The organism is Leisingera sp. MMG026 (genome assembly GCF_021654205.1).
Classification (GTDB): domain Bacteria; phylum Pseudomonadota; class Alphaproteobacteria; order Rhodobacterales; family Rhodobacteraceae; genus Leisingera.
The window spans coordinates 1-112,519 of sequence record NZ_JAKFZM010000010.1; the positions used below are offsets into that span (position 1 = coordinate 1).

The following is a 112,519-nucleotide window of genomic DNA, read 5'->3' on the forward strand; positions in this document are numbered from 1 at the left end:
ATGGAAACAAAACAAAATCAACGACTTACGCGTCAAAAAAGTCAGCAATACTGACCCGGATGCTGCAGCCGCAAACACCCCGGAACACCCAAAACACCCCGCCACAGGACTTACCCACAGACCAGCACCGCTTATCCACAGACCCGCCGCCAGGAATCACAGCAAATCACCCCAGAAAACGAGTCGCCACGGACAAAGCCCAAAAGGCGCAGAGACCAAAACAAAAAGACGGCCCAAACAGGACCGCCTTTCAAGTCATACGCCAGTACCGCGGATCCGATTTAAGCCCGGCCTGATGCCCTGGGTGCAGACTGCCGCTTCCGGAATTGAGCGGCAGGCAATCGAAGGGCCAGCAGGACAACCACCACGCCAAGATAAAACAGCGGTTCAATTTGGAAGCCCTTAACAAGCAACACGTAGTGCAGCGCCCCTAGAAGAGCTGCCGCATAGGTCAGCTTGTGCAACCGCGGCCAGGCACGCCCCAGCCGCCGGACAGCGAAATTGTTGGAGGTCAAAGCCAGCGGAAGCATCAGGACAAAGCCCCCCATACCAATGGTGATATAAGGGCGCTTGGCAATATCGCTGAGGATCTGGCCAATAATCTGAACGTCCAGCACCAGCCAAACCAGCAGATGGCAAGACACATAGAAGAAGCACAGCAGGCCGATCGACCGGCGGAACTTCATCAGGTTCAATCCCAGCAGCCGGCGCATCGGGGAAATGGAAAGCGTCAGGATCATCAGCTGCAGCGCCAGTTCGCCATATTCATGCTCCAGCGCCTTGATCGGCTCTACTCCCAGACCGCCAGTGAGGCCGAGGTAAAAGAACCAGAACGCAGGCAGTGTCCCGAGCAGATAAAATGCCCAGACTGGAAAGCGGCGGAAAAGCTGGTTTACCGTGTCCATCACGCGGCTCCGGTCAGAAGTGCTGGGCAAGGTCCATCCCGTCATACAGGGCGGCGACTTCGTTCCCGTAGCCATTGAACATCAGCGTCGGCTGGCGCTTGGCGAACAGCCCGCCGCCAATGCGGCGTTCGCTGGCCTGGCTCCAGCGCGGATGCGAGACATCGGGATTCACATTACTATAGAAGCCGTATTCCCGGCCATTGGCCATATTCCAGCTGGTCGGCGGCTCCTGATCCGTCAGGGTGATGCGCACGACGGACTTGATCGACTTGAAACCGTACTTCCACGGAACCACCAGCCGCAGCGGTGCGCCGTTCTGGTTGGGCAGCGGTTTACCGAAGATACCTGTTGCCATCATCGTCAGCGGGTTCATCGCCTCATCCAGGCGCAGGCCTTCGCGGTAGGGCCAGTCCAGCACCTTATAGGCGGTGCCCGGCATTTCAGATGGCCGGTACAGCGTCTCAAATGCAACGTATTTGGCGCCGTCCTGCACGCCTGCAAGGTTCAGCAAATCGGCAAGTTCGAATCCTTGCCAGGGCACCACCATGGACCAGGCCTCGACACAGCGGAAACGGTAGATACGCTCTTCCAGTGTCATTTCGCCCAGGATCTGCTCAAAGGAATAATCACCCGGCTTGTTCACCAGACCGTCAATCTTGACGCTCCAGGGCGTGGTGGTCATCCGGTCCGCGTATTTGGACGGGTCGCCTTTGCCGGTGCCGAACTCATAGAAGTTGCAGTAATTGGTCACTTCTTCCCAAGAATTGGGCTCCAATGCCGCCTCCGCGCGCACGCCAGTGCCCAGCGCCGCGGCCAGCCCGCTGCCTGCCAGCCCCGCCATGATCTGGCGGCGGTTCCAGAACGCAGCCTCCGGGGTTGCATCTGCAAGGGTCAAATCATTGGTCCAGCGGCGCGCCATCTGCGTCTCCTGAGTTTACTGCTCCCTTTCAGGTAACGGTCCCGTGCGCAAAACCCAAAACATATCCTGTAACGACTGCGCGAGAGAACTGTAACGTTGCACAGCCTTCTTCATTCCGCGTTAACAAACGGAGCTTTCAGCGGCGCGGCGCCTGAACCGGCTATGCGGAAACTTTCCGGTGGCGGTTGCCCCCGTCTCATGCAAAAAATGTAATATGTTAGCGCACGGCCCTGCAGGGCAGCGGGCGCGTGTCAGCAATCACCAGGGAGATGCCCGATGAAGATATATGTAGTTGCAGCCGCCCTTGCCATCAGCACCGGCACGGCTGCGGCGCAGGACATGGTGAGCTACACCACCTCCCTGCCCTTTGATGACGTAACCTTCGGGCTTGAAAGCGCCATCACCAACCGGGGCCTGCGGATCGACCACATCAGCCATGTGGGCGACATGCTGGAACGCACCCGCGCCGATGTCGGCTCGGATATTGTGCTGTTCGAACATGCGCAGGTCTTTTCTTTCTGCTCCGCCAAACTGTCGCGCCAGGTGATGGAGGCCAATCCAATGAACATCACCTTCTGCCCTTATGACATATTCGTCGCTCAGACCCCCGGCGCAGATGACGTCACCATTGGCTTCCGCGCCTTCCCCGAGGGCGAGATGCAGGTGATCCACGATCTAGTGGACGGCATCGTGCAGGAGGCGATTGAGGAGTAAGCTCCGGAGTACCCCTGGCTGCAAAATTTCCCGCTGCACTGCCTGCGTGATTTCACTATGCTGGCCGGAAACTGAAATTCCGGCACGGGCAGACCATGATGAAATCCCTTTTTGCTTACCTGATGATGCTGGCAGCCGCCACGCTGGCTGGCTGCGCCACCGGCCCTACGGCGACCAAGAACGATGTCCAAGAACTCTCGCTGGCGCTGCAAACCCTGGATCCGAAAGTGGACCCGGTTGAGGCCCGCCGCGCAGCCGAGATCGCCTACAGCTACTCCGCCAGGCTGGCCGAGCAGTATAATGTCACCACCTCGCCGATCCTGCACAACACGATGGTGAACACCGGGGTCAAGGACCGCGGCCTTTGCGTGCATTACGCCGAGGACATGCAGGCGCGGCTTAGCCAGGAGAACTTCCAGACGCTCTCGATGCTGCGCGCCATTGCCGAACCTAAAAACGATTTCCGCATCGACCACAGCACTGCGGTGATCGCGGCCAAAGGCGACGGAATAAATGAGGGCATCGTGCTTGACCCCTGGCGCTATGGCGGCAAGCTGTTCTGGTCCTCCACTACCGAGGACGGACGCTACAATTGGGAACCCCGCCTTCAGGTCCTGCGCCGCAAATATGAACGGCGGGTGGCCAAGGACGCGGTCGCACAGTGAAGCTGCACCCCTGGGACTACGGGTCAGCTGCGGCAATAGCCGCCCGGAACTGACCCGGGGTCATTCCGAACTGCTTCTTAAATGCGCTGATAAAGTGGGACGTGCTGTCATAGCCGACGGCCAGCCCGATGCCGGTGACCGCCTCTCCGGTGTTTTCCAGCAACCCCTTGGCCTGATCCAGCTTGCGTTGCTTGCGCCATTGCGCTGGCGACGCACCAAAAATACGCCGGAACTCCCGGTTGAATGTCGGAACAGAGCGGCCGGACAATGCTGCAAGGTCACCAGTGTGCAAATCGTGATCCTGAAACGCCCTGGCCACATAAGCGACTGAGCGATGGTGCTGCGTGCTGAGACTGCCTGCAAGCGTGTTCGCCAGCTTGCTGCGGTCATGCAGCACCGCAAGCAGCATAATCAGCTCAATCAGCTTCAATCGCACAAGATCCGCGTCCACCTGCAGATCGCCGTAGACCTCGGCGACACCGCTCATAAACGCGGCCAGCCTCTGGCTCGCAGGCACGGTTTCCAGGCCCGCAGGTTCCCCAGCCTGCCCGCCTCCCAAACGTGCGAGCGCATCGCGGACCAGCGCGGGTGCCAGGAAAATCATCACCGCCTCAAGCGGCCCATCCTGACAGCGGAAGTCCGACTGAAGCCGGACATTCGGGGGAATGATAACCAGCTCACCCGCCTGCATTTCGGTGCAGATGCCGTCCGCATCGAAAAACCGTTCCCGGCCCTTCAGCAAATAGCAGATGCAAGTCTCGCTGGAGACAAACTCCAGTTCCCTCAAATCCGCATGCAGCTCCTTATGCATCAGCCGCCCGTGCCGGCTCGACAGAATTTCGCGCGTAAAGGAAAAGGCTTTCAATGCATCGGGAATAACGATCAGCTGACTTCGGGCATGTGTCACGCGGCGGCTCCATCAGGTTGCCGGTACGGGCTGCCATTGCTCACCCGTGTTTGCAATTGCAGAAACCTAACCAGGGTTTCTGATCGGATTGCAATACTATTGATCGGGTTACGTTAGCGGACCGCTATCATCCCAGCCATGAACTGCGCATCGAGAGAAAAAAGGAGATCCCGATGAGCATCTGGGTAACGCTTGAAATGGAAGTACTGGAAGGGCGGTTCGCGGAACTGGAACCCTTCCTTGCGGACCGTCTGCCGGCTGTACGCGGCTTTGACGGCGCCCTGTCGGTCACACTCTATTTTGATGACGAAACCCGCGGCCTGCTGATTGTTGAGGAATGGCTCTCAAAACTGCACCACGCCGCCTACATCCAGGCAATTTCCGAAAACGGTGTCCTCGCCAGCCTGGCCGCATTCATGACCGCGCCGCCAGAGGTTCGTTACTACAAAAGGCTGGCGATCTGATGACAAGCTGCTCCAAAGGCATTTCGCGCCGCACGGCCCTTAGCTGCAAAGCCTCAGCCGCCGCGGCGGCCTGCCTCTCGCCGGTATTTGCCGCAACGGCACCGGCAGAGATACGGTTCCATACCGTAAAGCTCCGCAAGTCCGGCACCGCTGAATACCTTCTGGGCATGCGCCGCAACCCGTCGTCACTCAGTCAACTGGTACTGGAGAATGAGGACTTTTGCCTGATCCTGGCGGGTGAACGCACCCGAACGGGCGCGCGCCGTTTGGAACTATAGCGTTCCCCCTTTCCTGACAAAGGCCCGCCATCGCTGGCGGGCCTTCCTCGTTGCTTTTCCTCAATGCACCACGGCATCGTCAGGCTTGGGCCGGTCTGACGTCCCCAGCCGGTCGCCGATGATCAACCCCTCGCTGCCGGCCGAGACCGGGACGGTGTCGCCGTCCTTGACCTCGCCGCCCAGCAGGGCCTCGGCGAGCGGGTTTTGCAGGGCGCGCTGGATCACCCGCTTCAGCGGACGGGCACCAAACACCGGGTCATAGCCCTCATCCGCCAGCCAGGTCTTGGCCGCCTCGTCCAGCTCCAGCGCTATCTTGCGCGCCGCCAGCCGCTTCAGCAGCCGCGCCAGCTGGATTTCGACAATGCCGTCCATATCCGCCCGCGCCAAACGGTCAAAGATGATGGTCTCATCCAGACGGTTCAGGAACTCGGGCCGGAAATGAGCCCGGACCGCATCCATCACATCACGCCGCGCGTCCGAGGCATCCGCGCCTTCGGGCAGCTGGCTGAGCGCCTGCGCGCCCAGGTTCGAGGTCAGAATGATCAGCGTCTGCTTGAAATCCACGGTACGGCCCTGCCCGTCGGTCAGCATGCCGTCGTCCAAGACCTGCAGAAGCACGTTGAACACATCCGGATGCGCCTTTTCGACCTCGTCGAACAGCACCACCTGATAGGGGCGGCGGCGCACCGCTTCGGTCAGCACACCGCCCTCGTCATAGCCGACATAGCCCGGCGGCGCACCGATCAGCCGGGCGACCGAGTGTTTCTCCATGAACTCGGACATATCAACGCGCACCATCGCGTGCTCGTCGTCAAACAGGAAGCCGGCAACCGCCTTGGTCAATTCGGTCTTACCCACGCCGGTCGGCCCAAGAAACAGGAACGACCCCAGCGGCCGGTTCTCGTCATTCAGCCCCGCGCGCGCCCGGCGCACCGCATTGGCCACTGCGGTCACCGCTGTGTTTTGGCCGATCACCCGGCGGTGCAGATCATCTTCCATGCGCAGCAGCTTCTCGCGCTCGCCCTCCAGCATCTTGGAGGTCGGAATACCGGTCCAACGCTCCACAACAGCCGCGATCTGCTCCGGCCGCACGGCCTCTTCGACCATCAGGCCCTTTTCTTCGCGGCTCTCGGCATCGGACAGCTGCTTTTCCAGCCCCGGAATAACGCCATAAGACAGCTCTCCCGCCTTGGCGAGGTTGCCCTCCCGCTTGGCTATGTCCAGGTCGGCGCGGGCACGGTCCAGTTGCTCTTTCAGGTCGCGAGCCCCTGCCAGCTTGTCCCGTTCCGACTGCCATTGAGCGGTCATCTCCGCCGACTGCTCCTGCAGGTCCGACAGTTCCTTCTGCAGCGTCGTTAACCGGTCCTTGGAGGCCGCGTCGTCCTCAAGCTTCAGCGCCTCTTCCTCGATCTGCATCTGCAGGATCTGCCGGTCCAGCGCATCCAATTCCTCGGGCTTGGAATCCACCTGCATGCGCAAGCGGCTGGCGGCCTCGTCCATCAGGTCGATGGCCTTGTCCGGCAAAAAGCGGTCGGTGATGTAGCGGTTCGACAATGTCGCCGCCGCAACCAAGGCCGCATCGGCAATCCGCACCCCGTGGTGCAGCTCATACTTCTCCTTGATGCCGCGCAGAATCGAAACCGTGTCCTCCACCGTCGGCTCGGTCACCATTACCGGCTGGAACCGGCGGGCCAGCGCCGCGTCCTTCTCCACATATTTGCGGTATTCATCCAGCGTGGTCGCGCCAACGCAGTGCAGCTCGCCGCGCGCAAGGGCGGGCTTGATCAGATTGGCGGCATCCATCGCGCCGTCGGATTTGCCGGCGCCGACCAGCGTGTGCATCTCGTCGATGAACAGAATGATCTCACCCGCGGCTTCGGTCACTTCTGTCAGCACCGCCTTCAGGCGCTCCTCAAACTCGCCGCGGTACTTCGCACCGGCAATCAGCGCGCCCATATCCAGCGACAGCAGCTTCTTGTCACGCAAAGACTCCGGCACATCGCCGTTGATGATGCGCAGCGCCATGCCCTCGGCAATCGCGGTCTTACCCACGCCCGGCTCACCGATCAGCACCGGATTGTTCTTGGTCCGGCGCGACAGCACCTGCATCGAGCGGCGGATCTCCTCATCCCGCCCGATGATCGGGTCGATCTTTCCCTCCCGCGCCGCCTCGGTCAGGTCACGGGCGTATTTCTTCAGCGCATCATAGCCTTCCTCAGCAGTGGCTGAGTCAGCGGTGCGTCCTTTGCGGATGTCATTGATCGCCTCATTCAGCTTCTGCGCAGAGACGGCACCGGCTTCCAGGGCGTCCTTCGCCTTGGACTTCACCATGCACAGCGCCATCAGCAGCCGCTCAACCGGCACAAAGCTGTCGCCTGCCTTCCCGGCAATCCTGGCAGCCTCGTCCAGCACCTTGGCAGTCTGGCCGTCCAAATAGATCTGCGCCGCATCTCCGCTTACCTTCGCCTGCTTGGCGACAGCAGCCTCGACAGCGTCAACCACGCGCGCCGGTACGCCGCCCGCGCGGGAGATCAGGTTGCTCGCCAGCCCCTGATCATCATCCATCAATGCTTTCAGTATGTGCTCCGGCACCAGCCGCTGGTGCCCCTCGCGCATCGCAATCGTCTGCGCCGCCTGCACGAAACCGCGTGCACGCTCAGTGAACTTGTTCAAGTCCATCTTGCTCTCCTTTATCAAGCGCCCGATGTTTGGCAGCGCCCGCCCTGCGGCACGCCCCTGTCCGGGCCTCAAAGTTCAATGTGGGAAGCAAACCAGCCGCTTCAAGATCATTAAACACCGAAAAGATGAGCAAATCCCTGACCTGCGTCAACTTCGCCTGGCCGCCACCGGAGCGACCGCGCCGCGGCGACGCGGCGCCGGGCCCAAAACTGTAATCTGTCCCCGCACGGGGGCAGCTTCAGTTGCGGGAGCCCCGTCTGCACCTTGCCCAACCGAAGCCCCTTGCGTATGAAACGCCAGTTTCACGCCAAATCCGCCAAGAGTAAGGACCGTCCCATGACCCACCCCCCGCGCGCCGACGACCGTCTGATTGTTGCCATGGATGTCCCCAATGCGCTGAATGGCCTGAAGCTGGCCGAACAGCTGGGAGATGCGGTCTCCTTCTACAAGATCGGCCTAGGTATGCTGACCGGCGGCGGGCTGGCGCTGGCAAATGAGCTGAAGCAGGAGCACGGCAAGCGTATTTTCCTCGACATGAAACTGTTCGACATCGGCGCCACCGTGGAAAATGCGGTGCGCGGCCTGGCCCAGTTCGATCTCGACTTCCTCACCGTGCATGGCGACCCTTACGTTGTGCAGGCGGCCAAGGAAGGCGCTGCCGGCAAAGACCTCAAGATCCTCGCCGTCACCATCCTCACCTCACTGGACCGCCAGGACCTGGACGGCGCTCTGATCAAAGAGGGTGCAGTGCAGGATCTGGTACTGGAACGCGCAGGCAATGCCTTTGCCGCCGGCGCCGACGGGGTTATCGCCAGCCCGCAGGAAGCGGCCCTGATCCGTGCCCTGCCCGAAGCCGAAGGCAAGCTGATCGTCACCCCCGGCGTCCGCCCTGCCGGTGCCGACCTCGGCGATCAAAAACGGGTCGCGACACCTGCGAGCGCTATTGCTGACGGTGCCGACCATATCGTTGTTGGCCGTCCGATCTGGCAGGCGGACAGCCCCCGCGCCGCGGCTGAAGCCATCCTGGCTGAGCTGGCCGGCGTGCGGGTGTAACACCGAGAAGCCACAGGCTGTCTGCGCTGCGAACAGTGCAGGCGCCTGCATGCCCAAAAATTAGGCAGAAATAAATCTTTTGCTTATGCACAATCCGCCAGCGGGAGCCATGGTTCAAAAGTATAGTGACGCTACGTCAAGCACTTCATTTCACTGAGAAATCCGCCGAGAGTGGCAAAATCTGCGCCAAATTGCCCTGTGCCTTCAAAAGCACACCACACAGCTCCGCAAACTCTGCCCGCTGCCGTGGACTTTGCGAATTACCGCCGACTGAGCGATTCTAGGACTTGAGACACTCCCCAGACGGGCTTTTCTTCCTGAGACCCGTCACCTCCCCCCGCTAGTTAGCGGGGGATCTTTCTTTCAGCCTCATGCAGACCGCCCACTCCGCAAGGCAGCGCCTTAGCCGTCCGGCAGGATGCGGCACCGCCAAAGAGTGCCCGCAGCAGGTATCCGGCGGCATCAGCGCCCATCCCTGCCCTTCACCTTCGAACTTCACCTGCCCGGCTGCAGCACTAGGCCAATTTCTTCCCGGGTCTTCCGCAGCGTGCATACTTCGGGACGTTCCTTCCTCTCGCGACCGCCGCCCGGCAGGTCTCAATGCCCAGGGCGTGGAATATCCGGCGTGTCATCACGCAGGATGACACGCAGCTCCCAGCCTAGAAACAAGGCCACATTCGCGCCGGAAAAAATTTCTCGCCCTAGTGCCATGATCTGTCACTTGGCGCCCCGCCGCGCTAAAGACAAGCCTTCCGCCGCAAGCTAGACTTGCCGTTCCAGTCATTCAGCCACTTGCCCCGCCATGTATGCCCTTTGCCGAGACTGTCTGAAAGAAACCCCCGCCGCCCGGCGCTGTCCGCATTGCGGCAGCCCGCGGATCAAGGCGCATGCAGAGCTGTTTTCCCTCACCATCGCCCATATGGACTGCGATGCCTTTTATGCCAGCGTGGAAAAGCGCGACAATCCAGAACTGGCCGCCAAGCCGGTGATCATCGGGGGCGGCAAACGCGGTGTGGTCTCCACCGCCTGCTACGTCGCCCGCATCCGCGGAGTGCGCTCGGCCATGCCAACGTTCCAGGCCTTGAAACTTTGCCCCGATGCGGTGTTCATCAAACCGCGGATGAGCGTCTACGTCGAGGTCAGCCGCGAAATCCGCAAGATGATGAACGAGCTCACCCCGGAGGTGGAGCCGCTGTCGCTGGATGAAGCCTTCATGGACCTCAGCGGCACCGAAAAACTGCACGGTGCGCCGCCCGCCGTGATGCTGGCCCGGCTGGTCAAACGGATGAAGGACGAATTGGGCGTCACCGGTTCCATCGGCCTGTCACATAATAAGTTCCTGGCCAAAGTTGCTTCCGACCTCGACAAACCGCGCGGGTTCTCGGTGATTGGCAAGGCAGAAACCGGTGATTTCCTGCGCGAAAAACCGGTGCGGCTGATTTGGGGCATCGGCCCCGCCGCCCAGGCAAGTCTGGAAAAGGCGGGCATCCGCACATTCTCGGACCTTTTGCGTTGGGACCGCGAGGCCCTGCACAGCCGCTTCGGCTCCATGGGGGACCGGCTCTGGCACCTGGCCCGCGGCCAGGACCGGCGCCGGGTTTCGGCCAATGCCCCCGTTAAATCAATTTCCAAAGAAACCACGTTTTTTGAAGACACCGCCAGCATAGACATTCTGGATGGTCATCTGTGGCGGCTTGCAGAACAGGTTTCCGACCGTGCCAAGGCGCGGGAACTTGCAGGCCGGGTTGTCACTCTCAAACTGAAACGCGCCAATCATTCCGCATTGACCCGGCGGTTGACACTGCGCAGTCCCACCCAGATCGCCGACCGCATTTACCGCACCGCACGCAACCTTTTGGACCAGGCGGGTGACCAAGGACCCTACCGGCTGCTGGGCTGCGGCATCTCTGAGCTCGTGCCCGAGTCGCAAGCCGACGAAACCGGCGACCTGCTGGATCCGCAGGCTGGCAAGCGGGCCGAGGCGGAACGCGCCACCGATGCCATCCGCAAGCGATTTGGTGATAGCGCGATTCTGAAAGGCCGCGCGTTGCGCTGAGCCGCGCAGGCGTTTTCTTCTTACTCCGCCGCCAGCGGCAGTTCCTCACGCCCAATCGCCGCAATCTCGGCAATCACTTGGCGCAACAGCTGCTGCAGCGGTTCAAAGTTCCCGTTGGGCCGGATTTTAGCTTCATCCATATACAATGCCCGGTCTATTTCGATCTGAACCGCGTGCTGCCGCCGCGATGGGCGGCCATAGGTCTGGGCGATATAGGCCCCGGCAAACGGCGTGTTGCGGGCAACGTTCAGCCCGGCCGCAGCAAAGGCAGCCTCGATCCGGTCCACAACGCTGCTATCGGCTGCGGCGCCGAAACGGTCGCCCAGCACCACCTCGGGTTTGCCGCCCTTGCACGGAACCATGGTGTCGATCGCCTCATGCGGCATCGAATGGCAATCGACCAGAATCGCTTGGCCGAAATGCTGATGCGCCTGCTCAAGAAGCCCCTTCAGCGCCTGGTGGTAGGGGTGCCAGCAGCATCTGATCCGCTGCTCTGCTTCCGTCGCCGGCAGTTTGCCGCGGTAAATGGCACGGCCATTGGCCACCACCCGGGGAATCACCCCAAGGCCGGACGCCACCCGCGGATTCTGCCCGCGCCGCTGCACCCCTTCGATCACCGCCGGATCCAGCTCATCCGGAGACCGGTTCAGATCCAGGTAGGCACGCGGTTTGACTGCCATCAGCAGCGGTGATCCAAACTCTGGCGCGGCCTTAAACAGCCGGTCTACAAAGGCGTCCTCCGAGCTGCGGATCTCTTTTCGCCCCAGAATCGACTGGGCCAGAAAGGAATCGGAATAGTCTGTGCCGCTGTGCGGAGAGGCAAAAACCACGGCGGACGCCAGTTTCTGCGGTGAAATCACGGAAAACGCTGTATCAGGCATCCTTGCTCCGGTGCTTCTTGTGCAAGAAACAGCATATCGCGGAAATTTCTGCGGTCAAAAGCTCTTGCACCCCTGAGCGACTCTATTTATAGACCCCCTCACCGGCGCGGCACCCCACGCCCCTTTCACTTCTAAGGGGCAGGACGGCGCGCAGGCCAGAGTGGGCGATTAGCTCAGCGGTAGAGCACTTCGTTGACATCGAAGGGGTCACAAGTTCGATCCTTGTATCGCCCACCATTCATTCACGGCTTCGGCTCCGGCCAGGCCACCCGCTAACCCAGGCGCTGGTTCGCGCCGCAGACAAGGAGAGAGACCATGAAGGTCAAGAACTCGCTCCGTTCGCTGAAGAACCGGCACCGCGATTGCCGGGTTGTGCGCCGCAAGGGCCGCGTTTACGTGATCAACAAGACCCAGCGCAAGTTCAAAGCGCGCCAGGGCTAAGATCCGACACAGCGACACGCAGAAAACCGCATCATTTGATGCGGTTTTTTTGCGTTTGGCAACTGCGGCTTCCAGAAAAGACACAGGCAAACGCTCCCGCGCCCGCAGATCCCCCGGCCAAAACCGGGCGAGTCTTCGCGGCCTTGGGCATGGCACCGCGCATGGCGCGGTGCCATGCCCAACCGAAGCGGACTTTGCCAGAAGCCCGGCGACGGGCGGGAGCGCGCCCCGGCATCTGCCCCTGCTCTTTAGCTCCTGCCCGCCTGCTCTCAGTTGCCGCCAGTCCAGGCCGAGAATTCACCAAGTGATTCAGTCGGAAATTCGTTGCATCTTCTGCCAATTGCTTTAATTGACTATTTCAGTCGGAATAAAAGCCACAGAAGAACGGGACATCCAATGCTGAAAGCCACCACCGTACTGGCCGGCGCCCTGACCGCTGCCATTGCCACCTCAGCTGCCGCCGAAGGCGAGCTGAACATCTATTCGTCGCGCCACTATGACACCGACGAACAGCTCTATTCGGAATTCGAAGCGGCCACCGGCATCACCATCAACCGCATCGAAGGCAACGCGGACGAGCTGATCGCCCGGATGAACGCAGAAGGTGAGAATTCCCCTGCTGACATCCTGATCACCGTCGACACCTCGCGCCTGACGCGCGCCAAGGACGCCGGTGTGCTGCAAAGCATCAAAAGCGATGTACTGGAAGCCCGCGTGCCCGCCTATCTGCAGGATGAGGACAATCAGTGGTTCGGTTTCAGCCAACGCTCACGGATCATCTTCTATGACAAGGATGAAGTGGCTGACCCGCCGCTCACCTATCTGGATCTGGCAGACCCCGCCTACAAAGGCCTGGTCTGCATCCGCTCTTCCAAGAACACATACAACCAGACCCTTTTGGCCTCGATCGTGACTCACCACGGCACCGAAAAAGCCCGGGAATGGGCTGAGGGCGTCGTCGCCAACATGGCCCGCGACCCGCAGGGCGGCGACACTGACCAGATGCGCGGCATCATCTCAGGCGAATGCGATATCGCGGTGGCCAACACCTACTACTTCGCACGTTCGATCCGAAAAAACGTCAAGGGCATCTCGGACGGCCGCGATCAGATCGGCTGGCTGTTTCCCTCGCAGAATACAGAAGGCGCGCATATGAATCTCTCGGGCGGCGGTGTGGCGGCCCATGCGCCGAACAAGGAAAACGCCGTCCAATTCCTGGAATATCTCGCCAGTGATTCCGCCCAAGCGTATTTCTCGGCCGGGAATGACGAATACCCGGCGGTGCCCGGTGTCGGTCTGGCCCCCTCGATCGCAGCGCTTGGCCACTTCAAGCCGGATGACGTGAGCCTTTCGGACGTTGCCAAGAATCTTCCCGAAGCACAGAAGATCTTCAACAACGTTGGCTGGAAGTAAATCCAGCCGTCAGCCAACACATAAAAAGCGCGGCTTGGACCGCGCTTTTTTTGCAGCGACCGGTTCCCCAGAAACACACTGGCACGTCCCTTGGCGAAAGATTGAAGCTGACCGAGCTTTTGCTAGACCCGTTCGGGCCACCGGCCTATAGATTCCCGCATCTTGAATTTCGGGGGGAATCATGCAGTCGAGAGCTTTCCGCGCTCTGGAGGAACAGAGCGTATGAACCGGTTGCCGGTAACGATAATCAGCGGCTATCTGGGCGCTGGCAAGACCACGTTAATCAACCGCCTTTTAGCCGAAGACCACGGATTGAAACTGACCGTGATCGTGAATGATTTTGGTGCAATCAACATTGATGACGCCCTGATCCAGGACACCGCTGGGGGTACGATTGCTCTCACCAATGGCTGTGCCTGCTGCACCATGGGCGATGACCTGTCTCTCGCGTTGCGCGACATCCTGAACCGTCCGGACCGTCCGGATCATCTGGTTATCGAGGCCAGCGGTATTTCCGACCCGGTCGCCATAGCCAATTCGGTTCTGAATGAAGTCGGGCTGAGTTATGGCGGCATCGTCACTCTGGTGGATGCAGAGAATGCCGGAACCCTGCTGAGCGACCCGCTGGTTGCACCGCAGGCGGAGCAGCAAATCCGCGCCGCTGATCTGGTGATCGTCTCCAAATGCGATGGCATGAACCAGACGGTCTCCGCCCTGCTGGCGAAGGCCGGCGCCCGCACTCCTACCGTGCTGAATGGATCGCCCGTGGCCGAGCTGCTGTTCGACGTGGTGCCGCTGCCCAAGGGCACCGCTGTTGCCGCACATCCCGCCTATACCACCTGGCAGCACCGCAGCAGCGATGTGCTGGACCGCCGCGCACTGGGCAACAAGCTGGCGGCCCGGCCTGCGGGGCTTTACCGGATGAAAGGCTTTGTGCTGACCTCCGGAGGCGCATATGAGCTGCATGTAGTTGGCCGGCATGTTGAAGCCAAACGCTGTGAGGCTGAAGAAACCGTGCTGGTGGGCTTGGGTCCGGCAAACCGGATTTCCCGCGACGAGATTGAGGCCTGGTGGGCAGCATAAGCTGCACCCGGGCCAAGAAAATTCAAATTTTCTTGGCAAGAATTTTCCAAAATTCTTGCGCCTAGCGCCGCCGTCCCACCTGACGGCAGATCAGAATCACCGGCAGCAGCCCCACCGCCATGATCACCAGCGAAGGCACCGCGGCGCCTTCCAGCCGCTCATCCGCCGCCAGCCGGTGCGCCTGCACCGCCAGCGTGTCGAAATTGAACGGCCGCATTATCAGCGTCGCGGGCAGCTCCTTCATCACATCGACAAACACAATCAGCAGCGCGGTCAGCAGGCTGGGCGTCAGGATCGGCAGATGTACCCGGCGCAGCATCCCAAGCGGCCCCTGCCCCAAGGAGCGCGCCGCCGCATCCATGTTGGAATGCATCGTGGCCTGGCCGCCCTCATAAGCGCCAAGAGCGGCGGCCATGAACCGCACGCCGTAGGCCGCGACCAGCAGCCAGATCGACCCTGTCACCAGCAGCCCTGTGCGAATGCCGAAACTTTCCCGCATCCAGGCATCCAGCGCGTTGTCAAAGGCGGCAAAAGGCACGATCAGCCCCACCGCGATCACCCCGCCCGGCACCGCATAGCCCAGCCGCGCAAAATAGGCCGCGGTTGAGGACACCTGCCCGGGCCGCAGCCGCTGGTAAAAGCCAAGGCACACTGCGGCTGCCACGGTCAGAACTGCAGCAGTTGCCGCCAAAGTGATCGAGTTGGCAGTGAAATCGATATAGCGTCGGCTGAACAGGTTCTGCTCAGACTCGAAACTCATCAGGAACAGCACTCCCACAGGCAGCAAAAACCCCAGCACCACCGGCACCGCGCAGAAGAAGGCTGCGACCACCGCCTGGAGCCCCTTCAGCTCGGCCGGCGGCATCTGGTTATGATGCTTGCCCGCCTGATGATACTTCGCCCGCCCCCGTGTCGCCCGCTCCGCTACGGCAAGCGTCAGGGCAAAGCCCAACAGGCACAGAGCCAGCTGCGCCGCGCCGCCCCGGTCGCCCAGCGAAAACCAGCTGGTGTAAATCCCGGTGGCAAATGTCTGCACGCCGAAATAGGAGACCGTGCCGAAATCCGCGATGGTCTCCATCACTGCCAGCAGCACGCCCGAGGCAATCGCCGGCCGCGCCATTGGTAGGCTGACCATCCAGAATGCCTGCCAGGCGTTCTTGCCCAACGCCCGTGCCGCCAGAAAAGCGCCCGCGCTCTGCTGCAGAAACGCCGCCCGCGCCAGCAGGTAAACATAGGGGTAAAGCACCAGAACCAGCATCGCCGCTGCCCCGCCAGTGGAGCGGATCTCAGGGAACCAGTAGTCCCGCGGCCCCCAACCGGTCACATCCCGCAGCGTGGCCTGCACGAAACCAGGGTGGTCCAGAATATGGGTATAGGCATAGGCCAGAACATAGGCCGGAAACGCCAGCGGCAGGACCAGAGCGATTTCCAGAAACCGCGCGCCGGGAAAGCGCGTCATGGTCACCAGCCAGGCAGCACCGGTGCCGATTGCAAATGTGCCAAGCGCGACCAGCGCGACCAGTGCCAGTGTCGTCAGCGAATATCCCGGCAGCACCGTGGCCGCCAGATGGCTGATCGTCTCCGTCCCGCCGAATGCCGCCGCCAGAGCCACCGCCAGCATCGGCAGCACGCAAGACAGGGCCACCGCCCAGGCCAGAAAGGCAAAAACACCGCCGCGGCTCCTTCCACCGCTGCGGCGCCCGTAGGGGGCATACTTTATGGGGTCATTCGCGGCAGTCATTTTACGGCAGTCACAGGTCCGGCTGATGGTTCGCGTTGCCCTATTACGACTATTCCAGTCAGAAATTCCAGCCAGAAAGCACTGCTTGCGCTCTGCCTGCTTGCGGAACAGTAAACGGGCGCCTGATGCCGGCGCCCGTGCTTCTTGGATCCTGCGAAGAAATCAGTCGTAGTTTCGCAGATCCTCGATCACCAGCCCGTCCTTGGGCAATGCGTCCGGTGCCACAACCTCAACTTTGCCCTTGAGCTTCAGCACCTCGATCACCGAGCGGGCATAGGCTGCCTCGTCGCCGCCCTGCGCCTCAATCTGCACGGTCATTGCATCCATCTCGCCATCGCGGCTGGCAACCACACGCGCCTTGACGATCTCGTCATGTTTGTCGACCAGCGCCGCCACCTGCTCGGGCCGCACAAACATGCCTTTGATCTTGGTGGTCTGATCCGCCCGGCCCATCCAGCCCTTGATCCGCAAATTGGTGCGGCCGCAGGGCGAAACGCCCGGCATCACTGCCGACAGATCGCCGGTGGCAAATCGGATCAGCGGATAATCCGGGTTCAGCGTTGTCACCACAACCTCACCCACTTCGCCGGGTGCCACCGGGTTGCCGGTGCCGGGAGTGACAATCTCGACGATCACATGCTCGTCGACAATCATCCCCTCCATAGCCGGGCTTTCATAGGCGATATTGCCCAGATCAGCGGTGGCGTAGCACTGCAGGCAGGAAATCCCGCGATCAGCATACTCCTGACGCAGGGAAGGAAACAGCGCGCCGCCGCCCACCGCCGCCTTGGTAAAGGCCAGCTCCACACCCATGGCGTCGGCCTTGTCCAGGATCACCTTCAGGTAATCCGGCGTGCCGGCATAGGAGGTGGCACCGACATCACGCGCAGCCGTCACCTGCAGCTCTGTCTGGCCGGTGCCGGCAGGCAACACCGCCGCGCCCACCGCCCGCGCGCCGTTTTCAAAAATCATGCCCGCAGGTGTCAAATGGTAGCCGAAACAGTTCTGCACTACATCGCCCTGGCCGATCCCGGCAGCGTTCAGAAACCGCCCCATCCGCCACCAGTCGCCATCCACCCCGCCCGGCTCATAGATCGGGCCGGGGCTTTGGAAAACATGGGCAAAGCCGGTCGCGGGCTTCACGGTGAAACCGCCAAAGGGCGGGTTCCCTGCCTGCGCCCGGCTCAGCTCCGACTTGCGCAGCACCGGCAGCGCCGCCAAGGCCTCCGCCGAGACCACCGCCGCCGGATCCACACCGTCCAGCAATTCCGCATATCCGGAGGCTGACCGTGCACGGGCGATCTGCTCTGGCAAGGCCTTGGCAAGATCTGCGGCGCGTTCATCTGCGCTGCGGGTCTCAAGCGTGTCAAAATAGGTCATCACGTCATCTCCCCGCATCAGCTCAGCCACCTCTTGCGGCGCCGGTAAGACCGCACGTCGCGAAAACTCTTGCGCCCTTCATCCGACATGCCGAGGTAGAATTCCTTTACATCCGGGTTTTCCCGCAGCTCAGCCGCAGGTCCGTCCATCACCACACGGCCCGACTCCAGGATATAACCGTAATGGGCATAGCGCAGGGCCACGTTGGTGTTCTGCTCGGCCAAAAGGAAGGTCACCCCTTCTTTTTCGTTGATCGACTTCACGATCTCGAAAATCTGCTCCACCAGCTGCGGCGCCAGCCCCATCGAGGGCTCATCCAGCAGGATCGTCTCGGGCCGGGACATCAGCGCGCGGCCCATCGCCACCATCTGCTGCTCGCCGCCCGAGGTATAACCGGCCTGGCTTTTGCGGCGCTCCTTCAGACGCGGGAAATAGTGATAGACCATCTCCAGATCGTCCTGAATCTTTGCACTGCTGTCCGAACGGGTATACGCACCGGTCAGCAGGTTTTCCTCCACCGTCAAATGCTCAAAACAATGGCGGCCTTCCATCACCTGAATGACGCCCTTCTTCACCAGCTCGGCCGGGTCCTGCTCATGCACATGCGCGCCGCGGTACTTGATCGAGCCTTTGGTGACCTCGCCGCGTTCCGAATGCAGCAGGTTCGAGATCGCCTTCAGTGTGGTGGTCTTGCCAGCCCCGTTGCCGCCCAGCAGCGCGGTTATGCCGCCCTTGGGGACATTCAGGCTGACGCCCTTCAGAACGAGGATCACGTGATTGTAGATCACCTCGATATTGTTGACCTCCAGCAGGGTCTCGGCCTGCACATCGGCGGTGTCGGCGGCGGTATTCGCTGCATCCAGCATCAAAGCGTGTCCTCATGACTGTCCCGGACCTGAACCGGAACCCTGTTGAGTGGCGCGGCAGCTCTCTGCCGCGCCGGTTGTTTCCGGCCCCGCCAAGGCAAGGGCCGGCCAAAGCCCTTACTTGCAGCGGGACTCAATGTTGTTTTCAGCCGCATAGGCGCCCGAATCTTCTTCGATCAGCTTACCGATCACTTCGGTATCGGACGGTTTGAAGTCCGAAATCAGCGACCAGGTTTTGCTCTCTGCATCCCACTGGGTCACACCCACCAGGCCAGGGCCGCCGTGGTTGTCGCAGGAAACATTGAAGGTCGGGCCAAAGTTCGGCATCCCCAGCGCAGCCATTTTGGCTTCGTCGATCACCAGCGCTTCCATGCCGTCCCGCATCATCGCAGCGTTGATATCCGCAGTGCCATGAATACCTTGCGCGGTCTTGGCGGCTTCGGCTGCCAGCATCGCCGCGTACATGCCGCGGTTATACAGAACGTTACCAACCTGATCGCCGGCACCTGCGGCCTTGCCCGCGTCCACGACATACTTCTGGATGTCGTCAAACACCGGGAAGTCGCGGCCGACGTTGTGGAAGGTCACTGCCTTGTAGCCGTCCGCCTTGTCACCTGCCGGCATCACGTCATGCTCGGCGCCGGACCACCACACACCGATGAAATTCTCCATCGGGAAACGGATGTTGGCAGCTTCCTGAATTGCCACCTGGTTCATCACACCCCAGCCCCACATCACGACATTGTCGGGACGCTCGCGGCGGATCTGCAGCCACTGCGACTTCTGCTCCTGGCCCGGGTGGTCCACCGGCAGGGCGATCAACTCGAAACCGTGTTTCTTGGACAGCTCCTCCAGGGTGCGGATCGGTTCCTTGCCGTAGGCAGAGTTGTGATAGATCAGCGCGATTTTCTTGCCGCTGATGTCGCCGCCGTTGGATTCCAGCAAGTAGTTCACAACGCCCGAGGCACCGTTCCAGTAGTTGGCCGGATAGTTGAACACATGGCTGAACACTTCGCCGTTCGCCGCCGAGGTGCGGCCATAGCCCATGGTGTGCAGCGGGATGTTATCTGCGGTCACCTTGGGGATCAGCTGATAGGTGATACCGGTGGACAACGGTTGATAGATCAGCGCGCCCTGGCCCTTGGTGGACTCGTAGCATTCCACACCTTTTTCGGTGTTATAGCCGGTCTCGCATTCGATCACCTTGGCCGGGACACCGCCGATACCGCCATCGCGCTCGTTCAGCAGGGTGAAATAGTCGTTATAGCCGTCCGAGAACGGAATGCCGCCGGCCGCATAAGGCCCGGTGCGGTAGCTGAGGTCCGGGAACACCAGGTCCGCCATTGCCGGTCCGGCTGCCATTGCGGCGCCCAGCGCCAGTGTGGTCAGTGTCTTTTTCATCGGCTTAAATCCTCCCTATGGTCTTATCCGATTGTTTCTTAAAACGGGGGTAGTCTTGCTTTTCTCCCCGCCGGTTTCCAGGCCGTGCCCGCATCAGTGCGGGAAGGGCCACAGTCTCAGTTTTTCCCTGGCGACGCGCCACAGCTGCGCCATGCCGTGCGGCTCGGCTATCAGGAACACCACAATCAGCGCCCCCACGATCACCAGCTGGAAATGCGCCACGATATCAGTTGGCCAGCCCAGAAGATCGACGCCCACCACCTTCAGCACCACAGGCAAGAGCACCAGAAAGGCCGCGCCGGCAAAGGAGCCGAAGATCGACCCCAGTCCGCCCAGGATCACCATGAACAGCACCAGGAACGACTTGTTGATGCCAAAGGCCTCGCCGACCTCGACCGCACCCAGGTAGACCGCAAAGAACAGCGCGCCGGAAATCCCGATGAAAAAGCCGGACACGGCAAAGGCCGTCAGTTTCGCCTTCAGCGGGTTCACCCCGATGATTTCAGCCGCGATATCCATGTCGCGGATCGCCATCCAGCTGCGGCCCACAGTGCCGCGGGTCAGGTTGCGGGCCACCAGCGCGCAGAAGGTCAGGAAAATCAGGCAGAACAGATAGGTGGCCCAGGCCGGCGCATTGGGGCCGGTGATCAGGATGCCAAAGGTATCGCGCTCCGGCGCGTTGATCTGGCCCGAAGCCGAATAGTTGTAAAACCACGGTACCCGGTTGAACAGCCACACCAGGAAAAACTGCGCCGCCAGCGTCGCCACCGCCAGATAGAACCCCTTGATGCGCAGCGAGGGCAGGCCGAAGGCCATGCAGACCACCGCGGTGATGCCGCCCGCCAGGATCACATGGATGAACATGCTGACCTCGGGAAAGGCTGTCATCAGTTTGTAGCAGGCATAGGCCCCTACCGCCATGAACCCGCCGGTGCCCAGGGACACCTGCCCGCAGTATCCGACAAGAATGTTCAGCCCGATCGCCGCAATTGAATAGATCAGGAACGGCAGCAGGATCGCATTGGCCCAGTAGTCGTTGACCAGGAAGGGGATGATGCCAAAGGCCACCGCCAGCACCACATAATAGCGGACACGGTCGAACTTGATCGGGAAGGTCTGGCTGTCATCGGCATAGGAGGTTTTGAAGTCTCCGGCTTCACGGTAGAACATGTCTCAGATGCTCCCTTTCTGTTGCAAACAGGGCCCGGTCCGGGTGTTTGTCTTGAATGTTTCAGCAGCGGCAATCATTTGATCTGCCCCCATTGCGCCTGTGCCGCGTCGCGCTGCGCGCGGGTTATCCGGTTTGACGGTTTGGCATAGCCGCTGCGCTCGCTGCCGCGCACCAGACGCAGATATGCAATGATGCCGGTAATCAGTCCTGAGGCCGCCAGCAGCGACGCGGTGACAATCTGGGTTTCCGTGAACCCTTCCGCGGTCAGCGCCAGATAACCGAACGCCCAAAAACCCGCCCAGGCAATCACGTTGATGACGGCAATCGCCTTGGTCATGCCGCCGCCCCGCCGTTAACCAATTTGTCAGAAATCCGTGCCTGGCCACATTTTGCCCATTTCTTTCTGCCACCCTGTTCCTGGGTAAAGTGAGTGGGATCAATGACCGCGATTTTTGAAGAAATCCGGCGGCTGGAGGCCGCACGGAAGAAGGGTGACATTTCAGCAGCCGAATTTGCAGAGGCCAAGGGCCGGCTGCTGGCAACGGTGGAAGACGCAACAGTGCTGCCGCCGTTCGAATTCGAGCCGCCGCGCCGGGAGGCACGCAGGGAAACCTGTGGGACCGCACCCGGCCCTTGGGGGCTGATGCTGATGGGGCTTGCCGGGGCCGGGCTGCTAACGCTCCTGGCCGGGCAGCTGATCGGCGATCTGACCATCGCCTTCACGCTGGTTGCCACGGTATTCGCCGCCATTGTCATCGCCGCCTTCCGCAAGCTGGAAAGCTGAACAGGCCGGGAGCAGGTCATATGAACCTCAGACCCGTTCAATGATCTTCTCCCCGAACAGGCCCTGCGGGCGGAACACCAGGAACAGCAGTGCCAGCACATAAGCAAACCAGTTCTCGGTGGCGCCGCCGACCATCGGGCCGATGGCAAACTCGAACAGTTTCTCGCCCACACCGATGATCAGCCCGCCGACAATGGCGCCGGGGATCGAGGTGAAGCCGCCCAGCATCAGCACCGGCAGCGCCTTCAGCGCGATCAGCGACAATGAGAACTGCACACCGGATTTAGTGCCCCAGACGATGCCCGCGACCAGCGCCACAAACCCTGCGACCGACCAGACCAGCACCCAGATGAAGTTCAGCGAGATACCGACCGACAGCGCCGCCTGGTGATCATCCGCCACCGCGCGCATCGCCCGGCCCTGCTTGGTGTATTGGGCAAAGCAGACCAGCCCGGCCACCAGCAGCGCCGCAATCACCGTCGCCACGATATCCAGATTGTCGATAAAAAAGCCGTAGCCGAAGATGTTGAAGGTGGTCTCGTCAATCCACAGGTTGATGCCCTGCGGCAAACCGACGTCCAGTGTCTTGATCTCGGACCCCCACATCAGGTCGGCAACGCCTTCCAGGAAATAGGCAAGACCAATAGTGGCCATGAACAGGATGATCGGCTCCTGACCCACTAGGTGCTTCATCACCAGCACCTGCACCAGCCAGGCCAGCAGCACCATCACCCCGACAGTCAGAGCAATTGCCAGCACACCGGGAACGTTCCAGCCGAAATGGGTGATATGGCCGCCAAAGACCGCATTGATGATATGCGCAAAGGGCACCTGCCCCTGCATAATCCCCACCAGCGTCATTGCCGCAAACAGCGCCATCACGCCTTGGGCATAGTTGAAAATGCCGGAAGCCTTGTAGATCAGCACAAAGCCCAGCGCGACCAGCGCATAAAGCACGCCTGCCATCAGGCCGTTCAGCGTCACTTCCATCGCAAAGACGAGTTGTTCGGGCATTAGAGGCTCTCCACGGAATTCTGCACTGCGGCGGTGCTCAGGGGCTGCACAGGGGGTGTACGGATGTCACCCTGCCGGGGCCGGGTGTTGCTGCATTGCAACTCAGTCATGGCTGACCCCCAGATATGCGTCGATCACATCCTGGTTATTGCGCACCTCATCCGGGGTGCCGTCGCCGATTTTCTTACCGTAGTCCATCACCACGACGCGGTCCGACAGATCCATCACAACGCCCATATCGTGTTCGATCAGGGCGATGGTGGTGCCGAATTCGTCGTTCACATCCAGGATGAAGCGGGACATGTCCTCCTTCTCCTCGACGTTCATGCCGGCCATTGGTTCATCCAGCAGCAATAGCTTTGGTTCGGCGGCCAGAGCACGTGCCAGTTCAACCCGTTTCTTCAGACCATAAGGCAGCCGTGACACCGGGGTCTTGCGGATGTGCTGGATCTCCAGAAAGTCGATGATCCGCTCCACAACCTCGCGGTTTTCGGTCTCTTCCTTTTCCGCTTTACCCTTCCACAGAGCCTGCGAAAACAATCCTGTTTTCATATAGTTGAGCCGTCCGGTCATCACGTTGTCCAGCACGCTCATGCCTTCGAACAGCGCGATATTCTGGAAGGTGCGTGCGATGCCCTGGCGGGCCACCTCATAGGGGCGCATCTGCGGGCGCTTCTTGCCGTGAAACAGCACCTCGCCTTCCTGCGGCACATAGAAGCCTGAGATCACGTTCAGCATCGAGGATTTGCCGGCCCCGTTGGGACCGATGATCGCGCGGATCTCGCCTTCGCGGATGTCAAAGGAGATATCCTTGATCGCCACCACACCGCCGAACCGCAGGGTGATGTTCTTCATCTCCATCACCACACCGCCGATGGTGCGGCCGTCTTCGGTGACATAGCTTAAGGAATTGTCAAGCATAACAACGGCCTCCATTATTCTGCCACATAGAAATTTTAAGGTTTCCATGCGATACTTGAAAAAAACGAGCAGCAAGGAGACCAAAACAATGTTTGGCGAACTTGAACATTCCTGCCTTCTGAAGATGGCCGTCGAATGCAAGCAGATGGGCCTCAGCCAATCCGAAAGCCTGACCTCGATCATCGAGCAGACACACGGGTTCAGCTCTCCCTTCAAGATCCAGCAGGTGGTCAACACGGCCTTCAATCCCGGCCTCAATCCCGACTTGATCTGAGATCTGCCCGGCCTGCCCGGCACGGGGCAGATTTTTCTCCGGAAATACGTGCATCATTCCGCGGCCACCTTGTGAACCGCAGCCGGTTTCACGTCCGCATCGACAATAGTCAGCGTCGCGCTGATGGACCCTTTGCGACCGTCTTCATAGGTCACTTCCGTTACGGTCGAGACCTGCTCCGAACCGTCGTACAGCGCGGTTATGATATCCTCGAATTTCTCCTCAACGATGCGGCGGCGCACTTTGCGGGTGCGGGTCATTTCGCCGTCATCAGCGTCCAGTTCCTTGTGCAGAACCACAAAGCGGTGGATCTGGCAGCCTGACAGCATCGGGTCTTCCGCCACCGATTGGTTCACCGCCGACACATGCTCACGGAGTGACTCCAGGACTTGCGGATGCCCGGCCAGTTCCTGATAGGATGCATAGGCGATATTGTTACGCTCTGCCCAGTTTCCTACAGCCGTCAGGTCAATATTGATGAAGGCCACGCAGCGGTCTTTGCCATTGCCAAACAGCACTGCTTCCAGAATGTCCGGGTAGAATTTCAGCTTGTTTTCAACATACTTAGGCGCAAACATCGCACCATCAGCCATTTTGCCCACGTCCTTGGCACGGTCGATGATCCGCAGGTGGCCGGAGCCTTCCTCAAAGAAACCGGCATCGCCAGTGGCTACCCAGCCCTCCGGATCCTTGGTTGAGGCGGTAGAGTCCGGATTGTTGAAATATTCCACAAACGTGCCCGGCGAGCGGTAGTAGATTTCACCGTTGTCGCCGATCTTGATTTCCACCTCCGGTGCAGGAACACCCACGGTATCGGCACGTACTTCGCCATCCGGCTGCACGGTGATGAACACGGTGGCTTCGGTCTGGCCGTAAAGCTGTTTCAGGTTAATACCCAGAGAGCGGTAGAAATCAAAAATCTCCGGCCCGATTGCCTCCCCCGCGGTATAGCCCACACGGATGCGGCCGTAGCCAAGCGTATCCTTGAGCGGGCCGTAAACCAGCACATTGCCCAATGCGTATTTCAGCCGGTCCATCAGACCCACCGGCTTACCGTCCAATATGTCGCCTCCGACTTTCTTGGCATGGGCCAGAAAATGGTGGAACATCTTGCGCTTCAGGGCGCCGGCGTCCTCCATCCGGATCATCACATTGGTCAGCTGGCCTTCGAACACCCGCGGCGGTGCAAAGAAGTAAGTCGGACCAATCTCCCGCAGGTCGGTCATCATGGTATCGGCGCTTTCCGGGCAGTTCACGCAGAAGCCGCACCAGTAGGCCTGACCGATTGAGAAAATGAAATCGCCCACCCATGCCATCGGCAGGTAGGACAGGATGTTCTCACCCAAAGTCAAATGGTCGAACTCAGCCGAGTTCTTGGCGCTCTGGATCACATTCCGGTTCGACAGCACCACGCCCTTGGGCTTGCCGGTGGTGCCGGAGGTATAAAGCATTACACAGGTGCTGTCGTAGGTCAGCTTGGCCTGGCGCGCCTGCAGCTCACCGGTCAGTTCGTCGCGCGCCGCGCGGCCCTGATCCTGGATATGGCTGAACTGGTGCAGCTGGGTATGCTCGTATTTCCGCATCCCGCGCGGGTCGAGATAGATCATATGCTCAAACTGGTGCAGCTGATCCTGGATCTCGATCACCTTGTCGGCCTGCTCCTGATCGCCCACGATCACAAAGCGTGCGCCGCAATGGCCCAGCACATAGGCCATCTCTTCGGCCACCGCGTCCTGATAGAGCGGTACCGGCACGGCACCCACCGCCTGTGCAGCAACCATCGACCAATAGAGATAAGGACGGTTGCGGCCGATGATAGCGACAAAATCGCCCTCATTCACGCCAAGGTTGATGAGGCCCAGCGCCAGTGCCTCGATTTCCTTTGCCGCCTCGGCCCAGGTCCAGCATTGCCAAATGCCGAATTCCTTTTCCCGGTAGGCCGGTGCATTAGCGAATTGCGCCGCATTGCGTTGAAGCAGCGCCGGCAGGGATAACATCCCTTCGGCGCCCATCTGCATCTGAGCCAACTTTCTTTCCTCCCTTTCCGGCGTTGCTGCCGGACCTGACCGCTGCCCGCGGTTCTGGCCCCGAGTAGGGACGTGCAAAGAATAGCCCGTCAACTTTTTCCTGATGTTTTCCAAAATCTTACGAATTGTAACAATGCTGTTCCCCTTGTTTTACGGGCTGTTACGCAAGCCGCCGAACCACCGGGCACAGAAAATCCTGCAGCCTTCGCAAACACGCCGGGGCAAAGCGCGCGGGATGCGCACGAACTGGCCGGAATTCGAATCAAACGCAGCGGGCAGCCGTTTCAAGTTTCGCATCACTTGCACCATCTTCCGCTCACCGCGTCCGGCAACCCTAAGGAGACCGCCGGTCTGACGCGACGGCATGGCCTTCTCCCGCGGCTGAATGGCGATTTGCCCCGCACCCGCCGCGATGCTAGCCATGAAGCGGGGAGAACCATGAACCGAACAAGCAAGCCGCACGCCGCCATGACCACCGCCGGGCTGAACCTGATCGCCCAGGCGCTGTCGATCTATGACAACGATCTGCGCCTGGCGGTCTGCAACAGGCGTTTCCAAGAGATGTTCTCACTGCCTGATCATCTGGTGCAGCCGGGGGCGTCCTTTGCCGACACCATCCGCTTTCTTGCAGAGGCCGGTGAATACGCGCCGGAAACAGATACCCAGGACATCGTGCAAAGCCGGGTTGCTCAGGCACTGGATTTTGTGCCGCATTACCTGGAGCGTGAACGGCCCAACGGGCAGATGATTTCGATCGAAGGCTCGCCATTGCCGCAGGGTGGCTGGGTCACCGTCTATACCGACATCACCCGTACCAAACAGGCCGAGCAACTGCTGCATTCCCGGTCCGAGGAACTGTCAGAGAAACTGATCACCCATACCGAGGAACTATCCGCCGCCAACCGCCAGTTGGAAGCCACAAATACGGCCCTGGAAGAGACCAAGCGCCAGCTGACCGAGATCGAAGGCCGTACCCGGCTGACGACCGAGATGATGCCCGCCCATATCGCCCACGTCGATGCAGACGGTTATTACACCTATACCAACCGCCGCCTCAGCTCGGTGTTTCCCAGCCGCCCCTCCGACATCCTCGGCATGCATATTGCGGACGCACTGGGAGAGGCTGCTTTTGACCGGATCGAGCCGCATTTGCTGGCCGCCTACAAGGGCAGCAGCCCGGTATTCGAGTTCACTGAGAGCCACGGCAGCCGCCGCATCCGGGTGGCCTTTACCCCGGACCAGCACGGCGGCGTCTATATCCTGTCGATGGATGTGACTGAGGAAACCCAGGCCCGGGTTGCCCTGCAGCAGGCCCGCCGCCGCGAGATGGCGGCGCAGATGACCAGCGGCCTGGCGCATGATTTTTCCAACCTTTTGACCATTATTCTCGGAATGCAAAGCAAGCTGGAGAAAATGGGGCTGAGCGGTGAGGCAACCGAACTGGTCCAAGGCACGCTTTCTGCCGCAAAGCGCGGCGGCCGGCTGCTAAGCCGGATTGCCGAAATGACCGGTCAGCGCACCTTGCGCCCGCAGGCGGCCGACATGCATGCGCTGCTGGGTGAACTAAAGATCCTCGCCTCTCCTTCGCTGCCGCAGGGAATTGGGCTAAGCATCCTTGATAACATGCCGGACGAGGTGCTGCTTCTGGACAGCGGCAAGCTGCAGGATGCGCTTTTGAACCTGATCCTGAATGCCCGCGACGCTTGCGGAACTTCGGGCCAGATAACTGTCAGCGCCCACGCAGTCGGGCAGACCTGGGTGGAAATCACGGTGACCGACAGCGGCCCCGGTTTCTCCCCCGAAGCGCTGGACAAAGCGTTGAATCCTTTCTTCACCACCAAAGGCAGCGAAGGCTCCGGTCTTGGCCTGCCAATGGTTTACGACATGGCCAAACTGGCCGGCGGCGACATGCGGATCAGCAACACCCAAACCGGCGCTTCGGTGACCCTGCGGCTGCCCTACCGGCTGGCACCTGATGCCAAGGGTGGCATGGCCCTGCTGGTCGAGGACAGCCAGGAACTGCGTGCCGCCTTTCGCGATATGCTGATTGATCTTGGCTATTCGGTGATCGAAGCGGCCAGCGTGGACGAAGCCAGTGCGCTCACCGCCGACTTGCCAGACATCGCGCTGGTGCTCTCCGACATCAAACTGGAAGGGACTGCCACCGGCATCGACTTGGCCACCCGGCTTGACGGCTCAAACCTGCCTTGCATCCTGATGACCTCCCTTCCCGTCAGCGACCCGTTGTTCCGCAAGGCCTTGAAATGCGGCCCGGTTTTGCGCAAACCCTTCACCACGCATCAATTGTCCGCGCTGATCAAACCGGAGCCCGCCGCATGACATCGCCCTTGGTCACCATCCTGGATGACGAGCCGGAAATCCGCCGGATCCTGACCAGCACGCTGGAGGAGGCGGGCTTTCGCACCCAAAGTTTCGCCCGCGCGCGCGAATTCGAGGCGGCTCTGAACCGGATGGCACCCGATGTCTGCCTGGTCGATCTGTCGCTGCCTGACACCGATGGGCTGGCGTTGGTGCACCGGCTTGCACTGGAGCAAGGCGCGGCGGTCATCATCATCTCCGGCCGCGCCCAGGTGCAGGACCGGGTGACGGGGCTGGAACTGGGAGCAGATGATTACATCACCAAACCGTTTGATCCGGCCGAAGTTGTCGCCCGGGTCCGCGCCCGCCTGCGCAGCGCCCCCCGCACAGCGGCTCCTGCCAGCGACACTGCCCGGTTCTCCGGCTGGACCGCGCATTTCGACCGCTATTTGCTGGAAGATGAAGCAGGCAGCGAAACCCCGTTTTCCCACGCCGAGGGCGAAGTTCTGCGATTGTTCCTCGACAGCCCCAAGCGGCTGATCTCCCGCGCCCAGATGCAGGAGGCGCTTGGCGGTGCGGCTGGTGAAAGCTTTGACCGGGCAATGGATGTGCGCGTCTCCCGCCTGCGCACCAAGTTGCGCGAAGACCCCAAGAATCCACGTCTGATCAAGACGATCTATGGCGCGGGCTACATCTTCTTGGGCGATGTGGACTGGGGCTGACCCTGTTCCGGTACAAAACCAATTTTCCCGCACTGCGCTCTTTCTTCCAGATAAGAAGAGCGAAAGAAAACGCAGCTGCAGTGCTTTACCGACCTTGTCCATTCTGGCTAAGCCGGTGTTCGCCGCGGCGGCGCTGTCTTGCGCGCTCTGCGGCCTCACTTTCGTCAGCGCCGCATAGAGATTCTTGCCGCGGCGAATCGCTTGGCGTAGAATCAGGTCATGGCCACCTGTCTGCTCTACCGCCAAGCCCCTTCGCGCCCGTCCCGGTTCTACCGGATTGAGCTGGCGATGAACCTGTTCTCCGAAGTCTCCGTGCTGCGCGAATGGGGCATAGCCGGCGGCAACGGGCAAAGCGTCATCAACATCTACGGCAATCTGCGCGAGGCTTCCCTGGCTGCCGACAGGCACCGCAACCGGATGCTCAAACGCGGCTACGGACGGGGCTGACCGCGCCGCGCCAGCGGCGCCCGGCCCGCCTGCATTTCACCCCGCCAGCGCCCGGGCCGCGCAGTCCAGCACCTGCAGCCCCAGCACCAGATCTGCCTCCGCCGTATCTTCGTCAAAGGCATGGCTTATGCCGCCGATCGAGGGCACAAACAGCATTGCCGCAGGCATCACCGTCGCAAGATTGGCCGCATCATGCAGAGCACCCGACGGCATCTTTTGCCACTTGCCCGGTGCCAACGCCTCTGCAGCGGCCCCCAACTCCGCCTGAAACCGCACATCCATTGCCGACGGTTCTATGCCCATCACCGGTCCAAGCTCTGATGCTGTGCCGTGACCGGCCGCAATCTCCCGCGCTGTCTCCTTGATGAGTGTTTCCATCCGCACCAGCCGGTCTGCATCAGCATCGCGCCATTGCACGGAAAATTCGACGCGCCCGGGCACAACAGAGGACGCATTGGGATGCAACGCCACATGACCGATAGTCCAGACCGTGGCAGGCGTCACCACATCAGCAAACCGGCTGTTCAGCGCCGTGTTGAAGGCAGACAGCACCTGAAACGCATCCCGCCGCAGGTGCATCGGCGTGGTGCCTGCGTGGTTCTGCCGGCCGAAAAACGTGATCCGCATGTCCCGGATGCCGACAATATCAGTCACCACCCCAAGCATAAGTCCGGTTTCTTCCAGATAGGGGCCTTGCTCGATATGCATTTCCAGAAATCCGCAGAACCGTTCAAGCGGCAGGAAATCCCCCGAAAGCTCCGCCATCCGCGCCCGCATCCCGGCCAGGGTATTGCCGGCGTTGTCAGTGAACCCATCCGCCTCATCCAGCGCCAGATTGCCGGTCCAAACATCCGATCCGGTCAGCACCCCGAACCGCCCCTCCTCATCCTGAAAGCTGACGCAAGAAATGAGCGGCCCGCCGGCCTCCCGGGCTGCGCGGGCAATCTCCAGCCCGGCCACCACACCCAGCGCGCCGTCCAGCCAGCCGCCCTCGGGCTGGCTGTCGCTGTGCGACCCAACCAGCAGGCTGCGCTCCCCAGCCAGCCCGAACAGATTGCCAAGCGGGTCGAAATGCGGCTCTAATCCGCACTCTGTCATCCGTTCAGCCAGCCATTTCCGCGCCGCTATATCTGCTTCTGAAAACGCCTGCCGCACCACTCCTTTGCCTGCACCCGAGGCACCAAAGCTGCGCAATTCATGAAGATCATCCAGAAAACGCTGAGGGTTAAGGGGCATGGCAAATCTCCCAATTGACAGATGCACATTGCTCCAGTTTTGCTCCCGCCCTCAATCAAATTGATCAAACCTGCACCCAGCCCGCCCTTCCCTCTGCCCGGAACCTCCCCTAAGACTTCCCCGGTAACAACGGAGCCGCCGCCCATGTCCCACATAACGCTGATCCGCCACGGCCAGGCCAATACCGGCGCCCGGGACGAGGCAAGTTATGACCGCCTCAGCGATCTGGGTCACCAGCAGGCGGCCTGGCTGGGGGACCATCTGCGCAGCACCGGCAGCCACCACCCGCGCGTCTACTGCGGGACCCTCAGGCGGCATATCGAAACCGCAGCCTCTATGGGCTTTGCCGATCCGGCGCAGGACGCGCGGCTGAACGAAATGGAGTATTTCACCCTCGCCGAGGCGATGCGCGATCAGCACGGCCTGCCAATTCCGAAAGAGCGCGAGGGCTTTGTCGATCATTTACCCAAGGTGTTTGCCGCTTGGGCCAAGGACGAAATCACCGATCCCTACGAAAGCTGGGCCAGTTTCGAAACCCGCACCCAGGCCTGTCTGGAGGAAATCGCCGCAGGCGACGGCCCCGCAATGGTTGTCACCTCCGGCGGGCTGATCTCGATGGCCCTGCGGCAAGCGATGGGGCTGGACTCCGCCGCCATGGCCCGGGTTACGCTGGCGATCATGAACACCTCGATGCATCGTCTGTTCCCCATCGGCGGCCACCTGAGCCCGGTTTTGTTCAACGCAGTGCCGCATCTGGAAGCGCCGGACCGGCATTTTGCCCAGACACATCTTTGAACGTCCGAGAGGGAGGAAAAGACATGCAGCTTTATTACGCCCCCAACACCATCTCGGTGGCCGTGGCCATCGCGCTGGAAGAAGCCCGAACTGAATATGAGGCGGTGAAAATCGACTTTGCCGCCAAGGAACAGACCGGTCCGGCCTATGCCCAGATCAACCCCAAGGGCCGGGTGCCCGCACTGGCGGTCGAGGGCGGCATCCTGACCGAGACCGGCGCGCTGCTGGAATATATCGCTGATATGGCGCCCGAGGCCGGCTTGCGCCCGCAGGACCCGGTACTGCAGGCGCGGATGCGCGAGGTGATGTTCTACCTCGCCTCGACCATGCATGTGAACCATGCCCATATGCGGCGCGGCGCCCGCTGGGCCAGCAAGACCTCCAGCTACAAGGATATGCAGGCCAAGGTGCCGCAGACGATGATGGCCTCCTGCGAGTACATCAGCCAGGCCGGCCTGCGCGGACCCTTTGTGCTGGGCGAGACGGTCAGCCTCGCCGATTGCTACCTCTATGTGATCTGCACCTGGCTGGCGGGTGACGGGGTGAAGGTGGACGTCTTCCCCAAAATCCAGATTTTCATGACGGCAATGGAGCAGCGCGAGTCGATCCGCGCAGTCTATTCCAAGGGAATGCTTTGAAGGACATGACGATGACGCATCTGTGGGTACGGGCCGAACAGCGCCCGAATGAGGAGCGGGTCGGCCTGACCCCCGATGGCGCCAAGGCGCTGCTGTCAGGCGGCATCAGGGTCACGGTTGAGGAAAGCTCGGTCCGGGCGCTGCCGCTGCAGGGTTACATTGATGCCGGCTGCGACATTGCACCGGAAAACTCCTGGCCCCAGGCGCCTGCGGAAGCAATCATCTTTGGCCTCAAGGAACTGCCCGAGGACGGCACCCCGCTGCCCCACCGCCACATCATGTTCGGCCATGCCTTCAAGGGCCAGCATTCCGGCAAGGCACTGCTGGAACGCTTCAAGGCCGGCGGCGGCACCCTTTATGATCTGGAATACCTGGTGGATGAAAGCGCCCGCCGGGTTGCTGCCTTTGGGTATTGGGCGGGCTATGCCGGCGCCGCGGTAACACTAAAGTCCTGGACCGCCCAGCAGCGCGGCGGAATCTGCGGCCCGGTTGGCGTCTATGGCGGCAAGGATGCGCTGCTGACGGATCTGGGCGCGGAACTTGATGCCCTGAACAAAGACCGCCCCTCTGCTATCGTGATCGGCGCGCTTGGCCGGGTCGGCACCGGCGCGGCAGATCTCTGCGAAGCGATGGGTGTCAAAGTCACCAAATGGGACATCGACGAGACCGCAAGCGGCGGACCTTTCCCGGAGATCCTGGCCCATGACCTGTTTCTCAACTGTATCTTCGCCCGTCCCGGCACTCCGGTCTTTGTCCCGCGCGAGGCGTTGGCTGCGGACCGCAAGCTGACCGCCATCGGCGATGTCGCTTGCGACCCTGACAGTGACTACAATCCGGTGCCGGTCTATGACCGCGCGACCTCCTGGGAACAGCCTGCTCTGCGTGTCGCCGAACACCCGGTGCTGGATGTGATGGCAATCGACAACCTGCCGTCGATGCTGCCGGTGGAAAGCTCCGAAGACTATGCCGCTCAGCTGCTGCCCTCGCTGCTGACCCTGACCGATTTGAAGTCCGGCGTCTGGGGCCGGGCGGAAGCCACATTCAACGAACATCTTCCGGGCTGAATGCCGCCGGAACCAAGTAAGGGAGAACTCTCATGACAATTCACTGGTGCGGCACCGGCCTCTCCGCCATTCCCGGCCTCCGCCGCCTGCTGGAAGCGGGCCATGACGTGGCGGTCTGGAACCGGACCACCGACAAAGCGCGTGAGGCCGTCGGCGATCTGACCACTAACATTCACGCCTTCAGCATCGCCAACCTGGGCCAGATGCTCAGCCCGAAAGACGTCATCGTCTCAATGCTGCCCGGCGACTGGCATGTGCCGCTGGCCGAGCTGGCGATCGAGCACGGCGCGCATTTCGTCTCCTCCTCCTACATCGCGCCGGAAATGCGCGCGCTGGACCAGAAGGCCAAGGATGCAGGCGTCTGCCTGATCAACGAGGTGGGCCTGGATCCGGGCATCGACCACCTGATGGCGCATGCGCTGGTGGCGGATTACAAAGCGTCTGATGCCTTTGACGCGGAAAACGAGATCAGCTTCATCTCCTACTGCGGCGGTATCCCCAAGACACCGAACCCCTTCCGCTACAAGTTCAGCTGGTCGCCGCTGGGCGTGCTGAAGGCGCTGCGTTCGCCCTCCAAATCGATCCGCGGCTTCAAGGAGCTGGACGTCGCCCGCCCCTGGGATGCGATCTCCTCCTATGAGGTGCCGCTGCCTGCACCCGAAAGCTTTGAGGTCTACCCGAACCGCGACTCGATCCCGTTCATGGCGCAATACGAGTTCGGCGAGGACTGGAAGGTGAAGGAATTCGTCCGCGGCACCCTGCGCCTTAACGGCTGGGCCGATGCCTGGGCGGATGTCTTCAAGGAAGTCGAGACCCTCGAAGGCCCCGAAGGGGACGCCCGCCTCAAGGAAATGTCAGACCAGTTCTGGACCGAGAACGCCTATGACGAGGGCGAGCCGGACCGGGTGGTGCTCTGCGTTGGCCTGAAGGCGGAAAAAGACGGCACCGAAGCCTGGCATAAGACCTATGTGATGGACGCCTGGGGCGACGACCGCGGCACCGCCATGGCGCGCCTGGTGTCCTACCCAGTCTCTTTTGCCATCGAGGCCGCGATGAACGGCAAGATCGCCGCTGGTGTACACGCCGCACCCAGCGACCTGGACCTGGTCGAAAAGTGGATGGGCGGGATCGGCAAGCTGGCCCAGCACCTTGAGATCGTCGATAGCAAGGCCTGAGGGCTTCTGGAAACAACAAGGGGCGCCGGATTGCGGCGCCCCCTATACCTTTTTTAACCGGTGCGGACCCTAGCGGCCGATCACATCATCTTCGACATCGTTCACATCAATCCCAAGCGCTTCCATGCCAGCCTCCAGATTGTCAGCCAGATGCGGCGTGCCGAGCAAGTAATCGACGGTCGGCGTGGTCGCTTCCTGCCGGGCGGTATAGATCGCTTCACCCAGTTCTTCCGGCTCGAAACTGCCGCGGCCGACCCACATGATGCCAACCAATTCCGACTGCTGATCTTCCCCCATCCGGTCGATGAAGGCGCGCAATTCCCCTTCAGCCCGGCCCAGTTCACGGGCCATCATCGCCACTTGTGCCACCTTACGGGCTGAAATCTCCAGCATTGCTACAATCCTTCTGTTCGCTGCCTCAGCATAGCAAACAGCAGGCCAAACGCCTAAGTCTTTGATCTGTGGCAAATGGAGCGCTGCTTAGCTGTTTGGTTCCAGGGGTTGATAGTGCGATCCATTCATTGGAATGGAAGGACGCCTTATGGGACAGATATGCCACGTCTGCGTCACGTCCTGTCACTTGGCAGGGTATTGCGCAGCATTGTCCCGAGAAGTTCAGGTTTCAATCGCGGAGCTGAACCAGGAACCTGGCATCACCCCAAAGCCGGTTGCGAAGCGGTAGACTGCTGAGGATCAGAAAACCCGTCCCAATGAGCCCCGCTCAATCGTCCCTAGTGAAGAAGATGAAGCCATGATCGTTGCTTTCAGGTGGCCTGCTCTCCGACCGCTGGACGACGGCCTTTGCAACCGCCCTCTCAAGACACTCAGTGGACGCGCGCCATACAAATACATCTGCAAGATCCGGACTTCAGAGTCAGACAGTTTCATTGCGGGTCCGTTTCACCGGAAGCCAGGACAGAACACTATGGTGAGCAGCAACATTTCCATGAAAAACCTGTCCGAAAGAAACACAACGCCAACAGCTGCAATGTGTCGTCGTGCCCGGCAATGCCCTTAATGGGCGCTTCCCGGGGTGATAATGAAACTTGGACAGTAAGCTTGGACAGTCGAAATTGCCCTGTTACAGACGGCTGATGATCACCCGCAGCCACACCAAGGGCGATGCGCCCTCAACCGCCGTCTATTCCGATTGCGAAACTTACCGCTACAGCCTGACCCGGGTTTGGGATCCTGCCAGGCCGCGGGTGATGTTTGTGATGCTGAATCCGTCAACCGCAACCGAAGTGCAGAATGATCCGACCATCGAACGCTGCGAGCGCCGCGCACGGGCATTGGGGTTCGGCGGTTTCCGGGCCACCAACATCTTTGCCTGCCGGGTCACCGATCCGCGCGGGATGCGGCAGCTGGAAGAGCCGGAAGGCCCGGGCAACATGGCAGCCATTTTGCACGGCGTTGATTGGGCTGACATGGTGATCTGCGCCTGGGGCACCCATGGTGAGCACCGCGGGCAAGGGGAGCGGGTTGCGGCGCTGCTGCGCGCAACCGGAAAGCCGCTGCACCACCTCGGTCTCAGCAAGGCCGGCCACCCGAAGCACCCGCTTTACATCGCCTACACCCAGCAACCAGAGCTTTGGCATCAGCGTTAGCGGGTTCTTCGGTTGCTGTTAACTGATGTTCCCTATTTGTTTTGCATTTGCAATCAACGCGTGTGATCGTGCAATTGAGTTTTGAGTGTTTATTGAGGTTGAGTGGGCAATGTTGTGGCTGGCGGGTGTTCTGGGCCTTGTTGCAGTGGGCAGCGCGGTCCTGGTTGATACCGAAACCCCGGATGGGGAGGAGCCGTCCTCCGGCCCCAATCCGGAGGCGGACACCGGCGGAGGTGGGTCAGATGGCGGGTTTATCGAGCCGGGTGGCAGCACCGTAACCGGCACCGATGAAAATGACGTCATCGCGGGAACCGGGGCGGCTGACAGCCTTAGCGGCGGTGATGGCGATGATCAGCTTGGCGGTTACAGCGGTCATGACTGGATAGACGGGGGCCAGGGCAGCGATGTTCTGCATGGCGGTAGCGGAGATGACAGCCTGTCCGGCGGCACAGGCCAGGACCTGCTGCACGGCGAAGACGGTGCTGACGTGCTGCAGGGCGCCGCCGGAGAGGACAGTCTTTATGGGCATTTCGGGGATGACACGCTTCAGGGCGGCGGCGGTGCGGATCTGCTGCATGGCGGTCAGGGCGAAGATTGGCTGGCAGGCGGTGAAGGCCGGGACACACTGCACGGCAATGACGGCAATGACAGCCTAGTGGGCGGCGGCGGCGCCGACGCGCTGTTTGGCGGTTATGGAAATGATGTGGTGTCCGGCGCCGGGGACGGCACGGACCAAGACTATGTCAATGGCGGTGCCGGTGATGACACATTGATCGCCGGGGCGGGGGATGTGCTGACCGGCGGCACAGGCGAGGATCAGTTCATGGCCGGCAACTGGACCGGAACCGAACAGACTGTGCAGCTGATGGATTTCGATACGGATGAAGATAAGCTGGTGCTGGTTTGGGATTTTGAGGACGGCGAAGAGCCTTCCGTGGAGCTGCAGCAGAACCCTGAGGCAGAGGACGAGCAGGTCATTCTTGTCGACGGCGAGCCTGCCTTGCGGGTCACCGGAGCCGGCGGGCTGACTGCGGCGGATCTGGTGCTGATCGACACAGCTTCAGCCGCTGCTACCGGGTTGCTGCCGCAGTAGGCCCGCGCGGATCCACCGGCTGGCAGTTAATCTTTGCCTTTACAACGGAAACGTCATATACGCCCGCATCTGCTGCGATTCTGCGGCGGATATCTCCATGGGCCTGTGCTGGACGACATCCCGGCCTGAGCCATCCACTCTAACCTTTAAGGAGACCCCGATGTCGATCACTGCAGAAGAAAAAACCCGCCTGATGAAAGAATTCGCAACCAAGGACGGCGACACCGGTTCGCCGGAAGTCCAGGTTGCAATCCTGACCTCGCGCATCAACACCCTGACTGAGCACTTCAAAACCCACAAGAAGGACAACCACGGCCGCCGTGGCCTTCTGAAGATGGTTGCTCAGCGCCGCAAGCTGCTGGACTACACCAAAGGCAAGGACGTGTCCCGTTACCAGGACCTGATCAAACGCCTGGGTATCCGCCGCTAATCCGCGCTTATCCCGGATTTTTTACGCCCGTTCCGAAAGGAGCGGGCGTTTTCTTTTGCGCGCAAGCCCTGTCTTGGGCCTGGAACGCCGGCAAGGCCGGATAGAAAACGCCGCCCCGAATGGAGCGGCGCTGTATGTTTTGGCCAGAAGCGGGAAAGCTCTGGGGTCCTGTTTCACTCGCCGTAGAACACCCAGATGTTCTTGATCTCGGTGGCCTCTTGCAGGAAACGCTTGCTGTGATCCTGCGTCCAGTCCATCGCGGTGGCGTTGTTGACCCAGGTCCGTTTCAGATTGCCCGCCGATGCGGCTTCGATCTCCGCCGACAGATCGGTGGAGGAAAAGCTCCAGACCGCATCCACGTTCAGATGCGACGCCAGCGGTTTTGCCAGCTCGGCGTGGCTGCCGGTCAGGATGTTGACCACGCCTGCGGGCACGTCTGATGTTTCCAAAACCTGGTAGAAATCGGTGGCCGCCAGCGGGAAAGGTTCGCAGGACGCCAGCACCACCCGGTTGCCCATGGCAATTGCAGGCGCCATTGCCGAGACCAGACCCAGCAGCGGTGCCTCGTCGGCGCAGAGCACGCCAATCACACCGGCGGGTTCCTTCATTGCAAGCGCCACGCCGCGAATCGGTACGCCGTGGACCTGACCGTCATATTTGTCGGCCCATGCAGCCGCAGTGAACAGGCGCTGGATCGAGGCCTCGACCTCAGCCGCGCCGGTCTTCTTGCCGGTCATTGCGTCAATACGGGCGGCAAATCCCGCGGCTCGGGCCGAGAGGTTCTCGCCGATATAATATAGGATCTGTGCCCGAAGATGCCCGGTGGTCCTGGACCATTTTCCGGCGCCGGCGGCGGCTTCAACCGCATTGCGGACATCCTTGCGGCTGCCAAGGCCGACGTGGCCCAGCAGCGTGCCGGATTTGCCATAAACCGCTCGGGAGTATCCGCTGTCCGGGCGGGTCTGCTTGCCGCCGACATACATCTTGGCGGTACGGTCCAGCGGGTCTGCCGGGGCGCCAATTCCCTCGAATGGCTCCACCCTGCCCAGCGGCTTGGCTGCAGTCTTGGGGCGGGTATAGGCGGTCAGGCCCTCCCAGCCGCCTTCGCGTCCAAAGCCGCTCTCACGCACACCGCCAAAACCTGCAGCGGCGTCGAACATGTTGGTGCCGTTGATCCAGACAACGCCGGCCGCCAGTTTCGGCGCCATGCCGAGTGCCAGGTTCACGTTCTCGGTCCAAAGCGTCGCAGCAAGGCCGTAGCGGGTGTTGTTGGCCAGCTCCACCGCTTCTTCGGGAGTGCGGAAAGTGCAGGAGACCAGCACCGGGCCAAAGATCTCCTCCTGCATCAGCGGATCGGCAGGCGACAGGCCTTCAATCAGCGTCGGCGGGTAGAAACAGCCGCCTTCTGGCATTTTCACCTGGGCCTGGTGCATGGTGCCGGCCTGGTTGGCTGCGACCATGCTGCTGATGGTATCCAGCTGCACCGGGTCGACGACGGCGCCGACGTCTATGCATTTATCCAGCGGGTTGCCGATGCGCAGGCCGTCCATCCGGGCCTTGAGCTTGGTGTGGAACCGCCCGGCAATGCCTTCCTGCACCAGCAGGCGCGAGCCGGCGCAGCAGACCTGACCCTGGTTGAACCAGATCGCATCGACCAGCCCTTCGATAGCTGAATCAATGTCGGCGTCGTCAAAAACGATGTAGGGGGATTTGCCGCCCAGCTCCAGCGTCAGCGCCTTGCCGCTGCCTGCGGTGGCCTCGCGGATACGGCGGCCAACTGAGGTGGAACCGGTGAAGGCGACCTTATCCACATCAGCCGCGGTGATCATTTCGCCCACGGCACCGTCGCCGGTGACGATGTTGACAACGCCCTTGGGCAGGCCCGCCTGATGGCAGATGTCGGCAAACAAAAGCGCTGTGAGCGAAGTGTACTCTGCCGGTTTCAGCACCACCGTGTTGCCCATGGCGATTGCAGGCGCGATCTTCCAGGCCAGCATCAGGAGCGGGAAATTCCACGGGATGATCTGGCCGCAAACACCTAGGGCCTCGGCATCCGGCAGTTCGCTTTCCATCAGCTGGGCCATGCCTGCGTGATAGTAGAAATGCCGCTGGGCCAGCGGGATATCGATATCGCGGGATTCGCGGATCGGCTTGCCGTTATCGAGCGTTTCCAGCACTGCAAACAGGCGGGAATGTTTTTGCAGCAGCCGGGCAATGGCATAGAGGTATTTGGCGCGGCCCGGCCCGCCAAGACCGGCCCAGCCGCCCTGTGCCTTGCGGGCTGCTTCAACGGCGCTGTCGACGTCTGCTTGCGTGGCTTGGGTCAGGGTCGCCAAAACTTCACCGGTGGCTGGGTTTTTACTGTCAAATCCTTCGCCAGGGGCGGTGAACTCGCCGTTGATGAAATGGCCGAACCGGCTGCCCTGATCGACCAGCCAGGCCAGTGCCTCGGCAGCGCTTTCGGGGGCGGGGCCGTAATCCATGGTGTCGAAAATCTCTTTGATGGTCATGTGTTCAGCCCTCAGCCCATGGAATGGCGGTAGCCGGCGGAGTATGCCCCGGTGACATGGTGTTCCAGCTGACGCTCGATATCGCCCAACAGTGACGAGGCGCCAAAGCGGAACAGATCAGGCTTCAGCCAGCGGTCGCCCAGTTCGTCCTTCATCAGTGCCAGATAGACGAGTGCATCCTTGGCCTTGGAAATGCCGCCCGCTGGCTTATAGCCGACGCGGTGGCCGGTACGGTCGTAATAGTCGCGGATTGCGCGGATCATCACCAGGCTGACAGGCAGAGTAGCGTTGACGCTTTCCTTGCCGGTGGAAGTCTTGATGAAATCGGCCCCTGCCATCATGCAGATCAGCGAGGCACGGGCGACGTTTCGCAAGCTGCCCAATTCGCCGGTCGCCAGGATCGCCTTCACATGGGCGTCGCCGCAGGCCTGGCGGAAGGCCTTCATCTCGTCATAAAGCGCCTGCCAATTGCCGGTCAGAACATGGCGGCGCGAGATCACGATGTCGATTTCCCCGGCGCCTGCCTTGACGCTTTCCTCAATCTCCGCCAGCCGCAGATGGAAGGGCGACAGGCCGGCCGGAAAGCCAGTGGAGACCGCGGCAACCGGAATGCCAGTGCCGTGCAATGCGGCAACCGCGGTGGGGATCATGTCGTGATAGACGCAGACCGCCCCGGTGGTGAGACCCTCCATCCCCAATGTCCGCAGAACACCGGCGCTGACCGGCTGCCGGGCCTTGGCGCACAGACGGCGGACCCGGCCCTCGGTGTCGTCACCGGACAGGGTGGTGAGGTCGATGAGGCTGATGGCTTTCAAAAGCCAGGCGGCCTGATGGTCCTTTTTTACACTGCGGCGTCCCGGCAAGGTGGCGCAGCGGCGTTCGATGGCCGATGTATTGGCCTGCACGGCGGCGACCCAGTCCAGGTCCAGTGCCATGCCCGGATTGCGCGGCTCGGCCAGCTGCGGCAGCTGCGCGCTTCGTTCAGCGATTTGGCTTTCCATTCGGGGAGTCCTCAGCAGAGTTCCGTGCGAAATTCGCACGGGTGCGGCATATTGGCAAGCAAGGCTAAGGATTGCAGGCGGCTTTTTTGACTGATTGGACAAAATGTTGGTGCGCGGGCTGCAATGACGCTCTGAAAACAGGGAAGATGCAGGTGGTTTGATGCGAAAATCTTCTTTTACGCGTCTCCGGCCAAAGCCGCGCGCATTCCAGTGGCAGAATCAGCTCCGCATGCTAAATTTAGCGGTATGAGCAGTGCAGAACCCCATATCAGCGACAAAACGCGACCAATCATCCGCCAGCTGGATGACAGCGCCATCAACCGGATTGCCGCTGGCGAGGTGGTGGAACGCCCCGCTTCAGCGGTCAAAGAGCTGGTGGAGAATGCCATTGATGCCGGCGCCGCCCGCATCACCGTAGAAATCGCCGATGGCGGCAAGACGCTGATCCGGGTGAGTGATGACGGCTGCGGCATGACGCCGGAGGACTTGCCGTTGGCATTGTCCCGCCACGCGACATCCAAGATCGACGGCTCGGACCTGCTGAACATCCATACCTTCGGGTTCCGCGGCGAGGCGCTGCCTTCTTTGGGGGCTGTTGGGCGGCTGACAATCACCAGCCGCGCTGCAGGGCATGAGGCGGCGCAGATCCGGGTCTCCGGCGGCAGGCTGGAGCCGGTGAAACCCGCCGCCTTGCGGGCAGGCACCATAGTCGAGCTGCGCGATCTGTTTTTTGCCACACCGGCGCGGCTCAAGTTCATGCGCACCGACCGGGCCGAGAGCCAGGCGATTTCCGACACGGTGAAACGGCTGGCAATGGCAGAGCCTTCGGTAGGGTTCACGCTGCGCGATGTATCGGGCGGCGGTGAGGGGCGGGTGACCTTCCGCGCCGATCCTTTGCCGGGCGATTTGTTTGATGCGCTGCACGGGCGGCTGGCCTCGGTTCTGGGGCGTGATTTTGCCGAGAACGCGTTGAAGATTGATGCCGCCCGCGAGGGGGTCCGCCTGTTTGGCTATGCGGCGCTGCCGACCTATTCGCGCGGCGCTGCGGTGGCGCAGTTCCTGTTCGTGAACACGCGCCCGGTAAAGGACAAGATGCTGACCGGGGCCTTGCGCGCGGCGTATTTTGATTTCCTCAGCCGCGACAGGCATCCTGCAGCGGCGCTGTTCATCGATTGCGACCCGCAGCTGGTCGATGTGAATGTGCATCCTGCCAAATCCGAGGTGCGGTTCCGCGACCCCGGACTGGCACGCGGGCTGATCGTGTCTGCCCTGCGCCATGCGCTGGCAGAGGCCGGACACCGCGCATCAACCACAGTTGCAGGCGCCACGCTGGGGGCAATGAAACCGGAACAGCCCACGGCGACAGGTGCGCCGCGGATATATCAGATGGACCGGCCGTCCATGGGCGCACGCAGCAGCGCCTACGCGGCGCAAGCCCCCGGGTTGCCGCAAATGTCTTCCTTCGATGCGCCGCCATCGCCAGGTTTTGCCGAATTGCAGGGGTCCTACAGCGGGCGGGTCACAGAGGTGCCAATGGCTCCAATGGCCCCGGGTCAGACCTCGGATGCGTCCGGGGCCACCGCGCCCGGGGCCGAACAGCTGCCGTTGGGCGCGGCGCGCGGCCAAGTGCATGAGAATTACATCATCGCCCAGACTGCCGACGGCATGGTGATCGTCGACCAGCACGCAGCCCATGAGCGGCTGGTCTATGAAAAGCTGAAACATCAGATGGCAGAGAATGGCATTGCGGCCCAGGCGCTCTTGATACCGGAGATTGTCGAGCTGAGCGACAATGACTGTGCCTGCCTTCTGGGCGTGGCTGATGAGCTTGCGAAATTCGGCCTTGGCATTGAGGCCTTTGGCGGCGCTGCTGTTGCAGTGCGGGAAACCCCCGCGATCCTGGGCGAGGTCAACGCTGAAGCGATGATCAAGGATATTCTGGACGAACTGTCCGACCAGGGCGGAACCCAGCTGGTGCAAGCCAAGATCGAGGCGATCCTGAGCCGGGTTGCCTGCCATGGCTCGATCCGCTCAGGAAGGCGGATGCGGGGCGAGGAAATGAATGCTCTGCTGCGCGAAATGGAGGCAACGCCCCATTCCGGCCAGTGCAACCACGGCCGTCCCACCTATGTGGAACTGAAACTGGCAGATATCGAGCGCCTGTTCGGGCGCACCTGAACAAGAACCCCCGGTAAAGGGAGGACGAGCAGTGACACTGGAACAGGCCCAATGGGCCATTTACGCGCTGGCTGGTCTGGCCGCTGTTTTTGCCCTGGCTGGGCTGCGGCTGCGAGGCGCGGCCCGGCAGTTGGAACAGGCCAATGCAGGTCTGAGCCAGGAGGCGGCCGGGCTTCGGGCGGAGGTTAAGCGGCTGCCGGAGCTGAACGATGAGCTGGCAACCCTGCGCCGCACCAGCGATAATGAACGTGCCGCCCGGTATCAGGCTGAGGCACAAGTACAAGCGCTGAAGGCAGAACATACAGCGCGGCTGGAAGAGCTCAAGCAGATGAATGCGCAGATGGAGCATAAATTTGCGGCGCTGGCGTCGGGCGTGCTGAAGCAGAACTCGGAAAGCTTCCTGAGCCTGGTCAGCGAGCGGTTTCAGGCACATAGCAAATCCGCGGATGCGGATCTGGCCAAGCGCCACGCAGCGATTGAAGGCTTGGTAAAGCCGCTGGATCAGAAACTGGGGCAGTTCGGTGAGCGGATCAAGGAAATCGAGAAGGCCCGCAATGAGGCCTATGGCGCGATCCAGACGCAGGTAAAGCATTTGGCCGATGGCCAGGCGGCGTTGGGCGGCGAGACCCGCAAGCTGGTGCAGGCCCTGCGCGCGCCCAAGACCCGCGGCCGTTGGGGCGAGATGCAGCTGCGTCAGGTTTTTGAGATGGCCGGGATGGCCGAGCATGTTGACTATGAGCTGGAGAAAAGCGTCGGCACCGATGACGGTCTGCGCCGCCCCGATGCAATAGTGCGCATCCCCGGCGGCAAGAGCATCGTAGTGGATGCCAAGACCCCGCTGGAGGGTTATCTGGATGCGCTGGAAGCGGAGACGCCTGATCAGCAGCAGCAGGCATTGCTGCGCCATTCGGGCCATGTGAAGACCCATGTGCGTCAGCTTGCGTCGAAATCCTATCAAAGCGCGCTGGGAGAGACGCCGGACTTTGTGGTGATGTTCATCCCCGGTGAAACCTTCGTGTCCGCAGCAGTGGAGGCGGATCCGGGGTTGATTGAATATGCCTTTGAAAACAAGGTTCTGATCGCCACGCCAACTACCCTGATGGCGCTGGTCAAGTCCATTGCCTATGGCTGGCAGCAGGAGAAGATGGCGGCAAACGCAATCGAAGTGCAAAAGACTGCCAAAGAACTCTATGACCGGCTGGCGACGTTTTCCAAGAACCTTGCTTCGGTGGGCAAATCGCTGTCATCTTCGGTGAACAACTACAACAAGGCCGTTGGCTCATTGGAGGCCCGCGTGCTGCCTTCGGCCCGCCGGTTCGAGGCAATGGGCGTGGTGGCTAACGGCGCGGAACTGGAAGATCCTGGCCAGGTGGAAGTCGAGCCGCGCCAGGTGGCGCTGCTGGCGGAGGAGTAGATGCGGTTGCCGCTGGTTTCAGGCGCGGGCAACCTCAACCCCGGCGGGGCGGTGCTTCTGCGTGCGGCGGAATTAGAAGCCGAGCGCATTGTGGCACTCTTGCGGATTGCCGTGTCTGCCGGGCTGCTGGCGGCCTTGGTTCTTGCGGTTGATGCAGTGCAGACGGTGGGCCAGGACTACCTCTGGCACCAAGTCGGCCTGGCGGCGGCAACCCTACTTGCCTATCTTACGGTTGGAGTCCTGAGTTTTGCGGCTATCCGCAAAGGCGTGTTCCGGCACTGGATGATCTGGGCTGCAGTGACCGCGGACGGTGTCTTTCTTTTCCTGAATTCCTGGTTGTCTTTGGTGAATTCCGGGCTGTCCGGCGAAGTTGTCTTTGCCATGCCTTCGGCCTGGATGGCACCGCTGATCCTGGCTTTTGGCGTGTTGCGTTTCAACCCTCTGCTGCTGGGATACCAAGTGCTGCTGGTTGCGGCCGGACTTTTGTGGCTGGTTCTGTGGGAACCGGCAATCGTCTCTGACGCTGCCATGCAGCGGGTGCATCTGGCCATGGCCACACCCCCCAATCTGATGCGGGTGCTGATGGTGGCGCTGGCCGGTTTGGTGCTGATGGTGGCGGCGCTTCGGATGCGGGGACTGCTGCACCGCTCCATAGAAGAAACGCGGCAGAAGGCCAATCTGACTCGTTATCTGCCGGCCCAGATGGCGGGCCGCCTTGCCGGCGGCGGGCTGGAGGCGCTGCAGGAAGGCCGCCAGCAGAAAATGGCGATCCTATTCATTGATATCCGCGGTTTCACCAGCTGGTGCGAGGGCCGCGAGCCGCAAGATGTCAGCAGGCTGATCACCGAGTTCCGCTCCCGTGTCGAATTGGTGGCGGGCCGGACTGGCGGTCTGATCGATAAATACATCGGCGACGCAGCGATGATCCTGTTTGAGGGTGAGCGGGCTGCAGCGCGGGCACTGGATTGCGCCGAAGGGCTGCTTGTGGAAATGGAGGCTTGGCGCCAGGAAAGGGAGGCTACTGGAGAGACCGGCCTGGCCGCAGGGATCGGAGTGCATTGGGGTGAAGTGTTTTCGGGTGTCACCGGCACACCGGCACGGCTGGAATATTCCGTGTTCGGAGACACGGTGAACACTGCGGCGCGGCTGGAGCAGCTGACCAAGACAAATGACACGGCGCTGATCGCGTCTGCAACCTTGCTGCAGGAAGCCGGTACAGAGCCCGCGCGCGGCGGCTGGACCGCGCTGCCGGCGGAGCAATTGCGCGGGCGCCGCAGCGGGCTCGCGCTGTTCGCAAAGGCGCAAGCCTAGCAACTGTATTGTTCAGACGGTCTCGACCGGTTCCAGGCAGATCATTCCGGCTGCACAAACACCCGGCTCGGGTGCAATTCACCAGCCTTGTAGATTCCCACAGCCACCGCCTGCCCGTCCAGCGAAGCCCAAGCTTCATCGCCGTACTCCACATCCGCGGCCATCACCATGCCCGGGTTGCCATTGCGCAAGCGCACTGCACCCTGCGGAGTGCATTTCAGCTCGGGCAGGTCGGCAAGCCCTTCTTCCAGAGGCCGCAGATACTGATCCAGATCAGTGGATTTCGCCAACTCATCCACCAGTTCCAGAGAGACGCCGTCTTCGGCATCAAACGGGCCTGACCAGGTCCGCCGAAGCTGTTTCACATGGCCATGGCAGCCCAGCGCCGCACCCAGATCGCGGGCGATTGAGCGCACATATCCGCCTTTGCCGCAGGTCATCTCCAGCACCACGTGGTCTTCGTCGGGACGGTCCAGCAGGATCAGCTCTTCAACCCACAGCGGGCGGGCAGAAAGCTCTACCTCTTCGCCGTCACGCGCCAGCTTATAGGCACGCTGGCCGTCAATCTTCACCGCGGAGAACTTGGGCGGCACCTGCATGATCTCGCCCAGGAACGGCAGCAGCGCATCCTTGATCTGTTCGTCGGTGGGGCGCTCGGCGCTTTCGGCAATCACCTCGCCCTCGGCATCGTCGGTATTGGTTGCAGAACCCAGCCGCACAGTGAAGGTATAGGCCTTCAACGCGTCGGTTATATAAGGCACAGTCTTGGTTGCCTCGCCCAGCGCTACGGCCAGAACACCGGTTGCCTCGGGGTCCAGGGTGCCCGCATGGCCTGCCTTCTTGGCATCCAGCGCCCAGCGCACCTTGTTCACAACTGCCGTGCTGGTCAGCCCCGCGGGCTTGTCCACCACCAGCCAGCCGGAAATATCGCGCCCTTTGCGTTTGCGTGCCATGCCTAGTCCCCATGTGTATGTGAGGCGCGCCAGTTACCGAATCGCCGGGACAGTGTCAATTTAGCAAATGCCAGGTCCCGAAGGAAAGCCTGGAAAGATGCCCGATGGGGACCGGTTCAGGCCAGTGCTTGCCCCTGCCAGCCAGTGGCGCTAGGCAGGCGGTCATGGCCGTTTCAAGCGAATACACCCCGCCGCAGGACCCGCTGGAGATCCTGCACCACGACGCCGAGCTGCTGGCGGTAAACAAGCCTGCCGGGCTGCTGTCGGTACCAGGCCGCGGCGCGCATCTGGCCGATTGCCTGATCACACGCATTCAGGCCGTATTCCCCGAGGCGTTGCTGGTTCATCGGCTGGACCGGGATACGTCGGGTGTGATGGTGTTCGGTCTCACCCCGCATGCGCAGCGGCATCTGTCGATGCAGTTTGAAAAGCGCACGGCGAAAAAGGCCTATGTGGCGCAGGTGGCTGGCAGGCTGGAGCCGCGCAGCGGCACAGTGGAACTGCCGCTGATTGTGGATTGGCCGAACCGGCCTAAACAGATGGTCTGCAATGAGAGCGGCAAGCCTGCCGTCACCGACTGGCGGGTGATGAAATACGAGGACGGTGCTACCCGGGTGCGGCTGACACCGAAGACCGGGCGCACTCATCAGCTGCGGGTGCATATGCTGTCACTGGGCCACCCGATCCTGGGCGACCCGCTTTATGCCAGCGGTGCGGCAAAGGAGTATCCGCGGCTCATGCTGCATTCCCAGGAACTGCGGATCAAACACCCAGACAGCGGCGAGTCGCTGAAATTCCGGGTGAAGCCGGAGTTCTGAGGACCCCGGTCAGGGCGCCTCCATCACCATCAGGAACAATGTGCCGGACCGCGTCGCCTCATAGCTATGCGGGTGGTCGCCGGGAAAGCTGTAGTAATCGCCCGGCCACAGCAGCTCCTCCTGCCCTTCCAGCCCTGCCCGCATCTGCCCGGAACAGACCAGCATATGCTCCACTGTGCCGCGCGGGTGCGGCGCGGCGCGGCGGATCTCTCCCGGCTGCATCACCACGCGATAGACATCCCGGCGCACATTCGGCGGGCTGCGGGACAAGAGGACGGCAGCAAAGTCTGACTGCTCCGACTCCAGCACTCCACCTTCGCTCGCGCGGATCAGCTTGGTCGCGGGTGCCTCCGTTTCAAACAGCAAGCTCAGCGGAACGTCCAGCGCTGCGGCCAGTGCCCAAAGCGTCTCGACACTGGGATTTCCGTTACCGGCTTCAAGCTGCGAAAGGGTTGATTTTGCAATTCCAGCCTGGGCTGCCAGCCCCGACAGCGACATCCCCGCGCGGCTGCGCTCACGCTGGATGGCGGCAGCAATCATTTGATGGGGCGCTGACATGTTCGGTATTTCGCCTTTTCGTTCGACTTGACGAACGGACGTGCCGTTCGATATATAAATCCTACGTTCGGTTTAAGCGAAATCATGCCCCGTTTCCAGAGGAACAGCCCTCCATGGCAATCCAGAACATCTCCGCCCGGTCCCCCGCCTTCAGCCAGCTGACCTGCGGGCTGCGGGATATCCTGCCATTGGCTGCCGGCGTTGCTGTCTATGGGCTGGCATTCGGTCTGCTTGCAGCACAGGCAAGCATGGACGGGCTGCAGACCGGAATAATGGGCACCATCATCTTTGCCGGATCTTCACAGATCATCGCAGTGGAGCGGCTGGTTGCCGGCACCGGCGCGGGTGCCGCCATTCTGGCCGGGCTGGCACTGAACCTGCGGCTGCTTCTGATCACCGCCTCGCTGCGGGATGAATATTCCGGCCGGCCCTGGTGGCAAGTGCTGCTAGGGGTGCATCTGGCCACCGACGAGAATTGGGCCCTGATGCACGCGATGCGCGCCCGGGGCCATCAAGCCGGCTACTGGTACTTGATTGGCGGCGGCATCGGGCTGATTGCAGTCTGGGTGCTGTCCACAGCGGCAGGCGCGGGATTTGCAAACACTGTGCCAGACCCCAAGGCCCTGGGTATGGATTTTGCCTTCACCGCAGCTTTCATCGCCATTCTCCGGTCGCTGTGGAGCGGCTCAACCATGCTTTTGCCCTGGGCCGGTTCTGTGGCCATCGTATTGCTGACCGGCCTGTTAACGCCGCTGGACCCTACCTGGACACTGATCCTGGGCGGTCTGGGCGGAGCGGTTCTTGCCGGAGTGCTGAATGATGACTGAAACATGGATCCTGATTCTCGGGCTGGCAGCGGCTACTTTTGCGGTACGGCTGTCTGGTTACCTCCTAGGCCAACGGCTGCCGGATCACGGCCCTTGGGCGCGCGGTCTGCAGGCGCTGCCGGGCTGCCTGATCCTGTCACTGGTCACTTACCTCTTGCTGCAGGGCGGCCCGCAGGAATGGGCATCGGGCGCGGTGGCGCTGGTAGTGGCTCTTGCCACCCGCAGCCTGCCCTTGACCATGGCTGCCGGAATAGCAGCGATCTACCTGCTTAGAGCCTATTTCTGACCAACCCCGCGCAGGCCTCCTGCCCGTGCGCAGCACGGGCCACGCCCAAGGCTGAGAACCGCCCCGCGCAGCCGGGGGGAATGAAGACGCGGGAGCACTGCCGATGCCCCAAGTCCCCCCGCAAAAAGGAAAGCCGCCCGGACAGGCGGCTCTCCATGATTTCAAAAGCTGCGGGACTATTCAGCCGCCCAGCCGCCGACAGCCTTCACTTCCAGGAAGTCCTCTATGCCCCATTTACCGCCTTCACGGCCCTTACCGGACTGCTTCATGCCGCCAAAGGGCGAACCGGCCGAGCGGGATTTTCCGTTCATCTCAACCATGCCAGAGCGCAGCGCGCGGGCCATGCGGTTGGCGCGGGCGCCATCCTGGGTCTGCACATAATTGGTCAGACCATAGGGAGTGTCATTGGCGATTTCGATCGCGTCTTCCTCATTCTCAAAGGGAATGATCGACAGCACCGGGCCAAAGATTTCTTCGCGTGCGATGGTCATCTGGTTGTTCACATCGGCAAAAACGGTGGGCTTTACATAGTAACCCTTGTTCAGCCCGTCCGGACGACCAGTACCGCCGGCGACCAGTTTGGCGCCTTCGTCGATGCCCTGCTGGATCAGATCCTGGATCTTGTTCCACTGCAGTTCATTCACGACCGGGCCGATGTGGCGGCCTTCCTGGCTGGCCGGGCCGACCTCGACCTTGGCAGCGACTTCCGCAGCCTCGGCAACCACACGGTCATAGATGCTGTTCTGCACCAGCATCCGGCTCGGCGCGTTGCAGCTCTGGCCGGTGTTTTGCATCATGTGCAGCACCCCGCGCTTCACCGCCTTCTCATCAGCATCTTCAAAGATCACATTGGCGCCTTTGCCACCCAGCTCCAGATCCACCTTTTTCAGGGTCGGAGCCGCAGCCTGGGTGATCGCGATACCCGCCCGGGTGGAGCCGGTGAAGGAGATCATGTCCACATCCGGATGGGTGGTCAGCTGCGAGCCAACACCCGGGCCGTCGCCGTTCACCAGGTTGAACACGCCCGCAGGGAAGCCGGCCTCATCCATCAGCTCGGCAAAGATCATCGCGTTCAGCGGGCTTTGCTCGGAAGGTTTCAGCACCATCGTGCAGCCGGCCACAGCTGCTGCGCCGACCTTGAGTGTCACCTGATTCATCGGCCAGTTCCACGGCGTGATCAGCGCGCAAACGCCCACCGCCTCGTGGATGATGCGGTCGTTGGGGCTTCGGTCGTTCAGCGGCGCGTCAAAGCCGAACTCCTTGGCTGCGGCGATGAAGTTGCGCAGGTGCCAGCTGCCCGCTCCGGCTTGCGACGTGCGCGCCAAATCGATCGGTGCGCCCATTTCCAGCGACATCGCTTGTGCCAGATCTTCGGCGCGGGCCTCATAGACATCCACCAGCTTTTCCACTAGCGCAATACGCTCTTCCACCGGGGTCGCCATCCAGCCTGGCAGAGCAGCCTTGGCCGCGGCAACGGCGGCGTTGGTATCAGCCTCGGAACCCAGCGAAATCACTGCACAGGGTTCTTCCGTCGAAGGGTTTACCACCTCGAAATCGTTTGAAGCAGCAGGAGCGGCCCACTGGCCGTTGATGTAAAATTCGCGTTTCTCGATCATGTCGGGATCTCCCAAATCAGAGGTATTCCGGTTACCGCCTTGCCGGTTTCGCGGCCACTGTGTCACTGCTCCGGCACGGGGGCAAGGGCGGGGCAAAGGCATCGCTGCGTAATTTGATCAAATTATTGCAAGCTCTGTCAATGGCCGCTTGGACCGGTCGCAATCTTTCGCCATGACTGCTTGCAGCAATTTATCGTGGTTTCCCGGCACGGGGGCTGTATCGTTGCGTTAGACTACTTAGGTTGCAGTCAAGACGACTCATAATTCATATGACAAGGAGATACCGCCATGGGTTTGCGCATTAACGACACGGTCCCGGATTTTACTGCGGAAACAGATCAGGGCACCATCACCTTCCATGATTGGATCGGCGACAGCTGGGCGATTCTGTTCTCGCACCCCAAGGATTTCACCCCGGTCTGCACCACCGAATTTTCCGCCGTGGCGCAGCTGAGCGAGGAGTGGAACAAGCGCAACACCAAGGTCCTTGGCGTTTCGGTTGACGGTGTTGAAGACCATAAGAAATGGAAAAAGGACATCGAGGAATACGGCAAGGCCGAGCCGGGCTTCCCGATCATCGCTGATGACGGTCTGGCGGTATCCAAAGCCTTCGACATGCTGCCCGCAGAGGCCTATCTGCCCGACGGCCGCACCCCGGCGGACAGCGCCACTGTGCGGTCGGTTTTCATCATCGGCCCGGACAAGCAGCTGAAACTGTCGATGACCTATCCGATGACAGTGGGCCGCAACTTTGCCGAGATCCTGCGGGCGCTGGACGGCTTGCAAATGTCGCTGGGCAAGGGTGTTGCCACACCTGCGAACTGGATGCCCGGCGAGGATGTGATCATTCCGCCAACCGTGTCGAACGAAGACGCTAAGGCGAAGTTCGGCGAATTCGAGACCATCTTCCCTTACCTGCGCAAGACCAAAGCACCTGAGTAACCGGCGCTTGCCATCGCAGTGATTACAAGCCGCCTTCGAGCGGCTTGTTTTTTGTGTTCTTACTGAAGCCCGCCTGGTGCCGATGGAAAATCCGGTGCCCGGCTTTGACGCAATTGCCGCGCCTCCGCCGCTATGGCTTGGCCAGCCTCGCCCTTCAGTCCGGCAGCAAATCGCAGGGTTATGTCCGACCCGTCCCGAGTCAGCCAGCAGGGCGACTTCTTGAGGAAGGCGAACCCTGCCTCGGCATGCAGATAAGCTGGTATTGTGTAACTGACGCCTTGGGTTGCGACCGCTGTCAGGATGAAAGCCAGGTAATCCTCTGCCTGGGCGCCGTCTGACAGCAACCTTGCCTTCAGCGCCGCCAGGCTGGGGCGGCCAAAGATGACGGTTTCCTTGGCGATACGCCGGATCTCCTCCCGTGGCAGCTGCGCCAGCCGCTGATCCAAATCTGCAGTCTTCAGCACGGCGCCATGCGAAAACCCATGTGCCAGCACCCATTGGGTGAGGCCGGTTTCACCGCGGCGGACGATGAATTTCTTGTTGTTGGTCAGCGGGAAGCGCTGCCAGAACCTGAGGAAGCCCGGATCCTCCATCAACCGCCCTGAAAGCATCAGCGCATAAGAGCAGTACTGGAAATTGCGGCCGGCTGTGGAATACCCCCAATTGATGCTGCGGAAATTTTCTGCATCCACCCGCGGGTGACCATAGTTGCAGGCGGCAGCCGCAAAGTCCGCATCCAGCGCCTGTGCTTCCTTCAGCCAGTCGCCTGCCCCTGGCAGCGGAAACCAGGAGGAATCATTCAGCAGCACCAGCCGGTCAATCTGTTCCAGCCGCGCGCGCGCCGCCAGCAGCCCGTCGCGGTAGCCGCCAAAGTCATATCCGAAATTCGGGCGTTCGATGCACAGCCAGCAGACGTCGCTCAGCCGCTGCCGGTCTTCGTCGCTAAGCGGGATGTTGGAGACCACAACCGGAGCGTAGCCACTGTCGATCAGATATCGCAGCGCGAGGAAATGCGACGCTTGCAGGCCCTGACTGGGGAAAATCAAGTAGACCGCAGGCTGCGGTCCGGCCGGAATGGCGCCTTCGGTGCAGCGGATATTGCGGGCCAGGAACGCGTCGTAATACCAGCGCCCCAGCAGCAGCGACCCGAGGCGGCTGGGCAGCTGAGTGATTTGCTGCAACGGGCGTTTCAGCTCGCGGGTGATTTTCCAAAGCGGGGACCGTCTCATGCGGGAAACCTGTAACTTTAACTGTTGGAAGGCCAGCCCGGTCAGTCTTGCTGCCATGGCGGAGGGAGGTCTGCGGATTGCTGGGCAGCACTGCTGAGAACCGCACGGAAGTAATACCAGTTCTTGGACCGTTTACGCGCCGAAAGCAGGTTCAGCGGTGAGACCAATTGCAGCGACGCCTCCCCCAGGGCCCGCAGGAAACCAAATGGCAAGCCGTGTTTGCGGGCACCATAGACGCGCGACTGGCCCATGTACCAGGCTTTCAATGCTGCGGTTTTGGCGGAGCGTTCGGTGGAATGGCCCAGCAGATGCCGGACCTGCGCTGCGAAAACATAACGCAGCGGCCCGCACTCCGCCTTCAGCCGCAGGCTGAGGTCGTCATCTTCGTGGAACAGGAATATTTTGGGGTCAAAGCCACCGACCTGGTCAAAGGCGGATTTACGCACCAGCAGGGCACCGCCCGAAAGCACCGGCACCTCGCCGTCCTGTTGCGCGGCATCCCGCCCCAGCCACAGCGATTTCGCAATCAGCTTGCTGCGGCGCTTGAAGAACAGCGATCCGTCACCTTTGACAATGCGGGTATTAAAGGCGGATGCTTCGGGGTGTGCATCGGCGGCATCCAACAGATGCTCCAGCGTGTCCTCGAACAGTTCGGCATCGGGGTTCACAAAGAACAGAAACTCAGTGCCGGCCTGTGCAGCCCCCTGATTGCAGGCCGGACCAAAGCCGGTGTTTTCCGGGTTCTCAATAAACCGGGCGCCATGCGCTGCGGCCAGCGCGCCGGTGTCTTCTGCATCCCGGGAGGCGTTATCGACCAGAATGCAAGGCACCGAAGCTGGAATGGAGCGCAACAGGCCCTCAACAACGGCAGAAGAATTATAGGTGACCGTTATGATGGTCACACGGGGCGGCAAAGACTGTTCCATAAGCGTCCCGGCAGAAATGGAAAACCCGGGGCACGGATCGCGCGCCCCGGGCTGTTTATGTGCAGTCAGACTGGGATCAGTCCTGCTCTGCTTTTTCTTTCTTTTCCGGCGCGATTTCTTCGCCGGTTTCCTGATCGACGATTTTCATCGACAGGCGGACTTTGCCGCGGTCATCAAAGCCCAGCAGCTTGACCTTCACTTCCTGGCCTTCCTTCAGAACGTCCGAAGGATGGTTCAGGCGGCGGTTTTCGATCTGGGAGACATGCACCAGGCCGTCGCGCTTGCCGAAGAAGTTCACAAAGGCGCCGAAGTCGACGATCTTCACAACTTTACCGGTGTAGACTTGGCCTTCTTCCGGCTCTGCCACGATCGAATAGATCATGTCATAGGCCTTTTTGATGGCTTCGCCGTTCGGGCTGGCGATCTTGATGATGCCATCGTCGTTGATGTCGACTTTGGCGCCGGACACTTCGACGATCTCGCGGATCACCTTGCCGCCGGAACCGATCACTTCACGGATCTTGTCGGTCGGGATCTGCATGGTCTCGATGCGCGGAGCGTGGACCGAGAAGTCGGACGCTTCGGTCAGGGCTTTCGCCATCTCGCCGAGGATGTGGATACGGCCGTCTTTGGCCTGGGCCAGGGCTTTCTCCATGATCTCGGGCGTGATGCCTGCGACCTTGATGTCCATCTGCAGCGAGGTGATACCGTTTTCGGTGCCTGCCACTTTGAAGTCCATGTCGCCCAGGTGGTCTTCGTCACCCAGGATGTCGGACAGGATCGCGTAAGAGCCGTCGTCTTCCAGGATCAGGCCCATCGCAACACCGGCAACCGGTGCTTTCAACGGCACACCTGCGTCCATCATCGACAGCGAACCGCCGCAGACCGAAGCCATCGAGGACGAACCGTTCGATTCGGTGATCTCGGAAACCAGGCGGATGGTGTAGGGGAAGTCGGTTGCCGCAGGCAAAACCGCCTGCAGCGCACGCCAAGCCAGCTTGCCGTGGCCGATTTCGCGGCGGCCGGGGCCGCCCACACGGCCAACTTCACCCACCGAGTAGGGAGGGAAGTTGTAATGCAGCAGGAAGTTGGACTTGAAGTTGCCGTGCAGCGCGTCGATGAACTGCTCGTCGTCGCCGGTGCCCAGCGTGGTCACAACCAGACCCTGGGTTTCACCACGGGTGAACAGCGCCGAACCATGGGTCCGCGGCAGCAAGCCGGTTTCGGACTCAATCGCGCGGATCTCGTCGGTTTTACGTCCGTCGATCCGCTTGCCGGTTTTGACAACATCGCCGCGCAGAATGCCGGCCTCCAGCTTTTTCAACGCGGAACCCAGGTTTGCATCGCCCAGCTGCTCTTCGGACAGAGCACCCTTGATGGTTTCGCGGGCGGCGGCAACAGCGGCGGTGCGCTCCTGCTTGTCGCTGATCGCAAAGGCAGCGCGCATTTCGGTTTCGCCGGCAGCTTTGACCGCTTCGTACAGCTCGGAGTAATCCGGCGCCTGGAAGTCGAACGGCTCTTTCGCGGCTTCTTCGGCCAGCGAGATGATCAGGTCGATGACCGGCTGGATCTGCTCGTGGGCAAATTTCACCGCACCCAGCATTTCTGCTTCGGACAGCTCGTATGCTTCCGATTCCACCATCATCACGGCGTCTTTGGTGCCGGCAACAACCAGATCCAGACGCTGCTCGGGGTTCAGGCGCAGGTCCTGCATGTCGTCAACGGTCGGGTTCAGGATGTATTCGCCATCCTCAAAACCAACACGGGCGCAGGCAATCGGACCCATGAACGGTGCGCCCGACAGGGTCAGCGCAGCGGAGGCGGCGATCATTGCAACCATGTCCGGGTCGTTGACCAGGTCGTGGCTCAGCACGGTGCACATCACCAGCACTTCGTTCTTGAAGCCGGGGACGAACAGCGGGCGGATCGGACGGTCGATCAGACGCGCGGTCAGGGTTTCTTTTTCGGTCGGGCGCGCTTCGCGCTTGAAGAAGCCGCCGGGCACTTTGCCCGCAGCATAGTATTTTTCCTGGTAATGCACGGTCAGCGGGAAGAAGTCCTGGCCGGGCTTCTGCTGACGGGCAAAGGTCACGTTGGCCATGACCGAGGTTTCGCCCAGCGTGGCAATCACAGAGCCATCAGCCTGGCGGGCAACCTTGCCGGTTTCCAGTGTAAGCGTCTCTTCGCCCCACTGCATCGATTTTTTCGAAACGTTAAACATCTAGCGTATCCTAATTGGGAGCACTCCCGGCCCTCCGGGTCTCCCGTTTGCGTGGCGGCCCCATTGCCGCCGGCCCCTTCTATCTTGCTTTCGCGTGCCAGGGCCTGGCACATCGTCTCAGACAAGCCCGCCCATACATGAGTTTGGGGTAAATTGAAAGGGAAAGCGGCAAGCGTCAGCCGCCCTGGGCAGCAGTGTGCTGTGCGGGATCCTTGGCGGGGCCTCGCAGCCCCGCCGGAGAGCCGTCAGTTAGTGGTTTCCAGCCCATCAGGGCGTCCGGCAATCGCAAAATGCAAACCGTCAGGATCCATGAACTCCGCGGCAAAGCGGTTCACATCCTCCAGCGTGACCGCGTTGATACGGTCGTTGCGGGTTTCCATATAGCTGATTGGCAAATGGTCCATCTGCATACCCGCAAGGATTGAGGCAATACGGCCATTGCCGTCAAAGCGCAGCGGATAGGCGCCAGTCAGATAGGTCTGCGCATCCTTCAGCTCTTTCTCTGTCACACCTTGTTCGGCCATCCGGCGCCATTCATCGCGGATCACCTCGACCGCTTCGGCCATCTTGCCGTTGGCCGACGCCACCGACCCCATATAGACTGCCGCCAGATCACGCGGCACCAGATAGGAGTAAACCCCATAGGTCAGACCGCGCTTTTCCCGCACCTCGGTCATCAGCCGGGTTTCAAAGGAACCGCCCCCCAGGATCTGGTTCATCACATAGGCGGTGAAGAAATCCGGATCCTCGCGCTTGATCCCCTTTTGGCCGAACAGCGCCACAGATTGCGGGGTGTCGAAATCCACAACAGTGACACCGCCCGCGATAGTAACCTCAGCCGGGCCCGGAATCGGGTCGCCCTCCGCCGGCAAAGCGCTCAGCAGCTCATCCAGGAGCACGCCGAGCTCCTCGGCGGTGATATCGCCCACTGCACTGACGTACAGCCTGTCCCGGGCAAAAACCGCCTCATAGGCGTCAAAAATATCCTGCCGGCCAAGTGCGGAAACGGTCTCCTGCGTTCCCTTGCCGTCGCTGGCGTAAGGGTGGTCGCCAAAGGCCATCCGGGAGAAGGCCTCGCCCGCGATTGTGTTCGGATTTTTGGCATCAGAACGCAAACCCGCCAGCACCTGGGCCCGGACCCGGTCCAACGCATCCTGGTCAAACCGCGGCTCGAACAGGGTCTGGCGCAAAAGGTCCACTGCATCCTGTCGGTTTTCAGTTAGGAAGCGGGCGGAAATGGAGACTGAATCCTTGTCAGCATCATAGGAAAACTCAGCCGCCAAAGATTCCAGGGCGCGTGCGTAATCCTGTGCCCGCAGATCACCGGAGCCTTCCTCAAGCAATCCAGTCATCAGGTGCACCGCCCCGCGTTTCCCGGGGGCATCCAATGAGGTGCCGCCGCGAAAGCGCAGCTCAAGAGCGGAGAAGGGAATCGCATGGTCCTCGACCAGCCAGGCGGTGATACCGCCGGGAGAGGTGACTTCCTCGATCTTGACTCCGGCCCATGCGGGCAGTGCCATGCAGCAGGCCACCAAGGACGCGGCGATTAGTTTCAGCAAGGTCATTGGGTTACCTCCTGGCCGCGCGTCATCCAACCGGTGACTGACGTTTCAGGCCGCAGAACCTCATTGGCGGCGGCGATGATCTCATCCGCGGTGACCGATTGCAGGATCTTCGGCCAATCCTGCACATCCTGCACTGTAAGCCCAATGCTGAGCGCCTGGCCATAGCGGTTGGCAATTCCGTTCACGTTGTCGCGGTCATAGATTTCGGCGGCGCGCAGCTGCAGCTTGATGCGCTCCAACTGGGCTTCGTCCACTCCTGCTTCCAGAAAGCGGGCAATAGTGGCATCCAACGCCTCCTCGGCCTGATCCATGCTGATGCCCTCAGCCGGAACCACAAGAAAGGTGAAGGACGTATCATCCAGCGAGCTGCCCGAATAAAAGGCACCGGAGTAGACGGCGACCTGCTGGTCGAACTGCAGCGCATTGGCCAGATAGGAAGTGCTGCCGCCGCCCAAGAGTTCAGCCAGCAGATAAAGCGCAGCAGCTTTCTGCTGGGCGCCGCTGTCGCGTTCCGGCGCCAGATAGGAGCGTTGCACATAGGGCTGGGCGACGCGCGGATCCTGATAGGTGATGCGGCGGGCTGCCGTCTGAGGCGGCTCCTGGCTGCGGAAGCGCTCCGGCAAGTCCGGGTTGGCTGGGATCGCACCATAATACTGCTCGGCCAGCGCCTTTACATCTTGCGGCTTCACATCGCCGGAGACCACCAGGATAGCGTTATTGGGTGCGTAATAGGTGCGGTAAAAGGACAGCGCGTCCTCAATATCCAGGCTTTCCATCTCGTGGCGCCAGCCGATCACCGGCTGGCCGTAACGGTGATTCAGATATTGCACCGCCTGCAGCTGTTCGCGAAACAGGGCCACCGGGTCGTTGTCGGTGCGCTGGTTGCGCTCTTCCAGGATGACCTCGCGCTCGGTGGCGATATCCTCTTCGCTGAGCCGCAGATTGGACATCCGGTCGCTTTCCATCTGCATCATCAGCTCCAGCCTGTCGGCGGCGACGCGCTGGAAATAGGCGGTGTAATCATAGCTGGTAAAGGCATTGTCCTGGCCGCCATTGGCCCGCACGGTCGCCGACAGCTCCCCCGGTGCCAGTTTATCCGTGCCCTTGAACAGCAAATGCTCCAGGAAGTGGGCAACTCCGGACTGGCCCGGCGGCTCATCCGCGGAGCCGGCCCGGTACCAGACCATCTGCTGCACCACCGGCGCGCGATGGTCTTCAAGCACCACCACTTCCATGCCGTTGTCCAGGGTGAACGCGGTCACCGCCTCATCTTCGGCCCATAGCGGGCCAGTCAGGGCAGCAGTCAGCGCTGCGGCGGCCAATGTGATCCTTTGGATCATCTGGCATCCTCCAATTTCTGCACGTTTGCCCTTGCCTGGCACCGTGCGGTTACTGCTCTTTTGTTCAATGCAGCCACAATTCGCCACCCATTGCCAGCAGAAAGACTGCTGTCAACCTACGCTGCTGCTGGCGTCTTACAAGACTGGCTGGCAGAAAAGTGAGGATCAGAAACCGTCAACCGGCGGTGCGGATGGGGTAGCAGCCCCGGCACGGCGGAATTGTTCGTTGGCGGCATGCGGGTCCAGCGTCTGTTTTTTGTAAAGCTGCTCGTAGCGATCGACCGGCAGCAGTTTGATCCGGCCCACACGGCGGTTGCGGTGGCGGAATTTGGCGTCCTCTTCGGCGACCGTTTCGCGCACGCCCGGTTCCACACCATAGCGGCTGGACGCTGTCACCAGGGCCGCATCGCTGGAGGGAATACCGCTGCCAGGAACCAATGCGCCGGGTTTGCCGCCCAGGGCAGCAACCGCTTCGGCTTGCGGATTGGGATCCGTCAAATTGGCGCCGCCGGGTGTAGGGGCCGGCAGACTGCTGTAGCTTTCCGGCGTGCTTAGCGGTTTGGAGGGCAGAACCAGGAATTCATCCGGGCCGGTGCCGGGCTTCTGGATGAGGCGCAGCCCCTTTTGCCCGCAACCGGCCACAGCCAGTGCGCCTGCCAGAACGATCACTCCGAACGGGATCCGCATTACCCCAAACTCCTGCCTGTTTCTCAGCGCTTTTAGCGCAATTGCCCAGCGAGGTCTACGCAGGCTTTTTGCGCCGCCCGTCAAAGAAAATCAGCCCCGCTGCGCCTGCAAAGATGAAGATATCGGCAACATTGAACACAAACGGGTTCTGGATGCCGCAGCACGATGTGTTCAGGAAATCCAACACGTATCCGTACAGCAGCCGGTCCGCGACATTGCCCAGCGCGCCGCCGATCACCAGCCCGGCCGAGAGCTGCATGCCCCGCGCCGCCTTCTGTGAGCGTGCGATCCAGATCACAAGAGCCAGGCAGATCGCCAGTGACATCCCGATCAGCATCCAGCGCGACGCCTCGTCTCCGCCGCCGAACAGACCGAAGTTGATGCCGGTATTCTCGCCGTAGCGGAAGTTCAGAAACGGCGGCAGCACGTCGATCCGGTGGCGCTGGTCCAGCCCCATCCAGTGGATCACCAGGTATTTACTTGCCTGATCCGCCAGAAACGAAAGGCCGGCGCCCCAGATCATCCAACGTGCTGCCATGTCTTAGCTCTGCCTGCTTAGTGGCGGAAGTGGCGCATGCCGGTGAAGACCATGGCCAGGCCCGCCTCGTTGGCCGCCTTGATCACCTCGTCGTCACGCATCGAGCCGCCCGGCTGAATGACGCAGGCGCCGCCTGCAGCTGCAGCTTCCAGCAACCCGTCCGCAAAGGGGAAAAACGCATCCGAAGCGACTGCGCAGCCCTTGGCGAGGCTTTCTTCCAGACCCAGTTCGGCGGCCATGCGGCCGGCCTTGGCCGCAGCCACATTGGCGCTGTCCAAGCGGCTCATCTGGCCGGCGCCGACGCCAACGGTGGCGCTGTCCTTCACATAGACGATGGCGTTGGATTTGACGTGTTTGGCGACTTTCCAGGCAAACAGCATGTCCTGCATCTGGGCATCAGACGGAGCCTTTTCGGTCACCACCTTCAAGTCCTCCATGCCGACGTAGCCCACGTCCTTGTCCTGTACCAGCATGCCTCCGGCCACCTGTTTGTAGGTGGTGATGGCTTTGCGCGGCTCGGGCAGACCATCCGTCAGCAGCAGGCGCAGGTTCTTTTTGGCGGCGAAGACCGCCTTAGCCTCCTCCGAAGCACCGGGCGCGATAACTACTTCGGTGAAAATCTCGGTGATCTTGGCGGCGGTTTCGGCGTCCAGCGGCTGGTTCAGCGCGACAATGCCGCCAAATGCGGAGGTGCGGTCGCAGTCAAACGCCTTCTGATAGGCCTCAGCCAGGGTCGCGCCCTTGGCCACGCCGCAGGGGTTGGCGTGTTTGATGATCGCGACAGCGGCGCTGTCGGCAGGATCGAATTCCGCCACCAGCTCATAGGCCGCGTCGGTGTCGTTGATGTTATTATAGCTCAGTTCTTTGCCCTGCAGCTGCACCGCGGTGGCCACACCGGGGCGGTTGCTGCCATCGGTATAAAAAGCCGCCTCCTGGTGGCTGTTTTCGCCATAACGCAAGGTTTGCTTCAGCTCGCCCGCAAAGGCACGGCGGCGCGGGGTTTTCTCTTCAATCGCGGTTGCCATCCAATTCGACACGGCAGCATCATAGGCTGCGGTACGGGCATAAGCAGTCTGCGACAGGCGCTGGCGGAAAGCATAAGACGTCTGACCGTCGTTCCGGTCCAGCTCTGCCAGCAGCGCCTCATAGTCCTGCACATCGGTCACCACGTTCACGAACAGGTGGTTCTTGGAGGCCGCACGGATCATCGCCGGGCCGCCGATGTCGATGTTTTCGATCATCTCGTCATAACCGGCACCGCGCGCCAGGGCCGCTTCAAACGGGTAGAGGTTCACCACCAGCAGGTCGATGGCACCGATGCCATGTTCGTTCATTGCAGCAACATGAGTATCATTGTCGCGCAGCGCCAGCAGGCCGCCATGCACCATCGGGTGCAGGGTCTTTACGCGTCCGTCCATCATTTCCGGAAAACCGGTCACTTCCGAGACATCCTTGACCGTTAGGCCGGCTTCACGCAGCGCCTTGGCAGAGCCGCCGGTGGACAGCAGCTCAACACCGCGCGCAGACAGCGCCTTGCCCAGCTCGATCAGGCCGGTCTTGTCGGATACGGAAAGCAGCGCACGGCGTACGGGGTGAAGGTCGGTCATGGCAGGGCGGTCCTTTTCAAAGGCTCAGTCAAACGTCTCGGGTTCGTCCCGGTTCAGGTCTCGCACGGCAATGGCAGTCTCCTGCGCTTTGCTGAGCGTCCACCGGATACGCGTCGCATACTCCATCGCGCGTCCGGATAAAACGATCTGCTTTGCCGCACGCGGCTTTAAGCGGGTCTTTTCCAGGAAAACGCTCGGCTCCAGCCGCAGCCGGCAGGTTCCGTCATGGCGGAACACCCAGATTTCCCCGCTCTTGAGCGCCATGGATACCGCGGCGCCGCCCAAGTCAAGGGCCGCGTCCACCTCAGGGTGCAAATGCAGGCGGAAGTCAAAGCCGACGCCGCCTTCAGCGCTGGTATCCCGCACCTTGGTGAACTGGCGCTTGGCAGTATCGTCCAGCGCCACCAGCATGTCTTCGCCGCTCAGCGCCCGCCCGTCAAACGACAAATCCAGGGTCCGCGCATGGGTCAGCCCGAAATGAGAAGTATAGCCATTGTGCCCGCCCTGAAAACGGCAGCCATCCGCCAGGTCGCTGACCTCCAGCGGCACCTCATCAGGGGCTTCGATCAATTCCTCATGGCCAGTGGTCTTGTGCGGCGCGGCCAGCCGGGCGCTGGAGTGCCCCTCGATGCACAGCGTGGAATGCGAGGGCGTGGCACGCCCGGCCCGGCGCCATTCGACGCCAAAAGTTTCACCCGATCCGCAATTCACAATCAGAGGCCGCCGCCCTGATGTCAGCTCAAACGCCAGGGTCGAGGCATGGCCATAGTTCGACGCCTTGCCCTTGGGCGGCGCCGAGGCATCGACAAGTACCGAGGTCCGCCGCGCAGACAGCCGGGCAAACCCCATTGCCAGCCCATCCGCATGGCGGTCAGCCACATGACTGGCCGCAAGGGCATGGTCCAGCCGCCCCTCCAATCCGCGGCCGCCGCCATGGAACCGTGCCAGCCCGCCATCACTGTGGCGCAAGGTGCGCAAAGTGGGGGCGATCCGCTCAATCGCATTGATTTGCGCAGGCGGCACTGTGCGCCCGGCTTCATGCAGGGCAGCCGCGGCCCAGGTCAGCAGGGTGAAAACCTCCAACAGCTCTTCTGGGTTGCGAGTCGGCAACCCGCCCTGGTCATCAATCTGCGCCTCGCATTCTGCCGCCAACGCGCGGACCGCCGGGTCGGCCAGCTCTTCGCGTCCCTGCAGGGCAAGACCCGCATAGATCAAGCCGCATAATGCCTCGAACCGGGGCAAGCCCGGCGCAGCCCCCTGCCAGCGCTGTGCCAGGAACCAGGTCTGTTGCGACAGCGAATGATAAAAGGCTTCGGTCTCGTCTTTTTCCTTGCCGCTCAGCAGGAACAGCGCGTGGTTGATCCAGCGGATCACCCGCCGCCCGGTCAGATCGGGCAGCCAGGCCAGCCCGCCGCTGCGTCCGTGCTGCTGGATCCAGCCCCAGACCCATTTCTGCGCTTTGGCGCGGGCCTTGAAATCCCCGACCGCCGCCAAGTCGTCGAGCCAGGAAAAACCGTGCCGCTCCGCATCGAAAGCTGCATCCGGGGCGGCAACCTCCCACAATCCGGTGTCAGGCGATTCGACCAGGTACCCAGCAAACAGCAGGTTGCCAGCCACCAGCTGACGGCCACGGGCAAAGCTGCCGATGGTGCGCGGCTCGGGCTGCGAGACAAAGCCGGTAGCAGCCGGCTGGCTGCGCGCCCGCCAAGCGTAATAGCTGTTCAGCAGCCGGGTGCCGCGGCCGGCCATTCTGTCAAAAGTGGACATGCTCTTTTTGCCTCACGCCGGATTTTGCCAGGGCGTTTTGGCGCGAGCATAACGCGAGGGGCGGTTCAAGTCACCGGCGAAAACCGGGGACGCACCAGGGTCACGCGGATTTGCGCAAAAGGGCCAAATAGAACCCATCCATGCCACCGCGTTCCGGCCAGTAGTCGGGGCGCAAGCGCAAGCCGCCCTCTTCGCTGATCCAGTCCGGAACCACGCCGGGCACCTGCAATCCTTCGCGGTCGACTGACATCTCCGGGAACATGTCCAGCGCTTCCTCCACCTGGCATTCGCCCTCATCCGGCAGCAGGGAGCAAGTGCAGAACATCAGCCGCCCGCCAGGTTTCACCAGGGTCCAGGCGTGGGCCAGCATCTGCGCCTGCAATTCGATCAGGGCGCCAAAGTCACTGCCATCTTTGGCCTGCGGAAGATCCGGGTGGCGGCGGATTGTGCCGGTGGCCGAACAGGGGGCATCCAGCAGCACGGCATCGAACTGGCCCTGCTGTTCCAATGCATCGCCCACAACCAGCTCCGCTTGCAGTCCAGTGCGGGTCAGGTTTTCCTGGAGCCTGGACATGCGGTTTTGGGAGACATCCACTGCGGTCACCTTGGCACCCGCGGCTGCCATCTGCATGGTTTTACCGCCCGGCGCCGCGCAAAGTTCCAGCACCTGCTCACCTGGGCGAACATTCAGAATGCGGGCGGGCAACGCGGCGGCGGCATCCTGGATCCACCAGTCGCCGGTCTCATATCCCGAAAGCGCCGATACCTGTCCGGCATTGGCGATCCGCACAGAACCGGTGGGCAAGATTTCCCCGCACAAAGCGCTCAAGTCCGAATTGGGTTTAGCCGTTACATCCAGCGCGGCACCGGCGAAATGCGCGGCCTCCATACCCAGCATCGCCTCCGCCCCCCAGGCCTGCACCAATGGTTTGCGCAACCAGTTCGGCAGGCGCGGCACACGCAGTTTGGCCCATTCCGCCGGACCGTCCTCTGCCACCTTGCGCAATACTGCATTGACCAGCCCTTTGAGCTGCCCATGCCGCCGGAGCTTGGAGACGATGGCCACCATAGCATTCACAACACCGTGCGCCGCGCCGCCCGAACACAATTCCACCGTTCCCAGCCGCAACGCATTCAGCACGGTTATTGGCGGTGTTTTCTTCAAATGCTTCTTCAGCACCCGGTCAGCGCGTTCCAGGTTGCGCAGGGTTTCCCCAGCCAGCCGCTGCGCCCGTGCCCGGTCTTCCGGCGCCAGCTTCTCCAGTGTACCTGCGGCAAAACATTCCGCCAGCAGCCGCCCCTCTCCCAGAACCTGATCCAGCAGGTATACCGCGGTGCGGCGGGCGTGATTGGCGTCTGACATCTGGCAACTCCTCAGGGCGCGGCTTGTTTGCGCGGGACAGGGGCGTATATCATGGGCCAAGCATAAAGGAACCCGCGATGAGCGACGATACTCCACTTGGTACAAATGGCCTGCCTCCCGCCGCCCTGCGCGCATTGGCCGAAGCCGAAGAGCGCCGCAAGGCAGCCGAGGCGCAGGACCCGCGCCCCAAGGAGCTGGGCGGACGCGATGGACCCGATCCAGCCCGCTTTGGCGATTGGGAGAAAAAAGGCATCGCAGTCGATTTTTGAGCCGCGGCCGGGGGCTTTGCCCCCTCGCAGGCGCTGCCTGCTCACCCCCAGAGTATTTTCCCAAAGGTGAATGACCTACATCTTTTCAAAAATACTCACGTCCCGCTGCCGGCAGGCGGCTTTGCCGCCGAGAGGCGAGGGGCGGCCCCCAGGGCCGCATTTCAGACCTCAGAGCCCCAGCACATCCACCATATCATACTGTCCCGCCCCCTTGTCCTGGCCCCAAAGCGCAGCCTTCAGCGCGCCGCGGGCAAAAATGGCTCGGTCGGTGGCCATATGGCGCAGCACGATACGTTCGCCAGCGGCGGCAAACAGCACGTCATGCTCGCCCACGATGTCGCCGCCGCGGATGGCGGCGAATCCAATGTCGCCGCGCTTGCGGGCGCCGGTGATGCCATCACGTCCGGAATCGCGCACATCCGACAGATGAACGCCGCGGCCTTCGGCTGCGGCTTCGCCCAGCATCAATGCAGTGCCAGACGGAGCATCGACCTTGTGGCGGTGATGCGCCTCGATCACTTCGATGTCGAAATCCTCGTCCAGCGCCGCGGCGACCTTCTTGGTCAGCTGCACCAGCAGGTTCACACCAAGGCTCATGTTGCCGGCGCGCACGATCACTGCGTGCCGGGAGGCCGGCTCCAGCTGGGCGATCTGCGCATCCGTCATGCCGGTGGTGCCGATCACATGCACCGCGCGCGCTTGGGCTGCCAGTTTGGAAAAATTCAACGTCGCTTCCGGCGATGTGAAATCAATCACCGCTTGCGCTTTGGAAAAAGCCTCCAGCGCATCCGACGTGACGGTGACGCCAACGGGCGCCCCGCCCATTGCTTCGCCCGCATCGCGGCCGACCCAAGCATGCCCTTCACGCTCCACCGCGCCGGTCAGCGTGGCCTTATCGCTTTCCAGCACCGTCTTGATCAGCATCTGCCCCATGCGGCCTGATGCGCCGGTAATCACGATCCCTGGTTTGCGGGTCATTGGCCCATTCCTTTTTCAAACTGGTTCAAGCTGGATTTGTCCTACATTGCCGGGCAGCGCTTGGCAAAGCCCGCAATCCGGCATAGATCGGAAACATGGCAAAGAACAAATTCCAAGATGGCCCCGGCCCTTCCCAGCGCCAGCTTCGCGTCGGCGAACTGATCCGCCGCTCTCTCTCCGAGGTGCTGGCGCGCGGAGATGTGCATGATCCGGACCTGAACCGCATGTCGATCACCGTAGGCGAGGTGCGCACCTCGCCGGATCTGAAAATCGCCACTGCCTTTGTGCTGCCTTTGGGCGGCAAAGGGCAGGAGGATGTGCTGAAGCTCCTCGCCCGGAACAAGGGTGAACTGCGCCGCGCGGTCGGCAAGAAGCTGGGACTGAAGTTCGCCCCGGATCTGCGCTTCCGGCTGGATGAAACCTTTGATCAGATGGACGAGACCCGCCGGATGCTGTCCCAGGACGCGGTGCGCCGCGACACGGAAGAGTGATCCGCAAGGCCGCCTTGCTGCTGGCCGCGCTCTGGGCCGCCCCGGCCGCAAGCGCGGTGGAATGCAGCGATGCGGCCTACGAGGGCAACCGGTATTCGATCTGCGAGGTGGATGCATCACGGGAGCAGCTGCGGCTGTTCCTGCGCGATGGCGAGGGGCAAGTCTACGGGCATTTCTCCACGCTGGACACGGCGTTGGCGGAAGACGGCAAAGCGCTGGTATTTGCCACCAATGCCGGGATGTATCACAGCGACCGCTCGCCCGTGGGTCTCTATGTTGAAGACGGCGCCGAGGAAATGCGGCTGGTCACCAATGCAGGCCCTGGCAACTTCGGCCTGCTTCCCAATGGCGTCTTCTGCATCCGCGAAGGCCGGGCTGATGTTTTCGAAACCTTTGCTTTCGGCAAAGCCGCCCCCGCCTGCGCCTATGCCACCCAATCCGGGCCGATGCTGGTGATCAATGGAGAACTGCATCCGCGGTTCCTGCCCGATTCGGACAGTTATTATGTGAGGAACGGGGTCGGCACCTCAGCCGATGGCCATCGTGTGGTCTTTGCCATCTCGCGCAATGCGGTGACGTTTCACCAGTTCGGCAGCCTGTTCCGGGATTACCTGAAACTGCCAAACGCGCTGTATTTCGACGGCAATATCTCGCGCCTGCATGCGCCTGAGCTGGGCCGCAGCGATGCGGGATTCATGATGGGGCCTGTTGTGGGCGTGGTCGAGGACGCCCCGGCCGGCGAATAGCCCTCTTAACCCGGACGTTTGCGCATCTGCCGCACCATCGGAATCGAGTAGATAACCAAAGCGGCCCAGATCATCGGGAAGGCGATCATCCTGGCACGTCCGAATTCCTCGCCAAACAGCAGTACCGCAGCCAGCATGATCATAGTCGGTGCGATGTATTGCAGGATTCCCATGGTCGACAGCCGCACCAGCTTGGCCCCGTTGGCATAGATGATCAACGGCACCGCGGTGACAACACCGCACCCAAGAAGCAGCAAGGAGTCGCTGAAAGAGCCGCCAAAGCTGCCGCTGCCGGTCGCAGCAAGATAGGCAAAATAGCCCAGCGCCGGGAACAGCAGGATCAGTACCTCCAGCAGAAAACCCTGATTGGGGCCGATCGGCAGTGATTTTTTGAAAAACGCATAAAACCCCCAAGTCAGCGTCAGCCCAATTGAGACCCAAGGCACGCTGCCGGCTTCGACCGTCAGAACCACCACTGCAGCAGCGGCCAAAGCAACAGCGGCCATTTGGGCCTTGGTGAGCGGCTCACGCAGCAGGAAGGCGCCCAGGGCAATGCTGAATAACGGATTGATATAGTAGCCCAAAGCCGCGTCCAACGCCCGGCCAGAGGCAATCGACCAGACATAGATCCCCCAATTCACCGAAATCAGCGCCGCAGTGATACAGGCCATGCCCAGCATCCGGGGATTTTTCAGCGCCGCCTGCAGATCCCGTGTCCGCCGCAGGATGAGCAGAAGCGCCCCAGCGACGGGCACTGACCAGATTACCCGGTGGGAAACAACTTCAGCTGCGGGAATGTGCGACAGCGCTTTCATGTAAAGCGGCAAAAATCCCCACATCAGGTAGGCCGCAATGGCAAAAGCCAACCCGCGGGGCGTGTCTGTGTTTTCGAAGGCCGGCTGTGTCATGCGAAAGTTCCTGTCCAGGACACTGTTATGGCTGGTTTTTACCGGGTTGAAACTTTGTTTTCTGTGATAACGGGTATTCGCTGCCTTTATGGGGCCGCCGGCATGCCCTTCCGGACTCATTACGCAACAAAACGGCCCCGGAAACCGGGGCCGCAGTGCAAATCGGGGCAAGCAGTTTGGGCTAAAACCGCCCGTCAGGCTTCAAGCGACCGGCGCAGCATCTCCACGTCTTCGGCGATCTGGCCGTCAGTGGTCTTCAGCTCCTCGATGCGCTTCACACCATGCATGACTGTGGTGTGGTCGCGCCCGCCAAAACGGCGGCCGATTTCCGGCAAGCTGCGGCTGGTCAGCTGCTTGCACAGGTACATCGCCACCTGACGCGGGCGGGCGTAAGAACGCAGGCGCTTGGGGCCGATGATGTCGGACATGCGGATATTGTAGTACTCGGACACCTTGCGCTGGATCTCCTCGACAGTGATCTTTCGCTCGGAGGCCCGCAGCACGTCGGCCAGGCAGTCCTGGGTCAGGTCCATGTCGATCTCGCGGCCTACCAGCGAGGCAAAGGCGAACAGGCGGGTTAGAGCGCCTTCGAGCACCCGCACATTGGTCGAGATGCGGTGTGCCAGGAATTCCAGCACGCCAGCGGCGATGCACAGGTCCGGATAAGTTTTGCGCTGCTGCTCCACCTTGGTCTGCAAGATGCCCAGGCGGAGCTCATAGTCGGTCGGGTGCAAATCCACCACCAAGCCGCACTGCAGGCGGGATTTCACCCGGTCTTCCAGATCCTTGATTTCGCCGGGGGCGCGGTCGGCCGAGATGATGATCTGCTTATTCTGATCCACCAGCGCGTTGAAGGTGTGGAAGAATTCCTCCTGGGTGGAATCTTTGCCGGCGATGAACTGAACGTCATCCACCATCAGCACATCGACGGAGCGGAACAGGTGCTTGAAGTCCATCATCTTGCGCTCGCGCAGCGCTTGCACAAAGCGGTACATGAACTGTTCCGCCGACAGATACAGCACGTTGAGCGACGGGTTCTTTTCCTTCAGCTCCCAGGCTATGGCGTGCATCAGGTGGGTCTTACCCAGACCAACGCCGCCATATAGCACCAGCGGGTTGAAGGTGACCGGGCCGCCTTCGCCAACGCGGCGCGCGGCAGCATGAGCCAGTTCGTTCGGCTTGCCCACGACAAAGCTGTCGAAGGTAAAGCGTGGATCCAGCGGAGCCGCCTGCAGCGCTTCAAGCGTGTCCTTGCCACCCGCCGATGCCGGCACAGCAGCGGGTGCTGTCATCACCGCCACGTCACCCTGTGCGCCGCCATAGACATCAGCCGCTACGGCGGTGTCTGCAGGACGTGCCGGGCTGTTGGCAGCAACCCGGAAGGCCAGGCGCTGGACCGGCTCACCGGACATGGCCAGCTCATGCAGAATCAGATCCGCAAAGTTCTGGCTGACATAGTTCCCCATGAAATTCGTCGGCACCTTGAAGACAGCAACGCCGCCGTCCACGGTGTCAAACTCCAATGGCTCAATCCAGGTTGTGAAATTGTTCTGGCCGACCGTCTTCAACAGCCGGTTTCTGAGCTGTCCCCATTTTTCTTCTGTCATGCTGCGCCTCACGCGTCCCCAAAAAAGCAGCGGCCCCTTGGCCGGGCCAATTCTATTCTATCTTACCCCCAACCACCCGGGAGGCATTCACGCACAGGGGTTATGTGTGCGGACCAGCAGTGGCCGCATTACCCGAAGGCTGAAAGTTCGCACAAAACAGCAAAAACAGCCGCAAGAAGCGGCGGATTTGCCGTGACGAACAGTATCGCACACAATTGAGACAAGGCTGCTGTCCTAAACCAAACACAGCAGTGGATCCCGGTCAGAACAACGCACGTATGTGCCGTCTGTACCGGATAACCTGGCAACCTTGATGCCCGTCAAGATTGCCGCAAGCAGCCTGTCCCCCCAGCGAGTGAATCGCTGTCCTATTGGTAGCAATTCGAGGGGGGCGGCAGCAACGAAACTATGATGTTGACTCTGCCTTTGGCGACAAAGAATCTCTCGCGCCTGCAGAACACCGCCGAGGGTTTTCCAAAAAAACAAGGCGCTGCAATCTGCAGCGCCCTGACAACTTTTCAACTCTGCTTGAGCTTGCCTAGCAGCGCGAATCTCAGGCCAGTGCCTTCACGCGTGCGGACAGGCGCGAGATTTTGCGGGAAGCGGTGTTTTTGTGGTACACACCCTTGGTAACACCGCGCATCAGCTCGGGCTGAGCAGCGCGCAGAGCTGCGGTCGCAGCTTCTTTGTCGCCGGAAGCGATAGCTTCTTCAACTTTACGCAGGTAGGTGCGGATGCGCGAACGACGGGCTTTGTTGACGGCAAAGCGCTTTTCGTTCTGACGTGCGCGCTTCTTGGCCTGGGGCGAATTTGCCATGGTGTTTGACCTTATCTCGGGTTCTGTTTCTATCGGACGCAATGCCAGCCAAACCCGGGTCACTAAACCGGTGTGATTCTAGCCAGAGCGGGCTGCACGCGCATGTATGGGGCGGCATTTATCCAATCCGGTGCAGAATTGCAAGGGCGCTGGCCCGGAAAGCAAAACGGCGGGCCCATCCGCCCGCCGCCCTGTTACTTTAATCGCAAGCTGGACTCACTTGTCCCGGAACTGCGCCTCACGCTTTTCCAGAAAGGCGGCCATGCCTTCTTTCTGGTCTTCGGTGGCAAACATCGAGTGGAATACCCGGCGCTCGAACAGCAGCCCCTCGTTCAGCGGCAGCTCGTAAGAGCGGTTCACCGTCTCCTTGACTGCCATCGCTGTCAGCAGCGATTTTTCGGCGATCTTCTGTGCCGCTGCGGTGGCTTCCTCGATCAGCTTCTTGGCCGGCACCACGCGCGACACCAGGCCGGCGCGTTCGGCTTCCTCGGCGTTCATGAAGCGGCCGGTGAGGTTCATATCCATCGATTTGGACTTGCCCACAAACCGGGTCAGACGCTGTGTGCCGCCAATTCCTGCAACGACGCCCAGATTGATCTCAGGCTGGCCGAATTTGGCAGTCTCAGCAGCGATAATGAAATCGCACAGCATCGCCAGCTCGCAGCCGCCGCCCAGCGCATAACCGGCCACCGCCGCGATCACCGGCTTGCGAATGGCAGAGATCCGGTCATTGGCATCGGCAAACAGGTTCGTGGAGAACACTTCGGTAAAGCTCATCTCCGACATCTCTTTGATGTCGGCACCGGCGGCAAAGGCCTTTTCCGAACCGGTCAAAACGATGCAGCGCACCTTGTCGCTGGCATCGGCCTCCTCCAAAGCGGCGCACAACTCACCGATAAGTTCTTTGTTGAGCGCGTTCATCGCCTCTGGGCGGTTCAGTTTTATGAGGCAAACGTGGTCCTGCACATCGACGTTGATCGTCTCGTAGGCCATGATTTCTCTTTCGGTTGTTCCGTTCAAATCCGAGTCCTTACCAAAAGGGGCACTCTGATCAAGCTATCTTTGGCACTTTACACAGTAGAAGGTGGAGCGTCCGGACTGAGTGATTCTGGCAATTGACCCGGTGCAACCCGCACGGCGGCAAGGTTCGCCCTCGCGCCCGTAAGCATCGAAAGAATGTTGAAAATATCCAAGTTCACCAGAGGCTTGCCGAAAATCCTTGAGCGACGATCCGCCTGCACGGATGGCATCCTGCAACACTTCCCGGATGATCGGAACCAGCGCCGCAACCCGATGCGCGGCAATCTGCCCAGCCTTGCGGCGTGGCGAAATTCCCGCACGGAACAAAGCTTCGCAGACGTAAATGTTACCAAGGCCAGCAATGATTCCCTGATCCAGTAATGCAGATTTCACCGGCGTGTTGCGACCCTGGAAGGCGGCAACCAGATGATCCTCGTGAAAATCATTGCCCAGCGGCTCCGGCCCCAGCACCGCCAGCAGTTTGTGGGACTCGGCAGTCGCCGTCTCCAGCAGATCCATCGCCCCGAACCGGCGCGGATCGTTGAAGGTGATGCGGGCGCCGTTGTCCATATCCAGAACCACATGATCGTGCTTTACTGCTTGAGGGTGCTCATGCGTGAACTGCCCCAGCGGATCACCCGACACCGTCATCCGGCCCGACATGCCAAGGTGTATGAGCAATGTCTCATCCGTATCGAGGTCGGCAAGAATGTACTTCGACCGCCGCCGCAGCCCATTGACCCGCGCACCGGTCAGCCGCTCGGCCATCCGCTCCGGAAACGGCCAGCGCAGGTCCGGCCGGTTCACAGCCGCATTTGTGATCACCGCCCCCTCCATCGCAGGCGCCAATCCGCGTTTCACTGTCTCGACCTCGGGCAATTCTGGCATTACACCCCTCCTGAACCAACGGGCCGCATTGTGCCTGCCCTCCAGCGCCTTATAACAAGGGCGGAATTCAGCAAACGGCAAGCCTCATGAGCGATAGCAGCGACAACACCACCCATTTCGGGTTCGAAACCGTCCGCGAGGAGGAAAAGGCCGGCCGCGTGCAGGGGGTCTTCAACTCGGTCGCCTCAAAATACGACATCATGAACGACGTGATGAGCGTCGGCATCCACCGGGTCTGGAAAGACGCGATGATGGACTGGCTGGCGCCGCGCCCCGGTCAGCGGCTCTTGGATGTGGCGGGCGGCACCGGCGACATTTCCTTCCGCTTCCTGAAGCGCGCAGGGTCCGGTCATTCCACTGTGTTCGACCTTACCCGCCCGATGCTGGAGGAAGGCCGCAAACGCGCCGAGGCAGAGCAGATGGCGCACAGCCTCGACTGGGTCACCGGCGATGCGATGAAGCTGCCATTCAAGGACAACACTTTCGACGTCTACACGATCTCCTTCGGCATCCGGAACGTAACCCGCCCGCAGGAGGCCCTGAACGAGGCTTACCGGGTGCTGCGCCCCGGCGGGCGGCTGATGGTGCTGGAGTTCTCGCAGCTGCCGAATGACGGGCTGCAAAAGCTTTATGACCTCTACTCCTTCAATGTGATTCCGCGGATGGGGCAAATGATTGCCGGCGATTACGACAGCTACCAGTATCTGGTGGAATCGATCCGCAACTTCCCCGATCAGGAGACTTTCCTCGGAATGCTGCGCAAAGCAGGCTTTGAAAACGCCAAGTACCGCAACCTGTCGCTGGGCATCGCCGCCCTGCATTCCGGCTGGAAGATCTGACCTATGCGCGGTCCCCACAACATTCTGCGCCTGATCCGCACAGGCGCCACTTTCGAGCGCACCGGCGCCATGCATTCGGTGCTGGAGGCGTTTGAGGCCCCCAGGCCCCTGCGTATCCTCGCCCGCACCCTGGGCTGGCCTTTCAAATGGCTGGGCTACAAGGGCGATCCCGCGATGCCGCCCGAAACCCGCGCGCTGAACGCCCTGGGGCCTGCCTATATCAAATTCGGGCAGGTTCTTTCGACCCGGCCCGATGTGGTGGGCAAGGATCTCGCCCGCCAATTGCGGGTGCTGCAGGATAAGCTGCCGCCGTTCTCCCGCGCCGAGGCGCTGGCCGAAGTGGAAAAAGAACTGGGCCGCCCGGTCTCAGAGGTTTTCTCGGAGTTCAGCGACCCCATCGCCGCGGCCTCCATTGCGCAGGTGCACCGGGCCACCCTGGCGGACTCCGGCGATGAAGTGGCCGTCAAGATACTGCGGCCCGGTATTGAGCGCGCCTTCAACAAGGATGTGGACGCCTTTTACTTCGCTGCCCGTATAGCCGATCTTTTTGCGCCCGGTGCCCGCCGCCTGAAACCGATGGACGTGATCGAGCATTTCGACGGCGTGGTGCAAGGGGAATTGGACCTGCGCCTGGAAAGCGCCGCCGCCTCGGAATTTGCCGCCAATACAGTGAATGACGAAGGTTTCCAGCTGCCTGAGATCCGCTGGGGCTATTCCGCCCGCCGGGTAATGACGATGGGCTGGGCGGACGGCGTTGCGCTGGGTGACAATGACGCGCTGGATGCAGCGGGCCATGACCGCCGGGTGCTGGCCGACCGGGTGCTTTCACTGTTTCTCCGCCACGCACTGCGCGATGGTTTTTTCCACGCCGACATGCATCAGGGCAACATGAAGGTCGCGGCAAACGGTGACATTATCGCCTACGACTTCGGCATCATGGGCCACATTGATGAGTACACCCGCCGGGTCTACGCCGAGATCCTCTATGGTTTCATCAAACGCGACTACAAACGCGTCGCCGAAGTGCATTTCGAGGCCGGTTATGTATCCGCCTCCCACGATGTGGATGAATTCGCCCGCGCCTTGCGCGCGGTGGGAGAGCCGATCTTCGGCATGGATGCCTCGCAGATCTCCATGGGGCGGCTGCTGAACTATCTGTTTGAAGTCACAGAGCGTTTCGGCATGGAAACCCGCACCGAGCTGATCCTGCTGCAACGTACCATGGTGGTGGTCGAAGGCGTCGCCCGCTCGCTGGATCCGCATATCAACATCTGGGAAGCCGCCCAGCCGGTGGTCGAGGATTACATCAAGAAGTCCATCGGCCCGCGCGCCGTGGTTTCCGACCTATTGGACACCGCCAAGGTGATGGCCCGGTTTGGCCCCCGGCTGCCCGCGCTGGTGGAACAGGCGCTGATCGCACAAGCAGCGCAGAACGGGACACAAAAACGCACGCTGAACAGCTGGGTAACCCCGGCTGTTCTAGGCGCAGCCGGCGGAGCAAGCCTCTGTGCCGTTGTTGCCCTGCTGCTGTGAGCGTGCAAACGCCCCAACGGCACGGTCTTCTTTCTGGTCTGAAATACCCCAGGGGTGAGCGCCGCAAGGCGCGAGGGGGCAGCGCCCCCTTCGCTTTCTTTTACAGCCGCTCGATTGCCAATGCGATGCCCTGACCACCGCCGATGCACATCGTGATCAGACCTTTCGATCCGCCGATCCGCTCCAATTCATAAAGCGTTTTCAAGGTGATGATAGCGCCGGTTGCCCCCACCGGATGGCCCAGGGCAATCGCTCCGCCGTTCGGGTTCACCCGGGCAGGGTCCAGCCCCAGTTCCTTGTTCACCGCCAGCGCCTGCGAGGCAAAAGCCTCGTTCGATTCAATGACGTCGAAATCGCCCGCCGACAGGCCGGTCTTTTCGAACAGGTTACGCACCGCAGGAACCGGGCCGATCCCCATCACCTCGGGACGCACACCGGCATGGGCATAGCCCAGGATCCGCGCCTTGGGTTTCAGGCCCGCCTTTTCTGCGGCGGAGGCCGTGGCCAGCACTACCGCCGCCGCACCATCGTTGATCCCGCTGGCATTGCCGGCGGTAACCCGGCCGTCTTTCTGGAACACCGCTTTAAGCCCGCCCAGAACATCCAGAGTGGTGGCTTTGGGGTGCTCGTCCACCTCGAACGGCACCATGTCGCGCTTGACCTTCACCTCAACCGGCGCGATCTGCGATTTGAAATGCCCGGCCTCGATTGCTGCCGCCGCCCGGGTCTGGCTGGTGACGGCAAATTCATCCATCTGGGCGCGGGTAATTCCGTGCTCATCGGCGACGTTCTCGGCTGTAACCCCCATATGGCCTGTGCCGAACGGGCAGTTCAACGCCCCCAGCATCATGTCGAGCGACTTTACATCACCCATCTTCGCCCCCCAGCGGCTTTGCTGGAGGATATAGGGGCTGCGCGACATGTTTTCGGCGCCGCCGGCCAGCGCGAACTCCGCATCGCCCATAGCAAGAGATTGAAAGGCTGATATAATTGCCTGCACGCCGGAACCGCAAAGCCGGTTCACGTTCATCGCGGGCACCGCATCAGGCACCCCCGCCTGCATCGCTGCAACCCGGCTCAGGTACATGTCGCGCGGCTCGGTGTTGATGATGTGGCCGAATACGGCGTGGCCGATTTGCCCGCCCTCAACGCCAGAGCGCTCCAGTGCTGCTTTTGATACGGTTGTGGCCAGATCAATCGGTGCAGTACCTGCCAGCGCGCCGCCAAATGTGCCGATGGCGGTGCGGGCGCCGTCCAGAATCACGATATCAGTCATTGTCTTTCTCCTCACTCCTGCGTTGCCGCCATTATGCGCCCGCAGCATGACCCTGTCTGCCGGGACGTGCCGTCATGGAAACGCCGCGTAACTCCCCGTGCACCGCCACTGCGCAACATTCCGAAATACCGCAGGATTTGACAAATCCTGCCTGACGGCGCAGAGAATCCGTCATGACGGAAAACACAGACGATATCCTGACCCTGCTGCCCGCCCGCCTGAAAGAGGCCCGCCGCACCCAAGGGCTGAGCCTGGAGGCGGTGGCGAATCTCTCTGGCGTCAGCCGTTCCATGGTAAGCCAGATTGAGCGCGGCGAAAGCTCCCCCACCATCGCAACACTGTGGAACCTGACCCGTGCGCTGCAGGTGGATTTTGCCGGGCTGCTGGAAACAGGGGACATGAAAGACCGGATTGAGGTTCTGCGCGCAACAGATGTGCCCAAGATCGAGAATATGGGCCAAGGATGCCGAATCCGCATTCTGTCGCCGCCAGAGGACGCCGGCGGGCACGAGGTCTATGATATCCGTTTCGACAAGGGCGGTGCACTGATCAGCCAGCCCCACACCCGCGGCACAGTGGAGCAGTTGACCGTTCTAGAAGGCGAAATCGCACTTTCTTCGGGCAATGCCAACAACTTGCTGCAAACAGGCGACACTGCCCGTTATGCCGCTGATGTTGCGCATTCGGTCACCGCCCCCGAGGGGCCGGCGCGGGTGTTTCTTATTGTGAAAACCGCTTGAGGTATGCCCTCAAGCCCGGCTGCACCCGTTGTTTCAATATCAATCCAGGCATTGGCAGACCTTTCACACAGGCGGGAGAGTTCGGGTTTGAGCCGGATCTTTTTAGCTGAACCGGCGTAAACGCACCGGCAAGAAAGCCCCTCTCTCCACCTTTCCGGAACAAAGCCCTTGAAAGACTCACGGCATCGGACCATATGTGGATCGCTAACGTTATTCTTGTCGATCCACTGTCTCCCGCTTTGCGGCGTTTTCAGTCTCTCGATCCAGACCGACTACGCCAGGCTGCCGCACTTCCGCGGGCAGCAATTATTAGGAGACTACGGATATGGCCACCGGCACCGTAAAATGGTTCAACACCACTAAAGGCTTCGGCTTCATCGCACCCGACGGCGGCAGCAAAGATGTGTTCGTGCACATCTCCGCTGTTGAGCGTTCCGGCCTGACCGGCCTGGCGGACAACCAGAAAGTCACTTTCGACATCGAGCCCGGCCGTGACGGCCGCGAGTCGGCTGTGAACCTGGCGCTGGCATAAGCTTTTAAGCTTAGCAGTTCTGAAACGCGGTCCCTGCAAAGGGGCCGCGTTTTTTTGTGCCTGCCATTCGGACACAAAGGGACAGTCAGCCCTTGTTTTTGTCATCCCAAGGCGCAGGCTCCCACAGCTCCACCTTGTTGCCTTCCGGGTCCATGATCCAGGCAAAGCGGCCATTCTCATGGGCGTCAGGCCCTTTCAGAATGGGAATATCTGCGGCCGTCAGCTGTGCAACCATGCCGTCCATGTCATCAACCCGGTAGTTAATCATAAAGCCCGAGGTACTGGGATCGAACCAAGTCCCGTGCTGATCAGCAGCGGCCCATACGGTGAGGCCGCCGTCGCCGGCCTTGTCATCCTGCCACTTGAGGACGGCGCCGCCGAAATCCGCCAGCTCCAGCCCCAGATGGTCGCGGTACCATTCTGCCAGCTCAGTGGCGCCGCCGCGCGCCTTGATGAAGACTCCGCCGATACCCGTGATGCGTGCCATGACTGTTTCCTCCCTGTTTTGGGATGAGATAGTCCGGCCGGGTGGAATTTCAGCCTTCAAATCCGGTTTCACGGAATTTTTTCCGCCATACTGAAATCCTGTATTTCGGAAACGCATCCGCTATGATAGACACGCGACTCGAGACACCCAGGGAGCCAGCTCATGTCCAACGCATTTCTGACCGACATCTCCAATACGCTTGCCCAGATCGAGGCTGAGGGACTGTACAAACGTGAGCGAATGATCACCTCCCCCCAAGCGGGCGGGATCACGGTTGGCGGCCGCGAGGTGATCAACCTCTGCGCCAACAACTATCTGGGTCTGGCCAACCACCCTGCCCTCATCAACGCCGCCAAAGACGCGATGGAGCCAAAAGGATTCGGCATGGCCTCAGTCCGGTTCATCTGCGGCACCCAGGACATTCACCGGGAGCTGGAGCAGCGGCTGGCCAAATTCCTCGGCAAGGATGACGCAATCCTGTTTGCCGCCTGTTTCGATGCCAATGGCGGGCTGTTCGAGCCGCTGCTGGGGCCGGAGGATGCGATTATCTCGGACTCGCTGAACCATGCGTCGATCATCGACGGGGTACGCCTGTGCAAGGCCAAACGCTATCGCTATCTGAACAGCGACATGAACGATCTGGAGGCCTGGCTGAAACAGGCGCGCGAGGACGGGGCGCGGCACATCATGATTGCCACCGACGGGGTGTTCTCGATGGACGGGTATCTGGCCAAGCTGCCGGAGATCCGGGCGCTGGCGGATAAATACGATGCTGTGGTGATGGTGGATGACTGCCACGCAACCGGCTTTATGGGCGCAACGGGAGCCGGCACGCCGGAGCATTTCGGGGTGGACGTGGATATCGTCACCGGGACATTGGGCAAAGCACTTGGGGGGGCCATCGGCGGTTACATCGCCGGGCCGCAGCCAGTGATCGACCTGCTGCGGCAGCGGGCGCGGCCCTATTTGTTCTCCAATTCGCTGCCGCCATCAATTGTTGCTGCCGGGCTGGAAGCGATCCGGCTGGTCGAAGAAGGGGACGGGCTGCGGGCGCAGCTGTTCGAGAATGCGAAGTACTGGCGGGCGGGCTTGGAAAACCTCGGCTTTGACCTGTTGCCGGGTGAGCATCCGATCATCCCGGTGATGCTGGGAGAGGCGCAGCTGGCGCAGGATATGGCGGCGCGGCTGTTTGACGAGGGCGTCTATGTCTCCGGCTTCTTCTTCCCCGTCGTGCCGCGCGGTCAGGCGCGGATCCGCACCCAGATGAATGCGGCGCTGACGCGGGATGAGCTGGACCGGGCATTGGCCGCCTTTGGCAAGGTCGGCAAGGAATTGGGGATTGTGTCATGAGCCGGCCGAACACGATGAAGGCGCTGGAGAAGAGCCATCCGCAGGAAGGTCTGTGGATGGTTCAGGCGCCGGTGCCGGAGATCGGCCCGGACGAAGTGCTGATCAAGATCAGGAAGACCGGCATCTGCGGCACCGACATCCACATCTGGAACTGGGATGAGTGGGCCTCGCACACCGTGCCGGTGCCAATGATTACCGGGCATGAATTTGCGGGCGAAATCGTCGAGATCGGGCGCAATGTCACCGATTTGGCCTTGGGGCAGCGCTGCTCCGGCGAGGGGCATCTGATCAAGACGGACTCGCGCCAGAGCCGCGCCGGCAAATTCCATCTGGATCCCGGAACCCGCGGCATCGGGGTGAATGAGCAAGGCGCCTTTGCCCAGTATCTGAAACTCCCGGCCTTTAACGTGGTGCCGCTGCCGGAGGAAATCCCGGATGAGATCGGCGCCATTTTGGACCCTTTGGGCAATGCTGTGCATACGGCGCTCAGCTTTGATCTGCTGGGTGAAGACGTGCTGATTACCGGCGCAGGCCCCATTGGCATCATGGCGGCGGCGGTGGCGAAACATGCCGGCGCGCGCCATGTGGTGATCACCGATATCAACCCGGACCGCCTGACACTGGCGGAACATGTGGTTCCGGCAGTGCGCGCGGTGAACGTGGCGCAGGAAGACTTGCAGGATGTGGTGCGCGAGTTGGGCCTGAAACAGGGGTTTGATGTCGGGCTGGAAATGTCCGGCTCGCAAGCGGCATTGGATCAGATGGTCGAAGCGCTGGTGATGGGCGGCAAGATTGCCCTGTTGGGCATTCCGCCGGGAAAATCGCCGGTCGACTGGTCGCGCATCGTGTTCAAGGCTGTCACCATCAAGGGCGTCTATGGGCGCGAAATGTTCGAGACCTGGTACAAGATGATCGCGATGTTGCAGAACGGGCTGGATGTGAGCCGGGTCATAACCCACCGCTTTGGCGTCGATGACTTTGCCGAGGGTTTTGCGGCGATGAAATCCGGGTCCAGCGGCAAGGTAGTGCTGGACTGGGGCTGAGGATTGGTTGAGGGGGCTTTGCCCCCTCGCGCCGCTGGCGATCACCCCCAGGACATTTTGAGCCCGAAGAAGAAGGGAAAACTAAGGGATCAGCGGCTGGCGGCCGTTTTCCGTGAGCTGCCAGCAGTTGCGGCCTTCGAAGATGGCGGCACTGAGCGGGCGGCCGTAGCCGGCGCCGCTGTCCAGGTTGATGCGGTTGCCGTAATGGCTGGGGCAGTCCACTGGTGTATGGCCATGCACAATCAGTTTCGGGTGCTTACCAGTGTGGTCATGGAACGGCTGCCGGATCCAGACCAGATCGTTCTCTTTCTGCCGGGCCAGCGGTACACCGGGAACGATTCCGGCGTGCACAAAGGCCAGATCAGGCGTCTCGTAGAGGGGCGTGAGGCTGCGCAGGAATTCTGCGTGACGCAGGGGAATCACCTCTTTGGCTTGTGCATGCAAATCGTCGAGCCGGGTGCGGTCCTTGAATGTCAGCCCGTAACTGGCAAGGGTTTCAGTGCCGCCGATCCGCTCATGCAGCCAGTGGTAGCCGATCAGAAGATGCGGGTCATGGCGCGGAATGTCCTCCATGAACCATTCAAACATCCGGTCGTGGTTCCCCTTCAGGCAGATCCAGTCCCGGCCCTCCTCCTGGCTTGCGATCAACCGTTCGATCACCCCGCGGCTGTCCGGGCCGCGGTCTGTGTAATCGCCCAGAAAGACAACCCGTGCGTCCGGGCCGCCGTCGGCCTCGATCCGGGCCAAAGCCTCCTCCAGCATGGCAAGCTGGCCGTGAATGTCACCGATCGCGTAAAGGGGGGCGGTCATGGCATAGTCCTATGATTGAAGAAGCCCGGATAAGAAAACGCCGCCCTTATAACCGGGCGGCGTTCCTGATTGAACCAGTTACGTCTTCAGCACTTAGGCTACATCGAATGCCAGCGGCTTGACCTGGTTGAACAGCCCGGTTTCGGCCAGTTTGGCGCGGACCTCGGCGGGCACTTCGTCATCTACATAAAGCAGTGCGATGGCTTCGCCGCCAGCTTCGGAGCGGCCCAGGGTGAAGTTGGCAATGTTCACATCGCTTTCACCCAGGGTGTGGCCCAGGGTGCCGATGATGCCAGGCACGTCCTCGTTGGTGGTGTACAGCATATGCGCACCGACCTCGGCCTCGATATTGATGCCCTTGATCTGGATAAACCGCGGCTTGCCATCGGAGAACACGGTGCCAGCCACCGAGCGTTCGCGCTTGGAGGTCACTGCGGTCACCTTGACATAGCCGTCGAAGGTGCCGGATTTGTCCTGGTTTGTGGTCGATATCTGGATGCCGCGCTCCTTGGCGACCACCGGGGCGGACACCATGTTCACCTCGGGGTTGGCGCGTTTCATAATACCGGCAATCACCGCACAGTTCAGCGCGTCCAGGTTCATCTCCGAAGCGGCACCGTCATAGAGGATGTTGATCGCCTTGATCGGTTCATCCGTCATCTGGCCAACGAAGCTGCCCAGGTGATCGGCCAGCTTGATCCAGGGGCCCATGACCTTGGCTTCTTCCGCCGTCACCGAGGGCATGTTGAGCGCGTTTTCCACCGCGCCGGTCAGCAGGTAGTTGGACATCTGCTCAGCCACCTGCAGAGCGACGTTTTCCTGCGCCTCGGTCGTGGCGGCACCCAAATGCGGAGTGCAGACCACGTTGGGCAGGCCGAAGAGCGCGTTTTCCTTGGCCGGTTCCACCGAGAACACGTCGAAGGCCGCACCCGCCACATGGCCGGAGGTCAACAATTCTGCCAGCGCGCCTTCGTCCACCAGGCCGCCGCGGGCGCAGTTGATGATGCGCACGCCCTTCTTGGTCTTCTCCAGGTTTTCCTTGGACAGGATGTTGCGGGTCTGATCGGTCAGCGGCACATGCAGGGTGATGAAATCGGCACGGGACAGCAGCTCGTCCAGCTCCACCTTTTCGACGCCCATCTTGTCGGCTTTCTCAGTGCTCAGGTAAGGGTCATAGGCCACCACCTTCATCTTGAGGCCGCGGGCGCGGTCGCAGACGATGCCGCCGATGTTGCCGGCGCCGATCACACCCAGGGTCTTGGCGGTCAGTTCGGTGCCCATGAACTTGGACTTCTCCCACTTGCCGGCATGGGTGGAAGCGGAGGCCTCGGGCAGCTGGCGAGCGGTTGCGAACATCATGGCGATGGCGTGTTCGGCGGTGGTGATCATGTTGCCGAAGGGCGTGTTCATCACAATGACACCGCGCTTGGAGGCGGCTTCTTTGTCGATGTTGTCAGTGCCGATGCCGGCGCGGCCGATCACCTTGAGGTTTGCGGCACTCTCCAGGATCTTTTCGGTCACTTTGGTCGCCGAGCGGATCGCCAGGCCGTCATACTGGCCGATGATTTCCGCCAGTTTTTCCTTGTCCTTGCCCACATCGGGCAGGAAATCGACGTCGATGCCGCGGTCGCGGAAGATCTGCACGGCAGCTTCGGACAGTTTATCAGAGATGAGGACTTTGGGAGCCATATTTGTGGTCCTTTTCATACGGGGGCCTGTGCGGCCTGATATTGTGAAGGGTCCCCCCTTGGGGGATCCGGGGCATGCGCCCCGGAGCAGAGCCGAATTCAGGCGGCTTCAGTCTGGAGGGCGATCTCAGCCTCGAAGGCCCATTTGATCCAAGGCATCAGCGCAGCCACATCAGTGGTTTCAACCGTGCCGCCGCACCAGATCCGCAGGCCCGCAGGCGCGTCGCGATAGGCGCCGATGTCATAGGCTGCGCCTTCATTTTCCAGCCGTTTGGCCACGGCTTTGGCAAACGCTGCACCGTCCTGGATGCGCTCATCAGTGAACTTGAGGCAAACACTGGTGTTGGAGCGGTATTCCGGCTGTTCAGCCAGGAACGCGATCCAGGGATTGTCCTGCACAAAGCTTTGCACTGCGGCGAGGTTGGCATAGGCGCGTTCGCGCAGGCCTTCCATACCGCCAACCGAGCGCGCCCAGTCCAGCGCCAGCAGGTAATCCTCAACCGCCAGCATCGAGGGAGTGTTGATGGTGGCGCCCTGGAAAATGCCGTCGATCAGCTTGCCGCCCTTGGTCAGGCGGAAGATCTTCGGCAGCGGCCAGGCGGGGGTGTAGCTTTCCAGCCGTTCGACAGCGCGGGGGGAAAGGATGATCATGCCGTGCGCCGCTTCGCCGCCCAGCACCTTCTGCCAGGAGAAAGTGGTCACATCCAGTTTATCCCAGGGCAGGCGCTGCGCAAAGGCTGCCGATGTGGCATCGCAGATGGTCAGTCCTTCGCGGTCCGCCGGGATCCAGTTGCCGTTGGGAACCCGCACGCCGGAGGTCGTGCCGTTCCAGGTGAAAACGACGTCATTGGAGAAATCGACAGAGGCGAGGTCCACGATCTGGCCGTAATCGGCGGTCTTGACGGTGGCGTCCAGTTTCAGCTGCTTCACCGCGTCGGTGACCCAGCCAGAACCGAAGCTTTCCCAGGCCAGCATCTCGACGCCGCGGGCACCCAGCAGGTTCCACATTGCCATCTCAACAGCGCCGGTATCCGACGCCGGGACAATGCCGATCTTGTAGTCAGCAGGGATGTTCAGAATTTCGCGGGTGCCTTCGATCGCCGCCTTCAGGCGCTCCTTGCCCACTGCCGCACGATGCGACCGGCCCAGCGGCGCACCGGCAAGTTTGGCAACATCAAACACAGGAGGTTTGGCACAGGGGCCAGAAGAAAAACGCGGATTGGCCGGCCGCGATGCCGGTTGTGCAATAGCCATCAATGCTATCCTTCCAGATAAGCGCCCCTCGTTGGGGAGGGGTGTCCCGCCACCAGAGCTAGGGCGCTGCAGCGCGGCATGCAACAGGAAAGTCGGGGAAATACGGCCATACACACTCTTTTTGCGACACGTTTTTCCACCATCGGAAACAGGCGTCCCGAATTCGCTGCTGGCGGCCCGCCTTATAACGCCCCCTGTTTTTCACAGCATCGAGCAGGCTGGCCGATCCCGCGGCGTGCCGTTATGACAAGACGAACCCCGATGAAACGGAGCCTGCCGATGTTTGCTGCCACCCTGCTTTGCAATCCTGACCGCCCGGTTCTGGAACCTGCGCTGATCGAATCACTGCGCAATGCCTGGGGCGGTGGCGAGGCCGTCTGGCTGGCGCCGGGCGCAGCGGCTGAGTTTTCACTGAAGCAGATGCCGGACAACCGGTGGAACGTCTGGGAGGACCTGCAGAAGCTGGGCGTGGATCTGGTCATTCAGCCCAGCGCCGGGCGCAAGAAGAAGATGCTGCTGGCCGATATGGACTCCACCATGATCCAGCAGGAGTGCATTGACGAGCTGGCAGAAGAAGCGAGCGTTGGCGCACGGGTCAAGGATATCACCGCACGGGCAATGAACGGCGAGCTGGATTTTGAAGGCGCGCTGACCGAGCGGGTCGGGCTGCTGAAAGACCTGCCGGAAACGGTGATCGGCAAGGTGCTGGCCGAGCGCATCACTTACATGCCCGGCGGCAGGCATTTGCTGGCCACGATGAAGGCAGAGGGCGCTTATGCGGCGCTGGTGTCGGGCGGGTTCACGGCGTTCACCGCACAGGTGGCGGCAGAGCTGGGGTTTGACGAAAACCGCGCCAATACCCTGACCGTGGAAGACGGCAAGCTGACCGGAGAGGCAGGCCGGCCGATATTGGGCCGGGAAGCCAAGGTGGAGGCCCTGGAGCAGATAACCGCCCGGCTGGGGATTGGCGAGGCGGATGTCATTGCGGTTGGTGACGGCGCCAATGATCTGGGGATGCTGAAACGCGCAGGCGCCGGGGTGGCGCTGCATGCCAAACCTTCGGTCGCGGCGGAATGCGACATCCGCATCAACCACGGTGACCTGACTGCGCTGCTGTACATCCAGGGCTACGGTCGCGACGATTTCAAAGGCTGATCAATCACATGCTTGAAGTGGGGATCGAAACCCTGCTGCTGTTGCTGGCGGCCGGATTTGTTGCGGGTTTCATTGACGCGCTTGCCGGTGGCGGCGGATTGGTGACATTGCCTGTACTGCTGCTGGCGGGGGCCAGCCCGGTCACAGCCTTGGCGACGAACAAGATCCAGGGGCTGTTCGGAGCGGCGACTGCAGCGGCCAGCTATGCCCGGGCTGGACACGTTGATCTGAAATCGCAGCGTAAACCTGCGCTGATCGCCTTTGCCGCGTCTCTCGCGGGCGCCTTTCTGGTGACCTTCCTGCCCACCCAGTGGATCCGCCTGTTCCTGCCGGTGCTGCTGATAGCCATCGCTGTTTTCTTTGCGGTCAAGAAAGGGCTGGATGATCTAGACCGGCAGCGCCGCCTATCGCCTGCCCTGTTTGCCGCAACAATAGTTCCCTTGTGCGGCGCTTATGACGGGCTGCTGGGGCCGGGGGCAGGCAGTTTCTACATGCTCGCCTTTGTCTCCCTTGCCGGTTATGGCATCCTCAAGGCCACGGCCCATACCAAACTGCTGAACTTTGCCTCCAATGCGGGCGGGCTTGTTGCCTTTTCCTTTTTTGCCACCCCCTGGTGGATCACCGGCCTGCTGATGGGTCTGGCGCAGATTGCCGGCGCGCGTGCAGGGGCCGGGCTTGCAAAGAAGCAAGGCGCGAAGCTGATCAAGCCGCTGCTGGTACTGACTTCAATTACGCTGGCAGCGAAACTTCTTTGGGACATGCGGTGATCTGCTGACCCGCACCTGCCGGCGCCGGGCTTTGGGCCGCGCGGTTTTGAAATGCTGAATACGGGTCTATTGCACCCATATGTCTACTATCAAATTTTTAACCTGACACTTAATTAACAAAAGTGATAATAAGAGATATGATACCGATTCTGAAATCATTTGCCGCGTTGTCGGATGAAACCCGTATGTCGATCGTCGACCAGCTGATTGCAAAAGGCGAGCTGCCTGCAGGCGATCTGGCACCGGGTGCGGGCATTTCCGCACCTGCGATCTCGCGCCATCTGAAGGTGCTGCGCGAGGCCGGGCTGGTCACCCAGCGCGCCGATGGCACCAAGCGGCTTTACTCCGCCCGGCCCGAAGGCCTGCGGATGATTGCCGATTGGACCCAGTCCCGGCGCGCCTTCTGGGAGGGCGGTCTGGACCGGCTGGAGGCGGCTTTAATGGCAGATGACACCTGATGGAGGAAACCGCATGAGTGATCTGCAGCTGCAACGGGTGTTTCCTGTCAGTCCGGAAAAGCTGTTCGCCTGGGTGACCACCCCGGACAAGCTGCTGAAGTGGTGGGGCCCGGAGGGGGTGCATATCCCGGAACATGATCTGGACCTGAGCCGCACCGGCCCTTGGTATTCCGTCATGCAGAACAGTGACGGCCAGCGGTTTCATGTCTCGGGCCAAGTGACCCATGTGGATGGGCCGAAATCCGTCGGCTTCACCTGGGCCTGGCACGAGGAGGACGGAACCCGCGGTGCCGAAAGCCATGTGACCTTTACAATTTCTGCCACCGAAAACGGCGCCATGCTGCTGATTGACCACCGGGATCTGGACGGCAGTGAGATTGCATCGCGCCACGAACAGGGCTGGACCTCGACCCTGCGTAAGCTGGAGGCGCAACTGGCCGAAAGCCCCTGAACAGGAATTCATCGCAACCAAGGGAGAAGATCTATGCCACAGTTCATTTTTGCCTATCACGGCGGCAAGAAGCCCGAGAGCGAAGCAGAAGGCGCCAAGGAGATGGAGGCCTGGAAGAACTGGATGGGGTCGATGGGCGAAGCACTGAAGATCCCCGGAGCGCCGGTTGGCATGTCCAAAACCGTCAGCGCCGGAGGGGTCGTGGACAATGGCGGCGCCAATCCGCTTTCGGGCTACACGGTGGTCGAAGCGGCCGACCAGGATGCTGCCTGCGAAATGGCCAAGGGCTGCCCGATGGTGGTGAGCGGCAACGGTTCAGTCGAAGTGGCCGAGATCATCGACATGGAAATGTAGGCTGCATGCCCCGGGGCCGGCCCGGGGCAGCTATTTTCAGAACAGCAGTTCGGCTGCCGGGCGGATAGATCCGCACTCCAGCCCGCGGCGGCTGTAAAGTGTTTTGTTCATGTATTTGCGGGTTTCCGGATGCTCAGCCTCCAGCACACCAAGGCTGACCATCAGCGCGGCAATTGCGCATTCACTGGCGCGGGTGGCGCCGTCGGTTATCTTCACGGCTACACCCATTTTCTGTTCAGGAAGGATCGCGATGAACACCGCTTCGGCGCCGGTCTTGATCGCGGCCTTACCGCCCATGGCCCGCATCAGGTTGGTGCAGCAGCGGGTTTCGCCTGCGACCAATTCGGGATGCGCCATCATTGCCGCGACCAGCTGCTGCGCCGCTTGCGATGCGCGGTCAGAGCGGTCTGCAGCACTGGCAAACCAAGCCATGGACCGTGCGAGGCCAGATACGGTGGTGGCAAAATTCGGCGCTGAGCAGCCGTCGATGCCATAGCCGGGACTATCCTGCCCGGTGGTTTCCTCAAACGCCGCCAAACAGGCCTGCTGCACCGGGTGATCAATTTCGATATACTCGGCCCCTGCCCCCAGATATTGCGTCAGGGTCAGAAAGCCCGCGTGTTTGCCAGAGCAATTGTTGTGAACCTGGCAGGGGCTGTTGTCGGTCTTGATCAGCTCATTGCGGGCCGGGATGTCGTCTGGCAATTGCGTGCCGCAGCGGAAGTCGTCATCGCCAAGGCCCAGCTGATTCAGCCAGGTATTCACCCGCTCGGTATGGATATGCGCGCCGTTGTGGGACGCACAGGCAAGCGCCAGCTGTTCGGACGTCAAACCATAGCGCGCGGCAGCGCCGGAGGTGATCAGCGGCAGCGCCTGGATCATCTTGGCCGAGCTGCGCGGGTAGATCACCCCATCCGGATCCCCCCAGCTGCGCACCACCTTGCCCGTGTCATCACAAATGACGGCATGACCCAGATGCAGGCTCTCCAGCAGCGGACCCCGCCAGACTTCGGCCATGGGCACAGGTTTCGGCATGATATCTCCCCTCATGTTTGCGTGCAGAATTCTGGGCGAAATCCTGCCAAAACGCACTTTCGCCCGTGGTGCAAGTTACGTTAGTGTGCTTGTGTAGCGCAAGCGAGGGGATCGGGATCAGACGGCGGCTGAAACGCTGCGGACCCTTTGTTTGGTATTTGAGGTTTAGAGAACAGTCTTGGAGTCGGGACAAATGGCATTGAAACTTGCCCGCGTGGCTGCGGGCCTGTGTCTGGCAGCATTGGCAACCACCGCATCTGCGCAAGCAACGTCGAATAACCGCGTTGCGGCCAAGGTGGACTGGAGCGTCTTTGAAGGCGAAAACCCAAATGAATGCTGGGGGGTTTCCGCACCAAAGGAAACCGTGAACACCCGCGACGGCCGCGTCGTGGCGGTGCGCCGCAGCGAGATCCAGCTGTTTGTCACCTTCCGCAGCAGCGATGCCCCCAAGGGCGAAGTCAGCTTTACCGGCGGCTACCCCTTTGCGCCGGGCTCCACTGTGAACATGGCCATCGGCGAGTCCGAATTCGAACTGTTCACCGAGGGCGAATGGGCCTGGCCGGCCACGCCTGCGGATGATGCCAAGATTGTCACCGCCATGAAACGCGGCGCAAATGCGGTGCTGACCGCGCGCTCCGCCCGGGGCACCCAAACCAAGGACAGCTTCTCGCTGCTGGGTTTCACGGCCGCCTTGGATGACGCGGAAAAACGTTGCAGCAAGTAATTTCGGCTGCCTAGCGGAAACACACCAAACCCCGGCCCGTGCCGGGGTTTTCTTGTTTGAGGTCCGCAAGCGGCGTAGCATGTTACGCAGGAGGTGCTTGCCATGCCGAACTCAGCCAGTCTCCCGTGCGCTTGCCTTGCAGTTGCGCTGCTCTTCCCGCCCGCTTTTGCCAACCCGGCGCTGGAATGCGGCGCTGGAACCCGCGAGGAAATCGGATCCTGCGTGGCGGACGATGAAGAAGGGGTGGAAGCCGCACTGCTCAACGCGCTGGAAGCCGCAATGGTCGCCGCTGCAGAGCGCGACAACACCAATGGCGGGACTGCGGTTGAAGCTGCACTGATGCAGAGCCAGACTGCATGGGAAGCGTTCCGGACTGCGCATTGCGCCTTTGCCGGCGAAGCCCATGCAGTACGTGAAGACGCAGGAATTGCAACGCGGGCCTGCTGGACAACCTTGGGCCGCGCCCGGGTCGAGGAACTGGTGCGGTTTTCCAAATAGGCACTGGTCAAATCTGCGGTCTGAAACTTGTGTTCAAGGATTCCTTTTGATCTTCCGCGGGAATCCTATATAGAGCCGCATCCGCCCACCAGCACCGAGGCTAAAGCCAATGACCGCCAGCGCGCCGATCACCCAGGACGTATTGACCCTGCCCCGCAAGGATCCCGAGGGCGGCAAGATCAACCTTGTCGGCCTCACCCGCGAGCGCATGCGCGAGGTGCTGATCGAACATGGCACACCGGAAAAGCAGGCCAAGATGCGGGTCGGGCAGATCTGGCAGTGGATCTATCAATGGGGCAAACGCGATTTCGCGGATATGACCAACCTGGCCAAAGCTTACCGCGCGGAACTGGCGGACACATTCGAAGTCCGCATTCCGGAAGTGGTGAGCAAACAGGTCTCCACCGATGGCACCCGCAAGTATCTGGTGCGCATCAATGGCGGCCATGAGGTCGAGGTCGTCTATATCCCCGAAGACGGCCGCGGCACGCTGTGTATCTCTTCCCAGGTGGGCTGCACCCTGACCTGCTCTTTCTGCCACACCGGCACCCAGAAGCTGGTGCGCAACCTGACCCCGGCCGAGATTGTCGGCCAGGTGATGATGGCGCGCGACGATCTGGAAGAATGGCCGGTGCCGGGCGCGCCCAAGGACGAAACCCGCCTGCTGTCGAACATCGTGCTGATGGGTATGGGCGAGCCGCTGTACAATTTCGACAACGTGCGCGACGCGATGAAGATTGCGATGGATCCCGAGGGCATCTCGCTCAGCCGCCGCCGGATCACCCTGTCGACCTCAGGCGTGGTGCCGGAGATTGCCCGCACCGCCGAAGAAATCGGCTGTCTGCTGGCAATTTCCTTTCACGCCACCACCAACGAGATCCGCGACAAGCTGGTGCCGATCAACAAACGCTGGAACATCGACACGCTGCTGCAGGCGCTGGCGGATTACCCCAAAGTGTCGAACTCCGAGCGGATCACATTTGAATATGTGATGCTGGACGGGGTGAACGACACCGACGCGGACGCGCACCGTCTGATCGAGCACATCAAGCGCTACAATATCCCGGCCAAGATAAACCTGATCCCGTTCAATGAATGGCCAGGCAGCCCGTACAAGCGGTCCTCTAACAACCGTATTCATGCCTTTGCCAATATTGTCTATCAGGCAGGCTATGCCTCGCCGATCCGCAAGACCCGCGGCGATGACATCATGGCGGCCTGCGGCCAGCTGAAATCGGCGACCGAGCGCGCCCGCAAAAGCCGCAAGCAGATTGAGGCCGAAACCGGGTTGAAGTAACCCGGCTCCGGCCCCGGCGCGGCAGGGTCCCCGGCTGCCGTATCAAGTAAACAGGAAGTGGTCCTCGGTGAGCGTGCCGGTATAGCCGGTCAGTTCAATCTCGTGACTGCCGAAATAGTCTATCAGCGTGTTGCCATTAACCTGTGTGATGGTCAGATCGCCGAAATCGTCCACTGAGGTGTCAGAGAATTCGATCCGGTCATTGCCTTTGCCGAAATCCTTGATGACTTCGTCTTCCCAATAATCGGCAGACACGAACACAAAAACATCCGCGTGTTTGCCTCCTGTCAAGACGTCAGACCCTTCACCGCCGACAAGGCGGTCTTTCCCGTTGCCACCGATCAGCCTGTCATCCCCCTGGCCACCGAAAAGCGTATCGCGGCCGCCATTTCCTTTGAGAAAGTCGTCTTCACCGTTGGCGCCTGAATAGTCGGTCTCATCCAAGCCGCCGATCAGTACGTCCGAGCCCTTGCCGCCTGCCAGCCTGTCTTCGCCAAAGCCGCCGGTCAGAGTGTCCGCGCCGCCGCCGCCGAACAGACGGTCATCCGCTTCGCGTCCGATAACAGTGTCATCGCCGCCCTTGGCATAAATCTTGGTATCCTGCCCGGTCGCCAATACAGTTTCTGCTCGGCTGCTGGCCTTGATCACCACGTCGCCCGCCGTATTGGCGTAAGCTCTCCATCCTGCGGTGCTGCCGGTATCGCCATAAAGATGGGTCAGGGCTTGCACATCAAACGTACCCAGCTCCGTGACGTTATACCCGGCATAGTTATAGGTCATCACGGTGTGCTCCTGGTCGTCCAGATGGTCCGCCAGCGTATTGTCACCGTCATGCGGGTGTTCAAGACCCAGTGCATGACCGATCTCATGCAGCACCGTTTCATAGCCATAGGACCCTGGCGCCATATTGCTGCTTTTAATCGCCAGTTCCCCCTCATTGGTGGAATATGAGGTGGACCAGGCAAGATCCGCCCAGCCCGCAGCAGAACCGCCATTGTAGCCAAAGGCGTTGATCATCGCCGGGCCGTCCGTTTCGACAAACAGCAGACCGGACGCCTCTTCGAACTCCGCAAGAGCCAGGCGGAAATAGTCGCGCTGCGTGCTGTTGAAGGACCAATAGCTGCTGGCGCCATAAGGGTCGTCAGCCACACTGCCCAAATCGCTGGTCTCAACAAAGCTGTATGTCACCACGGTTTGAGTACCGGGCTCAGTCAGGCTGTTCCAGCGGAGGCTGCTGTTCGATGTATAGGCTAAAAGCGCCGTGTAATCTGTAACTTCGGACATCAGCCGTCTCCACTATACTGCTACAGGTAAGTTTTTGTTTGTAAATGTGGCCAAGTTTGGACCGTTTCCGGCCTCAAGCCGAGCGAAGAAATGACAATTTTCTGCAATTGGCAAATTCCTGCGCGAAAACCGTCTGATGAAGTCCGGTTTCCCGCCGGTCCTACTGTCCGCGTTACTGCGGCATCACCACGCCTGAGAACTGTTGCACAGAAGCCGCACTTCGGGAGACAGGCCAGCCCGCCGTACTCTTTTCACAATACAGCTTAAATTCCGCCCTTTGCCGGGAACAATTTCCAAAACGCAGACAATTCATTTTCAGAAGGACTCACAGATGGCTCCAATGGAACGCAAGACTGCCCCGATTGACCCCAGCGTGCTGGACCTGATCCGCAGCGAACGGGGAAAAGCACTTAGCCCGCGGGAATGGCAATTCCGCCTGCGCGGTTATGGCTATTCTGTAAAAACCGTAGAAGGTGCGCAGATCCTCACCCGGCTGACCACCGGCGACGAGATTGGCAGACTGCCGCCGGAACTCTCTTAATCCCGGCAGCAGCGGCCTTGCATAGCGAGATTAGCGCTCGCGTCCGGGCAGGCTGTCGCGCGGCGGCGCAGGCTCCCAGTTGTCGATGATCTCCACCGCTTCCTGGGCAGTGTCGACCACGCGGAACAGGTCCAGATCCTGATCCGAAATGGTGCCGGCGTCACCCAGCGCCTCCCAGTTGATGATCCGGTCCCAAAATTCCTTGCCGAACAGCAGGAAGGGCACCCGCTCCATCCGGCCGGTCTGGATCAGGGTCAGGCTCTCGAACAGCTCATCCAGCGTGCCAAATCCGCCGGGGAATACGGTGATCGCCCGCGCCCGCATCAGGAAATGCATCTTGCGGATCGCGAAATAGTGGAAATTGAAGCTGAGGTCCGGCGTTACATAGCCGTTGGGCGCCTGCTCATGCGGCAGCACGATCGACAGGCCAATGGACTGGCCGCCCGCGTCCAGCGCGCCGCGGTTGCCCGCCTCCATCACACCAGGGCCGCCGCCGGTTACGATCACGTTCTGACGGCCGCCGCTCTCCTTCGATTTTTCGGTCATCAGCCGGGCAAACTCGCGCGCCTCATCATAGAAATGCGACAAATCCGCCAGCGTCTTTGTCCGCGCCTGATCCTTATGCTTGGGATCCGGGATCCGCGCGCCGCCAAACATCACGATGGTGCTTTCGATGCCATGTTCGTTCAGCATCAGCTCAGGCTTCAGCAGCTCCAGCTGCAGCCGCACCGGGCGCAGCTCCTCGCGGCACAGAAACTCTTCATCGGCAAAGGCAAGCCGGTAGGCAGGCGCCTGGGTCTGCGGCGTGGCGGGCACATGTTCGGCCCGGTCCCGGTCGGAATGGGCATCGCGGAATCGGCTGTGGCGGTCTTCGGTCATAAAAAATCCCAGATTAATCAACAGGACTCCCTTTGTAGCCGCCCTTGGCCGTTAGCGCCAATCAAGAATGCAACAACGCACCGTAGCGCTTGCACACAGCGGCGGCGCCGATAAGGTTCCCGCGCAGCAGGCAAGGAGATCGGCGCATGAACTGGCAGGAAGAAATCAGGAACGCAGCAGAACGCGTTAGACCCCATGTGCAGCAGACCCCGGTGATGCAAACGCAGGGCTTCGGCCTGGATTTCCCGGTGGAGCTGAAGCTGGAGCACATGCAGCACACCGGCAGCTTTAAGGCCCGCGGTGCCTTCAACACATTGCTGAGCCAGCCAGTGCCGCCGGCGGGACTGGTGGCGGCCTCGGGCGGCAACCACGGCGCCGCCGCGGCCTATGCCGCGCACCAGCTGGGCCACAAGGCCCGGATTTACGTGCCCGAGATGGCAGGACCGGCCAAAATATCACTGATCGAACGAACCGGGGCTGATCTGCAGGTGGTACCCGGCGCCTATGCCAACGCACTGGAACAGGCCCAGGCCTATGAGGCGGATACCTGCGCCATGCAGGTCCACGCCTACGACGCCCCCGCGACTGTTGCGGGCCAGGGCACCTGCTTTGCCGAATGGCAGGCCCAAGGCCTTGAGGCAGATACCCTTCTGATCGCGGTGGGCGGCGGCGGGCTGATTGCCGGCGCACTGGCCTGGTTCCAGGGAGCAAAGAAGATCGTGGCGGTGGAGCCCGAAACCTCTTGCGCGCTGAATGCGGCATTGCTAGCCGGTCAGCCGGTGGATGTGGACGTCTCCGGCGTCGCGGCCAACGCTCTTGGCGCCAAACGCATCGGCGCTATCTGTTTCGAACTTGCCTCGCAACCGGGCCTGCCATCGGTGACTGTACCGGACAGCGCCATCACCAGGGCACAGACCGCATTGTGGCGCGAACGTCGGATCCTGGTTGAACCCGCAGGCGCCACTGCCTTGGCCGCACTGTTGTGCGGCGCCTACCGCCCTGCGCCCGGCGAGCGTGTGGCGGTGCTGATCTGCGGCGGCAACATAGCCCTGGACCCGCTGGGATAATCCTTGCGGCCCTCCATCAGCCCCGGTATCGCCAGGATATGTCGGCAACCATCGCAGATACCATCTACCGCAGCCTGAGCGAGCGCATCATCACCGGCAGCCTGCCTGCCGGCGAAAAACTGCGCCAGGACCATATCGCGCGCGAGTTTGACGCCAGCCACGTTCCGGTGCGCGAAGCGCTCCTGCGGCTGGAGGCGCATGGCCTCGCCCGATCCGAACCCCGCCGCGGCACCCGGGTCAGCGCCCTGGACCCTTCCGAAATCCGTGAGGTGATCGAGATGCGTGTGGCGCTGGAGGTTCTGGCCCTGACCCACGCCTTTGCCCGCCTGACACCAAAGGATATCGAAACCGCCGAGGCCGCCCGTCTCGCCTGCGATGCGGCACAGGACATGGCTGGCTGGGAACGGCTAAACCGGGCCTTTCACAAGACGATCCTTGCTCCTTGCGCGATGCCCCGGCTCTTGGCTTCGATTGACGATCTGCATATCGCCGCTGCCCGCCATTTGTTTGCCAACTGGCAGCACCAATGGACCCGCCGGACAGACAGTGATCATGCCGCCATCGTGCAGGCGATGGAGCGCCGCGATCCCGCTGCGGCTTGCGAAATCCTGCGCCGCCACCTGCGCCGGGTGCGCTGACTGCCGGCAAAACGCCGTCGGGGGCGGCAATTTGGACGCAATCCGGACATGACCTGCGAGCAGATTGCCGTTATGTAACCCCGAATCTAACGAATGCCGGAGGAACACCCATGTCCAACGCCCAGCTGGAAGCAGCTATCGAAGCCGCCTGGGAGGCGCGCGACACCATCACCCCCGCCACCACCGGCGAGACCCGTGAAGCCATTGAAGACACCCTGAACGCGCTGGACTCCGGATCACTGCGGGTGGCCGAAAAGCTGGACAGCGGTGACTGGCACGTGAACCAATGGGCAAAAAAAGCGGTGCTTTTGGGCTTCCGCATCAAGGACATGGAAATCCACGAAGGCGGCCCGCAGGCCGGCGGCTGGTGGGACAAGGTCGACAGCAAATTTGCCGGCTGGGGTGAAGATCAGTGGAAATCTGCCGGCTTCCGCGCGGTGCCGAACTGCGTCGTCCGCAAATCCGCCTATATCGCGCCGGGCGCGGTGCTGATGCCTTCTTTCGTGAACCTCGGCGCCTATGTCGGCGAAGGCACCATGGTCGACACCTGGGCCACCGTCGGCTCCTGCGCGCAGATCGGCAAGAACGTGCACCTCTCCGGCGGCGTCGGCATCGGCGGCGTGCTGGAACCGATGCAGGCGGGCCCCACCATCATCGAGGACAACTGTTTCATCGGCGCCCGTTCCGAGGTGGTCGAAGGCTGCATCGTGCGCGAAGGCTCGGTTCTGGGTATGGGCGTGTTCATCGGCAAATCGACCAAGATCGTAGACCGCGAAACCGGCGAAGTGACCTATGGCGAAGTGCCGCCTTACTCGGTTGTGGTCGCAGGCTCGATGCCGTCGAAGAACAACATCAGCCTTTACTGTGCAGTGATCGTGAAGCGCGTCGATGAAAAGACCCGCTCCAAGACCGGCATCAACGAGCTGCTGCGCGACTGATCCGCGCTGCATCGCAGAAACAATAGAGCGCGCCCCATCCGGGCGCGTTTTTTTTGGGGCTTTGCCCCAAACCCCAGGATATTTCGAGCAAGAGGAAGAAACAGGGGTCCGCTATTCCTCTTGCCGGAAATATCCCGGGGTGAGGCCGCGAGGCCAAGGGGCAGCGCCCCTCCAGCGCAATACTCTTGCAGCACAAAAAACATGCCGCTAATAGTATTACATCTACACATAAGAGGGTTAGATGCAGACCATATTCGCCCAGCACGCCCGCCTGCCCCAAGGATGGGCAGAGAACCTCCGGCTGACGATTGAGAGCGGCCGGATTTGCTCAATGGAATCCGGTGCCCAGCCGCAGCCAGGCGACGCGCGGGCAGACGTGCTGCTGCCGTCGCTGGGCAATCTGCATTCCCACAGCTTTCAGCGCGCGATGGCGGGAATGACCGAATACCGCGCAGCGGGCAAGGACAGCTTCTGGACCTGGCGCGAGTTGATGTACCGGTTTGTGGACCGCATCACCCCGGAGCAATACGAGGCTATCGCTGCGCTGGTTTTCATGGAGATGCTGGAAGCCGGCTATGCCTCGGCGGGCGAGTTCCACTATGTCCATCACCAGCCGGGCGGTGCGCATTTTGCATCACTGACCGAGCTTAGCGAGCGGGTGTTTGCCGCCGCCAGCCAGACCGGTATCGGTCTCACCCATCTGCCCGTGCTCTATACCTACGGCGGGGCGGGAAAACAGGCTCTGAATGGGGGCCAGCAGCGGTTTGGCAATTCGGTTGCGGAATTCTCTGAATTGGTCGCCCAGGCCCGCAAAATTGCTGCGCGGGATCTGCCGCAGGACGCCTGCGTCGGCATCGCACCGCACTCACTGCGCGCCACCTGCCCCGAGGACCTGGCAGCAGTGCTGCAGATCCAGGACGGGCTGCCGGTGCATATCCATATCTCCGAGCAGCCAAAAGAAGTCGCCGACATCAGTGATTGGCTGGCTGCACGGCCTGTCGAATGGCTGCTGGACAACGCACCCGTCGATGGCAAATGGTGCTTGATCCATGCCACCCACATGACAAGCACTGAGACCGCCGGCATGGCGCGTTCAGGAGCGGTCGCAGGGCTGTGCCCGATCACAGAGGCAAACCTGGGCGACGGCCCGTTCAACGGGAGAGAGTATCTGGCGAAGGATGGCGCGTTCGGGGTTGGTTCAGACTCTAACGTGCGGATTTCGCTGCCCGAGGAGCTGCGCACGCTAGAGTATTCCCAACGTTTGCGCGACCTGGCCCGCAATGTGCTGGTGCCGGGAGAAGGCTCGGTTGGGGAAACGCTGTATTTGGGCGCAGCCCAAGGCGGCGCGCAAGCCTTGGGCAGGGATGGCGGCCGGATCGAGGAAGGCGCGCTGGCGGATCTAGTGGCCATCGACAGCAGCGTCCCGGCGCTCTGCGCGCTGAAGCCGGAGCAGATGCTGGACGGGCTGTGTTTTGCGGCAGGCGACGACACTGTGACGGATGTCTGGAGCGCCGGCCGCCATGTTGTGCAACAGGGCCGCCATATCGCTCGCGACAGTGTGGTTGCGGGATACCGGACCGCGATCAGCGACCTGCTGAACAGTCTCTAAACAGGCAAAAACCGTAACTGGATAACCACGCCGCCATCGGAGATTCTTCCGCTGGCGGTGCTTTCCAGGACGATCCCTTCACCCGGAGCAAAGTGGCCCTGGCCTGCAAGCTTCAGGCTGCCGGACACAACAAAGAACACTTGGCTGCCTGCAGCATCGGGCAGCGCGCCGTCTCTCAAAATTGCGGCGTCTGCCGTGACCCGCACCGGATCGTAGATCACATTACAGGCCTTGCAGGGTCCTTCGCGCAGACGGCAGTCCAAATCCAAGCCGCCATCAAAACACAGCGGTTTCAGCGGCCACGCTTGCAGCTGTGTTTCGCTATTTGACAGCGTGTGGCCTGCGCCCTCTACGATGCAATGGATGCGGGCCAGGCCCGGAAAGGCGGAAAACGGGCCGCTGCGCGAAATATCCGCCAGGCTGAGACGCCAGATCATCTGGCCGTCTTCCTGATGCAAGGCCAATTCACGGGTCACACCGCCGCCGTTCTTCCAGGGCACCGGCTGGGCAGTCAGAGCGGAGATGCGCATCGGCGGGTCCTTTGGGAAACTGAATAAGCGTAGACATAAATACTGACTACGCCTGCTTGCAAGCCTTTCGCCAGCCCGGACAGTTTCCCCGCGGCCGCAATTTGATTGACCACCCCCCCGCCCCGGCGCTATGGCGGCCGCATGGAAAAGAAGAAACCCTCCCGCCAGCAAGTCTATACCCTGCTTGTCCAGATCGGACGCAAGGACGGCGACGGGCTGCCTGATGGCGCCACCGGCGCGGCACTGATGATCTATGCGTCCGGCGTAGACGAGGCCGAGGCGGTGCGTGAAACCGTGGCGATTCTGAAACAGGCCGACACCGCGCCGCTGGATGTGACCGGATACGGCACCCTGGAGGAACGTGAGGCCGAAGGCCATGAGATCGGTGAGGAAGAACGCGCGCTGATGCAGCGGGCACTGGAGGAAAACGCCGTGATCGTTGCCCAGATGACCCCGTTCTTTGACGGCGAGGAGCCGGTTTTCCACTAACTCCGCAGGTCAGTTCTGGCTGCCGAACCATCTGCGGTAAAGGGCGTCATAGCTGCCGTCCTCCTGCATTGCCAGCAGCGCCTGATTAACCTCTTCCACCAGCGGCGAGCCGGCCGGGAACACCAGCCCGTAATTCTCGCGCAGGAACGGCTGGCCGATGGTGTATCCGAACTGGTACCCGCCCTGCTGAACATAATAGTTCAGCACCGGCGCATCAAAAACCAAGGCCTTCACCTCACCGGCTTCAAAGGCGGCCAGCATTTCATCCAGACCGCTATAGGCGGAATAGTCGATCTCTCGCCGATCAAGGAACCCGGCTGCGGTCGACCCGCCAATTGTTGCAACGGATCTTCCATAAAGATCGTTCACCGAGTTCACCGAGCCGCTGATCGCCTCCACTGTCATCACAGCAGTGATCTTGGCGACAAAGACCGAGACGACGAACAGCGACGACACAACCAGCACCACACCGAACATCCGGCCTACCGGCGTACGCGGCACCCGTTCCTCAAATCCGCCGTTCACCACCAGGTTCAGCGCCCACCAGAAAGAAGGAAACCAGGCCTCTTTCAAGGGGCGGTCGAAATAGGGCTGGGCGCGGCGCTCGAAAACCCACATCAGCATGCCGCCGCCGAACAGCAGCAAAAAGGCAATGCCGATCGCCGCGGCCAGATCCCAGGACAGCAGCGCCCTGAACAGCGACGGCTGGCGGATTTCATCGGCCTGCACCATGATCTGCAGCCCGCTTTCAAAAATCGGATGGCTGAAGTCCATCGTGATTTCGCGTGATGCGGTGATGGAGATATTGGCGGCGGCCAGATCCGCCTCGCCGCTGCGCACCCCGTCCAGCATCTCTGCAAAGCTGCTCGTGCGGTTGACGCGGTACTCCCAATCCAGCCGTTCAGAGAGGACTTTGAGCAATTCCAGCGAGAAGCCCGTGTCACGCCCCTCTTCCACCATCGAAAACGGCGGACGGGTGACCGTGTTGACAGTCAGCACCTGCGCAGACAGCAATTGCCCCCAAATCAGGAACAAGGCGGCGGTGGTCAGGCGGAGATACAGCACGGAAACGCTCGGGTCAGGCCTCTGGGACGGTTTCAATGTCCTTAGGCGGTTCCTTTTTTTCACGCAAGCGCCTTGGCAGCAAAGGCGGGATTCGATGCCGCGACTGTGTCAGGCCGTCCGCCGTTCAGCCAGTACTGCAGCGTCAAAGGCCCGCAGCACCGGGAATTTCGGCTGCCGGTGCTCGGGCAGGGCTGCGGCGCCCAGCGGTGCCAAAAGGCTGGCAGCCAGCCGCGGGGGATCGCGGCGCAGGCGGCCCAGGAACAGGCTCTCGGTCATGGCGCCGGCGGCCAGCAGCGGTTCATGATCCGGCAGCACCGCCTGACGGTAAGTGATCAGCGGAGTGGCTGACGCACCCCGCAATGCGGTGCCGGTCCCCAGCAAATTGCCGGCCGGCACCAGAACCGCAGGCTGCCCGAACAGATACTCCACCTCCGAACCGGACAGCACCAGCCGCTGAAACGGTGCTGCCTGAATGTCCCGAAGCAGCCCGAAGTAAGGCGCCCTGAGCCGCACCGGCGCAAAGGAGCCCAGCGCCGGCACTTGGCGTTCGATCACATGCAAGACCGGCACCGCCTCACCGCTGCTGGTCAGAACCAGATCGCCCCGCTGCAAACCATTCAGCGCACGGTAGCCTTCAGGTGTGGCAATCGGGGTGGAAGGCAGCAGCGCCGGGGCCGGACCGGCCGGCTCCATGCAGCTGGAGAACGCCACGTATTCTACTGCCGGTGCCACATAGCCCAACGGTCCGGTCAGCGCCTGCAGATCCCGCAGCCGCCAAGGTTTGGGTCCGGCCAGGGCAGCAATCTGCATCTGGCTGCCGTCCGGCTGTTCCAGCGTCAGCCGCCCTGTGCGGGCAGGTGCATCCCAGGCATAGAGCAGCCGCAGCCGGCCGGTGCGGCCCAGGCTGGTAGGATTCAGCGTCTGGTGCAGCACGGCACCGCTTTGCTCCAGCACAAAACTTAAGCCGCCGCCCGGCACCGCTTGCAATGCCAGCCGCAACGGCCAATCGCCGCATTGCGAATAAAGCAGAAGCGGCTCTGGCCGTGCGCTTTCCGGCAGCTGGAATTCCAGCATGATTGTGCCGCGCACCAACAGGCCGTCGCTGTCAGATACCCCCGCTGTCAGCAGCACCTGCGGATCGCTCCAATTATGGCCGCTGCCAAAGACCCCAAACCAGCCCACCGGCGTCAGGCCGCCTGGATCGCGGCCAGCAGCCGCCCTTCATAGGCTTTAAGCGCAGGCCGCGCTGCGGCGCTGTAACCCGTGCCCGTTTCCGGATCAAGCTCGGGGAACAGCGCGCAGATCTCCTCTGCCACCGGCCGGTCGAACAGGTTGACGATCTGCGGACCGGGCAAAAAGCTTTCAGTAGCAAGACCTTCGGAGTAAATCACCTGGTGACGGTCGAACATCAGATGCACATAGGTGACTTCGCCGCCCGGACAGCGTGCCACACTGCGCCCATTGACCAGATCCTTGGCTGCCACCAGCACCTCTTCCTCGCCAAAAAACAATTCAGCATGGGCTCCGCGCACCAGCACCCGGTGCTGCGGAGAAACCATCAGTTCGCCATGCCGGCCAAACGTATCCGCGGCAATTCGGATCGGCGCAAAATCATCTTCTGCCGCCACCGATCGCCCGCCGGTCCAGCACAGCACCTGCGCACCGTCATCGCGGGTCTCTACCAGATCGCCGGGCATCAGATCCTCTACCGGAACCTCGCCATAGGGGGTCCTGATCCGGGTGCCCGCCACGAAACAGGGGATCGAGCTGGCATTGACAAAGCCGGTATCGGAATTAACGCCATTGGTCACGCCATAGGTAAAGTTGAAGTCCTCAACATCGCCGTCACCGATCAGGGTCAGCGTGCCATCCGCGTTCAGCTGCACCTCTTGCCCGGTGTTGAGCGTCACCACGGACCCGGCCGTCACCGCAGTACCGTTGAGATGAGTGATGGTCAGGCTGCCGCCGGAATTGTTCACGTCATTGGCCAGCACGTCGATGGTCTTGCTGCTGTCCGGTGCAACAAAAACCTTGTCGGTCATTGCCACCAGATCGGTCTGCACCGAATCTGCGGCGATAAGCAGGTTACTGTCGTAGCGGCTGTCGCTCACATCGGCGATGCCGATGCGGATGTCGTTCACCTCACCGGGGTTGACACGCATCGTCAGCGTCATGGTCAGGGTAAGCCCGTCCATCTCGGTGTTGAAATCATCGCCGGCGTTATCGAGATACAGATTCTCGTTGATAGAGGAACTGATGTTGCTGGGGTTGGCCTGGCCGTTGCCGATTTCCATCAACGCCTGCTCGCCATTGACCCAGACCGCCACCACGTCCTGATAGACTGAATTTTGGAATTCCGGAAATTCTTCGGAGGAAAAGACGAATTGCATCGTCATCACATCCGAATCGGGAATGAAGCTCACATCCAGATAGGAAGCATCATAGGTATTGGTGCCCGCTGCGGCATTGAAATCCGCGTTATTGCTTTCGCCGGACGTATTGGTCGAGGTTTGGGTGGACCGGTTGGGATCGCTTCCATTCCGGGTGAAATGGCTGGCCCGCCCGGTCGACAGAATGACACCGGAATCACTGGGTGTTGCGCCCGGTGCCAGGGCATCGCCGTTTGAATAGATCGCCGAGGACTGGCTCCACCCCGAATAGGAAGCGCCGACAACAGTGGCTCCATCGCCAAAAATTGTTTGCGCCATCTGCGTTGCAGAGGCGTTTGTCTGATAATTGAGTTCAGCGCCTGTTGCCATGATTTGCCCACCTCTTGCCTGTCAGAGGCCGGACAAACGAGAGACACAGGCCTGCACCTGCTGTCAATTACAGGCGCGCCGCGGCTGCGCACAGCTTGCTCCTGCTTGGCCTTTGCGGCCCTTGTTGCTCGTTTGGTTGCCCTGCCTCGGGTCATTATTAACAAAGCCTTAACATAAAATTTTACGTGAGTCAGATTGGCCTGGGCGCATCTGCAAAACCGCAGCTTTTGCGCCACATTCCCTGCCGCAGCGGCGAATTGCACCGCGCCCCGATCCGCGCTAGGCCTGTGTGCACTCGTAATTCAGGAGCCCGCCCATGCCGCAAACCGATCCCGCCCGCCTGACTGCCGACCTGATCCGCTGTCCGTCGGTGACGCCCGAGGAAGGCGGTGCGCTGGTGCTGCTGGAGAAACTGCTGAGCGGCGCAGGTTTTGAGTGCGCCCGAACTGATCGCGGTGATGTTTCCAACCTGTTTGCCCGCTGGGGCGCCAAGGGACACGCCAAAACCTTTGGTTTCAACGGCCACACCGATGTTGTTCCCTTGGGGGACGCCGACGCCTGGACCATGCCGCCTTTTGGCGCAGAAGAGAAAGACGGCTTCATGTACGGCCGCGGCGCCACTGACATGAAGTCGGGGGTCGCTGCATTTGCCGCTGCCGCGATTGATTTTGTGCGGGATACACCGCCGGACGGTGCCATCATCCTGACCATCACCGGCGACGAGGAAGGCGACGCGGTGGACGGCACCACCGCGCTGCTGGATTACATGGACCGCGAAGGCGAGCAGATGTCGGTTTGCCTGGTGGGGGAACCCACCTGCCCCGATGAGATGGGCGAGATGATCAAGATCGGCCGCCGCGGCTCTCTCACTGCATGGTTCACGGTCACCGGCGTGCAGGGGCATTCGGCCTATCCGCACCGCGCCAACAACCCGCTGAACGCGATGGCGCGGCTGATGGACCACTTGGCCAGCCATGAGCTGGACAAGGGCACCGATCATTTTGATGCCTCGACGCTGGCGGTCGTTACCATCGACACCGGCAACCCGGCCACCAATGTGATCCCGGCACAGGCGGCCTCAACTGTCAACATCCGCTTCAACGATTCTCACAGCGGCGCCAGCCTGAGCGCGTGGCTGCAAGGCGAGGCTGACAAAGTGGCAGCCGAATTCGGTGTTGAAATCGGGATTAAGGTAAAAGTCTCCGGCGAAAGCTTCATCACCCCGCCGGGTGTGCTGTCAGATTTGGTTTCAGCGGCGGTGGAGGCAGAAACGGGCCGCAAACCTGACCTCTCGACCACTGGCGGCACGTCGGACGCACGGTTTGTGAAAAACCACTGCCCAGTGGTAGAATTCGGCCTGGTCGGCAAAACCATGCATCAGGTGGATGAACGGGTGGAGGTCGCCCAGATCCACCAGCTGAAATCCATCTACACGCGCATTCTGCAGGATTTCTTTGCATGAGCCTGAGCATGGCTGTCACGGACGATCTTGAGACCTGCTTTGCTCTGCGCCACCAGGTGTTTGTGGTGGAGCAAGGGGTACCGTTGGAAGAGGAACAGGACACGCTGGATGCCTCTGCCACCCACCTGCTGGCCGTTCAGGACGGTGATCCGGTGGGAACCGCACGGATTGTCTTCAAAGGCGACACCGCCAAGATCGGCCGGGTCTGCGTGCTGCAATCTACCCGCGGCACCGGGCTGGGCGCCAAGCTGATTGAAGCGGCGGTGGAAACCGCGCGGACCAAACCGGGCATATCCAAAGCCAAGCTGGGCGCGCAGCTCCATGCCATCGGGTTCTATGAAAAGCTCGGGTTCACCGCCTTTGGCCCGGTCTATGACGATGCCGGCATCGACCACCGGGACATGCTGCGCGATTTCACGTGAAACGGACCCTGATCATCATGGTCAAGGAGCCGCGCCCGGGCCGGGTCAAGACCCGGCTGGGCCGGGATATCGGCGTGATCCCGGCAACCTGGTGGTTCCGCCACCAATCCGCCCGGCTGATGCGGCGATTGCGCGATCCGCGCTGGCAGATTGTGCTGGCGGCAGCTCCCGGCATCGCGGTGAATTCAAAGGTATGGCCCGCTGACCTGCCCCGCCTGCCGCAAGGCAGCGGCGACCTGGGCCAGCGGATGAAGCGGATGCTGCAATCTGTGCCTGGTCCTGTCTGCCTGATCGGCGCTGACATCCCCGGCATCACCCGCCCCCATATCGCCCGCGCCTTTGCAGTCCTTGGCGATCACGACGCTGTCTTTGGCCCCGCGGAGGATGGCGGTTACTGGCTGGCGGGCGCCCAGCACCCGGCCCGCCTGCCCCACGGTCTGTTTCAAAACACCCGCTGGTCAACGGAACATGCGCTGGCTGATACGCTGCAGACCCTGCCCGGATACCGCATCGCCCTGACTGATACCCTGCGCGACGTCGACACCGCCGCCGATCTGCCCCGCCGCTAAGCTGCGCTTTTCACCATGACGCCGCCTCCGCGCCATGCTACGCGGGAGGTATGAGCCGTATTCCCTCCAAGGCCGAAATCCTCGACTGGATCTCCGCCAACCCGACCCATACCTCCAAGCGCGACATCGCCAAGGCCTTTGGCATCAAGGGCGCCGACCGCATCGACCTCAAGCGCATCCTGAAGGAGCTGGAGGGTGAGGGCCACTTGCAGAAGCGCAAGAAGACCTACCGCGACCCGGACCAGCTGCCGCCGGTGACCGTGCTGCAGGTAAAGGCGCCGGACGATAATGGCGACCTGTATGGTCGGCCGCTGGAATGGCACGGCGAAGGGGTGGAACCGGTTATTCTGATCCTCCCCCGCGCCTCCGACCCGGCCCTGGGCGAAGGCGACAAAATCCTGGCCAAACTGCAGCAGGTGCCGGATCAGGACCACAATTACGAGGCCCGGCTGATCCGCCGCATCGGCAGCAATCCGAAACGGGTGCTGGGCATTTTCCGCGCCGGTTCCGAAGGCGGACGGATTGTGCCGATCGACAAGGCCGCCTCCAGCGAATGGATGGTAGCCCCGGACGCCATCAACGGCGCCAAAGACGGCGAGCTGATCGAGGCCGAACAGGCAGGCCCCAAGGGCCGCATGGGCCTGCCGCGCGCACGGATCGTGGAACGGCTGGGCGACCCGGCAGCACCAAAGGCGGTGTCGCTGATTGCCATTCATCAGCATGGTATCCCCGATCACTTCCCCGATCCGGTCATGGCCGAGGCCGATGCCGCCAAACCGATGGGCCTCAAGGGCCGCGAAGACCTGCGCGAGCTGCCGCTGGTCACCATCGACCCCGCAGATGCGCGCGATCATGACGACGCCTGCTTTGCCCATGCTGACGACGACCCGAAAAACCCGGGCGGCCATGTGATCTGGGTGGCGATTGCCGATGTGGCGGCCTATGTGCGCCCCGGCTCTGCGCTGGACCGCGAGGCGCGCAAACGCGGCAACTCCAGCTATTTCCCGGACCGGGTGGTGCCGATGCTGCCGGACCGGCTGTCGGGCGATCTGTGCAGCTTGCACGAAGGGGTGCCGCGCGCCTGTATCGCCGTGCGGATGCAGGTGGACGCCGATGGCAACAAGATCGGACACCGGTTTGTGCGCGGGCTGATGCGCTCTGCCGCCTCGCTGCATTACGCCGAGGTGCAGGAGGCCATGGACGGCACTCCGAACGAAAAGACCACTCCTTTTGTGGAAGATGTGATCAAGCCGCTTTTTGCCGCATATCAGGCTCTAAAAAGAGCGCGTGCGGTGCGGGAACCCCTGGACTTGGACCTGCCGGAGCGCAAAATCATCCTCGATGACGCTGGTCAGGTCACCTCGGTTGCCTTCCGCGACCGGCTGGATGCGCACAAGCTGATTGAGGAGTTCATGATCCTCGCCAATGTCGCCGCGGCGGAGACGCTGATCAAAAAGCGCTCGCCGCTGCTGTTCCGGGTGCATGAGGAACCGGCGCAGGAAAAGCTGGAAGCACTGCGCGAAACCGCCCGCGCGGCAGGGTTGAACCTGGCCAAGGGCCAGGTGCTGCAAACCCGGCATCTGAATGCGCTGCTGAACCACGCGGCGGGAACCGATGAGGCGGAGCTGATCAACATCTCCACCCTGCGGTCGATGCAGCAGGCCTATTACAACCCGGAGAACTTTGGCCATTTCGGCCTGGCACTCAAGAACTACGCACATTTCACCTCGCCGATCCGCCGCTATGCCGATCTGATCGTGCACCGTTCGCTGGTCTCCTCGCATGGCTGGGGCGACGATGGGCTGGACGAAGCCCAGATTGAACGGCTGGAGGACACCGCCACCCATATCTCTGACACCGAACGGCGGTCGATGATTGCTGAACGGGACACCACCGACCGTTATCTGGCGTCCTACCTCAGTGAACGGGTGGGCAATGAATTCGAAGGGCGGATCAGCGGTATTGCCCGGTTCGGGGCCTTTGTGAAACTGGATGAGACCGGCGCCGACGGATTGGTCCCGGTGCGCTCGATCGGGCGGGAGTTTTTCCATTTCGACGCCCAGGCCGGCACGCTGATGGGGGCCGATACGGGCATGACCCTGGCCATCGGCCAACGGGTCACCGTGCGGCTGGTTCAGGCGGCACCGGTGACCGGTGGGCTGGAGCTGGAGTTGCTGGCAATTGAAAACCTGGAACTGCCCAAGGGCGGCGGATCCCGCAAAGGCGGACGGCGCAGCCCGGCAGGCCGCACCGTCAGGCGCAAGGCAGCAAAGTCCAAACACAAAGGCGCCAAAGTAAAACGCAAAGTTGAACGCAAGCGGCGGGAATAAGCAGCTGTCCCCGCGGGGACAGCCTGGTTTTCGATCAGGCCGGGATCTCTAACGGCGGCCGGATACGGTAGGTCAGCGCGCGCTTGATCAGCCAGCCATGGCGAATGGGTTCGACCTCGGCGGGATCGTTGAACAGAACTGCTCGGGTGCCCTCGAACCGGTCCCAGGCCGGGAAGGCAGCGGCAAACTCCGGAATCAGCCGGCTTTGGCAATGTACAAACAGCGCAAAACGCGCACCCTTCGGAACCCCCAGCCGGAGGGTGGTGCCGGTTTTGCGCTCGGGGGTGAGATAGGAGGGCTGGCCCCAGCGCAGGGCTTCCTCGATCCGCCCGGCCTCTGGTGTTTGCGCCGCGGTGTCGAAGATCAATCCGCGCAGCGCCAGCAGGCCGGCGCGGGCCTGCGGGTCCAGCACATCAAAGGCGGCCTCAATTCCGGGACTGGCAAAGGGCGGGGTCATGGCAACGGCACCGTTTCAAACACGCGATCAACATAGGGCTGCAGGACCGTATCGTCGAGGATACGGCTGACCAGCGCGGTGCGGACAGGTGTTGTCCCCATCGCCTGCAACATGGAAGCGACGCTGAAATCGGCACTGGAGATCTGGGCGCCAAACAGGAAATCCTGCCCTTTCAGCAAACCGGCGAAGGCCCGCAGATCCTGGTCCAGACGCTGACTGCGTTCGGCGTCGCTGAACCGGGCAGTGCCCTGGAACATCAGCCCGTTATGGACCGACTTGCGGATTGAACTGGTCACCGGGCGGCGGATCAAGGCCGGGATCTCGTGAAAATAGCTGTCGCGGATCGTCGGCCAGACCGCATCATTGTCCCAGCGGTCGCGCACCACGTGGAAATAAAGCGTATCCTCGGCCATGCGGATCAGCAAATGCGCCTGGGCCCGGTCCCGTGTTCCGAGGGCAGCATCAAAATCCGTGCCCTGCTGCTCCAGCCAGGCAAGGATTGCGCTGCTGTCCGGCACCAGCCCGCCTGGCGTGCGCAGCACAGGCAGCTTGCGGTGCGGCATCTTACGGGGATCGTTCAGGTCTTCACGGGTCCAGGTTTGGCCAGCATAGGCCAGCAGCAAGGCTGCCTTGACGCAAAACGGGCTGAGGCTGAAAACGGTGCCATTTCGGGGATAGGTAAGAAGGGTCAGCATTCCGGGCTCCTGTCATCTCGGGTTGCTGACAGCCTAATTCGGCATGGTGACAAAAACTGTCATCAGTCGTAGAGAGAATGGGTCATGTCCCGAACCCACCGCCTTTTCCAGCTGATGCAGGCCCTGCGCCTTGGACCTGGACCGCATACTGCGGCACGGCTGGGCGACGAACTTGGGGTATCCGCCCGCAGCATTCACCGTGACATCGCCACCCTGCGTGAGATGGGTGCCGTGATCGACGGCGAGGCGGGTTATGGGTTTACCCTGATCGAGGACAACGCGCTGCCGCCGATGGGGTTTCGCGACACCGAACTGGAAGCGCTGGTCCTCGGCCTGCGCGAAGTTGAACAGATCGGCGATCCCGAGCTGGCCACCGCAGCCTCGGAAGCGTTGCGCAAGCTGCAGGCGCGGCTGCCGCCGCGGCAGGCCCACCGGCTGCGCCACGCGGTGCTGGCGCCCTACCGCTTCGACCGGCCCATTCCGCCCGCGATTTCGGCACAGGAGTTGCGTCAGGCCACCTGGGACGAGGTGGAGGTGCGCTTTGGCTATACTGACGGGCATGGCGCGGTGACCGAGCGGCAAGTGAAGCCGCTAAGTGTCGTATATTTCGACCGCTCAACGGTGCTGATTGCCTGGTGCTGCCTGCGCGAGGCGATACGCGTGTTCCGGCTGGACCGGATGCAGACCTTGCAAGTTACGGGGCAAAGCTTCCGCCCGCACCGGGTGCCGATGCTGCGGGACGCGCTGGAGCAGTTCCGCCAAGAGCACCGGCAGGCGGCCCGCCGCACATGCAATGACTGACCTCTTTACCCGGACGGCACCGCCGCTAGACTGGAGGGGAGCAGTGATAATGAGGTGCAACATGCGCAAATGGGTTGCAGCGTCCCTGGTAGCAGGCGGCGCCATGGCGGCAGAAGCCGCACCGGACAGTTCCCTGAGGCCCGCCCAGCGGCCAGGGCTTCTTGAACAAGAGGTAGAGGGCGAAGCCATTCAATTGGCTGCAGCCACAGCCATGCGACCTGCGGCAAGGCCTGCGGCCGCCATCCAAAAGCCTGAGCTTGCCGCTGCTGACTTGAATTTCCAAGGCTGGATCAAAGCGTTCCGCAGCCGTGCCAAAGCGCAGGGCGTCAGCGCACCGGTGCTGGACAGTGCCTTTGCCGGGGTCAGTTATGATGCTGAGGTGATCCGCCGCGACCGCAACCAGTCGGAATTCACCAAGACGATCTGGGACTATCTGGACAGCGCCGCCTCGGAGCTGCGGGTGAAGAACGGCAAAGCGGCACTACAGGCACAGCGCGCCCGGCTGAATCAAATCGAAGCAACTTATGGCGTCGAGAAAGAGATCGTGGTGGCGGTCTGGGGATTGGAAAGCAGCTATGGCACGTTCCGCGGCAAGATGGATGTGATCCGTTCCTTGGCGACACTGGCCTTTGACGGGCGGCGCGGGGCGTTTTTCGAGGGTCAGCTGGTGGCCGCGCTGAAGATCCTTCAGGCCGGTGATGTCGCCGCCCGCAAGATGACCGGCAGCTGGGCTGGTGCGATGGGACACACCCAGTTCATCCCGACATCGTACCTGGATTACGCAGTGGATTTCACCGGCGACGGCAAGCGCGATATCTGGTCGGACAATCCGGCTGATGCGCTGGCGTCGACCGCCGCGTACCTCAAAAAATTCGGCTGGGTGAAGGGCCAGCCTTGGGGCGTGGAAGTGTCCCTGCCCGAAGGGTTTGACTATACCCTGGCAGACCGGGAGATCGAAAAGCCGGCGTCAGACTGGGCTGCTCTTGGCATCAAGGGCCTGGACGGGCGCCCGGTTGCTGATCACGGTCCTTCTGCGATCCTGTTGCCTGCGGGCAGTGAGGGGGCGGCCTTTATGATCTTTGGGAATTTCGCCGTCCTGGAACGCTACAATACCGCCGATGCCTATGTGATCGGTGTCGGTCATCTGGCTGACCGGATCAAGGGCGGCGCGCCGATCCAGGGCAGCTGGCCGCGCAGCGACCGGGCGCTGACCCTGTCCGAACGGGAAGAGATGCAGCAGCGGCTGACCCGTGCGGGTTTTGATACAGATGGCATTGATGGCAAGATCGGGCCAAAGACTATCGGCGCGGTGCGTGCCTATCAGGTCGCCAAAGGCCTGACACCGGACGGATATGCCTCGCCAAGGCTGCTGGAAAACTTGCGGTAGAAGGAGGGGGCCAGCCCCCTCTTGGCCTTACGGCCAATTCACTCCCGGGATATTTTTTGCCAGATGAACAAGGGAAAGGCCCCGCTTGGCGGGGCCTTTGCTGATTTGAAGGTCAGGCAATCAGATCAGCCGGGGGACATGCCGCGCAGGCGCTCGGAGCGGCGGCGCAGCATCTCCACCGCAGCCAGCAGCATGATGGAAATCGCAACCAGCAATGTTGCCACAGCCAGAATGGTCGGCGAGATCTGCTCACGCAAGCCGATGAACATCTGCCAAGGCAATGTCTTCTGGCCGGCCGAACCGACAAACAGCACCACCACCACTTCGTCGAAGGAGGTGATGAAGGCAAACAGGCCACCCGAAATAACCCCGGGCAGGATCAGCGGCATCTGCACCCTGAAGAAGGTGGTGACCGGATCCGCACCCATATTGGCCGCGGCGCGGGTCAGCGAGCGGTCAAAGCCCACCAGGGTTGCCGTCACCGTGATGATCACAAACGGAATGCCCAGTGCCGCGTGCGCCAGCACCACACCAATGTAGGTCCCCTGCAGGCCAATACGGCTGTAGAAGAAGTACATGCCGGCCGCGGAGATGATCAGCGGCACGATCATCGGCGAGATCAGGATCGCCATGATCGCCCGGCGGAACGGCACATGCGGCTGGCTGAGGCCGATGGCTGCCAACGTGCCGAAGGTCACCGAGACAATGGTCGCCATCGGCGCGATCTTCAGCGAGTTCCACATCGCCGACTGCCAGGAGTCATTGCTGAAGAAGTCGCGGTAGTGTTTCAGCGAGTATCCTTCGGGATCCAGCCGCAGCATTTCCGGCGTGAAGGTGAAGAAGTCCTGCGCATTAAAGCTGAGCGGGATGATCACCACGATCGGCGCGATCAGGAAAAAGAACACCAATCCGCAGATGACCCGGAAGGAATAGTACCAGGCACGCTGGCCGGTGGTTGCATAAGGAGGAAGTGCGCTCATGTCCGTTATCCCAGCTTCACGTTATCGATGCCGACGATCTTGTCGTAGACCCAGTAGAGGGCCAGAACCACCGCCAGAAGGATTGCGCCCAGTGCCGCGCCCAAACCCCAGTTGCCCGACGTCGAGATGTGGTAGGCGATCAGGTTCGAAATAAAGGTGCCTTTGGTGCCGCCGACCAGGGCCGGAGTGATGTAGTAGCCAACAGCCAGGATGAAGACGAGGATTGATCCGGCGCCGATGCCCGGCACGGTTTGCGGGAAGTAAACGCGCCAGAACGCAGTCCAGTCGGTTGCCCCGAGGGATTTGGCGGCGCGCAAGTAAGACGGGTTGATTGTTTGCATCACCGAATACATCGGCAGAATCATGAACGGCAGCAGGATAT

109 protein-coding genes, 1 tRNA gene and 1 pseudogene (1 of these 111 cut by a window edge) are annotated in these 112,519 nt (G+C 61.4%); 58 read left to right on the forward strand and 53 right to left on the reverse strand.

Translation table 11 applies throughout. The features are described 5' to 3' along the window. Nucleotides 1-281: 281 nt before the first annotated feature. Together msrQ and msrP are read right to left on the reverse strand one after the other, a co-directional pair. The gene (gene msrQ / locus L1069_RS06995) at nt 282-905 is read right to left on the reverse strand and encodes a protein-methionine-sulfoxide reductase heme-binding subunit MsrQ (protein ID WP_237455186.1); all 624 of its coding nucleotides are present in this window, start codon (nt 903-905) and stop codon (nt 282-284) included. 13 nt (nt 906-918) lie between these two features. After that, the gene (gene msrP / locus L1069_RS07000) at nt 919-1,824 is read right to left on the reverse strand and encodes a protein-methionine-sulfoxide reductase catalytic subunit MsrP (protein ID WP_237455187.1); all 906 of its coding nucleotides are present in this window, start codon (nt 1,822-1,824) and stop codon (nt 919-921) included. 276 nt (nt 1,825-2,100) lie between these two features. Between msrP and L1069_RS07005 the strand changes: the two genes are divergently transcribed. Further along, nucleotides 2,101-2,538 (forward strand): DUF302 domain-containing protein, encoded by a 438-nt coding sequence (locus L1069_RS07005; RefSeq protein ID WP_237455188.1) that lies wholly within the window; start codon nt 2,101-2,103, stop codon nt 2,536-2,538. Nucleotides 2,539-2,636: 98 nt separating this feature from the next. After that, a complete protein-coding gene (locus L1069_RS07010) occupies nt 2,637-3,203 on the forward strand; it encodes a hypothetical protein (protein ID WP_129372789.1) in 567 nt (188 codons plus the stop codon). A gap of 16 nt (nt 3,204-3,219) precedes the next feature. Here L1069_RS07010 and L1069_RS24260 read toward each other — a convergent pair whose 3' ends face one another. After that, a complete protein-coding gene (locus tag L1069_RS24260; RefSeq protein ID WP_237455189.1) occupies nt 3,220-4,110 on the reverse strand; it encodes a helix-turn-helix domain-containing protein in 891 nt (296 codons plus the stop codon). A gap of 173 nt (nt 4,111-4,283) precedes the next feature. On the opposite strand from L1069_RS24260, the gene L1069_RS07020 reads away from it, so the two are divergent. After that, a complete protein-coding gene (locus L1069_RS07020) occupies nt 4,284-4,574 on the forward strand; it encodes an antibiotic biosynthesis monooxygenase (RefSeq protein ID WP_237455190.1) in 291 nt (96 codons plus the stop codon). Then, nucleotides 4,574-4,852 carry a hypothetical protein gene (locus L1069_RS07025; RefSeq protein ID WP_237455191.1) on the forward strand — a complete coding sequence of 93 codons (279 nt, stop codon included), beginning with the start codon at nt 4,574-4,576 and terminating at the stop codon, nt 4,850-4,852. The genes L1069_RS07020 and L1069_RS07025 overlap by 1 nt, the downstream gene beginning before the upstream one ends. 60 nt (nt 4,853-4,912) lie before the next feature. On the opposite strand, the gene clpB is transcribed toward L1069_RS07025, so the two are convergent. Beyond that, nucleotides 4,913-7,531, reverse strand: a complete 2,619-nt coding sequence (gene clpB / locus L1069_RS07030) for an ATP-dependent chaperone ClpB (RefSeq protein ID WP_237455192.1) — start codon at nt 7,529-7,531, stop codon at nt 4,913-4,915. 336 nt (nt 7,532-7,867) lie between these two features. On the opposite strand from clpB, the gene pyrF reads away from it, so the two are divergent. Further along, nucleotides 7,868-8,584: an orotidine-5'-phosphate decarboxylase gene (gene pyrF, locus L1069_RS07035; RefSeq protein WP_237455193.1), complete on the forward strand. Its 717-nt coding sequence runs from the start codon at nt 7,868-7,870 to the stop codon at nt 8,582-8,584. A gap of 802 nt (nt 8,585-9,386) precedes the next feature. Then, entirely contained in the window at nt 9,387-10,640 is a 1,254-nt protein-coding gene (locus tag L1069_RS07045) for a DNA polymerase IV (RefSeq protein ID WP_129369254.1), read from the forward strand. Nucleotides 10,641-10,660: 20 nt separating this feature from the next. Here the strand turns inward: L1069_RS07045 and L1069_RS07050 are convergent, their stop codons facing one another. Beyond that, a complete protein-coding gene (locus L1069_RS07050; protein WP_134830924.1) occupies nt 10,661-11,521 on the reverse strand; it encodes an N-formylglutamate amidohydrolase in 861 nt (286 codons plus the stop codon). Between the two features lie 162 nt (nt 11,522-11,683). Here L1069_RS07050 and L1069_RS07055 point away from each other — a divergent pair. The 4 genes from L1069_RS07055 to L1069_RS07070 all read left to right on the forward strand — a co-directional run bounded on the left by L1069_RS07055 (nt 11,684) and on the right by L1069_RS07070 (nt 14,458). Next, a tRNA-Val gene (locus L1069_RS07055) sits at nt 11,684-11,758 on the forward strand. 78 nt (nt 11,759-11,836) lie between these two features. Further along, on the forward strand, nt 11,837-11,962 hold the full coding sequence (gene ykgO, locus L1069_RS07060; protein WP_005648635.1) for a type B 50S ribosomal protein L36: 126 nt from the start codon (nt 11,837-11,839) through the stop codon (nt 11,960-11,962). A 396-nt stretch (nt 11,963-12,358) separates the two neighbouring features. Next, entirely contained in the window at nt 12,359-13,375 is a 1,017-nt protein-coding gene (locus L1069_RS07065; protein ID WP_237455194.1) for a Fe(3+) ABC transporter substrate-binding protein, read from the forward strand. A 222-nt stretch (nt 13,376-13,597) separates the two neighbouring features. Continuing rightward, the gene (locus tag L1069_RS07070) at nt 13,598-14,458 is read left to right on the forward strand and encodes a CobW family GTP-binding protein (RefSeq protein ID WP_237455195.1); all 861 of its coding nucleotides are present in this window, start codon (nt 13,598-13,600) and stop codon (nt 14,456-14,458) included. Between the two features lie 61 nt (nt 14,459-14,519). Here the strand turns inward: L1069_RS07070 and L1069_RS07075 are convergent, their stop codons facing one another. The 6 genes from L1069_RS07075 to L1069_RS07100 form a co-directional block, all read right to left on the reverse strand. Then, nucleotides 14,520-16,199, reverse strand: coding sequence for an iron ABC transporter permease (locus L1069_RS07075; protein WP_237455196.1), 1,680 nt, complete (start codon nt 16,197-16,199; stop codon nt 14,520-14,522). 162 nt (nt 16,200-16,361) lie between these two features. Beyond that, nucleotides 16,362-17,579 (reverse strand): phenylacetate--CoA ligase family protein, encoded by a 1,218-nt coding sequence (locus L1069_RS07080; RefSeq protein WP_237455197.1) that lies wholly within the window; start codon nt 17,577-17,579, stop codon nt 16,362-16,364. 17 nt (nt 17,580-17,596) lie between these two features. Further along, nucleotides 17,597-18,445 carry an ABC transporter ATP-binding protein gene (locus L1069_RS07085; RefSeq protein WP_129369248.1) on the reverse strand — a complete coding sequence of 283 codons (849 nt, stop codon included), beginning with the start codon at nt 18,443-18,445 and terminating at the stop codon, nt 17,597-17,599. A 117-nt stretch (nt 18,446-18,562) separates the two neighbouring features. Further along, complete coding sequence (locus tag L1069_RS07090; protein WP_129369247.1) at nt 18,563-19,846, reverse strand: ABC transporter substrate-binding protein; 1,284 nt, start codon at nt 19,844-19,846, stop codon at nt 18,563-18,565. Between the two features lie 93 nt (nt 19,847-19,939). Then, nucleotides 19,940-21,016: a branched-chain amino acid ABC transporter permease gene (locus L1069_RS07095; protein WP_237455198.1), complete on the reverse strand. Its 1,077-nt coding sequence runs from the start codon at nt 21,014-21,016 to the stop codon at nt 19,940-19,942. A 74-nt stretch (nt 21,017-21,090) separates the two neighbouring features. Continuing rightward, nucleotides 21,091-21,354 carry a hypothetical protein gene (locus tag L1069_RS07100; protein WP_237455199.1) on the reverse strand — a complete coding sequence of 88 codons (264 nt, stop codon included), beginning with the start codon at nt 21,352-21,354 and terminating at the stop codon, nt 21,091-21,093. Nucleotides 21,355-21,456: 102 nt separating this feature from the next. Here L1069_RS07100 and L1069_RS07105 point away from each other — a divergent pair, with 102 nt between their 5' ends. Then, nucleotides 21,457-21,801 (forward strand): SHOCT domain-containing protein, encoded by a 345-nt coding sequence (locus tag L1069_RS07105; protein WP_237455200.1) that lies wholly within the window; start codon nt 21,457-21,459, stop codon nt 21,799-21,801. Between the two features lie 27 nt (nt 21,802-21,828). Here L1069_RS07105 and L1069_RS07110 read toward each other — a convergent pair whose 3' ends face one another. Together L1069_RS07110 and L1069_RS07115 are read right to left on the reverse strand one after the other, a co-directional pair. Beyond that, nucleotides 21,829-22,815, reverse strand: coding sequence for a branched-chain amino acid ABC transporter permease (locus L1069_RS07110; RefSeq protein WP_027257202.1), 987 nt, complete (start codon nt 22,813-22,815; stop codon nt 21,829-21,831). Nucleotides 22,816-22,917: 102 nt separating this feature from the next. Beyond that, the gene (locus tag L1069_RS07115; protein ID WP_027257201.1) at nt 22,918-23,736 is read right to left on the reverse strand and encodes an ABC transporter ATP-binding protein; all 819 of its coding nucleotides are present in this window, start codon (nt 23,734-23,736) and stop codon (nt 22,918-22,920) included. Between the two features lie 88 nt (nt 23,737-23,824). On the opposite strand from L1069_RS07115, the gene L1069_RS07120 reads away from it, so the two are divergent. Then, a complete protein-coding gene (locus L1069_RS07120) occupies nt 23,825-24,010 on the forward strand; it encodes a hypothetical protein (RefSeq protein ID WP_027257200.1) in 186 nt (61 codons plus the stop codon). A 53-nt stretch (nt 24,011-24,063) separates the two neighbouring features. Here L1069_RS07120 and L1069_RS07125 read toward each other — a convergent pair whose 3' ends face one another. Beyond that, nucleotides 24,064-26,028, reverse strand: a complete 1,965-nt coding sequence (locus L1069_RS07125) for an AMP-binding protein (RefSeq protein ID WP_237455258.1) — start codon at nt 26,026-26,028, stop codon at nt 24,064-24,066. Nucleotides 26,029-26,475: 447 nt separating this feature from the next. Between L1069_RS07125 and L1069_RS07130 the strand changes: the two genes are divergently transcribed. The 3 genes from L1069_RS07130 to L1069_RS07140 all read left to right on the forward strand — a co-directional run bounded on the left by L1069_RS07130 (nt 26,476) and on the right by L1069_RS07140 (nt 29,525). Continuing rightward, the gene (locus L1069_RS07130; RefSeq protein WP_129369243.1) at nt 26,476-28,377 is read left to right on the forward strand and encodes a PAS-domain containing protein; all 1,902 of its coding nucleotides are present in this window, start codon (nt 26,476-26,478) and stop codon (nt 28,375-28,377) included. After that, complete coding sequence (locus L1069_RS07135) at nt 28,374-29,078, forward strand: response regulator transcription factor (RefSeq protein ID WP_237455201.1); 705 nt, start codon at nt 28,374-28,376, stop codon at nt 29,076-29,078. Before L1069_RS07130 ends, L1069_RS07135 begins: the two co-directional genes overlap by 4 nt. A 219-nt stretch (nt 29,079-29,297) precedes the next feature. Continuing rightward, complete coding sequence (locus tag L1069_RS07140) at nt 29,298-29,525, forward strand: WGR domain-containing protein (RefSeq protein WP_129369241.1); 228 nt, start codon at nt 29,298-29,300, stop codon at nt 29,523-29,525. Nucleotides 29,526-29,561: 36 nt separating this feature from the next. Here the strand turns inward: L1069_RS07140 and L1069_RS07145 are convergent, their stop codons facing one another. Continuing rightward, nucleotides 29,562-30,761, reverse strand: a complete 1,200-nt coding sequence (locus L1069_RS07145) for a hydantoinase/carbamoylase family amidase (RefSeq protein WP_237455202.1) — start codon at nt 30,759-30,761, stop codon at nt 29,562-29,564. A gap of 144 nt (nt 30,762-30,905) precedes the next feature. Here L1069_RS07145 and L1069_RS07150 point away from each other — a divergent pair, with 144 nt between their 5' ends. The 4 genes from L1069_RS07150 to L1069_RS07165 are packed head-to-tail and all read left to right on the forward strand — an operon-like array spanning nt 30,906 to nt 34,433. Then, nucleotides 30,906-31,556 (forward strand): histidine phosphatase family protein, encoded by a 651-nt coding sequence (locus tag L1069_RS07150; RefSeq protein WP_237455203.1) that lies wholly within the window; start codon nt 30,906-30,908, stop codon nt 31,554-31,556. A gap of 23 nt (nt 31,557-31,579) precedes the next feature. Further along, entirely contained in the window at nt 31,580-32,194 is a 615-nt protein-coding gene (locus tag L1069_RS07155; protein ID WP_237455204.1) for a glutathione S-transferase family protein, read from the forward strand. Nucleotides 32,195-32,205: 11 nt separating this feature from the next. After that, nucleotides 32,206-33,258 carry a saccharopine dehydrogenase gene (locus tag L1069_RS07160; protein ID WP_237455205.1) on the forward strand — a complete coding sequence of 351 codons (1,053 nt, stop codon included), beginning with the start codon at nt 32,206-32,208 and terminating at the stop codon, nt 33,256-33,258. Nucleotides 33,259-33,290: 32 nt separating this feature from the next. Then, nucleotides 33,291-34,433 (forward strand): saccharopine dehydrogenase family protein, encoded by a 1,143-nt coding sequence (locus L1069_RS07165; protein WP_237455206.1) that lies wholly within the window; start codon nt 33,291-33,293, stop codon nt 34,431-34,433. A 69-nt stretch (nt 34,434-34,502) separates the two neighbouring features. Here L1069_RS07165 and L1069_RS07170 read toward each other — a convergent pair whose 3' ends face one another. After that, a complete protein-coding gene (locus tag L1069_RS07170) occupies nt 34,503-34,826 on the reverse strand; it encodes a DUF3775 domain-containing protein (RefSeq protein WP_027257190.1) in 324 nt (107 codons plus the stop codon). Nucleotides 34,827-35,527: 701 nt separating this feature from the next. On the opposite strand from L1069_RS07170, the gene L1069_RS07175 reads away from it, so the two are divergent. The 3 genes from L1069_RS07175 (at nt 35,528) to rpsO (ending at nt 37,563) form a co-directional block, all read left to right on the forward strand. Continuing rightward, a complete protein-coding gene (locus L1069_RS07175; protein ID WP_237455207.1) occupies nt 35,528-36,040 on the forward strand; it encodes a DUF1643 domain-containing protein in 513 nt (170 codons plus the stop codon). Between the two features lie 85 nt (nt 36,041-36,125). After that, nucleotides 36,126-37,133 (forward strand): calcium-binding protein, encoded by a 1,008-nt coding sequence (locus tag L1069_RS07180; RefSeq protein WP_237455208.1) that lies wholly within the window; start codon nt 36,126-36,128, stop codon nt 37,131-37,133. Nucleotides 37,134-37,293: 160 nt separating this feature from the next. After that, nucleotides 37,294-37,563 carry a 30S ribosomal protein S15 gene (rpsO, locus tag L1069_RS07185; protein ID WP_129369234.1) on the forward strand — a complete coding sequence of 90 codons (270 nt, stop codon included), beginning with the start codon at nt 37,294-37,296 and terminating at the stop codon, nt 37,561-37,563. A gap of 173 nt (nt 37,564-37,736) precedes the next feature. Here rpsO and L1069_RS07190 read toward each other — a convergent pair whose 3' ends face one another. Then, on the reverse strand, nt 37,737-40,073 hold the full coding sequence (locus L1069_RS07190) for an aldehyde dehydrogenase family protein (RefSeq protein ID WP_237455209.1): 2,337 nt from the start codon (nt 40,071-40,073) through the stop codon (nt 37,737-37,739). Between the two features lie 11 nt (nt 40,074-40,084). Further along, nucleotides 40,085-41,074, reverse strand: a complete 990-nt coding sequence (deoC, locus tag L1069_RS07195) for a deoxyribose-phosphate aldolase (protein ID WP_237455210.1) — start codon at nt 41,072-41,074, stop codon at nt 40,085-40,087. A gap of 246 nt (nt 41,075-41,320) precedes the next feature. On the opposite strand from deoC, the gene mutL reads away from it, so the two are divergent. From mutL to L1069_RS07210, 3 genes are read left to right on the forward strand one after another with little or no spacing between them, the layout of a single operon-like run. Continuing rightward, complete coding sequence (gene mutL / locus L1069_RS07200) at nt 41,321-43,252, forward strand: DNA mismatch repair endonuclease MutL (protein ID WP_237455211.1); 1,932 nt, start codon at nt 41,321-41,323, stop codon at nt 43,250-43,252. A 31-nt stretch (nt 43,253-43,283) separates the two neighbouring features. Continuing rightward, on the forward strand, nt 43,284-44,666 hold the full coding sequence (rmuC, locus tag L1069_RS07205; protein WP_237455212.1) for a DNA recombination protein RmuC: 1,383 nt from the start codon (nt 43,284-43,286) through the stop codon (nt 44,664-44,666). Beyond that, nucleotides 44,667-45,977: an adenylate/guanylate cyclase domain-containing protein gene (locus L1069_RS07210; RefSeq protein WP_237455213.1), complete on the forward strand. Its 1,311-nt coding sequence runs from the start codon at nt 44,667-44,669 to the stop codon at nt 45,975-45,977. 41 nt (nt 45,978-46,018) lie between these two features. Here L1069_RS07210 and truB read toward each other — a convergent pair whose 3' ends face one another. Then, entirely contained in the window at nt 46,019-46,930 is a 912-nt protein-coding gene (gene truB / locus L1069_RS07215) for a tRNA pseudouridine(55) synthase TruB (RefSeq protein WP_134830941.1), read from the reverse strand. 164 nt (nt 46,931-47,094) lie between these two features. Between truB and L1069_RS07220 the strand changes: the two genes are divergently transcribed. After that, entirely contained in the window at nt 47,095-47,748 is a 654-nt protein-coding gene (locus tag L1069_RS07220) for an RluA family pseudouridine synthase (RefSeq protein ID WP_134830942.1), read from the forward strand. A 9-nt stretch (nt 47,749-47,757) separates the two neighbouring features. Here the strand turns inward: L1069_RS07220 and L1069_RS07225 are convergent, their stop codons facing one another. After that, nucleotides 47,758-48,306 carry an XRE family transcriptional regulator gene (locus tag L1069_RS07225; RefSeq protein WP_237455214.1) on the reverse strand — a complete coding sequence of 183 codons (549 nt, stop codon included), beginning with the start codon at nt 48,304-48,306 and terminating at the stop codon, nt 47,758-47,760. Nucleotides 48,307-48,419: 113 nt separating this feature from the next. Between L1069_RS07225 and L1069_RS07230 the strand changes: the two genes are divergently transcribed. Then, nucleotides 48,420-49,133, forward strand: coding sequence for an AzlC family ABC transporter permease (locus tag L1069_RS07230; protein WP_237455215.1), 714 nt, complete (start codon nt 48,420-48,422; stop codon nt 49,131-49,133). After that, a complete protein-coding gene (locus L1069_RS07235) occupies nt 49,123-49,419 on the forward strand; it encodes an AzlD domain-containing protein (RefSeq protein ID WP_237455216.1) in 297 nt (98 codons plus the stop codon). The genes L1069_RS07230 and L1069_RS07235 overlap by 11 nt, the downstream gene beginning before the upstream one ends. Nucleotides 49,420-49,595: 176 nt before the next feature. Here the strand turns inward: L1069_RS07235 and L1069_RS07240 are convergent, their stop codons facing one another. Continuing rightward, entirely contained in the window at nt 49,596-51,035 is a 1,440-nt protein-coding gene (locus L1069_RS07240; protein WP_129369224.1) for an aldehyde dehydrogenase family protein, read from the reverse strand. A gap of 288 nt (nt 51,036-51,323) precedes the next feature. Here L1069_RS07240 and L1069_RS07245 point away from each other — a divergent pair, with 288 nt between their 5' ends. Then, nucleotides 51,324-51,977, forward strand: a complete 654-nt coding sequence (locus tag L1069_RS07245; protein WP_237455217.1) for a peroxiredoxin — start codon at nt 51,324-51,326, stop codon at nt 51,975-51,977. Between the two features lie 59 nt (nt 51,978-52,036). Here L1069_RS07245 and L1069_RS07250 read toward each other — a convergent pair whose 3' ends face one another. From L1069_RS07250 to L1069_RS07295, 10 genes are all read right to left on the reverse strand, one after another. Continuing rightward, nucleotides 52,037-53,206: a rhamnan synthesis F family protein gene (locus tag L1069_RS07250; RefSeq protein WP_237455218.1), complete on the reverse strand. Its 1,170-nt coding sequence runs from the start codon at nt 53,204-53,206 to the stop codon at nt 52,037-52,039. Nucleotides 53,207-53,247: 41 nt separating this feature from the next. Continuing rightward, nucleotides 53,248-54,132, reverse strand: a complete 885-nt coding sequence (locus L1069_RS07255) for a glycosyltransferase family 2 protein (protein WP_237455219.1) — start codon at nt 54,130-54,132, stop codon at nt 53,248-53,250. A 76-nt stretch (nt 54,133-54,208) separates the two neighbouring features. Further along, nucleotides 54,209-56,353, reverse strand: a complete 2,145-nt coding sequence (pnp, locus tag L1069_RS07260) for a polyribonucleotide nucleotidyltransferase (RefSeq protein ID WP_129369220.1) — start codon at nt 56,351-56,353, stop codon at nt 54,209-54,211. Nucleotides 56,354-56,598: 245 nt separating this feature from the next. Continuing rightward, complete coding sequence (locus L1069_RS07265) at nt 56,599-57,918, reverse strand: pitrilysin family protein (protein WP_237455220.1); 1,320 nt, start codon at nt 57,916-57,918, stop codon at nt 56,599-56,601. After that, a complete protein-coding gene (locus L1069_RS07270) occupies nt 57,915-59,258 on the reverse strand; it encodes a pitrilysin family protein (RefSeq protein ID WP_237455221.1) in 1,344 nt (447 codons plus the stop codon). Before L1069_RS07270 ends, L1069_RS07265 begins: the two co-directional genes overlap by 4 nt. Before the next feature lie 165 nt (nt 59,259-59,423). Beyond that, the gene (locus tag L1069_RS07275; protein WP_129369217.1) at nt 59,424-59,945 is read right to left on the reverse strand and encodes a DUF3035 domain-containing protein; all 522 of its coding nucleotides are present in this window, start codon (nt 59,943-59,945) and stop codon (nt 59,424-59,426) included. 55 nt (nt 59,946-60,000) lie between these two features. After that, nucleotides 60,001-60,483 (reverse strand): signal peptidase II, encoded by a 483-nt coding sequence (gene lspA, locus L1069_RS07280; RefSeq protein WP_237455222.1) that lies wholly within the window; start codon nt 60,481-60,483, stop codon nt 60,001-60,003. A 17-nt stretch (nt 60,484-60,500) separates the two neighbouring features. After that, nucleotides 60,501-62,090 (reverse strand): bifunctional phosphoribosylaminoimidazolecarboxamide formyltransferase/IMP cyclohydrolase, encoded by a 1,590-nt coding sequence (gene purH, locus L1069_RS07285; RefSeq protein WP_237455223.1) that lies wholly within the window; start codon nt 62,088-62,090, stop codon nt 60,501-60,503. A 24-nt stretch (nt 62,091-62,114) separates the two neighbouring features. Next, nucleotides 62,115-63,857 carry a heparinase II/III family protein gene (locus L1069_RS07290; protein ID WP_237455224.1) on the reverse strand — a complete coding sequence of 581 codons (1,743 nt, stop codon included), beginning with the start codon at nt 63,855-63,857 and terminating at the stop codon, nt 62,115-62,117. 100 nt (nt 63,858-63,957) lie between these two features. Continuing rightward, nucleotides 63,958-65,220: an RsmB/NOP family class I SAM-dependent RNA methyltransferase gene (locus tag L1069_RS07295; RefSeq protein ID WP_237455225.1), complete on the reverse strand. Its 1,263-nt coding sequence runs from the start codon at nt 65,218-65,220 to the stop codon at nt 63,958-63,960. A gap of 77 nt (nt 65,221-65,297) precedes the next feature. On the opposite strand from L1069_RS07295, the gene L1069_RS07300 reads away from it, so the two are divergent. Beyond that, on the forward strand, nt 65,298-65,489 hold the full coding sequence (locus L1069_RS07300; protein ID WP_129369212.1) for a DUF1674 domain-containing protein: 192 nt from the start codon (nt 65,298-65,300) through the stop codon (nt 65,487-65,489). Nucleotides 65,490-65,657: 168 nt separating this feature from the next. Here the strand turns inward: L1069_RS07300 and dapB are convergent, their stop codons facing one another. Continuing rightward, nucleotides 65,658-66,467 (reverse strand): 4-hydroxy-tetrahydrodipicolinate reductase, encoded by an 810-nt coding sequence (gene dapB, locus L1069_RS07305; RefSeq protein ID WP_237455226.1) that lies wholly within the window; start codon nt 66,465-66,467, stop codon nt 65,658-65,660. Nucleotides 66,468-66,562: 95 nt separating this feature from the next. Between dapB and rbfA the strand changes: the two genes are divergently transcribed. Both rbfA and L1069_RS07315 read left to right on the forward strand, forming a co-directional pair. Further along, the gene (rbfA, locus tag L1069_RS07310; protein WP_129369210.1) at nt 66,563-66,958 is read left to right on the forward strand and encodes a 30S ribosome-binding factor RbfA; all 396 of its coding nucleotides are present in this window, start codon (nt 66,563-66,565) and stop codon (nt 66,956-66,958) included. After that, nucleotides 66,955-67,704, forward strand: coding sequence for a phosphodiester glycosidase family protein (locus L1069_RS07315; protein WP_237455227.1), 750 nt, complete (start codon nt 66,955-66,957; stop codon nt 67,702-67,704). The genes rbfA and L1069_RS07315 overlap by 4 nt, the downstream gene beginning before the upstream one ends. A gap of 5 nt (nt 67,705-67,709) precedes the next feature. On the opposite strand, the gene rarD is transcribed toward L1069_RS07315, so the two are convergent. From rarD to mutM, 5 genes are all read right to left on the reverse strand, one after another. Further along, nucleotides 67,710-68,612 (reverse strand): EamA family transporter RarD, encoded by a 903-nt coding sequence (gene rarD, locus L1069_RS07320; protein WP_237455228.1) that lies wholly within the window; start codon nt 68,610-68,612, stop codon nt 67,710-67,712. Nucleotides 68,613-68,806: 194 nt separating this feature from the next. Next, complete coding sequence (gene dnaA / locus L1069_RS07325; protein WP_129369208.1) at nt 68,807-70,219, reverse strand: chromosomal replication initiator protein DnaA; 1,413 nt, start codon at nt 70,217-70,219, stop codon at nt 68,807-68,809. 553 nt (nt 70,220-70,772) lie between these two features. Beyond that, nucleotides 70,773-71,036: a 30S ribosomal protein S20 gene (gene rpsT / locus L1069_RS07330; RefSeq protein WP_027257159.1), complete on the reverse strand. Its 264-nt coding sequence runs from the start codon at nt 71,034-71,036 to the stop codon at nt 70,773-70,775. A 216-nt stretch (nt 71,037-71,252) separates the two neighbouring features. After that, nucleotides 71,253-72,029 carry an enoyl-CoA hydratase gene (locus L1069_RS07335; RefSeq protein ID WP_129372784.1) on the reverse strand — a complete coding sequence of 259 codons (777 nt, stop codon included), beginning with the start codon at nt 72,027-72,029 and terminating at the stop codon, nt 71,253-71,255. 63 nt (nt 72,030-72,092) lie between these two features. Continuing rightward, nucleotides 72,093-72,944, reverse strand: coding sequence for a bifunctional DNA-formamidopyrimidine glycosylase/DNA-(apurinic or apyrimidinic site) lyase (mutM, locus tag L1069_RS07340; RefSeq protein ID WP_134830956.1), 852 nt, complete (start codon nt 72,942-72,944; stop codon nt 72,093-72,095). 86 nt (nt 72,945-73,030) lie between these two features. On the opposite strand from mutM, the gene ubiE reads away from it, so the two are divergent. After that, complete coding sequence (gene ubiE / locus L1069_RS07345) at nt 73,031-73,783, forward strand: bifunctional demethylmenaquinone methyltransferase/2-methoxy-6-polyprenyl-1,4-benzoquinol methylase UbiE (RefSeq protein ID WP_129372782.1); 753 nt, start codon at nt 73,031-73,033, stop codon at nt 73,781-73,783. 3 nt (nt 73,784-73,786) lie between these two features. Continuing rightward, entirely contained in the window at nt 73,787-75,316 is a 1,530-nt protein-coding gene (ubiB, locus tag L1069_RS07350; RefSeq protein WP_237455229.1) for a 2-polyprenylphenol 6-hydroxylase, read from the forward strand. Between the two features lie 100 nt (nt 75,317-75,416). Here the strand turns inward: ubiB and L1069_RS07355 are convergent, their stop codons facing one another. Next, the gene (locus L1069_RS07355) at nt 75,417-76,592 is read right to left on the reverse strand and encodes an acetyl-CoA C-acyltransferase family protein (protein ID WP_237455230.1); all 1,176 of its coding nucleotides are present in this window, start codon (nt 76,590-76,592) and stop codon (nt 75,417-75,419) included. Between the two features lie 173 nt (nt 76,593-76,765). Here L1069_RS07355 and L1069_RS07360 point away from each other — a divergent pair, with 173 nt between their 5' ends. Both L1069_RS07360 and L1069_RS07365 read left to right on the forward strand, forming a co-directional pair. Next, complete coding sequence (locus tag L1069_RS07360) at nt 76,766-77,332, forward strand: XRE family transcriptional regulator (protein WP_027257153.1); 567 nt, start codon at nt 76,766-76,768, stop codon at nt 77,330-77,332. A gap of 325 nt (nt 77,333-77,657) precedes the next feature. Then, complete coding sequence (locus L1069_RS07365) at nt 77,658-77,864, forward strand: cold-shock protein (protein WP_024092327.1); 207 nt, start codon at nt 77,658-77,660, stop codon at nt 77,862-77,864. An 85-nt stretch (nt 77,865-77,949) separates the two neighbouring features. On the opposite strand, the gene L1069_RS07370 is transcribed toward L1069_RS07365, so the two are convergent. Continuing rightward, a complete protein-coding gene (locus tag L1069_RS07370; RefSeq protein ID WP_134830960.1) occupies nt 77,950-78,351 on the reverse strand; it encodes a VOC family protein in 402 nt (133 codons plus the stop codon). 162 nt (nt 78,352-78,513) lie between these two features. Between L1069_RS07370 and L1069_RS07375 the strand changes: the two genes are divergently transcribed. Both L1069_RS07375 and tdh read left to right on the forward strand, forming a co-directional pair. Then, the gene (locus L1069_RS07375) at nt 78,514-79,701 is read left to right on the forward strand and encodes a glycine C-acetyltransferase (protein ID WP_129372778.1); all 1,188 of its coding nucleotides are present in this window, start codon (nt 78,514-78,516) and stop codon (nt 79,699-79,701) included. Nucleotides 79,702-79,715: 14 nt separating this feature from the next. Then, a complete protein-coding gene (gene tdh, locus L1069_RS07380; RefSeq protein WP_237455259.1) occupies nt 79,716-80,744 on the forward strand; it encodes an L-threonine 3-dehydrogenase in 1,029 nt (342 codons plus the stop codon). A gap of 81 nt (nt 80,745-80,825) precedes the next feature. Here tdh and L1069_RS07385 read toward each other — a convergent pair whose 3' ends face one another. The 3 genes from L1069_RS07385 to L1069_RS07395 all read right to left on the reverse strand — a co-directional run bounded on the left by L1069_RS07385 (nt 80,826) and on the right by L1069_RS07395 (nt 84,496). After that, nucleotides 80,826-81,554 carry a metallophosphoesterase family protein gene (locus L1069_RS07385; RefSeq protein ID WP_237455231.1) on the reverse strand — a complete coding sequence of 243 codons (729 nt, stop codon included), beginning with the start codon at nt 81,552-81,554 and terminating at the stop codon, nt 80,826-80,828. Between the two features lie 93 nt (nt 81,555-81,647). Continuing rightward, nucleotides 81,648-83,243: a phosphoglycerate dehydrogenase gene (gene serA, locus L1069_RS07390; RefSeq protein ID WP_237455232.1), complete on the reverse strand. Its 1,596-nt coding sequence runs from the start codon at nt 83,241-83,243 to the stop codon at nt 81,648-81,650. A 98-nt stretch (nt 83,244-83,341) separates the two neighbouring features. Further along, nucleotides 83,342-84,496 (reverse strand): phosphoserine transaminase, encoded by a 1,155-nt coding sequence (locus tag L1069_RS07395; protein WP_129372775.1) that lies wholly within the window; start codon nt 84,494-84,496, stop codon nt 83,342-83,344. A gap of 279 nt (nt 84,497-84,775) precedes the next feature. Here L1069_RS07395 and serB point away from each other — a divergent pair, with 279 nt between their 5' ends. The 5 genes from serB to L1069_RS07420 all read left to right on the forward strand — a co-directional run bounded on the left by serB (nt 84,776) and on the right by L1069_RS07420 (nt 87,681). Next, entirely contained in the window at nt 84,776-85,651 is an 876-nt protein-coding gene (gene serB, locus L1069_RS07400) for a phosphoserine phosphatase SerB (protein WP_237455260.1), read from the forward strand. A gap of 8 nt (nt 85,652-85,659) precedes the next feature. Further along, nucleotides 85,660-86,418, forward strand: a complete 759-nt coding sequence (locus tag L1069_RS07405; protein ID WP_237455233.1) for a TSUP family transporter — start codon at nt 85,660-85,662, stop codon at nt 86,416-86,418. 137 nt (nt 86,419-86,555) lie between these two features. Next, nucleotides 86,556-86,876 (forward strand): metalloregulator ArsR/SmtB family transcription factor, encoded by a 321-nt coding sequence (locus tag L1069_RS07410; RefSeq protein WP_237455234.1) that lies wholly within the window; start codon nt 86,556-86,558, stop codon nt 86,874-86,876. A gap of 13 nt (nt 86,877-86,889) precedes the next feature. Further along, a complete protein-coding gene (locus L1069_RS07415) occupies nt 86,890-87,327 on the forward strand; it encodes an SRPBCC domain-containing protein (RefSeq protein WP_129372771.1) in 438 nt (145 codons plus the stop codon). Nucleotides 87,328-87,360: 33 nt separating this feature from the next. Beyond that, nucleotides 87,361-87,681 carry a YciI family protein gene (locus L1069_RS07420; RefSeq protein ID WP_129372770.1) on the forward strand — a complete coding sequence of 107 codons (321 nt, stop codon included), beginning with the start codon at nt 87,361-87,363 and terminating at the stop codon, nt 87,679-87,681. A gap of 36 nt (nt 87,682-87,717) precedes the next feature. Here L1069_RS07420 and L1069_RS07425 read toward each other — a convergent pair whose 3' ends face one another. Next, entirely contained in the window at nt 87,718-88,716 is a 999-nt protein-coding gene (locus tag L1069_RS07425) for an asparaginase (RefSeq protein ID WP_237455235.1), read from the reverse strand. 193 nt (nt 88,717-88,909) lie between these two features. Between L1069_RS07425 and L1069_RS07430 the strand changes: the two genes are divergently transcribed. The 3 genes from L1069_RS07430 to rlmN all read left to right on the forward strand — a co-directional run bounded on the left by L1069_RS07430 (nt 88,910) and on the right by rlmN (nt 91,235). After that, a complete protein-coding gene (locus L1069_RS07430) occupies nt 88,910-89,440 on the forward strand; it encodes an invasion associated locus B family protein (protein WP_129372768.1) in 531 nt (176 codons plus the stop codon). A gap of 102 nt (nt 89,441-89,542) precedes the next feature. Further along, nucleotides 89,543-89,938 (forward strand): lysozyme inhibitor LprI family protein, encoded by a 396-nt coding sequence (locus tag L1069_RS07435; protein WP_134830966.1) that lies wholly within the window; start codon nt 89,543-89,545, stop codon nt 89,936-89,938. Between the two features lie 109 nt (nt 89,939-90,047). Then, nucleotides 90,048-91,235: a 23S rRNA (adenine(2503)-C(2))-methyltransferase RlmN gene (gene rlmN / locus L1069_RS07440; RefSeq protein WP_129372766.1), complete on the forward strand. Its 1,188-nt coding sequence runs from the start codon at nt 90,048-90,050 to the stop codon at nt 91,233-91,235. Nucleotides 91,236-91,277: 42 nt separating this feature from the next. Here rlmN and L1069_RS07445 read toward each other — a convergent pair whose 3' ends face one another. Next, nucleotides 91,278-92,519, reverse strand: coding sequence for a reprolysin-like metallopeptidase (locus L1069_RS07445; RefSeq protein ID WP_237455236.1), 1,242 nt, complete (start codon nt 92,517-92,519; stop codon nt 91,278-91,280). A 331-nt stretch (nt 92,520-92,850) separates the two neighbouring features. Between L1069_RS07445 and L1069_RS07450 the strand changes: the two genes are divergently transcribed. Continuing rightward, entirely contained in the window at nt 92,851-93,060 is a 210-nt protein-coding gene (locus L1069_RS07450; protein WP_129372764.1) for a hypothetical protein, read from the forward strand. A 30-nt stretch (nt 93,061-93,090) separates the two neighbouring features. On the opposite strand, the gene L1069_RS07455 is transcribed toward L1069_RS07450, so the two are convergent. Further along, nucleotides 93,091-93,939, reverse strand: coding sequence for a TIGR00730 family Rossman fold protein (locus L1069_RS07455; protein ID WP_129372763.1), 849 nt, complete (start codon nt 93,937-93,939; stop codon nt 93,091-93,093). Between the two features lie 146 nt (nt 93,940-94,085). Here L1069_RS07455 and L1069_RS07460 point away from each other — a divergent pair, with 146 nt between their 5' ends. The 4 genes from L1069_RS07460 to L1069_RS07475 all read left to right on the forward strand — a co-directional run bounded on the left by L1069_RS07460 (nt 94,086) and on the right by L1069_RS07475 (nt 98,191). Beyond that, the gene (locus L1069_RS07460) at nt 94,086-95,006 is read left to right on the forward strand and encodes a threonine/serine dehydratase (RefSeq protein WP_237455237.1); all 921 of its coding nucleotides are present in this window, start codon (nt 94,086-94,088) and stop codon (nt 95,004-95,006) included. A 38-nt stretch (nt 95,007-95,044) separates the two neighbouring features. Continuing rightward, a complete protein-coding gene (locus tag L1069_RS07465) occupies nt 95,045-95,644 on the forward strand; it encodes a GntR family transcriptional regulator (RefSeq protein ID WP_129372761.1) in 600 nt (199 codons plus the stop codon). 110 nt (nt 95,645-95,754) lie between these two features. Further along, nucleotides 95,755-96,582 (forward strand): 2,3,4,5-tetrahydropyridine-2,6-dicarboxylate N-succinyltransferase, encoded by an 828-nt coding sequence (gene dapD, locus L1069_RS07470; protein WP_129372760.1) that lies wholly within the window; start codon nt 95,755-95,757, stop codon nt 96,580-96,582. 241 nt (nt 96,583-96,823) lie between these two features. After that, nucleotides 96,824-98,191 (forward strand): formimidoylglutamate deiminase, encoded by a 1,368-nt coding sequence (locus L1069_RS07475; protein ID WP_237455238.1) that lies wholly within the window; start codon nt 96,824-96,826, stop codon nt 98,189-98,191. Here the strand turns inward: L1069_RS07475 and L1069_RS07480 are convergent. Beyond that, nucleotides 98,188-98,721 (reverse strand): HutD family protein, encoded by a 534-nt coding sequence (locus tag L1069_RS07480; protein ID WP_237455239.1) that lies wholly within the window; start codon nt 98,719-98,721, stop codon nt 98,188-98,190. The genes L1069_RS07475 and L1069_RS07480 overlap by 4 nt on opposite strands. A gap of 141 nt (nt 98,722-98,862) precedes the next feature. On the opposite strand from L1069_RS07480, the gene L1069_RS07485 reads away from it, so the two are divergent. Continuing rightward, nucleotides 98,863-99,210: a hypothetical protein gene (locus tag L1069_RS07485; RefSeq protein ID WP_205877425.1), complete on the forward strand. Its 348-nt coding sequence runs from the start codon at nt 98,863-98,865 to the stop codon at nt 99,208-99,210. A 9-nt stretch (nt 99,211-99,219) separates the two neighbouring features. Here the strand turns inward: L1069_RS07485 and L1069_RS07490 are convergent, their stop codons facing one another. The 3 genes from L1069_RS07490 to L1069_RS07500 all read right to left on the reverse strand — a co-directional run bounded on the left by L1069_RS07490 (nt 99,220) and on the right by L1069_RS07500 (nt 103,034). Then, nucleotides 99,220-100,275 carry a transporter substrate-binding domain-containing protein gene (locus L1069_RS07490; RefSeq protein WP_237455240.1) on the reverse strand — a complete coding sequence of 352 codons (1,056 nt, stop codon included), beginning with the start codon at nt 100,273-100,275 and terminating at the stop codon, nt 99,220-99,222. Nucleotides 100,276-100,383: 108 nt separating this feature from the next. After that, nucleotides 100,384-101,457 carry a Hint domain-containing protein gene (locus tag L1069_RS07495; RefSeq protein WP_237455241.1) on the reverse strand — a complete coding sequence of 358 codons (1,074 nt, stop codon included), beginning with the start codon at nt 101,455-101,457 and terminating at the stop codon, nt 100,384-100,386. A gap of 5 nt (nt 101,458-101,462) precedes the next feature. Beyond that, complete coding sequence (locus L1069_RS07500) at nt 101,463-103,034, reverse strand: Hint domain-containing protein (protein ID WP_237455242.1); 1,572 nt, start codon at nt 103,032-103,034, stop codon at nt 101,463-101,465. 316 nt (nt 103,035-103,350) lie between these two features. Here L1069_RS07500 and dapE point away from each other — a divergent pair, with 316 nt between their 5' ends. The 4 genes from dapE to rnr are packed head-to-tail and all read left to right on the forward strand — an operon-like array spanning nt 103,351 to nt 107,817. After that, entirely contained in the window at nt 103,351-104,496 is a 1,146-nt protein-coding gene (dapE, locus tag L1069_RS07505) for a succinyl-diaminopimelate desuccinylase (protein ID WP_237455243.1), read from the forward strand. Beyond that, a complete protein-coding gene (locus L1069_RS07510; protein WP_129372754.1) occupies nt 104,493-104,918 on the forward strand; it encodes a GNAT family N-acetyltransferase in 426 nt (141 codons plus the stop codon). The genes dapE and L1069_RS07510 overlap by 4 nt, the downstream gene beginning before the upstream one ends. Then, nucleotides 104,915-105,487 (forward strand): TIGR04282 family arsenosugar biosynthesis glycosyltransferase, encoded by a 573-nt coding sequence (locus L1069_RS07515; RefSeq protein WP_237455244.1) that lies wholly within the window; start codon nt 104,915-104,917, stop codon nt 105,485-105,487. The genes L1069_RS07510 and L1069_RS07515 overlap by 4 nt, the downstream gene beginning before the upstream one ends. Nucleotides 105,488-105,537: 50 nt before the next feature. Beyond that, nucleotides 105,538-107,817 (forward strand): ribonuclease R, encoded by a 2,280-nt coding sequence (rnr, locus tag L1069_RS07520; RefSeq protein ID WP_237455245.1) that lies wholly within the window; start codon nt 105,538-105,540, stop codon nt 107,815-107,817. 34 nt (nt 107,818-107,851) lie between these two features. Here rnr and L1069_RS07525 read toward each other — a convergent pair whose 3' ends face one another. Together L1069_RS07525 and L1069_RS07530 are read right to left on the reverse strand one after the other, a co-directional pair. Beyond that, nucleotides 107,852-108,274, reverse strand: coding sequence for a DUF1801 domain-containing protein (locus L1069_RS07525; RefSeq protein WP_237455246.1), 423 nt, complete (start codon nt 108,272-108,274; stop codon nt 107,852-107,854). Beyond that, complete coding sequence (locus L1069_RS07530) at nt 108,271-108,969, reverse strand: glutathione S-transferase family protein (RefSeq protein ID WP_237455247.1); 699 nt, start codon at nt 108,967-108,969, stop codon at nt 108,271-108,273. The genes L1069_RS07525 and L1069_RS07530 overlap by 4 nt, the downstream gene beginning before the upstream one ends. An 84-nt stretch (nt 108,970-109,053) precedes the next feature. Here L1069_RS07530 and L1069_RS07535 point away from each other — a divergent pair, with 84 nt between their 5' ends. Together L1069_RS07535 and L1069_RS07540 are read left to right on the forward strand one after the other, a co-directional pair. Beyond that, on the forward strand, nt 109,054-109,770 hold the full coding sequence (locus tag L1069_RS07535; protein WP_129372749.1) for a YafY family protein: 717 nt from the start codon (nt 109,054-109,056) through the stop codon (nt 109,768-109,770). A 61-nt stretch (nt 109,771-109,831) separates the two neighbouring features. Then, complete coding sequence (locus tag L1069_RS07540) at nt 109,832-111,157, forward strand: lytic murein transglycosylase (protein ID WP_237455248.1); 1,326 nt, start codon at nt 109,832-109,834, stop codon at nt 111,155-111,157. Between the two features lie 125 nt (nt 111,158-111,282). Here the strand turns inward: L1069_RS07540 and L1069_RS07545 are convergent. Together L1069_RS07545 and L1069_RS07550 are read right to left on the reverse strand one after the other, a co-directional pair. Continuing rightward, nucleotides 111,283-112,128, reverse strand: a pseudogene (locus L1069_RS07545) (ABC transporter permease); the annotation flags it as partial. 14 nt (nt 112,129-112,142) lie between these two features. Beyond that, nucleotides 112,143-112,519, reverse strand: partial view of an ABC transporter permease gene (locus L1069_RS07550; protein WP_129372746.1) — the 3' portion only. Its footprint extends 895 nt past the window's final position; 377 of the gene's 1,272 nt are visible here — the last part of the coding sequence; its start codon lies beyond the right edge, outside the window; its stop codon occupies nt 112,143-112,145.

Coding starts and splice junctions, on each gene's coding strand:
- purH (WP_237455223.1), bottom strand. CDS start 62,090: ATGACCGACCTTCACCCCGTACGCCGTGCGCTGCTTTCCGTATCCGAC.
- msrQ (WP_237455186.1), bottom strand. CDS start 905: ATGGACACGGTAAACCAGCTTTTCCGCCGCTTTCCAGTCTGGGCATTT.
- serA (WP_237455232.1), bottom strand. CDS start 83,243: ATGGCTCCCAAAGTCCTCATCTCTGATAAACTGTCCGAAGCTGCCGTG.
- L1069_RS07475 (WP_237455238.1), top strand. CDS start 96,824: ATGCAGACCATATTCGCCCAGCACGCCCGCCTGCCCCAAGGATGGGCA.
- mutM (WP_134830956.1), bottom strand. CDS start 72,944: ATGCCAGAATTGCCCGAGGTCGAGACAGTGAAACGCGGATTGGCGCCT.
- L1069_RS07240 (WP_129369224.1), bottom strand. CDS start 51,035: ATGATCGAGAAACGCGAATTTTACATCAACGGCCAGTGGGCCGCTCCT.
- L1069_RS07355 (WP_237455230.1), bottom strand. CDS start 76,592: ATGACTGATATCGTGATTCTGGACGGCGCCCGCACCGCCATCGGCACA.
- rbfA (WP_129369210.1), top strand. CDS start 66,563: ATGGCAAAGAACAAATTCCAAGATGGCCCCGGCCCTTCCCAGCGCCAG.
- L1069_RS07135 (WP_237455201.1), top strand. CDS start 28,374: ATGACATCGCCCTTGGTCACCATCCTGGATGACGAGCCGGAAATCCGC.
- truB (WP_134830941.1), bottom strand. CDS start 46,930: ATGGCACGCAAACGCAAAGGGCGCGATATTTCCGGCTGGCTGGTGGTG.
- L1069_RS07005 (WP_237455188.1), top strand. CDS start 2,101: ATGAAGATATATGTAGTTGCAGCCGCCCTTGCCATCAGCACCGGCACG.
- L1069_RS07445 (WP_237455236.1), bottom strand. CDS start 92,519: ATGTCCGAAGTTACAGATTACACGGCGCTTTTAGCCTATACATCGAAC.
- L1069_RS07275 (WP_129369217.1), bottom strand. CDS start 59,945: ATGCGGATCCCGTTCGGAGTGATCGTTCTGGCAGGCGCACTGGCTGTG.
- L1069_RS07235 (WP_237455216.1), top strand. CDS start 49,123: ATGATGACTGAAACATGGATCCTGATTCTCGGGCTGGCAGCGGCTACT.
- L1069_RS07425 (WP_237455235.1), bottom strand. CDS start 88,716: ATGCCGAAACCTGTGCCCATGGCCGAAGTCTGGCGGGGTCCGCTGCTG.
- L1069_RS07090 (WP_129369247.1), bottom strand. CDS start 19,846: ATGAAAAAGACACTGACCACACTGGCGCTGGGCGCCGCAATGGCAGCC.
- L1069_RS07410 (WP_237455234.1), top strand. CDS start 86,556: ATGATACCGATTCTGAAATCATTTGCCGCGTTGTCGGATGAAACCCGT.
- L1069_RS07065 (WP_237455194.1), top strand. CDS start 12,359: ATGCTGAAAGCCACCACCGTACTGGCCGGCGCCCTGACCGCTGCCATT.
- pnp (WP_129369220.1), bottom strand. CDS start 56,353: ATGTTTAACGTTTCGAAAAAATCGATGCAGTGGGGCGAAGAGACGCTT.
- clpB (WP_237455192.1), bottom strand. CDS start 7,531: ATGGACTTGAACAAGTTCACTGAGCGTGCACGCGGTTTCGTGCAGGCG.
- L1069_RS07145 (WP_237455202.1), bottom strand. CDS start 30,761: ATGCCCCTTAACCCTCAGCGTTTTCTGGATGATCTTCATGAATTGCGC.
- L1069_RS07405 (WP_237455233.1), top strand. CDS start 85,660: ATGCTTGAAGTGGGGATCGAAACCCTGCTGCTGTTGCTGGCGGCCGGA.
- L1069_RS07385 (WP_237455231.1), bottom strand. CDS start 81,554: ATGACCGCCCCCCTTTACGCGATCGGTGACATTCACGGCCAGCTTGCC.
- msrP (WP_237455187.1), bottom strand. CDS start 1,824: ATGGCGCGCCGCTGGACCAATGATTTGACCCTTGCAGATGCAACCCCG.
- L1069_RS07210 (WP_237455213.1), top strand. CDS start 44,667: ATGCGGTTGCCGCTGGTTTCAGGCGCGGGCAACCTCAACCCCGGCGGG.
- L1069_RS07130 (WP_129369243.1), top strand. CDS start 26,476: ATGAACCGAACAAGCAAGCCGCACGCCGCCATGACCACCGCCGGGCTG.
- L1069_RS07155 (WP_237455204.1), top strand. CDS start 31,580: ATGCAGCTTTATTACGCCCCCAACACCATCTCGGTGGCCGTGGCCATC.
- L1069_RS07290 (WP_237455224.1), bottom strand. CDS start 63,857: ATGTCCACTTTTGACAGAATGGCCGGCCGCGGCACCCGGCTGCTGAAC.
- L1069_RS07535 (WP_129372749.1), top strand. CDS start 109,054: ATGTCCCGAACCCACCGCCTTTTCCAGCTGATGCAGGCCCTGCGCCTT.
- L1069_RS07165 (WP_237455206.1), top strand. CDS start 33,291: ATGACAATTCACTGGTGCGGCACCGGCCTCTCCGCCATTCCCGGCCTC.
- L1069_RS07125 (WP_237455258.1), bottom strand. CDS start 26,028: ATGCAGATGGGCGCCGAAGGGATGTTATCCCTGCCGGCGCTGCTTCAA.
- L1069_RS07530 (WP_237455247.1), bottom strand. CDS start 108,969: ATGCTGACCCTTCTTACCTATCCCCGAAATGGCACCGTTTTCAGCCTC.
- L1069_RS07175 (WP_237455207.1), top strand. CDS start 35,528: ATGATCACCCGCAGCCACACCAAGGGCGATGCGCCCTCAACCGCCGTC.
- L1069_RS07045 (WP_129369254.1), top strand. CDS start 9,387: ATGTATGCCCTTTGCCGAGACTGTCTGAAAGAAACCCCCGCCGCCCGG.
- rnr (WP_237455245.1), top strand. CDS start 105,538: ATGAGCCGTATTCCCTCCAAGGCCGAAATCCTCGACTGGATCTCCGCC.
- L1069_RS07450 (WP_129372764.1), top strand. CDS start 92,851: ATGGCTCCAATGGAACGCAAGACTGCCCCGATTGACCCCAGCGTGCTG.
- L1069_RS07255 (WP_237455219.1), bottom strand. CDS start 54,132: ATGGAACAGTCTTTGCCGCCCCGTGTGACCATCATAACGGTCACCTAT.
- L1069_RS07020 (WP_237455190.1), top strand. CDS start 4,284: ATGAGCATCTGGGTAACGCTTGAAATGGAAGTACTGGAAGGGCGGTTC.
- L1069_RS07455 (WP_129372763.1), bottom strand. CDS start 93,939: ATGACCGAAGACCGCCACAGCCGATTCCGCGATGCCCATTCCGACCGG.
- L1069_RS07420 (WP_129372770.1), top strand. CDS start 87,361: ATGCCACAGTTCATTTTTGCCTATCACGGCGGCAAGAAGCCCGAGAGC.
- ubiB (WP_237455229.1), top strand. CDS start 73,787: ATGCGCGGTCCCCACAACATTCTGCGCCTGATCCGCACAGGCGCCACT.
- L1069_RS07430 (WP_129372768.1), top strand. CDS start 88,910: ATGGCATTGAAACTTGCCCGCGTGGCTGCGGGCCTGTGTCTGGCAGCA.
- L1069_RS07395 (WP_129372775.1), bottom strand. CDS start 84,496: ATGGCTATTGCACAACCGGCATCGCGGCCGGCCAATCCGCGTTTTTCT.
- L1069_RS07025 (WP_237455191.1), top strand. CDS start 4,574: ATGACAAGCTGCTCCAAAGGCATTTCGCGCCGCACGGCCCTTAGCTGC.
- L1069_RS07500 (WP_237455242.1), bottom strand. CDS start 103,034: ATGGCAACAGGCGCTGAACTCAATTATCAGACAAACGCCTCTGCAACG.
- L1069_RS07150 (WP_237455203.1), top strand. CDS start 30,906: ATGTCCCACATAACGCTGATCCGCCACGGCCAGGCCAATACCGGCGCC.
- L1069_RS07335 (WP_129372784.1), bottom strand. CDS start 72,029: ATGGCCTACGAGACGATCAACGTCGATGTGCAGGACCACGTTTGCCTC.
- L1069_RS07480 (WP_237455239.1), bottom strand. CDS start 98,721: ATGCGCATCTCCGCTCTGACTGCCCAGCCGGTGCCCTGGAAGAACGGC.
- L1069_RS07370 (WP_134830960.1), bottom strand. CDS start 78,351: ATGGCACGCATCACGGGTATCGGCGGAGTCTTCATCAAGGCGCGCGGC.
- mutL (WP_237455211.1), top strand. CDS start 41,321: ATGAGCAGTGCAGAACCCCATATCAGCGACAAAACGCGACCAATCATC.
- L1069_RS07265 (WP_237455220.1), bottom strand. CDS start 57,918: ATGACCTTGCTGAAACTAATCGCCGCGTCCTTGGTGGCCTGCTGCATG.
- rarD (WP_237455228.1), bottom strand. CDS start 68,612: ATGACACAGCCGGCCTTCGAAAACACAGACACGCCCCGCGGGTTGGCT.
- L1069_RS07485 (WP_205877425.1), top strand. CDS start 98,863: ATGGAAAAGAAGAAACCCTCCCGCCAGCAAGTCTATACCCTGCTTGTC.
- L1069_RS07075 (WP_237455196.1), bottom strand. CDS start 16,199: ATGACTGCCGCGAATGACCCCATAAAGTATGCCCCCTACGGGCGCCGC.
- L1069_RS07085 (WP_129369248.1), bottom strand. CDS start 18,445: ATGCTGGATGCAGCGAATACCGCCGCCGACACCGCCGATGTGCAGGCC.
- L1069_RS07295 (WP_237455225.1), bottom strand. CDS start 65,220: ATGTCAGACGCCAATCACGCCCGCCGCACCGCGGTATACCTGCTGGAT.
- L1069_RS07435 (WP_134830966.1), top strand. CDS start 89,543: ATGCCGAACTCAGCCAGTCTCCCGTGCGCTTGCCTTGCAGTTGCGCTG.
- L1069_RS07375 (WP_129372778.1), top strand. CDS start 78,514: ATGTCCAACGCATTTCTGACCGACATCTCCAATACGCTTGCCCAGATC.
- dapE (WP_237455243.1), top strand. CDS start 103,351: ATGCCGCAAACCGATCCCGCCCGCCTGACTGCCGACCTGATCCGCTGT.
- L1069_RS07415 (WP_129372771.1), top strand. CDS start 86,890: ATGAGTGATCTGCAGCTGCAACGGGTGTTTCCTGTCAGTCCGGAAAAG.
- L1069_RS07510 (WP_129372754.1), top strand. CDS start 104,493: ATGAGCCTGAGCATGGCTGTCACGGACGATCTTGAGACCTGCTTTGCT.
- L1069_RS07050 (WP_134830924.1), bottom strand. CDS start 11,521: ATGCCTGATACAGCGTTTTCCGTGATTTCACCGCAGAAACTGGCGTCC.
- L1069_RS07270 (WP_237455221.1), bottom strand. CDS start 59,258: ATGATCCAAAGGATCACATTGGCCGCCGCAGCGCTGACTGCTGCCCTG.
- L1069_RS07465 (WP_129372761.1), top strand. CDS start 95,045: ATGTCGGCAACCATCGCAGATACCATCTACCGCAGCCTGAGCGAGCGC.
- L1069_RS07300 (WP_129369212.1), top strand. CDS start 65,298: ATGAGCGACGATACTCCACTTGGTACAAATGGCCTGCCTCCCGCCGCC.
- L1069_RS07460 (WP_237455237.1), top strand. CDS start 94,086: ATGAACTGGCAGGAAGAAATCAGGAACGCAGCAGAACGCGTTAGACCC.
- L1069_RS07120 (WP_027257200.1), top strand. CDS start 23,825: ATGTTTGGCGAACTTGAACATTCCTGCCTTCTGAAGATGGCCGTCGAA.
- L1069_RS07230 (WP_237455215.1), top strand. CDS start 48,420: ATGGCAATCCAGAACATCTCCGCCCGGTCCCCCGCCTTCAGCCAGCTG.
- L1069_RS07115 (WP_027257201.1), bottom strand. CDS start 23,736: ATGCTTGACAATTCCTTAAGCTATGTCACCGAAGACGGCCGCACCATC.
- dnaA (WP_129369208.1), bottom strand. CDS start 70,219: ATGACAGAAGAAAAATGGGGACAGCTCAGAAACCGGCTGTTGAAGACG.
- tdh (WP_237455259.1), top strand. CDS start 79,716: ATGAAGGCGCTGGAGAAGAGCCATCCGCAGGAAGGTCTGTGGATGGTT.
- rpsO (WP_129369234.1), top strand. CDS start 37,294: ATGTCGATCACTGCAGAAGAAAAAACCCGCCTGATGAAAGAATTCGCA.
- rpsT (WP_027257159.1), bottom strand. CDS start 71,036: ATGGCAAATTCGCCCCAGGCCAAGAAGCGCGCACGTCAGAACGAAAAG.
- lspA (WP_237455222.1), bottom strand. CDS start 60,483: ATGGCAGCACGTTGGATGATCTGGGGCGCCGGCCTTTCGTTTCTGGCG.
- pyrF (WP_237455193.1), top strand. CDS start 7,868: ATGACCCACCCCCCGCGCGCCGACGACCGTCTGATTGTTGCCATGGAT.
- L1069_RS07160 (WP_237455205.1), top strand. CDS start 32,206: ATGACGCATCTGTGGGTACGGGCCGAACAGCGCCCGAATGAGGAGCGG.
- L1069_RS07190 (WP_237455209.1), bottom strand. CDS start 40,073: ATGACCATCAAAGAGATTTTCGACACCATGGATTACGGCCCCGCCCCC.
- L1069_RS07105 (WP_237455200.1), top strand. CDS start 21,457: ATGACCGCGATTTTTGAAGAAATCCGGCGGCTGGAGGCCGCACGGAAG.
- serB (WP_237455260.1), top strand. CDS start 84,776: ATGTTTGCTGCCACCCTGCTTTGCAATCCTGACCGCCCGGTTCTGGAA.
- L1069_RS07095 (WP_237455198.1), bottom strand. CDS start 21,016: ATGTTCTACCGTGAAGCCGGAGACTTCAAAACCTCCTATGCCGATGAC.
- L1069_RS07110 (WP_027257202.1), bottom strand. CDS start 22,815: ATGCCCGAACAACTCGTCTTTGCGATGGAAGTGACGCTGAACGGCCTG.
- L1069_RS07010 (WP_129372789.1), top strand. CDS start 2,637: ATGAAATCCCTTTTTGCTTACCTGATGATGCTGGCAGCCGCCACGCTG.
- deoC (WP_237455210.1), bottom strand. CDS start 41,074: ATGGAAAGCCAAATCGCTGAACGAAGCGCGCAGCTGCCGCAGCTGGCC.
- rlmN (WP_129372766.1), top strand. CDS start 90,048: ATGACCGCCAGCGCGCCGATCACCCAGGACGTATTGACCCTGCCCCGC.
- L1069_RS07365 (WP_024092327.1), top strand. CDS start 77,658: ATGGCCACCGGCACCGTAAAATGGTTCAACACCACTAAAGGCTTCGGC.
- L1069_RS07070 (WP_237455195.1), top strand. CDS start 13,598: ATGAACCGGTTGCCGGTAACGATAATCAGCGGCTATCTGGGCGCTGGC.
- ubiE (WP_129372782.1), top strand. CDS start 73,031: ATGAGCGATAGCAGCGACAACACCACCCATTTCGGGTTCGAAACCGTC.
- L1069_RS07170 (WP_027257190.1), bottom strand. CDS start 34,826: ATGCTGGAGATTTCAGCCCGTAAGGTGGCACAAGTGGCGATGATGGCC.
- L1069_RS07100 (WP_237455199.1), bottom strand. CDS start 21,354: ATGACCAAGGCGATTGCCGTCATCAACGTGATTGCCTGGGCGGGTTTT.
- L1069_RS07140 (WP_129369241.1), top strand. CDS start 29,298: ATGGCCACCTGTCTGCTCTACCGCCAAGCCCCTTCGCGCCCGTCCCGG.
- L1069_RS07245 (WP_237455217.1), top strand. CDS start 51,324: ATGGGTTTGCGCATTAACGACACGGTCCCGGATTTTACTGCGGAAACA.
- L1069_RS07220 (WP_134830942.1), top strand. CDS start 47,095: ATGGCCGTTTCAAGCGAATACACCCCGCCGCAGGACCCGCTGGAGATC.
- L1069_RS07540 (WP_237455248.1), top strand. CDS start 109,832: ATGCGCAAATGGGTTGCAGCGTCCCTGGTAGCAGGCGGCGCCATGGCG.
- dapB (WP_237455226.1), bottom strand. CDS start 66,467: ATGACCCGCAAACCAGGGATCGTGATTACCGGCGCATCAGGCCGCATG.
- ykgO (WP_005648635.1), top strand. CDS start 11,837: ATGAAGGTCAAGAACTCGCTCCGTTCGCTGAAGAACCGGCACCGCGAT.
- L1069_RS07225 (WP_237455214.1), bottom strand. CDS start 48,306: ATGTCAGCGCCCCATCAAATGATTGCTGCCGCCATCCAGCGTGAGCGC.
- L1069_RS07360 (WP_027257153.1), top strand. CDS start 76,766: ATGACGGAAAACACAGACGATATCCTGACCCTGCTGCCCGCCCGCCTG.
- L1069_RS07250 (WP_237455218.1), bottom strand. CDS start 53,206: ATGAGACGGTCCCCGCTTTGGAAAATCACCCGCGAGCTGAAACGCCCG.
- dapD (WP_129372760.1), top strand. CDS start 95,755: ATGTCCAACGCCCAGCTGGAAGCAGCTATCGAAGCCGCCTGGGAGGCG.
- L1069_RS07080 (WP_237455197.1), bottom strand. CDS start 17,579: ATGACCTATTTTGACACGCTTGAGACCCGCAGCGCAGATGAACGCGCC.
- L1069_RS07525 (WP_237455246.1), bottom strand. CDS start 108,274: ATGACCCCGCCCTTTGCCAGTCCCGGAATTGAGGCCGCCTTTGATGTG.